The sequence below is a fragment of the Salinibacterium sp. SWN248 genome (genome assembly GCF_015864575.1).
Classification (GTDB): domain Bacteria; phylum Actinomycetota; class Actinomycetes; order Actinomycetales; family Microbacteriaceae; genus Rhodoglobus.
The window spans coordinates 399,113-514,455 of the sequence record NZ_JADYWW010000001.1; the positions used below are offsets into that span (position 1 = coordinate 399,113).

Here is a 115,343-nt window from a genome sequence, read left to right on the forward strand (position 1 = left end):
CGCGATAGTCTGCCTAGGTGGAACGAATCGAAATGCCGCACCCCATGTGTCGGCCTGCACTCAGCCTAACTAATGTGCCTGAGCATGCTGAAGGCGGGCGCGCGTGAGCTCACGCCTCAAGTTGTATGACCGTGTCGCCGAAGACGCGGCCGGTATCGTCATCCGCAGCTATTCCACGTCATTTTCCGCGGCATCCCGCCTTCTCGGCGCGGATGTTCGCCAGCACGTTGAGAACATTTATGCGCTCGTGAGGGTTGCCGACGAAATCGTCGACGGTGGGGCTGAAGAGGCCGGACTCGACCTGATCGCCACCGGGCGCCAGTTGAACGAGCTCGAGCGAGAAACCGAAAATGCGATCGAGAGCGGTTTCAGCTCGAACCTCATCGTGCACGCCTTCGCCCTCACTGCTCGCGAGGTGTCGTTCGGCGCAGAACTTACAGCTCCCTTCTTCGAGTCGATGCGCATGGATCTCAGCCAAAAGGAGCACGACCAGGCCAGCTTTGACCGCTACGTCTACGGCTCCGCTGAGGTTGTTGGTCTCATGTGCCTGTGTGCCTTCTTGCATGGCCACGATGTCAGCGACGAGCAGCGCGCCAAGTTTGAGCACGGCGCACAAGCGCTCGGCGCTGCCTTTCAAAAGGTCAACTTCTTGCGTGACCTTGCCGACGACTTCGAGACTCTCGGGCGCAGCTACTTCCCCGGCATTGATGTCGCGTCGTTCACTGAAGCGGAGAAGATCCGTCTGCTCGACGATCTCGACTCCGATCTGCGGGATGCCGCGATCGGTGCCGAGCTGCCGGCGAGCAGCAAGAAAGCGGTTGCACTCGCGCATTCCCTCTTTGCCCAACTCTCCAAGCGCATCCGGGCGACCCCGGCGAGTGAATTGGTGAAGACCCGGGTGCGGGTTCCAGATGTTGTGAAACTGCGGTTGGCTGCGGCTGCCGCGATGGGAGTTACCCCTCGATCATGAGTGACGTTGTTGTTATTGGTGGCGGAATTGCCGGGCTCGCGAGTGCGGCGCTATTGGCCAAAGAGGGCCATTCGGTCACGCTGCTCGAGGGCCGCCCCGAGGTGGGTGGCCGTGCTGGCTCGTGGGAGCACGACGGGTTCCGTTTCGACACGGGGCCATCCTGGTATTTGATGCCTGAGGTCTTCGACCACTTCTACAAACTGATGGGCACGAGTGCCGCCGAGCAACTTTCGCTCGTCACCCTCGACCCGGGTTACCGGGTCTACTTCGAGGGAGAGAAAGAATCCCTCGACATCTCGACCGACCTCGAAGAGAACTTGGCTTTGTTCGAGAGCATCGAGCGCGGTTCGGGTGCCCGCATGCGCAAGTACTTGGCCTCGGCCGAAGACACGTACGAGCTCGCCAAGAAGTACTTTCTCTACACGAGCTTCGCCGATCTGCGCACGAGCGCGACGAAAGAGGTGCTCGCGAAGGCGGCACGCTTCATCCGGTTGCTCATCGAGCCCCTGTCGAAGCTGGTCGCTCGCACCGTTAAAGACGATCGCCTGCGCAAAGTGCTCGGCTACCCGGCGGTTTTCCTCGGTTCCTCGCCGTATCTCACGCCGAGCATGTACCACCTCATGAGCCACCTCGATCTGGCGGATGGCGTGCTTTACCCCATGGGCGGTTTCACCCGGGTAATCGAGAGTATTGCCGACATCGCGCGGGCTGCTGGCGTCGACATCCGCACCGGTTCGAAGGTCACGCGCATCGTGACAGTCGATGGCGTTGCAACAGGTGTTGAGTACACGGATGCCGCTGGCAAGCGTCACACCCTGAACGCCGAGACCGTGGTCTCGGCGGCCGACCTCCACCACACTGAGACCACCATGCTGGAGTCAAGCGAGCAAACCTATCCCGCTGAGTACTGGGAGAAGAAGGTTCCCGGCCCGAGCGCGCTCCTGTTGTATTTGGGCGTCAAGGGCGAGCTGCCTGAGCTCGAGCACCACACGCTGCTGTTCATGAAGGACTGGCAAGAGGGCTTCGAGGCGATCTTTGGTGACGAGCCCAAGGTGCCCGAGCCGGCATCACTGTACATTTGCAAACCCAGTGGCGTTGACCCGAATGTGGCGCCCGAGGGATATGAGAATGTGTTTGTGCTCGTGCCGATTCCAGCCGACCCCACCATTGGTCACGGTCAACTGGCGGGCGCTGGAGCTGGCGATGAGCGCATCGAAAAGCTCGCCGATTCGGTGATCTCACAGATCAGTGAGTGGACCGGCATCCCCGACCTCGCCGACCGCATCACCGTGCGCCGCACGGTAGGCCCTGGCGACTTCGCCGATGACCTCAACGCGTGGCGTGGCACCGCGCTAGGGCCAGCCCACACGCTCAAGCAGAGTGCGTTTTTCCGCGCGGGCAACGTGAGCAAGAAGGTCACGGGGCTCTACTACGTTGGTGGGTCCACCATCCCGGGCATCGGTCTTCCTATGTGCTTGATCAGCGCCGAAGTGCTCGTGAAGCGACTGCGCGGCGACACCTCTGCCGGCCCGCTTGCTGAGCCGCTGACGCCCGTGGTCGCGCCCCAACCGAGGCCCTGGCCGTGATTGTTCTCTACCTTCTTGCTCTGCTGATCTCCCTCACGGGAATGGTCGTGCTCGACCGACGTTTCTCGCTGTTCTTTTGGCGGGATTCCCGGCGCGCACGCATCGTGCTGCCAGTCGGAGTTCTGTTCTTCCTCGTGTGGGATCTCTTCGGAGTGGGGCTCGGCATCTTCTTTCGGGGAGAGACCGACTTCATGACAGGGCTGCTCGTCGCGCCCGAAGTTCCGCTCGAAGAAGTGTTCTTCCTCACGCTGCTCTGCTACCTCACGATGAACGTCTACGGTGCGCTCTCGCGGCAACGCCCCCACCCCTCCGTTCAGTCCGCGAGCGTTGGCTCGGCTGACACCACCGAGGGGCGAGCAGCATGACCTACTGGCTCCTGAACGCCGTCTTCTTGGGACTCGTTGCGGCTCTCGTGATTGCGGTTGTCGTACGTCGGCGCTCGCCGCAGCTGCGCGCCATCGCTATCACGATGGGCATTTTGCTCGTGATGACCGCGGTCTTCGACAACGTGATGATCTCCGTCGGGCTGGTCGGCTACAGCGCGGAGGCCATCAGCGGTGCGTTCATCGGTGTCGCCCCGCTCGAAGATTTTGCGTACACAATCGCGGCCGTCGTCGGTCTGCCGTGCTTGTGGATGCTGCTGGGTTCTCGCCGAAAGGACTCCAATGCTTAAGGACCTGTTCCTCTCCTCGCGTCCCCTCAGTTGGGTCAATACGGCGTTCCCGTTTGCGGCCGCGTACTACCTGACCACGGGCGCGATTGATCTCACGTTCGTGCTCGGCACGATTTTCTTCCTCGTGCCCTACAACTTGGCGATGTACGGCATCAACGACGTGTTCGACTACGAGTCTGACCTGCGCAATCCGCGCAAGGGCGGGGTCGAGGGTGCCCTTCTTGACCCGCGGATGCACCGGCCAACGCTCATCGCCGCCGCCGTCACGACCATCCCGTTCCTGATCTATCTCGTGATCGTCGGCAACCCACTCTCGTGGCTCGTGTTGCTGATCAGCATGTTTGCCGTCGTCGCTTATTCGGCGAAGGGTTTGCGCTTCAAGGAGCGCCCGTTCCTCGACTCGCTGACCTCAAGCACGCACTTTGTCTCGCCCGCGATCTACGCGCTCGTGCTGACGGGAGCCTCGTTCACCCCGCAGCTCTGGGCTGTTCTCGGCGCATTCTTCCTCTGGGGAATCGCCTCGCACGCCTTCGGCGCGGTGCAAGATGTGCTGGCCGACCGTGCCGCCGACATCTCGTCGATTGCGACCGTAATCGGAGCGCGAGCCACCACTCGCTTCGCCGTTGTGGCTTACGTGACCGGCGGCATCCTCTTGCTCTTCTCCGCCTGGCCAGGCCCGCTCGCCGCCATTCTCGTGCTGCCCTATGCGGCCATGTGTGCGCCATTCTGGAACATCACGGATGCCACAGCCGAGTCAGCAAACCGCGGCTGGAAGAACTTCCTAGCCCTCAATTTCGTCACCGGGTTCTTCGTGACGATGCTGCTCATCTGGTGGGCGTTTATCCGCTAAGCGGGTCGCCCGGTGAGGTGCGGGGTGAGGTTTCTCGCCATGGTTTCGAGCACGGTGACCGTCGTGTCGTACTGCTCAGGCGTGACGCCCTCGGTCGCTTTCTGACGGCCATCGGCAATCACGATGGTGAGGCGGTCGACAACAACACGGCCACGATCGGTGAGTTCATACAGCGCACCATCGGTGGTGAGCCAGTCGCTTTCGACGAGTTCGGTGAGCGACTCCAGCGACGTGGTGTGCAAACCCTGGGTCGGAGGAACCGCACCATTCGGGCGGTCTAAGAAGGGCGCGATTTCGATGTCGAGAAGCTCGACACCGGCAGCGCCTTTCGACAGCACGGTGAGCAGTTGCCATTGGCGGCGGGTGATTCCGTGCTCTTCGAGGGTGGTGGCGAAGAGCTCATCAACGATGCGATCGACGAGCTTCACCCAGTAGCTGATGGGTTGTTGCGTGTCCATAATCCGACAGTACTCCTCACCCCGCGAATTAGTAGGAGAAACCGAGTTCTTCGGGGTAGTCGCCCAGAGCGGTAAGCCGCGCGGCGGCCTGCTGCAGGTGGGACAGCGTGAGACCAAGCGTGCGCGGTCCAAAGCTCACGCGGGCGACCCCGAGCTCGGCGAGAGTCTTCAACGGCACATATCCTGCTCCGCCAATCACTGAAATGGGCCCATCGATCTGAGCGATCGCTTGGGCGACCATGTGCTCGTCGGCGAGACCGAGAACGAAAATGCAGTCGGCGCCAGCGGCAAGGTAGGCGCCCGCTCGGGCGACCATGTCATCCCATTCCCCGCCACCGGCCAGCACATCAACGCGGGCATTGATGGCAATCGGCACGCCGGTAGCCTCGCCTGCTGCGCGGACCGCAGCAACGCGGGCGGCCGCATGCTCGAGGTCAAAGAGGGGAGCCTTGGCCGGGCCAGAGCTGTCTTCGATGTTCAGCCCAGCAGCGCCGGCCGCGATCAATCGTTCGACGTTTGCTTGCACGCCGGCGGCATCCGAAGAATAGCCCTTCTCGAAGTCCACAGAGACAGGAATCTCGACGGCGTTGCACATGATGGATGCAGCGTTGATCGCTTGGTCAACCGTCAGGCCTTCGCCGTCGGAAACTCCGTGCGCGAAGCTCACGGCGTGGCTCGCGGTGGCGAGGGCACGCACTCCGGGGGCTTCGGCAACGATGCGGGCGGTGATGGCGTCCCACACGTTGGAGACGATCAAGGGCGTGCCGGGGATGTGGAGTGAGCGGAGAAGTTCCGCGCGGGCGGCGGGGGCGCTGGGGGCGATTTCAGTCATGAACCAAGCATCCTCCGCGTGCGCGCTGGGCGCCAGCGAATTTCAGACGTGACCAGCACACTCTCGGGAACGAGAACTAGTCGATCACTGACTGCTTCGCCTTCACCGGCAGCATGAGCGCGAGGCCGGCGAGCAGCACGATCACGATTCCGACGATGCCAAAGCGAGTGTCGCCCGTCATCGCGACGAAGAGAGTGAAGAGGCCGGGAGCGAGGAAGCTCACGGCACGACCCGTTGTGGCATACAGGCCGAAGATCTCGCCTTCACGCCCGACCGGTGTGATGCGAGCGAGGAAGCTGCGGCTTGCTGCTTGAACGGGCCCGACGAAGAGGGTCAAGAAGAGGCCCGCGATCCAGAACCCGGTTTTGGCGTCGCCGACGAAGAGCACTGCCAAGCCGGCGAGTACGAGACCGATCAGTGAGCCGATGATCACGTTCTTGGCGCCGAGCGTGTCGTCGAGCCATCCGCCAATAAAGGTTCCGATGCCGGCGACCAAGTTGGCGGCCACCGCGAAGTAGATGACCTCGCTCGGGCTGAAGCCGAAGACCTGGGCCGCAATGATCGCGCCGAAAGTGAAGACGGCGGCGAGACCATCACGGAAGACCGCGCTGGCGAGCAAGAACATGAGAACCTGCGGGCTCTTCTTGGCGAGCGTCTTGATGGTGCCAAGAAGCTTGGCGTAGCTGGCCAAGAAACTCACGCGGTTTTCACGAGCTCCCGCAGGAATCTCGGGAACTGCAATCAGCACCGGAATAGCGAAGATCGCGAACCACGCTGCCGAGGCCAGCACGGCATAACGGATGTCGAGAGCCCCGCCCTCTGTGCCAAACGGAACGTTCAGGAGGCCGTTGCCGGTGTCGCTTCCGAAGTTCTGGATGAACAACACGAGCAGGATGATCAGCAGCACGATTCCGCCGATGTAGCCCATGCCCCAACCGAACCCGGAGACCCGACCGACTGTCTTGGGCGTGGATACCTGCACGAGCATCGCGTTGTAGTTGACGCTGGCGAACTCGAAGAAGATGTTGCCGGCGGCCAGAAGGGCAGCGCCGAGGTAAATGTAGGAGGGTACGGGGGCGACGAAGAACATCGCACCCATTGCCACGACGACTAGCCCAGTGTTGATCGCGAGCCAGAGCTTGCGACGCCCCGACCCGTCGGAACGCTGACCAAGAATCGGAGCCAAGAGCGCAACGAGGATGCCGGCGATAGTGAGGGCACCGGAGATGACTGTGGTGTTGTTGGCCTTCGCGAGCACGAGCGCGGGATTCTTTTCGTCATCACCGGCGGCGGCAATGATCTCAGGATCGATAAAAAGACCACTCGCCAGGTAGGTGCTGAACACAAAAGTGGTGACGACGGCGTTGAACGCGGCGGAGCCCCAATCCCAGAGCGCCCACGCGCGAACGCGGCTCTTGGGGATCGGAGAATCAGCGAGGAGCCCCTGCCCCACGGTGCCGATGGCCCGCGTGTTGGAGACGCAGGGAACAGCGGGAACGCTAGGGACGTCGTTGTCGGGAGTCTTGTCCGTCATGCGAACAGGCTAGTGGTGCGGGGTAAACAATTGGCGCTGAAGATGCGACGCGCGTGTTGGGTCCCCGATTCTGCGGTGACAAAGCTCTCGACAACTAGACCACTTTCCGCTGCGCGCGGTGTCCCCCGGTTCGCGTTGTTGCACAGTGAACGGCGGCTGCGGTTGAGCGACAGAAGGTCCCAGGGAAGTGGCAACTGACGAAAGAAGCTGAGAAATAGTCCGAGGATCCCGCCGAATTGCTCACTCGTCGCAATGAACTTGGGATTAGTTCGATTCGGAGGCATCTAGGCGTTAGGGGACAATCCGGGGTACGTTTGACACTAGTAGACCTTCTCGTATACCCCGCAGTTAGTGGAATGCGAATGGTCTCGTCGCTTCGGATGCATGTGTTGTTGTGCCACGAAACGTCCCTATGTCTGCTTGTCCGCCTTAACTACGTGACGACGGCGGCTCCGCTTAACCTCCTTGACCAACGCACCCGCCCTGTAAGGCCATTCTGTGAAGCTTCTCCTGCGTCCGCTGCTCGTCGCCGCTCTTATTGCGGCGAGCATCACCGTTCCTGCGTCCATCGCCACCGCGGCGGGTAACCCTGACGTGCAGCTTGATCGCGAGGTCGCCGCTTCTACGCTCTACGGCAGTGACGTTTCCGTGACGCTGTCGGCGCAGCAATCTTCGGTGCCCGCCATTAACGCCTATAACTTGACGTTCACCGACGTATTGCCTCCCGGCGCGACGCTCACCGATTCGAGCTATCCCGTTAGCCAGCAGATTGCCCTCCCCGGCGGAGCGACGAAGCTCATTTGGAGCAATGTGGCTGACCTGTCTGCGGGTATCGTCGTGCCGCTGACGTACTCGTTCTCTTACGACACCGCTACCTACGACGTGGATGACTCGTTCACGAGCACTGCGGAAGCGTTCGTCAACTCCAACCCTCGAATCGTGGATGAGTTCGACCCCGTGACGGGCGAAGTCGACGAAGACACCCGCACCGGGTGGGACACAGCAGAATCAACGACAACGCTAATTCCCTTTGAGCTCACTAAGGCTGAGCCGAGCACTGAGGGTGAACTGCAGCGCGGTGTTCATGACAACAAGACCGTTTACACGCTGAAAGTTACTAACAACAGCGTTAATGAGAGCACCAACTTCTCAATCGTTGACTACCTGCCTGCCGGGCTCGAATTCCTTGGCTGCACAACGCAAGACAACAGCGCCGCCAGCACTGAGGAGTACCCCGGGTCAGGAAGCATCGACGACACGCTCTTCCCGGCGGACGTCAATTGCAACGGCTTCGTACCCACGACATCCACGGTGACTATCGACCCCGATGGAGCCGGGCCGCTCCTCAGCGATGTCTACACGAGGGTGGAATGGACCTCTCTCGGCACGATCGCCGATGGAGCAACGCTCACCATCAACTATGCCGCAGCGATCCCGTTGCGGGAGAACGTTGCAGCCGTGGGCATTGCGACTGCAAATCTTGACAACAACACGGGAGCCCTGACCGAAGACGAGCAAGAACTCACCAACTACGCGGTTGCTACCGGAACTTACGGGGCAACGGTTTACACGGATGATGCCACTGCTACGGTGACCGCTGAAGACTTGGCCATTCACAAGTCTGTTGACGAAGAGTCAATTGCTCAAGGTGACACGAGCATCTGGTTGCTTGACTTCCAGACCTCAGAATATGCGCTGTCGACGAGCGTTCTGAGCATCGTCGACACCATCCCTGATGGGCTCGACTACGTCACAAGCTCGCTCACGCCCGAATCTGTCGTAACCAACGCCGACGGCACGATCACGGTGTCATGGAACGCAGCAGCGTTTGCGGCGGCATCCGCATCGGCAACGATTACCGTGACCACGACGACGCGCACCGAGTACCGCAACGGTGGCGGCCCAGTGAGCTCGAATGACTCGTGGACCAACGCGGTCACCCTCGACGCGACTGCCGAAATTATTACCGCTAGCGATGGAAGCACGGCAGCGCTTCCCGTGGTTGACGCATCGAGTGCCGGCCAAACAGCTCAGGGCATCAGCATCAACAAGCGCGTCGCGCAGCCAGCGGCTATCGCCACAACCTGTGGTGACGAAACTGGCTTAGTGTTCAGCGAAACCGTCACCGGTCCATTCCACCCTGGCGATCTGGTCTGTTACGAACTGACCGTTGATTTCCCGGGAATCTTGGACACACTCGAAACTACTGTCGCCGACTTCCTCCCTGCTGGTTTCACCTATGAATCCTTCGAATACACCCCGGCCAGCACGCTGACGGCGGCCGATGGAGTTGTCTTTTCCAACACAGCGGATTCACCGCTGCTGAGTTGGAACGTCGGCGAGGTAGATGCCTCCGCTGAATTCCAGGTGATCGTCTCAGCCAGAATCACTGATCCTGCTGCGATCACCGACGGCTCGATCACGGCAAATATCATGAAGATGACCTACGAAAACAGCGCTGGTGATGTATTCCAGTTGCGCGATAGCGCGGACACTCTCGTCGAGAAGCCGATCGTAAGTTTGGCTAAAGGAATTACCGAGCTCAACGCAAACCCGATCGGCGGAGCACCGGTTGACACGCTCACGGTGCAGGCGACCGATCGTGTGACCTACTCCATCGTGGTGACTAATACAGGAAGCCAAGCAGCAGACAATATTTCGATCCGTGACAATCTGCCGAGCCTGTTGGAATGCTCCGATATAGAGAACATCAGCGACGCGGGAGTGTGTGGAGCACCCGCACCCGCGCGCTCCATCGAGTGGACGATCCCAGCCTCAGTGGCTGCTGGCGACAGCTACACGGTGACCTATGACGTCATAACCCCCGTTGACTCGTCGCTGGGAGATGTGTTCCTTAACACCGCAGGGGTGCGCGACTACGAAGGTGCCACGAACAGCGGCGATCCGCAGGTGTACGTTCCCGAGAACAACATCGACCCCACGCTGGAAGATGACGCCAACAGTGTTGAGGCGAAAGACACCGCGACCGCGAATATCGACAGCCCGACCGTAGTGAAGACGGCTACAACCTCGATCAGTGAATCCGGAAATAACGCCGGAACTGAGGCCACGATCGGTGAACTCATCACCTACACCGTGACCACCACGATCTCTGAGGGAGCGAGCGCATTCAACGACCCAGCGGTGACCGACGTCATCAGCGACGATCTCGCCATTGTCGGAATTCCGACGTTTACTGTCGACGGAGGCGCTCCGCAGGACGCGGATGTCAGTGGTCAGTTGGTGACGGCGCCTCTAGGTGCGACGTACGAAAATGTTGCGAACAGCGGCGATGACCTCGTCGTGCTCACCATCGTGGTGCGCGTTCGTGATGCCAGCGGTCCGGTTCGCGGCGAAACCGTTTCCAACAATGCGACCTTCGCGTGGGACCACATTGATGGCGCCAGCGATTCTGGTGAGAGCGACAGCGTCACGACCACCATCGTCGAACCTGATATCGATCTCCAGAAGAGCAGCAACGCGGTAGATAACGAAGCCGCCGCTGGGCAACTCCTCGAATACACGCTTGAATTGCGCAACAGCGGTGCTGCAGACGTCTCGACCGCACACGACACTCTCGTCGTTGACACCCTCCCGGATACGGTCCAGCCCATTGATGCCTTCGGTGACCCCGTCAGCGGCGACCAAACACTCCCCGGCGGCGGCGAATGGAACGAAAGCGCTCGTACCATCACCTTCGCCGTCGCGAGCATTGCTCCCGGCGCGGGCCCCGACCTCACCTATACCGTCATCGTCGATGACCCGTTGCGCGGCGGCGCCACCATCGTGAACACGGTGGATGCTACGACGACGTCGATCGCCGGCGCTGATCCTGACGAACGCAATTCTGATTCAGCGCTCGGCACTGAGGTTGGTGGCTACCAAGACTCCAGCAGTGTGACGCTGCAGACACCCGGGGTTGGCGTCAACAAGACTGCAACCCCCGCAACGCGCACGATTGGTGAGGTTGTCACCTACACGGTTGAGGTGACGATCCCCGAGAGCGTTGTTGCAGACGACACCACCATCATCGACACGATGCCGGCTAATGTGCGTTTTGGTGAGTTCCTCGACTCTGTATGTGACCAAGAAGGCACCCCGTGTGCGGCAACTACCGAGGTTCTCGGTGCGCCAAGCGCGACTGACCGCACCATCGGTTTCTTCATCGGCGACTTTGATCCTGCTGTGGCTGAAGACCGGGTCATCACGTTCCGCTATACGGGTATCGTGACGACGGCTGCTACAGACGGCAGCACGCTCGTTAATACCGTGCGGCCCTATTGGAACGACACGAACCTCATCGCGGGCACCCCGACAACGGTGCCTGATCCGGATGATTTCGACGCTGTTGGAACGCCCTCGACCGCGAACACCGCGGTAGTCGAGCCGACCCTGACGATTGACAAGAACGTGAACGGTCCGCTTACTGGGCCGGACGCGCGACGGGCCGAGCCTGGTGAGCCTCTCGACTACACGATCATCGTGACTAACACGGGCACCTCGCCCGCCTACGACATCACAGTGACGGATACGCCTGACGACCGCGTTACCGCGTTCACTAGTACAGACCCGGCCGGTGTCACGAACAATGACTCCGACCCCTCTGACGGAAATTTGAGCTGGACAATTGCTGGTCCGCTCGCGATCGGCGACTCCGTCATCATCACGTATTCCGTGACGATGCCGCTTCTCGATGAGGCCGACGAAAACGTGGATTCGGCCGAGGTTGTGAACACCGCAGACGTTTCGCAGTACTTTGGCGTTCCTGCGGCTGACCGCGATCTGTTGATCGACTACAACGATTACGACAACGTGACTGAAGATGTCGTCAGCGTCGAACTCGACCTCGCTTCGATCGGTGATTACATCTGGTACGACGTCAATAATGACGGCGTGCAGGATACTGGCGAGTCTCTCCTCGAAGGCGTTGGTGTGACCGTCGTGTACCTCGGCGCCGACGGCATCTTCGGTACTGCCGACGATGAGACGTTCACCACCGCAACCGACTCTCTCGGTGAGTACGTGGTCGAAAACCTTCCCGGTGGAACTTACCGGGTGACTGTAGATGCGTCGACGCTGCCTGCGGGCATGACGCCGAGCTTCGACCTCGATGGTGGCGCTACAACGCCCAACGGTGTGTGGCAAGGCGCGCTCGCCGAGGATGCTGCCAAGCGTGACGTGGACTTCGGTTACACCGGCACCGGTTCGATCGGTAACTACATCTGGTTCGACCAGAACACGGATGGCGTTCAGGATGCGAATGAGCCAGGACTCCCCGGCGCGAGCGTCACGGTTGTCTCCGGAGGACTCGATGGTGACCTCGCAACCACGGCAGACAACATCACGTTCACAACCTCCACGGATGACAACGGACAGTACACCGTAGGCAATCTGCCGGCGGGCCCATACACCGTTACCGTGAGTGATTTGCCTGCCGGATACTCGGTGGTCTCCGACCCGAGCGGCGGAACGAGCTCGACGTCGACGACATCATTGACGGCGGGCCAGAACCGCACCGATCAGGACTTCGGGTACAACGGCACCGCATCCATCGGTGACTACGTCTGGCTTGATCGCAATAACGACGGCGTTCAAGACCTGACTGAGCGCGGCATCTTTGGTGCACAGGTTCAGCTCACCTGGTTTGGCGAAGACGGTGTTCTTGGCGGTGGCGATGATGGCGTATTCACCACCACGACTGACGCGTCAGGCGCCTACATTTTCCCCAATCTATTGCCGGGAGAATACTCGGTACAGATCCTCGGTGGCCTGCCCGACGGTGTCGTGAATAGTTTCGACCTCGACGGAAACAACAATTCGCAAACTCCGGTATCCCTCGCCATCGGTGAGGCAGTCGACGCCGTCGACTTCGGCTACTTCGCGGATTCCGTCATTGGTGACCGAGTGTGGTGGGACCGCAACGCTGATGGTGTTCAGGATGCCGACGAGCCTGGCCTCAGCGGCGTCGACATCCGAGTCACGTATTTTGGTTCTGACGGCGTTCCCGGCGGAACCGGTGCGGACAGCGACCTCGTGTACACCGCTCAGACTGATGCTGAGGGTGACTGGATTGTCATCAACATTCCTGACGGCGAGTACCTCGTAGAAGTTATTGGCGGTATTCCTTCGGGGTTCGAGCAAACCTATGACGATGACAGCGGAACTGTTGGTCTTGACGACAACTCGGCGATCACTCTAGTGGGCTCTAATCTCAATCAGGACTTCGGTTACACGGGAGATTCCAGTATCTCCGACACTGTCTGGCTCGATCTGAATAACGATGGTGTCGAGGATTCGGGAGAGCCCGGTCTGCCCAACGTTGACGTGACCCTGGTCTGGTTCGGACCGGATGGCGCAGTAGGTGGCGGTGATGATGTCACGTCGGTTGAAACCACAGATGACAACGGTCAGTACCTCTTCGATGGTCTGCCCGAGGGCAACTACTCGGTGACTGTCGACACTGCGACACTGCCGGCTGGTCTTCTGCCCACCTTTGACGCTGATGCTGGAACGAACCAACCGACGCCAGGCACGCCAGCCTCTGGCGTCGACGCGGATTCCACTACGGCCGTAGCGCTTCCGGCAGGAACCGATCTCGAGAACATCGACTTCGGCTATGCCGCCACCGGTTTGATCGGCGACACCGTGTGGCTCGATCAAAACGGCGATGGTGTTGTCGATGACGGCGAAGCGGGAATCCCCGAGGTCGACGTCACGCTCACGTGGGCTGGCCTTGATGGCATCCTCGGCAACGCTGACGATGTGGTCTCGACCACGACGACGGATGACAGCGGTAACTACCTTTTCGAGGACCTCCCCGAGGGTTTGTTCACCGTGGAACTGACTAATCTTCCCGCGGGAATCGTCGCGACGGCTGATCCCGATGGTGGGTTTGACGACGCATCGCAGCTCATCCTCTCTGCTAGTGAAGAGAACCGTGACCAGAACTTCGGCTACGCCGGTGATGCTGGCGTTGGCGACCTGCTCTGGCTCGATGTGGACAACGATGGAGTGCAGGGAACGAATGAACCTGGTCTTGAAGGAATCGTGATTACCGTCACGAGCCCTGGTGCCGACGGCGTGTTTGGCACCGCTGACGACATCACCATCACGACCATGACGGATGAGAACGGTAACTACCTCGAAGAGGGACTACCAGCCGGCGAGGTGCAGGTTTCCTATGATCCGACGACGCTGCCTGCGGGCTATGTGCCCAGCGCGGACCTCGACGGTGGCGACTTGTTCGAAACGACGGCCACGCTCACCGCGGGAGAAACCCGCGACGATGTTGACTTCGTCGTGATCGGAAGTGCCACTCTCACCGGTGTTGTCTTCGATGACCCTGATGGGGATGGCATCCGTGACAGCGGAGAAGCAGGCATTCCGGATGCAACGGTTGATGTCGTGTGGGCTGGGCCGAACGGCCCCGTCACAATCACGGTGATCACTGACGCGAGTGGTGAGTGGATCCTCACGAACCTGCCGGCGGGAACCTACACGGCAACGGTCGATCTCGACACTGTCGATCCTGACTTCCGGCCGACCACCGGAACGTCGTCGACGGTGGAGCTGCCAGCCTTTGGCTCGCGCTCCGTCATTCAGGGGCTCACGACGATGTTGCTCGCGTTCACCGGCACCAATATCGCTTGGGGTGGAGGGCTCGCGGTGCTTCTGTTGCTTGCCGGGCTCCTGCTCGTGGCCGCGCGGACTCGTGCCGGCGTCAGAGAGACGCGGGCATTGACGACAGGCAAGTAATAGCGATTGCACGATAGGCGCGGTGAGTGCGCGGGGCCAGCTGGTTCTGTTCGCACTCACCGCGTTTGTCGTTGTAGCGGGGCGATGGGGGACGTAGACGCGTCTGTGTACCCCTTTATGTGGGCTATTGAGGGGACTGAGCATCCCCTACGGTTGAATATGGTCCGCGCGATGAGCACCCGACACTGAGCTCGTTTTACGGCGACCAACCCGACATCACCCGAGTTATCTGCGGCCTATCTCCCGATATTAGGTAGGCCCTAGGTCAATCCTGAAGGTCTTACCCCGTGAAGTTTCTGCTGCGCTCATTACTCATTGCTGCCCTGCTAGCCGCCGGAATTACCGTGCCCGCCGCAGTGGCAACTGCCGCCGAGGCAACTATCGCCGTCGACCTCCAGCGCCAGGTGAGCGCGTCGACGTTGTTTGGCGACGATGTCTCCGTGACGCTCACAGCACAGCAAACCTCGGGCACTAACGCCTACAACCTGACGTTCACCGACATCCTGCCCGCGGGAGCAACGCTGGTTACGAACTCCAACTACGGCGCACCGCAGCGGATTCCGCTCGCCGATGGCAGCACCAAGCTCATCTGGAACAACGTTGCCGATCTCTCGTCAGGCGCCGTCGTTTCATTGACCTATTCGTTCTCCTACCCGACGACGGGCACCTACAAAGTCGGCGACACATTCACGGGTGCCGCTGAAGCGCTGGCCAACACCAACGAGCGCACGCTGGTGAAGTTCAACGTGGGCAACGGTGACGTCATTGAAGACTCCCGCGACGTAGGCGGAGCCGCAGAATCAAGCACCACCCTCGTTCCCTTCGTGCTCGATAAGGCCGAGCTGAACACCGCTGAATCTGAACTGCTGCGCGGTGTGCACGATCACCAGACGGTCTACGAACTCACCGTTACCAACAACGGCGTCAACTCAAGCTCTGACTTCACCGTTACCGACTTCCTCCCGGCAGGCCTTGAATTCCTCGGATGTGAGCCAGCAGATAATAGTGCAGACGGCACCGAAGAGTATGTCGGCTCCGGTCGCATCACCAGCTTCCCCAGCGGTGTCGACTGTGACGGCCTAGTTCCGACCACGAGCACCGTAGTTGTTGACCCCGATGGGGATGGCCCACTAGATGAGGCTGTTTACACGAAGGTGGTGTGGACCATCAGTGGCGAGCTCGTCGCAGACGGCGTCATCACCATTAGATACGCCGCCGGTATTCCCCTGCGCGAGAACGTCGCCTTCGACGGTGAAGCCACCGCAAACCTCGACAACAACACGGGCGATCTCACTTACGACGAGCAACAGCTCACGAACTACGCCGAAACGAGCGGCACCTATTCCGGCGACGGCGAGAGCTACACCGACGACGCCACAGCAACTGTCTCGGCCGAAGATGTTGCCATTCAAAAGACCGTCGATGTGGATGCAATTACTCAGGGTGCCGACAGCGTCTGGACGCTCGACTACCAGTCGTCTGAATATGCGCTTTCCACCGAAACGATCGTGATCACCGACACGATTCCCGACGGACTCGAATTCGAAAGCAGCATTCCTGATCCGACCTCTGGCCCCACCTACAACGACGACGGAACTATCACCGTGTCGTGGGATGCCGCAGCATTTGACGAAGCGTCCGACAGCGGAGAAATCAAGGTCTTCACGACCGCGCTCGCCTCGTACCGCGTCACAGGCTCTGGTGACGTGGAACGACCCGTCAGCTCGAATGACTCGTGGACGAACACCGTCGACCTGGCGACATCCACCACCATCATCACCGACAACGACGCCACGACGTCAGTAATCGAGATTCTTGACACCTCAAGTGCCAGCCAGCAGGCCGAAGGCATCACGCTCACCAAAAAGGTAGCTGAGCCAGTAGCCGCCATGACGGGCACATGCGACACAATCAGCGGTCTTGATTTCAAGGATGAGCTTGCCGTGGGTGCGTTCCACCCGGGCGATTGGGTGTGCTACGAGCTGACCGTCACGTTCCCGAGCCAACTCGACACGCTCGACAATGTCGTGAATGACTTCTTGCCGGCCGGCTTCACTTTCGTTGACTACGCCGAAACCGCGCTCAACAACGTTGCCTCGACGTTCGTGCCAGAAGATCCCGCCGACCCGTCACGTCTGCTCACGTGGAATATCGGAAATGTCGACAAGGGAACGACGTTCCAGGTTCTCGTCACCGCCGAAATCACCAATCCAGCGGCCATTACAGATGGCGACATCACATCGAACCTCATGAAGATGACGTACCAGAACACAGCTGGCGATGTCTATCAGCTGCGGGACAGCGCAGACACGCTCGTCGAGAAGCCGATCGTGACCCTCAGCAAGGGCATCACTCACCTCAACACTGACGCTGTTACCAATGGCCCGCTCAACACGCTTAAGGTGCAGGCGACTGATCGCGTCACGTACGCGGTTGTCGTGACCAACAGTGGCGGCCAGGATTCCGAAAACGTCTCCATCCGTGACAACCTCCCGGGCCTCTTGGAGTGCTCGGATGTCGAGAACATCAGCGATGCGGGCGTCTGTGGCAGTGACCCGCTACTCCCGCGCTCAATCGAGTGGACGATTCCTTCGCTGGATGCTGGCGACTCCTACACGGTCACCTACGACGTCATCACTCCGGCAGATTCGTCTGCCGGCGACACCTTCCTCAACACTGCCGGTGTTCGCAACTACGAAGGCGTCACAAACACGGGTGACCAGCAGGTCTACGTTCCGGTCAACAACATCGACCCCACGCTTGAGGACGATGCGAACAGTGTCGAGGCGAAGGACACCGCCAGCACGAGCGTGCGCCTGCCTACGATCCTGAAGACTGCGACGACCTCGATCACTGAGTCCACCTACAACACCCTGAGTGAAGCGACCATCGGTGAGGAAATCACCTACACGGTCACGACGACGATCCCCGAGGGTTCGTCGGTCTACCAGAAGCCTGTGGTCTCTGACACGATCGACAGCCGGTTTGTGATCGTCGGTACGCCTACCTTCACTGTCGAGGGCGGTGCCAGCCAGAATGCAACCGTCACAGGGCAAAAGGTTGAGGCGCCCTTGGGGGAAACCTACGAGAACCTTCCGAATAGTGGCGATGATGCGGTAGTTCTGACAATCACCGTACGCGTGCTGGATGCTTCGGGGCCGGTGCGTAACAACAACGTCAACAACACGGCCAGATTTACGTGGAAGCCGGTCAACGGCGACGCGAAGACGATCTCGAGTTCTGCAGCTATCCGCATTGTGGAGCCAGTGATTTCAGTCGCTAAGACCAGTGACGCAGTTGCTGGCCGCGTCATTGCTGACCAGGTTGTGGAATACACGCTTGCTGTGCGCAACAGCAGCACAGCCACCGCTTCAGTTGCTCATGACACCACCGTTGTGGACCACGTCCCTGACACCATCCAGCCCGTTGATGCGAGCAATAACCCGGTGACTACGAGTCAGATTTTGCCCGGTGGAGGCGCGTGGGACCAAACAGCGCGCACCATTACTTTCACGGTCACCAGCATCAACCCCGGTGCCGGCCCCAACCTCAAGTACAAGGCCCGCGTGATCGACCCGCTGTTGAGTGGAACTGAAATCGTGAACACGGTTGATGTCACCACGACATCACTTGCGGGCACCGATCCCAACGAACGAACCTCAACGTCAACGACGGGTTCTGCAGCGTACAAAGACGACGATGTGCTGACACTGCGGGCGCCAGATTTGGGCGTTAGTAAGTCAGCATCGCCCGGAACCCGCACCATTGGTGAGGTCGTGACGTACACGATCGACGTAACAATTCCGAAGAACGTCGTTGCGTACGACGCGACAATCATCGACACGATGCCCACCAACGTGCGTTTCGGCCAGTTCCTTGACTCGACCTGTGACCAGAATGGCACCCCGTGTGGTGCCGAGGCATCGCTGATCGGGTCACCGACCGCGACCGACCGCACCATTGGCTACTTCATCGGCGATATCGACCCCGCCGAGGCTGAAGTTCGCACCGTCACGATCACCTACACCGGCATCGTGACGACTGCTGCAGCATCCGGAAACACTCTCGTCAACACGGTTCGCCCGTACTGGAACAGCGTTAACACCATCACGGGAACCCCCACAACGGTGCCGGCACCCGGCGATTTCGACAAGGTGGGTACGCCGTCGACCGCCAACGTTTCGGTTATCGAACCGCGACTGACTATCGATAAGGATGTTGCTGGCCAGGTTGGCGACAGCGACACTCGCCGTGCCAAGCCCGGTGAGCTGCTCGAGTACACGATTGTTGTGCGCAACGCGGGCAACTCGCCTGCGTATGACGTGACAGTCACCGACACTCCTGACGTTCGCGTCACGGACTTCACCTCCGCGGGAGTTGTGGGAGTTTCCCCGACCGATATCGATCCGTCAGACGGAACGCTCGGCTGGACGATTGCTGGTCCGATTGCGGCTGGCGCATCCGTGACGATCAAGTACACGGTCACGATGCCTGTCGTCGACGAAACGAGTGAAATCGTTGCGTCGCAGGAAGTCATCAACACGGCTGACGTGCCGCACTACTTCGGTGTTGCTCCTAGCGCGCAGGTCGATGACATCGACTACAAGGACTACGACAATGTGACCCCGGATGTGGTGAGCGTCGAACTCGACCTCGCCTCCATCGGTGACTTCATCTGGTTCGATGTCAACAACGACGGCGTGCAGGATGCCACGGATCCCGCCCTGGCGGGAGTCGGCGTCACGGTCGTGTACGCAGGAGCTGACGGAATCTTCGGCAACGCCGACGATGAGACGTTCACTCGAACGACTGGCAGCGATGGCGAATACCTCGTCAACCAGCTGCCCGGTGGTCTCTACCGCGTGACAGTGGATGCCTCAACGCTTCCCGCCGGAATGACTCCGAGCTTCGACCTCGACGGCACCACCGCAACGCCCAACGGCGTGTGGCAGGGCACCCTCGCCGAGAACGCCAAGAAGCGCGACGTCGACTTCGGCTACACGGGAACCGGTTCGATCGGTGACTTCATCTGGTTCGACCAAGACAAGGATGGCGTTCAAGACACGAACGAGCCCGGCCTGCCCGGCGCGACCGTCACGGTTGTCTTCGGCGGCCTCGACGGGGATCTCTCCACGACTGACGACAACATCACGTACACAACGTCGACGGATGCCGATGGCGAGTACACGGTCGGCCTGCTTCCTGCTGGCCCGTACACCGTCACGGTGAGCGACCTGCCCGCAGGCTACGCCGTTGTCTCCGACCCCAATGGCGGAACGGGTACGAGCTCGACAATCGCATTGACGGCCGGCCAGAACCGTGTTGACCAGGACTTTGGTTACGCCGGTACGGCATCCATCGGTGACTTCGTGTGGATCGACCGCAACGGCGATGGTGTTCACGATGACACCGAGCCCGGAATCTTTGGCGCTCAGGTTGAACTGACCTGGTTTGGCGAAGACGGTGTTCTTGGCGGCGGTGACGACGGAGTCTTCACTACGACAACCGACGGCGACGGCCTCTACAGCTTCCCGAACCTGCTCCCGGGCAACTTCTCGGTAGCGGTAACGGGTGGCCTGCCGGCTGGTGCTACGAACAGCTTCGACCTCGATGCCGACAACGACTCCGAGGCGCCTGTGACGCTCGAGAACGGCGACGCTGTCACGAATGTTGACTTCGGCTACGACGTGACCTCCGTTATCGGAGACCGCGTGTGGTGGGACCGCAACAAGGATGGCGTTCAAGACAGCAACGAGCCTGGGTTGGCTGGCGTGAAGATTCTCGTCACCTACCTCGGTACCGATGGTGTTCTTGGCGGCTCCGGCGCTGCTGGTGACCTCGAGTTCGAGGCAACGACGGACAGCAATGGTGACTGGACTGTCACCGAGATCCCCGACGGTAACTTCATCGTCGAGGTTGTCAGTGGCGTGCCTGCTGGCTTCAGCCCCACCTTCGACAACGACAGCGGAACGACGTCACCTGACGAAGAGTCTGCTGTAACGCTCGTCGGCTCTGATCTCAAGCAGGACTTCGGTTATGCCGGCAACTCCAGCATCTCCGACACCGTGTGGCTCGACCTCAACAAGGATGGCGTCAAGGATGCTGGCGAGCCCGGCTTGCCCGACGCCGAGGTCACCCTCGTCTGGTTCGGTCCGGATGGCGTAGCGGGTGGCGGCGATGACGTAACGTTCGTCGAAACCACCGACTCCAACGGCAAGTACCTCTTCGACGGTCTGCCCGAGGGCAACTACACCGCCACGGTTGACACGACGACGCTGCCTTCTGGCGTGACGCCGACGTTCGATGCGGATGCTGGTCCCAACCAACCGACGGCAGCCACGGTTGCTTCTGGTGTTGGCCCCAACTCCACGACCGCCGTTGCGCTGCCTGCAGCGACCGATCTCGACAACATCGACTTCGGTTATGTCGGCACCGGCAAGATTGGCGACACTGTCTGGCTTGACCAGAACGGTGACGGCATTGTTGACGCGACTGAGCCCGGCATCGCCGAGGTAGTCGTCACGCTCACTTGGGCTGGCCTCGACGGCGTACTCGGCAATGCCGACGATGTGGTCTCGACGACGAAGACGGATGCCAGCGGCAACTACCTCTTCGAAGATCTTCCTTCGGGACTCTTCACCGTCGAACTCTCGAACCTGACTGCAGGGCTGACCTCAACGGTTGACCCCGATGGTGGAGCAGACGACGCTTCTGAGCTTCCGCTCCGTGGCGGCGAAGAGAACCTCGATCAGGACTTCGGTTACCGCGGTGACGCGGGAGTCGGCGACCTGCTCTGGCTCGACGTCGACAACGACGGAGTTCAAGACACCAACGAGCCCGGACTTTCCGGAATCGTCATGACGGTGACGAGCCCCGGTTCCGACGGAATCTTCGGCAACGAAGACGACATCGTCGTCACCACCACGACGGATGAGAACGGCAACTACCTCGTTGAGGGACTGCCGGCTGGCGAAGTGAAGGTCTCCTATGACCCCACGACGTTGACCGAAGGTTATGTGCCGAGCTCGGACCTCGACGGCGACGTGTTCTCCGAGACCACGGCAACGCTCGTCTCGGGTGAGACTCGCCTCGACGTTGACTTCATCGTGGTCGGTAGCGCAACGCTCAACGGCATTGTGTTCGATGACCCGAACGGCAATGGCGTCCGCGACAGTGGCGACAAGGGCATCCCGAACGCGGAGTTGGATGTCGTGTGGGATGGCCCGAATGGTCCGGTAACCGTGCGCGTCACCACCGACGCGAATGGAGCGTGGGAACTCACGAACCTGCCTGCCGGTACCTACACGGCAACGGTCGACCTCGCGTCGGTTGACGCGGAGTACCGCCCGTCGACGGGAACTACTTCAACGGTCGAGCTGCCTGCCTTTGGCACACGCTCGGTCATCCAGGGACTCACAACGTTGATGCTCGCCTTCACGGGTTCGAACATCGCGTTAGGAGGATCGCTCGCAGGGCTGCTCCTGCTCGGCGGACTGTTCCTTCTCTTGCCGGCACGTCGGGTGCGTGGCGGAGAAAAGCAGAAGCAGATAACAAGTAGCTAGCAGCACCAGCGAGTTGGCGCGGTGAGCGTGTGGGGCGTCGGGCCCTGTGCATGCTCACCGCGCCATTTGCTTGTGCCCTCGTGGCTCGTCAGTCATTGATTGAGCCAACGACGTTACCTTGAGTCACTCCCACTCAACTTTCAGCTACGCGGCTTGACTCTCGGCGTGAGCAGGCGCAAACTTGATACAGCGCGACTCAAGTTCGTGCTTCACGAGACTTAAAGGAGTAAGAGCACATGGCTCGAGCAGTAGGTATTGACCTCGGAACCACCAACTCGGTAGTTGCCGTACTCGAAGGTGGAGAACCCACCGTCATTGCAAACGCCGAAGGAATGCGCACCACGCCATCCGTCGTCGCATTCACCAAGGATGGCGAAGTCCTCGTTGGTGAAACCGCAAAGCGCCAGGCCGTCACTAACGTCGACCGCACCATCGCATCCGTCAAGCGCCACATCGGTACTGACTGGACCGTCGCGATCGACGACAAGAAGTACACCCCGCAGGAAATTTCCGCTCGTACGCTTGCCAAGCTCAAGCGCGATGCCGAACAGTACCTGGGTGAAGACGTCACCGACGCAGTAATCACCGTTCCCGCCTACTTCAACGACGCTGAGCGTCAGGCAACGAAGGAAGCCGGTGAGATCGCGGGCCTCAACGTTCTGCGCATCATCAACGAGCCCACTGCTGCTGCACTGGCCTACGGCCTCGACAAGGGTAAAGAAGACGAACTCATTCTGGTCTTCGACCTCGGTGGCGGAACGTTCGACGTCTCGCTGCTCGAAGTGGGCAAAGACGACGACTTCTCCACCATCCAGGTCAAGTCGACCTCGGGTGACAACCGCCTCGGTGGTGACGACTGGGATGCCCGCGTCGTTGACTACCTGATCAAGCGCTTCAAGGACTCGACCGGTGTTGACGTTTCTGGCGACAAGATTGCCAAGCAGCGCCTCAAGGAAGCTGCCGAGCAGGCCAAGAAGGAACTCTCCTCGCAGATGACGGCAAGCATCCAGCTCCCGTACCTCTCGCTCACCGAGAGTGGCCCAGCCAACCTCGACGAGACCCTCTCGCGCGCCAAGTTCGAAGAACTCACCGCCGACCTGCTCGAGCGCGTTCAGAAGCCCTTCAACGATGTCATCAAGGAAGCCGGCGTCAAGCTGAGCGACGTTGCACACGTTGTACTCGTGGGTGGATCGACTCGTATGCCCGCCGTCGTTGAGCTCGTCAAGAAGCTCACCGGTGGCAAGGAACCCAACAAGGGCGTTAACCCCGATGAGGTCGTAGCCGTTGGTGCTGCACTCCAGGCTGGTGTGTTGAAGGGTGAGCGCAAGGACGTTCTGCTTATCGACGTCACCCCGCTGAGCCTCGGCATCGAGACCAAGGGCGGAATGATGACCAAGCTCATCGACCGCAACACGGCAATCCCGACCAAGCGCAGCGAGACCTTCACCACGGCGGATGACAACCAGCCTTCCGTGTCGATTCAGGTCTTCCAGGGTGAGCGTGAGTTCACTCGCGACAACAAGAACCTCGGAACCTTCGAGCTCACCGGTATCGCACCGGCGCCTCGTGGAATCCCGCAGGTTGAGGTCACTTTCGACATCGACGCTAACGGCATCGTGCACGTGTCCGCCAAGGACAAGGGCACCGGCAAGGAGCAGTCGATGGTCATCACGGGCGGTTCAAGCCTGTCGAAGGACGACATCGAGCGTATGGTTCGCGAGGGCGAAGAGCACGCTGCAGAAGACAAGGCCCGCCGCGAGGCAGCCGAGGTTCGCAACAACGCAGAGCAGCTCGCATACTCCACCGGAAAGCTCATCACCGACAACGCTGAGAAGCTGCCGGAAGACGTCAAGACTGAAGTTCAGGCCGACGTTGACGCGCTCAATACGGCGCTCGCCGGAGACGACGAAGCAGAGGTCAAGACCGCGTTCGACAAGCTCACCGAGAGCCAACAGAAGCTGGGCGAAGCAATCTACAAGCACCAGGAAGAAAACCCTGAGGCCGCTGCAGAGGGCGAAAGCGCTGCCGCTGACGAAAGCTCCGACGAGGACATCGTCGACGCTGAAGTTGTCGACGAAGACGAAGCTGACACGGACAAGAAGTAGATGTCTGACAAAAACACGGACCACGACGACAACCAAGAGCCGGTGAACGACGACGAAGGTCGTGTTGATCCGGAAACTGGCGACGTGAGTGCGGCCGACTCGGCTGCTGCAGAGGAATCTGCGGCAGCCGAGGGGCAGCCTTCCTCTGACGAGGAGCCTGCCGAGGACGCCACGAAGGCCCCCGATGAGCTGAGTGAAGAAGACAAGCGTCTTCTTGAGGAAGCTAGTCGGGACCTCGTCGCTGAGATGCGTGATCAGATGTTGCGTGCTCAGGCTGAGTTGGTGAACTTCCGCACTCGCGTTGAGCGGGATCGGGTCGCGAACCGCGAAGCCGTAATCGCCGACGTCATCCGTTCACTGCTTCCCGCCCTCGATGATCTCGACCGTGCCGACAAGCACGGCGACATCCTTGAGGGAACCCCCATCGCGCTTGTGGCACAGAAGATCAACTCAAGTTTTGAGCGGTTCGGACTGCGCAAGATCGGTGAAAAGGGCGAAGTCTTTGATCCTGCGTTCCACGAGGCTGTTGTTCATTTGAACGATCCTGAGGCGACCGAAAACACGATCGCTGATGTCGTTGAGCCGGGCTACATTCTTGGTGAGCGCGTTGTGCGTGCCGCGAAGGTTGCTGTCTCCGGCCCCGCTGATTAGGTCGGGGGTGGCGTGTAGTGGCTAGCCAAGATTGGTTCGATAAGGACTTTTACAAGGTGCTCGGGGTGTCGAAAGACATCTCCGAGGCCGAGTTGAAGAAGACCTATCGCAAACTCGCGCGCCAGTTTCACCCGGATTCGAACCCGGGAGATCCGAAGGCCGAAGAGCGCTTCAAAGAAATCAGTGAAGCGCACTCCGTGCTTTCTGATGCCGAGACGCGCAAAGAATACGATCAGGTTCGTGCCATGGGCTCGGGCGCTCGCTTCCAAGCGGGTGGCCAAGGCGGTCAGGCCGGCGGCTTCGAGGATGTCTTTGGTGGCATGTTCGGTGGCGGTGGCCAGAGTTATGGTGGCGGTCAGAGCTACGGCGGAGGGCAATCAAGCGCAAGCTTCGAAGACCTTCTCGGTGGCATGTTCGGTGGCCAAGCCGGCCCCGGCGGTGGCCCCGGATTCCGTGGTGGCCCCGCAAAGGGCCGCGATCTGGCAGCAAACACGACACTCGATTTTGCAACCGCGATAAACGGCGAAACGATCAAACTCCAGCCTGCTGGCGGTCGTCCGATGAACGTCAAGATTCCTGCGGGAGTCAGCGACGGTCAGAAGATCCGACTCAAGGGCAAAGGCGAGGCGAGCCCCAATGGTGGCCCCGCTGGCGACCTGGTCCTCACGGTCTCTGTGCGCAAGCATCCGGTGTTCGAGCGTGACGGCAGCAACCTTCGTGTTGTTGTTCCTGTGACGTTTGCGGAAGCTGTGCTCGGCGCCACTATCGAGGTGCCGACCCTGGGCGGTGCACCGGTGAAACTGAAGGTTGCGCCGGGAACCCCGAGCGGACGAGTATTGCGAGTAAAGGGTCGCGGAGTGGCGACAGCGAAAGCAACCGGAGACCTGCTTGCCGAAGTGCAAGTGGCGGTGCCTAACCGCATCCCAGAAGCTGCGCTCAAGCACCTCGAGGCCTTTGCCGAAGCGATGCCCACGGAGAATCCGCGGGAAGAATTGATTGCCAGAGCCAGGAGCTAATAGTCATGGATGAGCTGAGTCCCGCCTTTGCTATCGCCGTTGCGGCGGAGTTGGCGGGCATGCATCCGCAGACACTGCGACAGTACGACCGTCTGGGTCTCGTGTCTCCCACGAGAACCAGCGGTCGTTCGCGGCGTTACTCCATGCGCGACGTGATGCAGTTGCGTGAGATCGCAGCGCTCAGCGCTGAAGGTCTCAACCTTGAGGGCATTAAGCGGATCCTCGATCTTGAGAATCAAGTGTCCGAACTCAGTACGCGCGTGCGCGAACTCGAAGCGGCGCTTGCCGATGAACTGCTCTCAAAACCGGGCCGGCGCGTCTTCGCGGCCGGTTCTGCTGGTGAGGTGATCTCGCTCAAAGCGGGAACCCGCACCGAGCGCGCCAATCAGGTCGAACTGTGGCGCCCCTTCGTGAGGCGCGATAACCAACTTCCCCGGTGATTGCGGGCATCTGATGATGTTTCGGCAAGCCCCACCGCTCGGCGGCTCCGCTATCCTGCGGCAGCGCTGGAGCGAAGTAACGTTCCTGCACTGGCGGGTTGATCCTGCGGTCGTGGCTCCGCTGCTGCCCGCGGGCTGCCGCCCCGATACGCTCAACGGCAGCACGTGGGTGGGGCTCATCGCCTTTCAGATGTCGCAAAGTTCCTTCTTTGGCGGGCCAAGCATCCCGTGGCTCGGTGACTTTCCCGAAGTGAACGTTCGCCTGTACTCCGTTGATGAGCACGGGCGGCGCGGAGTGGTCTTCCTTTCGCTCGAAGCATCGCACCTGATTCCGGTGCTCACCGCGCGGCTCGCTTTTGGTTTGCCGTACCAGTGGGCGTCGATGAAGATCGGGCAGCGCGACGGGCAGATTGCCTACAAAACGAAACGGCACGGTCAGCCGGATGCCGCATCCCACATCATTGTGAAACCGGTGGATGACCCGGCGGCGAGTGTTGCGCTCGCGGCTGACCCCTTGGCTACGTTCCTGACCGCTCGGTGGGGGTTTCACGAAACTCATCGTGGACGCACGATCTACTCGCGCAACCACCACGAACCGTGGCCGTTGCAATCGGCTGAATTGGTCTACCTCGAGGATGGCTTGCTCGCTGCGGCTGGTTTTGAGGGTCTGGCCGACCGTGTTCCGGATTCGGTGATGTACGCGAGCGAGGTGACGACGGTGTTTGCGGCGCCTCGCCAGCCTGCTCTTGCGCGTCAGCCTCGAGCGAGCGCAATCTGGACATTCGCGCCGACTTCGTAAGTATTTCGAGAAATATTGTGGAATTGTATAGACAATTTTGCACAACATGGTCTCATCAGCACAAATGAGCATTGCCACTTACGCTGGAGAGGGACATGATGAGTAACCACACCGTCACATAGGCACAACACGATTGAAACGATGAACCTAGAGAATGGGTGAACGGGGATAGTTCCCGTTCGCGTGTCATTTTCCCGGTTCATCGCCGCAGGCAATGACGCCGAATAACGCAGGAGGCACAATGACAACGGTTCGCGCAGCAATCACTCAGACCACTTGGACAGGCGACAAGGAGTCGATGATTCAGAAGCACGAGCAGTTCGCTCGGGATGCGAAGGCGCAAGGCGCCCAGATCATCTGCTTCCAAGAGCTTTTCTACGGTCCCTATTTCGGGATCACTCAGGACAAGAAGTATTACCGCTACGCCGAGCCTGTTGATGGCCCGATCGTTACGCGCTTCCAAGCCCTGGCTAAAGAGCTCGACATGGTCATGATTCTGCCGATCTACGAAGAAGCGATGACGGGCGTGTATTACAACACCGCCGTCGTTGTTGACGCCGATGGCACCAACCTTGGTTCGTACCGCAAGCACCACATTCCTCACCTCGACAAGTTCTGGGAGAAGTTCTACTTCACGCCCGGCAACTTGGGTTTCCCGATGTTCAACACCGCCGTCGGCAAGGTTGGCGTTCACATTTGTTACGACCGCCACTTCCCCGAGGGATGGCGCGAACTCGGGCTCAACGGCGCCGAGATCGTCTTCAACCCGAATGCCACGAAGCCCGGACTCTCCAACCGCCTCTGGGAGGTTGAAGGTCCAGCAGCAGCAGTGGCCAACGGCTACTTTGTGCTTCAGCCCAACCGTGTCGGCCTCGAAGACAACGAGTACGGCGACGAAGCTGTCGACTTCTACGGCACCAGCCAGGTCATCGACCCCCGCGGAAACTTCGTGGGCGAGCGTGGCTCGGGCACCGATGAAGAGATCATGATTCGCGATCTCGACATGGACCTCGTGCAGGAAATGCGCGACGACTGGCAGTTCTACCGTGACCGTCGCCCCGACGCGTACCTGTCGATCCCTAAGTAAGCCAAAACTTCAACCCCCAGGTTGTTTTGGCGCCCGGGGGACAGTAGGCACACGACATCGCAGAGGAGCGAATCATGGCCACCACTCTCATTTCCGGCGGTACCGTCGTCAGCTCAACGGGGCGCGCCCCAGCAGACGTCCTGATCGACGGCGAAGTAATCAAAGCTGTGTTGTCTCCCGGCAGCACGCTTTTTGGAACCGACATTGCGGCATCCGTCGACAAGGTCATTGATGCCACGGGAAAGTACGTCATTCCCGGTGGCATCGACGCCCACACGCACATGGAGCTGCCCTTCGGCGGCACCGCGGCAATCGACACGTTCGAGACGGGCACTCGCGCTGCGGCGTGGGGCGGCACGACCTCGATCATCGACTTTGCGGTGCAGACCTTTGGAGAGCGCATCCAGGATTCGCTCGCTGCGTGGCACGGCAAAGCGGCGGGCAACTGCGCCATCGACTACGGCTTTCACCAGATTGTCGGCGACGTCACTCCCGAGTCGCTCAAGGCGATGGAGAAGCTGCCAGACGAGGGCATCACGAGCTTCAAGATGTTCATGGCTTACCCCGGAGTTTTCTACTCGGATGACGCACAAATCCTCAAGGCAATGCAGGTGTCTCGCGACACCGGCTTGATGACGATGATGCACGCCGAGAACGGGCCGGTCATCGACGTTCTCGCCGAGCAGCTCGTGGAGCAGGGCAAGACCGACCCGTACTATCACGGTGTCGCTCGTGCCTGGGAGATGGAAGAGGAAGCGACGCATCGAGCGATCATGCTCGCGAAGCTCACCGGCGCCCCGCTCTACATTGTTCACGTCAGCGCGAAGCAAGCGGTCGAACAGATCGCCACCGCTCGTGACCGTGGCCAGAACGTCTTTGCTGAGACGTGCCCGCAGTACCTCTACTTGAGCCTCGAAGAACAACTCGGTGCGCAGAGTGAGCAGTACGGCCACTTCGAGGGTGCCAAGTGGGTGTGCTCGACTCCGCTTCGTTCACGCGAAGAGGGTCATCAGGATGCCATGTGGCAGTCGCTGCGCACGAACGATGTGCAGATGGTCTCGACCGACCACTGCCCGTTCTGCATGAAGGACCAAAAAGAGTTGGGCCTTGCGGACTTCCGCAAGATCCCCAACGGCATGGGAACCGTCGAACACCGCATGGACCTCATGTATCAAGGCGTTGTCACCGGCGAGCTCACGCTCGAGCGTTGGGTCGAACTGACGAGCACCACCCCCGCTCGCATGTTCGGTATCTACGGACGCAAGGGTGTTATCCAGCCAGGAGCCGACGCCGACATCGTGGTCTATGACCCCAACGGTCACACCTCGATCGGTATGCCGGTCGACGAAAACGGCAACCCCACCGGCAAGAAGCACCACATGAACATGGACCACGCAGCCTGGGAGGGCTTCGAGATCGATGGTCACGTTGACACTGTCATCTCACGAGGCAAGGTCATCGTCGATGACGACCAGTACATCGGCACCAAGGGTGACGGCCGCTTCATGAAGCGCGGCCTCACTCAGTACCTGACCTAAACGGTTTCGCTGCAGCATCCGCTGGCTACCACCAGCGGATGCTGCACTTTAAACGACCTTCCACCACGAATGAGGAGCCCCATGGACTTCGGAGCAGTACTTCAGACCAACCCGCCGTCAGCACGAACCGTTCAACTCGCGAAGCTTGCAGAGGCGCACGGCTTCACCTACGTCTGGACCTTTGACTCGCACATCCTGTGGCAAGAGCCCTATGTGATTTACAGCCAGATCTTGGCCGAGACCCGCAAGGTGATCGTCGGACCGATGGTGACCAACCCGGCCACGCGCGACTGGACCGTCACGGCGTCTACCTACGCCACGCTCAACGAGATGTACGGCAACCGCACCGTCTGTGGCATTGGCCGCGGCGACTCGGCTGTGCGCGTGACCAACGGCAAGCCGACAACGCTGAAGGATCTGCGGGAGTCGATTCACGTCATCCGCGAACTCGCGAACTCGCGTTCGGTCGAATACGGCGGAGCGCAGTTGCAGTTGCCATGGAGCAAAGGTTCCGAGCTCGAGATGTGGGTTGCGGCCTATGGCCCCCTCGCGCTCAAGCTCACCGGTGAAGTCGGAGACGGGTTCATCTTGCAGCTCGCTGACCTCGACATTGCCGCCTGGATGATCAAGAAGGTGCGCGACGCTGCTGAAGCCGCCGGACGCGACCCGATGTCGATCAAGTTCTGTGTTGCAGCGCCGATGTACATCGGAGATGACTGGGAGCACATGCGCGACCAGTGCCGCTGGTTCGGAGGAATGGTGGGAAACCACGTGGCCGACATCGTGAAGAAGTACGGCTCTGACGGAGACGTACCGAAGGCCCTCACCGACTACATCGAGAAGCGTGAAGGCTACGACTACAACCAGCATGGTCAAGCGGGCAACACGCACGCGGCGTTTGTGCCCGACGAGATCGTCGATCGGTTCTGCGTCATGGGAACCGCCGAGGAGCACATCGCAAAGCTCGAGAAGTTGCGCGAGCTCGGTGTCGATCAGTTCGCCGGCTACCTGCAGCACGACAACAAAGAAGAGACCATGCGGGTCTACGGCGAGACGGTAATCCCGGCCCTCACCGAAACAGTGACGGCGAAGGTCTAACCCGATGACGGCAACCCGAAACGATCAGCGTGGGGAGGTTGCCGTCCGCCCTGCGAGTTCGCCGGGTGCGGTGGCTAAACCCGCGCGCACTCGGCTGCTCGGCGGCTTCCTCTGGGGCATCGCTGGCGTCGCGCTCATCGCACTCATCTGGGAGGGCTACAAGTTCTTCGGTCCAGACAACGGCGTGCTCATCGGCGAACTTCGCGTGCTTCCGCGCACGACCGACCTCGCTATGCCGCACCTGTGGGACATGATGACGCGGCTCGCGGAGCCCGTCACGCGAGCAGATGGTGCGCTTCCGCTCTGGGCAGTCGTGGCGCTTGCCTCGCTCATGACGCTCGGAATCGCTGCTGCTGGCTGGGCTGTCGGAGTGATTGTGGGAGTCGTCTTCGCGCTCCTCATGCAACGCTGGCGCCTCGCCGAATTCGGCCTCCTGCCGTGGATCGTCATCAGCCAAACCGTGCCGCTCATCGCCTTTGCGCCGATCGTCAAGAGCTGGGGCTCGCGCGTCGAGATCGGCTCGTTCGAGTGGCAAGACTGGATGTCGGTCGCGCTCATTGCGAGCTATCTGGCGTTCTTCCCGATCACCGTTGGTGCGCTCAAGGGACTGCAATCTCCCGACCGCATCCACGTTGAGCTCTTCGACACGTATGCCGCTGGCTACTGGCCGACGCTCGTGCGACTGCGCTTGCCCGCAGCCGTTCCGTACCTTCTGCCTGCGCTGCGACTCGGAGCAGCGAACGCTGTCATCGGCGCGGTTGTCGCGGAAGTATCGACCGGACTTCAAGGCGGCATCGGACGCCTACTCATTCAATTTGCCGGTCAAGCATCGGGCGACCCCTCGAAGGCGTGGGGCCCCATCTTCGGCGCAATCGTGCTCGGCCTTGTGACGGCCGGTTCCGTTGCACTGCTCGGCATCATTCTCAAGGACTACCGACGAACCGAGGAGGCCGCATGAGCGACCAGATCCCGACCACCACTCCCGCTGCCGACACGATGACGACCGATGTTTCGGATGCTGCTGTTGCCGTTCGCGGTCTCAACAAACAGTTCCAGACTGCCTCGGGCATCGTTCACGCGCTTGAAGGAATCGACCTCACCGTTGAGGCCGGCGAATTTGTCTCCCTCATCGGTCCTTCGGGCTGTGGCAAGTCAACGCTCATGAGACTCATTGCCGACCTCGATGTTCCGACTTCGGGGGAGCTGACGGTGTTCGGCAAGACGGCGACGCAGGCTCGACTCGACCAGGACTACGGCATCGCATTCCAGCAGGCCGGGCTTTTGCCGTGGCGCACGGTGGCCGCGAACGTTGCGCTTCCGCTGGAACTGCACGGGGTGGCATCCGCTGCTCGGCGCACTCGCGTTGCTGACCTGCTCGAGATGGTCGGCCTCACCGAGTTCGCTGATCGTTTTCCTGACCAGCTCTCGGGCGGCATGCAGCAGCGCGTTGCGATTGCCCGCTCGCTGGCGGAACAGCCGCGACTGTTGCTGATGGATGAACCGTTCGGCGCCCTCGACGAGATGACCCGCGAGAAGATGCAGACAGACCTCGTGCGCATTGCCGCCGACACCGGAGCTGCTGTCGTATTCGTGACGCACTCGATTCCTGAAGCCGTGTTCCTCTCCGACCGCGTTGTGGTCATGTCGCCGCGGCCCGGTCGCATCAGCGACATCATCCCGATGCGATTGGATGCTGCTGACGGTCGCGAAGAACGTGACGACGACCTGCGCGAAGCATCCTCGTTCTTCGAGATGGTGACCGAAGTGCGTGAAGCACTGCACGGCGGAGCCTCGGATGCGGAAAACCCCGCACCGCGCGCCGCCAGGGGAGTGGACACCCGATGACGACAAACACGACCGCGAACGCGATCATCGGTGCCGGAACCGGTGCCACGCGCACCAAGGGCTGGAGCCCGCGAACGGAGTCGATCCTTCGCGTGGTTGCCCCCGTCACGCTCGGTATCATCGTGCTCGCCATCTGGCAGTTTCTCGTCACCGTTGGTGGCGTCTCCGACTACCTGCTGCCGAGCCCGACTTCGATCATGGCGGAACTGGTCGCGTACTGGCCAGCCGTCGTCTCGGCAACGGTGCTCACCGGAACGAACAGCCTGCTGGGTCTGCTCGTTGGTTCGCTGCTCGGAATCATTCTCGCTGCGGTCGCCGCACGGTGGCGCATCGCAGACCAGATGAGTGCACCGATCATTGCCGCGCTCGCGGTTGTTCCGATCGTTGCTCTCGCCCCGGTGCTCAACTCCATGTTTGGAGCTGACAGCCAGTTCGGTCGCCAAGCAATTGCTGCTATCGCGTCGTTCGTTCCCATCTTCATCAACACCCTGCGCGGGTTTCGCCAAACGCGGCCAGTGCACCGTGACCTAATGAAGGCCTACGCAGCAAGCTCCGGGCAGATGTTGCGCTCGCTCACCCTGCCGACAGCGCGCCCCTTTATCCTCACTGGCATCCGCATCGCTTCGTCGCTCGCCGTTATCTCCGCCCTCGTGGCGGAATACTTCGGTGGACCACGCGGCGGCCTCGGCAGTCTGATTGCGACCTCGGCAGCCTCAAGCGCGTATTCCCGCGCGTGGGCCTACGTCGGGGCATCCATCGCTCTCGGTCTGCTCTTCTACCTCGCGACGCTCGCACTCGAACGACTAGTGCTGCGCCGTGTACCGACCGGGGGCTCCCGATGACAGCACCCCGCGCAGAAAAGGGAAGGAGATAACCGCTCCACCAGCTCTACCAGCAGTATCCACTTGCACCGTGAATCTGGAAGGTCTGACATGAAGTTCACCAAACGCCGCGCACTCGCGGCTGGAGCGTTCGCCGTAACGGCAGCGGTCCTCCTCGCAGCATGCTCCACCGCCGAAGAGCCCACCAGCGAATCTGGCGAAGCCCTCACCGAAGTGAAGCTCCAACTCCAGTGGCTCCCTCAGGGACAGTTCGCTGGCTACTTCGCCGCAGCCGATCAGGGCTACTTTGAAGACGAAGGCCTCAGCGTCGAAATCATCCCGTCGGGTGGCGACATCGTTCCGCAAGACGCTCTCGCCAACGGCGACGTTGACTACGCCGTAGCCTGGGTTCCCAAGGTTCTTGGCTCCATCGAGCAGGGCGCCAACCTCACCGACATTGCTCAGATTTTCCAGAAGTCGGGCACCCTTCAGGTGTCGTGGGCTGACTCGGGCATTGACTCCGTCGCTGACTTCGAGGGCAAGAAGATTGGCTCGTGGGGCTTCGGAAACGAGTGGGAGATCTTCGCAGCAATGGCTGCTGAAGGACTCGACTCCTCGACTGTGCAGATCATCACGCAGGACTTCAACATGAACGCGTTCCTGCAGGGCGACATCGACGCCGCACAGGCCATGACGTACAACGAGTACGCTCAGCTGCTTGAGTCGACCGACCCTGACACCGGAGAGCTGTACCAGCCTGAAGACTTCAACGTCATCAGCTACGAAGACACCGTTGGCGCCATGCTCCAGGATGCAATCTGGGCTGACACCGAGCGTCTCGACAGCGACGAGGACTACCAGGAGACCACGGTCAAGTTCCTCAAGGCTGTAGTCAAGGGCTGGATCTACTCCGCTGAGAACCCTGAATCTGCTGCCGAAGGCACCGTTGCTGCTGGTTCCGGTTGGGGCCCCAGCCACGAACTGTGGATGGTCAACGAGACTAACAAGCTGATCTGGCCGGCCGACAACGGCATCGGCGTTATCGATGAAGCCGCGTGGGACCGCACCGTTGAAGGCGCCATCAGCGCCGTCAACGAGACGGGTGCAAGCCCCATCACCACGGCACCGCCGGCAACGGCATGGTCGAACGACTGGATCATGAAGGCACTTGAAGAGCTCGAAGCCGAGGGCGTAGACACCACCGGTTCCAGCTTCAGCCCGATCGACGTCACCCTCCTTGAGGGCGGCAACTAGTCACACTGAATACCCGCTAGTCGGATGCCGCCCTTACGCTTGTGAGGGCGGCATTCGTTGCATTCACGGCGCCACACCAGCGCCCCGCACCACCTTCTCACCATCTCATTGCCACCCCGGATCGAAAGGCCTCGTGCCATGACCGAGCAGAACACCCCCGACCTCGATGCCTACGCACTCGAGCTCGATCAGGCGCACATCTTTCATTCGTGGTCGGCGCAGACTCCCGCCCATGCTGCGGCCGTGAGTATCAAGAGTGGGCTCGGCACTCGCGTGTGGGATCACGCCGGAAACGAATATCTCGACTTTTCTAGCCAGCACGTCAATGTGAATTTGGGGCACCAGCATCCGGCCCTGCTTGAAGCTATTCGGGTGCAGTCTCAGTTGCTCGCAACAATCTCACCGCCCACCGCCAACATCACACGGGGCGAGGCGGCGAAGCGATTGGCTGCCATTGCGCCCGAGGGGTTCAACCGCGTGTTCTTTACGAATGGCGGCTCTGACGCCAACGAGATTGCAATGCGGATGGCGCGGCTCTACACCGGGCGCGACAAGATTCTCTCGGCGTACCGCTCGTATCACGGCAACACCGGCAGCAGCATTGTGGCCACGGGCGACCCGCGTCGCATCCCCAACGAGTTCGCTCGCGGCCACGTGCACTTCTTCGGCCCTTACCTGTATCGCTCCGAGTTCTGGGCGACGACGCCCGAGCAAGAAAGCAAACGTGCGCTGCAGCACTTGCGGCGCGTCATCGAAGCGGAAGGGGCGGAGTCGATCGCGGCCGTGCTGCTCGAGCCGATTCCCGGCACTCCGGGCATTTTGGTGCCGCCGCCCGGCTACCTCGCTGGCGTGCGCGAACTGTGTGATCAGCACGGCATCCTGCTGATCTTCGACGAAGTGATGTGTGGCTTTGGGCGCACCGGCGAGTGGTTCGCCTTCGACGCCTTCGATGCGCGGCCCGACCTCATCACCTTCGCCAAGGGAGTGAACTCGGGCTACGTTCCCATCGGCGGTGTGATCATCGACGACCCGATTGCGGCGCACTTCAACGACCGGGTGTTCCCCGGCGGGCTGACGTACTCGGGGCATCCGCTGGCTGCCGCCACCGTCGTAGCCTCACTCGACACGATCGCCTCCGAAGGTGTTCTTGAGCACGTGCGCGATATCTCGGAGAACCACCTCGGGCCGGCGCTTGAGGCTCTGGCCGAACGGCATCCGTCGATCGGTGAAGTGCGCGGTCGCGGAGTGTTCTGGGCTCTCGAGCTCGTGACCGATCGGGCGACCCGTGAACCCGTGCCGGCCGCAACGATGGGGCGCATTCGGGCTGGCCTCGTGGAACGCGGTCTGCTGCCCTTTGTGGCGGAGAACCGCATCCATGTGTTGCCGCCGTGTGTCGTCACGCCTGCCGAAATCGCTGAGGCGATGGAGATCTACGATGCGGTGCTGACGCTCGAATTGGGGTAACGCGGGAGCTGTGACACACGGTTCAATCGCGCCGCCGATTCATACACTTGGGTGAAACTCAATTTATGGGTTCGGTGAGGGGATGACCATGGTCGAAATGAGCGGCACACCTGGAGGGTCGGAAGATCCGCACGAATTGACCAAGGACTACGCGGAGCTCGAAGAGTCAGAATTCATGCTCGCCCCGCGCCGGTACGACCCCGACAACCTTGCCGCCGGAAAGAAGCTCAACGTAGCGAAACTGCACAAAGCTCTCCTCGCCATGGACGAATCCCTCGGTGGTGGTGGCACGATCACCGACCCTGCCGAGTGGGTCACTCAAGAAACCACGGATCTGGCGCTCAGTGATTTCGCCGGAGTGACGATCTTTGCCGAGGATGGCGCGGTGCGGGCCGTCGCGATCGAATTGGGCTCACCGACTAAGCAACAGTGGAGCACTCTTTACCCGCAGTTGCGCCGTCTCGCGAGAACTCTCTGGGTGCATTTTGCGCCGGGTGAATCTGAAAGCTGGGCGTCGAATCGGGAGTAGCCTTTCTCGAGTCACACGATCACGGGAATTGCACAGGGTGATGAATCAGAATCTGTGCGGACCAATCGAAGATTCACGCGTGTAGAAAATAGTGAGAGCAATGACCCCCGTCGCCGCAGAACGCGCATCGTGGCAGTTCGTCGCGATGGCCTGCCTCGCGCTGGCACTCATCACGGGCATTGTGGCGATGCACTCACTCGTGTCGTCCACCTCGCATTCTGAGTCGGCGATGTCGGCCACCATGTCGATGGAGAGCGCCACCGTCGAGGAAGCTACGTTTACTACCCCGGCGCTCACTGCAGTCGACTGCTCGGGATGTGGCGGCGACGCATCCATGGCTCTCATGCGGTGCGTGCTCGCCCTCCTCACCGTTTCGCTCCTCCTTGCCTCGCCCTCGCTGGTTCGAGGCTGGGACGGGTTCCTCGAGCAGCGGTCGTTTGCTGCTGCGCTCGTCACGCGTTTCGCTCGCGTGGTGCCGCCGCATCCTAATCTCATAGCTCTCTGCATCAGTCGCACCTAATAGCCGCACTGTCGACTCAGCTTCGACGCGCCTTGCGCTGGACCGTTCTGGTCCCGCGCCTATTTGTGACTAATTTGGAGAACTTGAGAAATGAAAACTCGTTTCGCGGCGACCGCCGCAATCGCCCTAACCGCACTGCTAACGCTCTCGGGGTGTGCGAACGCTATGGAGGAAGCAGGGTCAAACCCTGACTCGTCGCCCACAGAATCGGTAGTGGTCGCCGACGCGAACAGCGCGGATGTCATGTTCACGGCCATGATGATTCCGCACCACGAACAGGCGGTTGAGATGGCCGACATGGTGTTGGGGAAAGACGGCATCGACGAGCGCGTGGTGACGCTCGCCCAAGAGATCAAGGCAGCTCAAGGCCCCGAGATCGAGCTCATGACCTCGTGGGTAGAGGGCTGGGGTGTCGGGATGACAGACGGTATGGACGGCATGGGTAACGGTGACGGGATGATGAGTGACTCCGACATGGCCGACCTCGAAGCAGCGAACGGAGACGATGCTTCTCGCTTGTTCCTCGAGCAGATGATTGTGCATCACGAGGGCGCTATCGACATGGCTGAGCTGGAAATCGATTCGGGACAAAATGAGGATGTCCTTGCTCTTGCCCAAGAGGTAATGGATGCGCAGACCACGGAAATTTCGCTCATGCGGAGCATCATTAGTTCGCTGTAGCGACGCAGGGTCCGCCGTTTTCGGGCGGCGGGCCATTGTCATCGTGCATTGCTCAATTGGCTTCGCAACAGAAAGGTACTCGCATGGCTACACGTACAGACAAGATCTCGCTCATGGGCTCAGTGTCGTTAGGCACGGGGGTGATGATCGGCGCGGGAATTTTCGCTCTCGTCGGCCAGGTCGCAGAATTCGCTGGAGACTTCTTCCCGCTCGCCTTCTTACTTGGCGCAATCGTTGCCGCCATCAGCTCGTACTCCTACGTTCGCTACTCCAGCGTGAATCCCTCAGCGGGCGGGATCGCGATGTTGCTGAAGGATGCTTACGGGCCGGGAGTCGCCGCCGGCTCGTTCTCGCTATTCATGTACGTGTCGATGGTGGTGGCGGAGAGTCTGCTGGCGCGCACCTTCGGTACCTACCTGCTGCGCCCGTTTGGGCTGCAGGACTCCGTGATTTTGGTGCCGATACTGGGAGTCGCCGCAATCGCCACTGCGGCGATCGTCAACTTCGTGGGCAACACTGTCGTCGAGCGCTCGGCAACGATCACGGCAATCGCCAAGATTATTGGCATTGCTGTGCTCGCTATTGCTGGCCTCATCGGTGTCTCGGCGGGCGGAGAAGGATTCTTGGCAAAGTCGTCGGGGGATTCGATCAGCATCGTAGGAGTGCTGGCGGGAACGACGCTGTGCGTTCTCGCGTATAAGGGCTTCACGACGATCACCAATCAGGGTGACGACATCCGAGATCCGAAGCGAAACATTGCTCGCTCCATCCTCATTTCGCTGGCAATCTGCACCTTCCTGTACTTGCTCATCACGGTGTCCGTGAGTTCGAGCATCGGTGCGAGCGGGGCTGTGGATGCTCGCAACTACGCTTTGGCACAAGCCGCGGAACCGTTCTTCGGCGCGTGGGGTGTCGGCATTACCGTTGCGATCGCTGTGGTGGCGACGCTCTCGGGGCTGCTCGCGAGTTTGTACTCAGTGTCGCGGCTCTACGGGATGCTGCAGGAGATGAAGCAGGCTCCGTCGTTGCCGAAGTCGGTTCCGCATCAGCCCATGATCATCACTGCGGGCCTCGCCATTCTCGTCACCGTATTTCTCGATCTCAGCCAGATCGCGTCGATGGGAGTCTTTCTCTATCTCACGATGGATATGGCGGTGCAGTGGGCTGTCATCCGCCGACTGCGGGCCAAGATTGAGGCTCGAATCTGGCTTCCGGTGCTGACGATTGTGCTCGACCTCGCCATCCTGATTCCGTTTGCGGTTCTCAAGATTCAGAGCGACCTCTTCACTGTCATTGTCGCTGCTGTAGTGGCGGCTGCCATTGTCGCGGCTCAGGTCGTGACGGTTCGGGCCCGCTCGAATCATTAGGGGCGAGAGTTCCCGCGGCATAATATCTAAGCATGCATGCGGATACGAAGATAGAAAGAATCCAACCGGATAGCGACTACGTGGAGATCGCGGTTGAGGTATTTCGGCTATTGGCGGATGCCACAAGAATTCGCATCGTGTTGGCGCTGCAAGACGATGAGCTGTCGGTGAATCATCTCGCCGACATCGTTGACCGCAGTCCGGCCTCGGTATCTCAACATCTAGCGAAGTTGCGGTGGGGCAAACTCGTGCAGGTACGCAAGCACGGCAATCGAGTGTTTTATCGATTGACCGATGAGCACGCGAAACGGTTAGTGATCGAGGCCATCCTTCAAGCCGAGCACACAGTGGATGAATCGCCAGCGCACCACGCATGATCGAGGTTCTGCGCAACAGGACCTACCGCGCACTGTTCAGCGCGCAAGTGATTGCCCTTCTCGGGACAGGGTTGCTCACGGTCGCCTTGGGGCTACTGGCGTTCGATCTTGCCGGGGATGCCGCTGGCCGAGTGCTCGGCACGGCTCTCACCATCAAGATGGTCGCCTATGTTGGCGTCGCACCTGTTGTCGCGGCGCTGGTTGACCGGATTCCGAAAAAGGCAGTCCTAGTCGGGGCCGACATGCTCCGTATCGCTATCGCGCTGATGCTGCCCTTGGTCACAGAAACGTGGCACATCTATGGGTTGGTGTTCATTCTGCAATCCGCGTCGGCCACCTTTACTCCAGCGTTCCAGTCCCTAATCCCTGCCGTGGTACCCGAGGCGCGAGACTATACGCGGGCCTTATCGCTATCGAGGATGGCTTACGACCTTGAGGCCTTGCTGAGCCCAACGATTGCCGCAGTATTGCTGACTGTTGTCAGCTACAACAACTTGTTTGTTGGCACTGCGATTGGTTTCGCGGGTTCTGCGGTGCTGGTCTTGGCGACTGCACTGCCGCGGCATCCGTCGGATCAGGAATCCGGCACCTTTTGGCAGCGGCTTCCGGCTGGCGCACTGGTGTTCTTTCGGACCCCGAGCTTGCGATTTCTGATGCTGACAAATGTGGTCGTCGCGGCGGGGACTGCGCTGGTTCTCGTGAACTCCGTTGTTTATGCCAAGGGAATCTTCGAGTTAAACGATGCTGCGTTGGCAATTGCTCTCGGCGCCTATGGTGTCGGCTCGCTCATTGTCGCGGTGAACGTACCGAGGCTTGCCGATCGCATCGGCGTGACGCGCACGATGCTCGGCGGAGCAGTCGTCGTCGTTGGTGGGCTGATTGCTGCCATCGCCGTCACCATTCTCGCTGTCACCACCTCGACCGGATGGTGGGCCCTGCTCGCGACCTGGCTGGTCCTCGGCATGGGGAGCTCCCTCATCAGCACGCCATCGTCGAGGTTGCTTGCCGACGCGTCCACGCCTGCTAACCGCAATCTTGTTTATACCGCGCAATTCGCGCTCTCGCACTCGTGCTTCTTGGTGACCTATCCGGTGGCGGGATGGCTGGGAGCCGTTAGCCTTCCGATCGCCACGGCCAGCCTCGCCCTCGTTGCGCTGGCGGGTGCTGTCGGCGCGTTTCGTATTCGCCGGCGCGCGATAGTTCTCTCACAGTATTGGGAAAACACGGAATCACGTATTGGTCGCTAAGGGCTCGGTGCCGGATGCGAGCCGGCCATTCGCTAGTCGCGCCGCGCTACTCGCGCTCGTCGGCCCCGCGAGCCAGTCGCTGCGAAACCCACACGGGAATGAACGACGCGAGAATTACGACGGTCGCGACGACGTTGACGAGGGATGCCTCGTTGGGCCTTGCCATCTGGTTCATGATCCAGAGTGGCAGGGTGTCGACACCGGGTGGGGCCGTGAAGATCGTGACGACAACTTCGTCGAAGCTGAGGGCGAACGCCAGAATCGCGCCTGCCACGAACGCGCTGCGGAACTGCGGGAACGTCACGAGCCGGAACGTTTGCAGCGGCGTCGCGCCGAGGTCGCGGGAGGCTTCCTCGATGCTCGGGTTGATGCGGCGCAAGCGGGCGAGCACGTTGTTGAAGACCATGACGATGCAGAAGGTGCCGTGGGCGATGATCATGCCGAAGTATCCGACCTCGATGCCGATCGGCTCGAGCACCTGGTTGTAGGTGTTGTTGAGGGCAACACCCGTGACGATGCCGGGCAGGGCGATCGGCAGCACGACGAGCAGGTTGACGGTTTGCTTGCCGAAGAAATTGTGCCGCTGGAGGGCGAAGGCCACGAGCGTCCCGAGAACGAGGGCGATCGCGGTGGCGCCGAGCCCCACGATGACCGAGTTCAGCAGTGCAGCCCGAATGGGCTCGTTGATGAACGCAGCTTGCCACCAGACGGTGGAGAACTCGGCGATCGGCCAGCTCGACAGGCGCGCGGCGCTGAACGAGTTGATCACGACGAGGAACAGCGGGATGTACATGAACGCGAGGGAGATCGCGACGATTGTGCCGAGCGTGAACTTGGCGCCGAGGGAGAGTCTCAACATGGTGGCGTCACATCCGTTCTAGAGCGCCGGTGCGCTGCACGCTGACGAGATAAATGACCACAAAGGCGATCGGCACGAGCGAGAATGCGGCAGCGATCGGAGGGTTCAGGTTGATGTTGGAGGCGATGATGCTGCCGATCATTTGCGTCGATCCACCCACGAACTTGGCGGCGATGTAGTCGCCGAGGCTGAGCGAGAACGTGAAGATGGAGCCGGCGATGATCGCCGGCCTAATAAGAGGAAGCACAACGGTGCGAATTGTGAACCCGGCGCCCGCTCCGAGGTCGGAGGAAGCGTCGAACAGATTCGGGGGCAGCTGGCGAATAGCGGTGTAGACCGGCACGGCCATGTACGGAAGCCACAAATACGTGAGCGTCAGCACGACAGTGACGATGCTGAAGCCGGGGCCGCTGATGCCGAGCGGGCCGAGCATCGAGTTGAAGAAGCCTTCTTCGGTGAAGGTGATGCGCATGGCGAGAATCTTCACGAGGTAGCCAGCCCACAGCGGGAGCGTGATGGCGACTGCCAGAATGGCGCGCAGCTTGGGCGAAGCGACCTTCGCCATGAAGATGCCGAGCGGCACCGAGATCAGGATGCTCAACACCGTGACCGCGAGGGCGATGCCGAGCGTGCGCAGCGAGGTGGTGGCATACGCGGGGTTTGCGATGATCTGCTCAAAGTTGCGGAGGGTGAAGCCCGGCTTCACCTTGGAGGTGAAGGGGTCGGTCACCCAGAACGCCGTCACGAGAAGCATGACGAGCGAGAAGATGTAGATGCCGATGAGCCACAGCATAGGCAGCGCCAGCAGTGCCGAGAGTTGCGCGCGGCGATTCATGGGAGTCCGATCGGTTGGTGCGTGGGGAAAACTGCTGGTCGAGAGTTGCGGGTGCTGCGAGGAATGAGGGGTGAGCGAGCAAGGCCGCTCACCCCTGCGGTTAGCTAGCTCTTGACGGAGAGCCAGGCATCCGTCCACTGCTGGAAGTTCGTGCAGGTGACGTCGGTGCGACCATCAATGCACTGCTCGATGGGGGTGGTCCAGAACCAGACGTTGCTGAAGTATTCTTCGTCGGTGGCGTTGAAGTACTCGCAGTGTGCTGCAGCTTCGTCGCTCGTTTCGCAGAAGGCAGCGTTGGCGGGAGCCATACCGAAGTTCGTGGCGATTGCGCCGTTCACGTCGGCAGAGCTGGTGTAGTCAACCCAGGCGTAGGCACAGTTGGGCGACTGGGACTCAGCGGCGATCATCCAGGCATCCGACCATCCGGTTGAACCCTCTTCAGGAAGAACACTCTTGAACTTGTCGTCATCGGTGAGCTTGCGCAGGATCTCCCACGAGGTACCGAGAACGGTAGTGCCGCCGGCGAACGAGGTGATCTGAGCGGCAGGGTCGGCCCAGTACTCGGAGACGATCTTGTTCTGCTGCTTGAGCAGATCGATCGCAGCATCGAGCTGGTCCTGGTCGAGCGCGTACGGGTTGGTGATGCCGAGGTCAGGCTCGTGAGCCATCAGATACACGGCAGCGTCGGCGATGTAGATCGGTGCGTCATAGGCAATGATCTGGCCGGCGTAGGGGCTGTCTGACTCCCACGCAACATCCCAGCTCGTGGGCTCTTCAGTCACAACATCGCTGTTGTACTGCAGGATGTTGGCGCCGCGGCCGATGGGAACGCCATACGACTTGCCGTTGATGGTGTCATAAATCTGACCCTTCATGCCCTCGACGATTTCGTCACCGAAGTTGGGAACGAGGTCGAGGTTGATGGGCTGAACGTCGCCACCGGCGATCAGGCGAAGGCTTGCATCGCCCGAAGCGGAGACGATGTCGTAGTCGCCCGTGCGCATGAGCTGCACCATCTCGTCACTCGTGCCGGCGACACGACGGTTGACCGTGCATCCTGTTTCGGCAGTGAATTCGTCGGACCAGGCGGGCTCAACGAAGCCGCTCCACGCGACGATGTTAACTTCGCTTTCCATCTCGCCCAGCTCTTCGAGCATGGGGATGTCGGGCACGTCGATGCTGAGGCCGCCGGCAGCGGTGCCGGTGCTGTCAGTGTCGGACGAACAGCCGCTGAGGGCGAGAGCGGCAACAGCGAGGAACGCTGCGCCGGTCATGATCTTGGATCGCATGATGACTCCTTGGGTGATTGATGGGTGCTGCTGTGGATGCTGCGTGTGCTGTGTTTGCTGTTGCGGTGTGACTGTGGCTGGGCCGGTTGTGCCGGATTTGCCGGTATTGCAGGGGTGATCTGTGGGGTGGATGCGTCTGTTGGCCGATCGCCTGACTCGTCGGTTAGCCGATGCGCGAGGCGTGATCGGCGGTCCATTCGACGCGCACGCGGTCGCCGCGAGCGAAGGCGGATTCGGCGGAGGGGTGATGGTCGTTGGCGCGCTCGGCGATGATGCGCACGCCGGATTCGGTGTCGACGAGAAAGCGGGTCGTCGGTCCGGTGTAGACGGTTTCGGAGACCGTGCCGAGCAGCGATACGGCTCCGGCGCTCGCCGCGGTGTCGGCGGTGAGCAGGCGAACCCGTTCGGGGCGCACGCTCGATTGCACGCCATCCGCAGAGAGTTCGGCGGGGATGAGGTTCGAGAGTCCCAAGAAGCGGGCGACGAATTCGGTCGCCGGGAATTCGTAGACTTCGCGGGCGGTGCCGACCTGCTCGACGCGGCCGTTGTTGAAGACGGCGACGCGGTCGCTCAGGGTGAGCGCTTCTTCTTGGTCGTGGGTGACGAAGATGAAGGTGATACCAACTTCGCGCTGAATCTGCTTGAGCTCGATCTGCATCTCTTCGCGCAGCTGCTTGTCGAGGGCGCCGAGCGGTTCGTCGAGAAGTAGTACTTGCGGGCGCAGGATGAGCGCGCGGGCTAGGGCGATGCGCTGGCGTTGACCGCCCGAAAGCTGGTGGGGGAGGCGGTCGGCAACGGCCGAGAGTCGAACTTGCTCGAGCGCGAGGCCCACTTGAGTTGCGCGTTCGGCGCGACTGACACCGGCAACCCGCAGGCCGTAGCCCACGTTTTCGGCGATCGTGAAGTGTGGGAACAGTGCGTAGTCCTGAAACACCGTGTTGACCTGGCGCGCGTGCGGCGGAACCGCGGTTACGTCGGTGCCGGAGAGGTGGATGCTGCCGCTCGTGACGTTCTCGAAGCCGGCGATCATCCGCAGCACGGTGGTCTTGCCTGATCCGGAGGGGCCGAGCATCGAGAGGAACTCGCCGGGCTTCACGTCGAGGTCGAGCGCTTCGACTGCGGTGAAGTCGCCGAACTTCTTAGAGACGCCGGCGAGGCTGACGGCGCCGGGCGCGGGAGCGGCATCCGTAGTGGACGGGGCTGGCTGAGCGGACGCGTGCACGGGTGACTCCTTGGAACGACGGTGATCTCTGAGTGAGAGTAAACCTATAGAACCAGAGTTCATATTTCAAGCGTGTGTCCAAATCGTCACAAAAAGGCAACGGCTCAGGTGATTGGTGCGAGAATTGATCAATGCACTCGACTGACTCGGCTGAAACGCCGCGAAATAGTGCGGCGGTAGCTGATGACGCCGCTCGCTCTCGCGACGCTGCGCGGCCGGGCCGACTGCAAGGTTCGCTCTTTCAATCGATCGGCGATGCCGGTCGGGCAGAGCTCGTCGAACGCCGTCTCGCCAGTGCGATTACCGGCGGTCACTTACGGGCGGGCGAGCGTCTTCCCTCAGAAAATGACCTCGCTCGAAGCTTCGGCGTAGCGCCGACAACCGTGCGCGAATCCCTGCTGGCTCTGCGCAGCCAGGGTCTCGTGGTGACTCGTCGCGGTCGCAATGGCGGCAGCTTCGTGGCGGACTCAGCCGACCCGGTAGCTCACGCGCGCACCGCCTTGGCGGCAACATCCCGCGTCGCCCTTCGTGATTTGGGCGCCCACTATGCCGCCATCACTGCTGCGTGCGTTCGCTTGGCTGCGCGCCGAGCGGTGCCCTCCGAAGTGCAGCAAGTGCGCTCGCGCCTGGCCCGACTCGATGAGTCGGATCTCGAACAGTGGCGCAGCACCCTCGACGATGCGCAGATCGAACTCGTCGCGCTTAGCCAGTCGGCCCGTCTCACTCGTGAACAGATGCGATTGCAGGCCGAAATGTCGCCGATGCTTCGCCTGATTGACGTGGATGAGACATCCCGTCAGGCCCAACCTGCGCTGTTGGCGAGTGTCGTGGATGCGGTGGAAGCCGGCGACGACCACGAAGCCGTTGCGGCCACCGAACGCATGGTGGATGCCGTGATCAACGCCCTCATCGATTTGCAGTCGCAATCACGCTGAACTAGCGGTGCAGGGCATCTGGTGCATAAGATGCCACGAACAGGATCAGTCAGAGTAGGCGGCACCCGATGACCACGAGCGATAGCGCAACGCAACGATGACGACACCAACGAGCACGAGCACAGCAGCTCGCGCGGCGGCCATCGTCTCGCAGTATTTCAGCGCCCCGATCGCCAGCCTCGAAGCCACCGCACTTCTGCTCGGCACCGAGCTGGCGGCATCCGGAAATCTCGGCCCGCTTTCGTCTCAGCAGATTGACGCGCTAGTGGAGCCGCACGCTCTCGCGACGGTTGCGCTGCCCGATGTTCACATCTACGGTGCCGGGTTTATTGCGACCGTTGGGCTGCTGACGGATGAGCGTAACCACCTCTCGTGGTGGCAGGGCGATGACCCTAAACGCCTGCTTTTGGCCGCGCAATCGGTGAACAAGGAGCACATCGATTACAGCGAACTTGAGTGGTTCCGCGTGCCGATGGAGACCGGCCGCGGCCACGTTGCCGGGCCCTATGTCGACTACCTCTGCAGTGACGAATACACGATAACAATCGCCGCTCCCGTGCACATCGACGGCACATTCGTCGGCGTCGCTGGCCTCGATTTGCTCATCGATTCGGTCGAACGGCAACTGCTGCCGAAGCTCGCCGAACTCGGCGACAAAGTCACGCTCGTCAACAGCGTCGGTCGTGTCGTTATCTCGACGGATCCGCGGCACGCCACGGGTGATGCCGTGCGTGGTGGGGCCCTCGCTGAGCTCGAGCGCACGGAGTGCGAGGGTGTCGCGCTGGAGATCATCGCTGAATAATTCAGGCGTCCGTGAGAGAGCATCGCTCCGTATCTCGAACGTGTAATGCGAGCCGCCGTATGCTCTTCGTATGGCAACGACGGGTGTGCAGGCGAATTCGTTAGGATCCAACGCAGGGGTGCCAATGCGACTTGCGGCGCTGGAAGATTTACCGGGCGTCGTTGGCACTCTTGTGGAGGCGTTCGACAAGGACCCGGTGTGGGCTTGGGCGTTTCCCGATCCCCAGTTGCGTGCTGCCCAGCATGCGACTGTCTTTCGGATGACTGTCGCCCACGCCATTGCGAATAAGGCCGCCTGGCTCACCGCGGGTTGCGGAGCGGTCGTGACGGCGTTTGGCCCCGGCGTCAATGAAATGTCCGATTCGGATGCGGAACAGTTTCCGACCGTTCTTCGTGGTTTTCTCGGAGATCACGCCGACGCAGTCAACGGTCTCTTCGAACGCTTCGAGCATGCCCGCCCTGTCGATACTCCGCACCTCTACATTTCCATGCTCGGCGTTCAAGATGAGGCACGCGGAAACGGAATCGGGATGTCGCTGCTCGCTCGTGTCGTAGCGCAGGCAGATGCTCAAGGAGTTGGAACTTATTTAGAGTCAAGCAACGGTGCCAATGACCGACGCTATGAGGCAGCGGGATTCAGGATGCACGGCAGCGTTCCTGTAGCGCCGGGGTTGCCGGCGGTCAACACAATGTGGCGGGATCCGGCCCGAGGCAAATAGGGCATCCCCCCCCCGAACGCCGAAACGGCTCCCCGGGTATTGCGGGAAGCCGTTCGAGGGGTACGCGGGTACTTAGGCGGCGGCGGTGGCCAGCTGCTCGGCGCGCACAGTTGCCATACCGCGTGTCCACGCGGTGAGCTGGTCAACCATCGGTTCGAGGGTGCCGGCGTTCTGTTCGGTCGGGGCGAAGACGGTGAAGTTCTCGAAGTCGGTGAACAGCGAGAACATGACCGAGCGCTGCACGTGAGCTACTTGTAGCTCGGAGAGCACCCCGCGCAGGTGCTCGACGGCGCGAACGCCGCCCATGGAGCCGTAGGAGACGAAGCCAGCAGCCTTGTTCTTGAACTCAGCGTTGAGGAACGAGAGTGCGTTCACAAGAACGGGACCAGCGGTGTGGTTGTACTCATGAGCGACGAAGATGAAGCCGTCGAATTCGCTAATCTTGGCTGACCACGCTTTGGTGTGGTCGTTTTGGTAGTTCTGGTACGCGGCGGGGTAGGGCTCGTCGAGCATCGGGAGGTCGAAGTCGGCGATGTTGACGATTTCGAACTCGGCGTCGTCTCGGGTCGAAACCTGGGCGAGAACCCATTCGGCGACGGACTGGTTGACGCTGCCCGGGCGGCTAGCACCCGTGATGATCGCAATCTTGGTCATGCTGTATCCCCTTAGGACGAATTTTGTTGACGTGTCACTAAAGATGTTGTCATATCAACAATAAAGTGTCAAACTAAATCTTGCGAGCGATGAAAAGAGGCTGTGATGACGAACGCACAGGAAATGGATGACCGCGAGAACGCCGTGTGGCGTGGTTTCGTGAGCGCAACACAGCAGCTGGCGTCGTCTCTCGACAGGCAGTTGGTTCAGGATGCTCAGCTCTCCGGTCCGGAGCACGTGGTGCTCACGGCGCTTGCCGAGCACGCCCAGCAGTCCGACATTCTCATTCGCGCCCGTGATCTGGGCTTCTCTCTCGGGTGGGACCGCAGCCGTCTCTCACACCTGCTCAAGCGCATGGAGACTCGCGGCCTCCTGGAGCGCACGAGCTGCCCCTCGGATGCTCGCGGTCTCAACGTGCAGATCACCGCCGACGGTCTCGAAACGGTGCGGCAGGCATCATCCGGGTACCTAGAGTTTGTGCGCACGCACTTCTTCAACCTGCTGACCCGCGAGGAGCAGGATGCCCTGGCCTCGGTTAGCGCCAAGATCAAGTCCACCCTCGAGCCGCAGTGCGATTCGGCGGCTGCCGCCTCGTAGCGGCGGAGCCGCCGAACGCTCTGGAAGCGACGGGCAGCGCGGCTATTCGGGGATCTCGTCGAGCGGTTTCTGGCCAGAGCTGACGGCGAGCGCAATCAGCGCGACTGCTGAGATGACGAAGAGCGCGAACCCCGCAACGGTCGCACCGGCGACCCAGTCCGCAGCCCGGATCGGGTCAAGCCCTTGCTCTTCGCGAAGCCGATAGTTCACGCCTTCGATCACGGTGAGCACGACCGCGGTGATGAGTCCGAGGCCACCCACCACGGCAAACCAGACGATGGCGCGCTTCACTGAGTGACACCCTCACGAGGTGAAGCCGTCGCGCCATTCGGCTCCGGGTGTTGCACGGCCGACTCGAGTGTCTTCTCGAGAACCTCGAACTGCAGGTCGCCCCGCTGGGGGATCCCGAACCGCTCTTCGCCGTAGGGAAAAGGCTTCGTGATGCCGGTGCGCACATACCCGCGGCGTTCATAGAAGGCGATGAGTTCCTCGCGCACATCGATCACCGTCATTTGCATCACGCTGATTCCCCACTCGCGAGCGGCGAATGCTTCGGCCTCCGCGAGCACCAGCTTGCCAACCCCGCCGCCTTGCTGATTCGGGTCGACGGAGAACATCCCGAAGTACCCTTTTCCGTGGTCGTCGGCAACGTGCGCGCAGGCCACGAGCTGGTCGTCACGCTCGGCGAGCAGGATGCTCGACCGCGGCCGAGCGAGGTCGGCTTCCAGAGCTGCGACGTCGAGGCGTGCGCCCTCAATCAGATCAGCTTCGCTCGTCCAACCGGCCCGGCTCTCTTCGCCGCGGTACGCCGCAGTAACCAGAGTTAGTAGCGCCGGGATGTCGTCGCGGGTCGCCGTGCGAAAGTTCAGGGTGCTCATTCCAGCATCCTAAGTGCGAACGTGGTCGCCGAGCTCGCGGCCACGATCGCGGCGAAGAGTCAGTCAGTGCGCGGCCTGTTGGGGTCACTGCACTGACCGCTGCCGAGGCCGTTCACCGGCTCGCCCCCGTTTCCGCACAGTGATCCGCCCGGTGGCGCCTCATCGACCACAGTTGTCGTGATCGCTGTCCACCCGATAATTTCGCCGGCGAACACCGGGACCAACTTGCTGTCGACAAGCTGGACAATGCGCTCGCCAATGAGGAGCCCCGAATCGGGGTCGATGATGATTTCATAAAGAAATCCGTCTTCTTCTTCGCGGCCGAAGGCTACTCCGGTTCGACCGTTGAGCGTAGCTGCCTCATCGGTGATTTCAACCCCAGGAATCCCCGCCAAGGCCCCATAGAGCGCGGCACGGAGCTCCGCCGGAACCACGCCGGTGCGCAGCGTCGTGGAGATGAAGTCGAACGCTTGACCATCGGCGCTCACGCCATGGCCTGCGGTGATCCGATAGATATAGTTGAGCAGTCGCTGGGGGTCGCGTGGCAATTCATCCAGTCTCCAGCCGCGTGGTTTCGAGTTATCGAAACCGCCGAACGGAGCCCGACTGATTTGCTCTTCCTCGAAGCCTGCCCGGGCAGACTCCTGCGCTTCCTCTTCAAAACCCTCACCGAAGACCTTGATTGCTGCACGCGGCTCGGTTACGAAAACCCACTCGTCTGAATGGTCAGCAGGAACATACATTTGCAAGTTTTGGCTCTCCAAATATGCAAAGTTCTCCCAGTCGGCATTCTGGACCTGGCCCATGAATGCCGCCTCGGTGTCGACCTTCAGATACTGGCCCGGGCCCACCACCGGATCGGAGTTCTCGATCGCGGCAGCAGCGGCGTTGCCCAAGGCAGAGGCGGCAGCAGCATCCGCTCCACCTTGCCAGCCAGCGAGCCCTAAAACGTCAGTGAAAACCAAGGTCGCGACGAGGGCGCCAGCGGCGAGAGCGCTGGTGCCACTGAACAAAGCGATGCGCTTCTTAGAGTTCGGTCTGGCGATTGCCGGTTGTTGCCCGATGTGTTCGACCAGACCTCGTCGACCGCGGCTCAGAGCCTCGGCAGACGGATCCGCGACGTCCTTACCGAACGATCGGAGCAGTTGAAGTTCGTCCACGATCCACCTCCTGTGCCGGCGCGACGCCAGCAGATTGGCGCAGCACTCGCCGCGCGCGATTGAGACGTGACCGAACAGTCCCGACGGGAATGTTCAAGGCGAGTGCGACGCCCTCATAGTCGAGGTCGCCCCACGCATACAGCAGCAGTGCATCCCGGTCGCGAGCAGGCAGTTTGCGAATTGCTCCCGCCAGAGCCCGAATCGAGAGGTCGGCGTCGAGTCGATCATCGTGATTCTCGACGACCGTCGCCGGAGGCCCCGAGGCCACGACCGCACGCAAGAACCGCGCTTCAGAACCCCGCTGTTTGCGGATCAGCACTGTCGCGATTCCGAGCAACCACGGCAGAGCACTCTCGAAGGCACTATCGAAGCGGTTGCGCCGCTCAAAAGCGACCAAAAAAGTCTCGGCCATGATGTCATCCGCGGTGTCGACGCCCGCTCGCCGTGCCGCATACCGATAGACGGATGTCGCGTGGCGGTCGTACATCTCGGCGAAGACCGCAGGGTTATCCCACGACCTCCGGATGATCTCGTTATCGCTAGTCACACTAGGTATTGCCCGATTGCTTGAATTAAGTTCACGATTGGTGTCTCACGCGAGCGTAGCGCAGCCAGCTTTTTGCGGAACGTGCCCTGCTGATGCCATAGAAGTATCAGTTATGCGCTCTCGCTGATACTTCTATGGCATTAGTGCGACCTCTCGTGACGCACAGCTTGACAAGAAGTGAGTGACGCTTAGTGGCATAGTGCGCTCAGGCACTGTCATTGACGAGAATGACAATTTTGCCGTTGGCGAGATCGGGCAGTGCGTTGTTGTCGTCGCTGTCGGGGGCGGGCGCCGGGATCGATTGTTCCGCCTCCCACAGGAGATGTGCGGAGTACGCCGTGGGATGGAAAACTTCGTCGAATGGGGCGATGAATCCGCCCGACATCTGCTTTCGGGGATTCGTTTCGCGGTCACGAGCTATCTCCCATTTCCGCCACAGTGGCCACAGAAAAGGCAGGACGACAACTGCGATACCGATGATTGCTAGCGCGATCCCCATGCCTTCACGATAGTGCGGTAGTCCGCAGTTTGCGCTGATGGTGAGAAAAAATCTGGGATTGGACTGAAGCTGTCGGGTATGGGCGCGTCGAGTTTTCGCAGTCGCCGCTGGCCACCTACATCCGTCACCGTCGCCGCCGTGCTGAGCGCGGGTTACTCGTTTGATCTGCCGCGATAATGGGTCAATGCCGATCCTCAACAAAGACATGACGTTGTGTATCTCGCTCGCCGCACGACCCTCGAACCTCGGCACGCGATTTCACAACTACCTCTATGAAGAGCTCGGTCTGAACTTCATCTACAAAGCGTTCACGACGAGCAACATTGAGGATGCCATCGCCGGAGTCCGCGGCCTGGGCATCCGGGGCTGTTCCGTTTCGATGCCGTTCAAAGAGGCCGTGCTTGAGCTTGTGGATGTTGTCGAGCACTCGGCCGCAGCGATCGAGTCGGTGAACACGATCGTGAACAATGACGGCGTGCTTACGGCATCCAATACCGACTATGAGGCCGCGGCCGACCTAATCGCACGCCACCAGCTTGACCCGACGTTGTCGGTGCTGGTTCGCGGATCGGGCGGCATGGCCAAAGCGGTCGTCGCGGCCTTCCACGGTGCCGGCTTTGCTGACGTGACCGTGCTCGCCCGCAACGTCGAGGCGGGCGAAGCGATCGCGACGAAGTATGGCTACCGCGCCGTGAGCATCGACCCGCAGCCGGGCCACGCGGTGATCGTCAACGTGACCCCGCTCGGGATGGCGGGAGACACCGCCGACGAACTCGCGTTCACGCCTGACCACATTCGCGCCGCGCAGACGGTGTTCGATGTGGTGGCGTTCCCGGCCGAGACCCCGCTGATCCGGGCCGCTCGGGATGCCGGAAAACTCGTCATCACGGGTGCCGAAGTCATCGCACTCCAGGCTGCGGCGCAGTTCGTTCGCTACACCGGTGTCACGCTGACGCCCGAGCAGATCGCGCGCGCTTCGGCGTTCTCGCGAGAGTAACCCTCTTCTTCGGCGGCGCCGTGTAGCGTCAAGTAATGCCAACCTACGAAGGTTCCGACGGGGCGACGCTTCACTACGAAATCGTGGGCAGCGGCACAGAGCCGATCATTGTCCTCGCCGGAGGTGCTGCGCGCCACCCGACTTACCTTGGCGATCTTGCCGGGCTCGGCGAGAGGCGCACGCTGATCGTTCCCCACCTCAGGGGCGTGGGTCGATCGCCGATGCCAGTTGTCGAAGAGCATGGCTCCATGTGGGCTCAAGCTGCCGACATAGAACGGCTGCGTATCCATCTAGGGCTCGAGCGCGTGGTTCTGGTGGCGCATTCAGCTGGGACGCGGTTGGCCATTGCGTACGCTGCTCAATTCGCTGAACCCCTCGCCCGGATGGTGCTGATAACTCCTCCGGCGACGTACTTAGTGGACGAAGCATCCGATACCGACGTACTTACCCAAAGACGACGGGGAGACTCGGTTTTCGAGTCAGCTTTTGCCGCATTATCTGCAGGCCCAGCAGTAATGGACGAGGCCGGTTACAACGCGTGGCAGCAGCAAACAGCGCCCGCGGGGTATGCGAAGTGGGGTGCGAAGGAAAAGGCTCACGCCCTCGTCGGCGGCTGGAGCCTCGCGGCGACTCAGGCGTATTTCAGTGCTGCCCCTCCGGATGACCTTGCTTCGCGGCTAGGGCACATCGCGGCGCCCGTGCTCGTAGTCGCCGGCGCCGAGGACTGCCTCACCGGTCTCAATCCGGTGATCGCGCTCGCAACACTCTTTCCTGCGGGGAGCACGGCGGTGATTGAGAAAAGCGGCCATTATCCGTGGGTGGAGCAGCCGGTGGCTTTCAGGCAAGCGGTCGAGGCGTTTCTGGACGCCTAGTCGCCTCGACGTTTGCCTAGGTTCGCCGCCTTGAACAGGATCGGTACAAAGACAGCAAACACTCCCGCTCCAATCCAGCCGCTAATCGGCGCGATCGCAGGGGCAAAGAAGAGGGCAACAGTCCCAACGAGAACGAGCGCGCCCGCAAGTGCCGCGAACAACTTCATCCCGTACAGCGAGATAAAGGTGAGGTAGTGGGCGCCGACGATGATCAGAGAGGCTGGGAAGAACAGCTCGGGGGCGTAAGCGCCTAGGGCAATCGCGACGAGAAGCCCCAGTGGGATTGTGAAAGCGGACTGCATCGCGAGCCCAATCGAGGGATGACCCTTCGGAAGCGCGCTCTCGCCTGGCATGAGTTTGAGGATGATGGCGGAGAGCGGAAAAATCAGCATGCCTCCGAAAAAGAGGGTGACCATCGCAGCCCCCGGTGACACAAGGAAGTAGACCGCGTTTGCGGAGGCCCACAGGATCGCCGAGACGAGTGGACCGCTGTAGCCGCCGCGGTAGATTCGGCGCACATCTGCTTGTGCCTGAGTTATCGTCATGCTCTATTGAAGCAGGTAATCTCGTCGTTCTCCCGGCGGGTGGCTGCTGTTTGCCCATAACTCACGCCGGGATGACTCCTGACAGTTGCAAAGCGGGAAAAATGACGGCGGGGGAGCTCGTCATCAGGTTCACCACAAAGTGTGAAATCGCGATCGGCATGAGCCGTTTCTGTTTCTGAGCGATCAGCGAGGAGCCGATGCCCCACACGGTGAAGGCCACAACGTAGACGATCATGGCGTCGACGGTCGGCGCGAAGAACGCGTGCTGCAACCCGAACGCTACGGAGCAGGCGGCGATCGCGATCGACCGTGGCCAGATTCCGCTGAGCCGAGAGAGCGCGTAGCCGCGATACACGGCCTCCTCGGCGGGGGCGTTGAGCGGGGCGAAGGTGATCACGGCGACGATCCCGAGCACGAGAGCCCAAAGCGGTGACGTGACGGATGCGGCATCCGGGTTAACAAAGACGGTTTCGAAGGCGGTGAACGTGTTCGTCCCGTGCAGGATCCACATCGTGCCGATAATCGTTGCGACGAAGGGGATGTAGAGCACGGCAATCCAAAGCAGAGCCCACCCGATGTCGGCGACGAGCCCGACTCCGCGCCGAGGCGCGAACAGGCCGCGGAGTGTTTGGCCGTCCACGCGCAGCAGGCGGATCACGAGCCACAACGAGATCAGGTTGACCGGCAGCAGCGAGAGTGAGAGCAGCATCGGTGAGGGCGGAAACGCGGCACTCGGATCGAAGCCGCGGGCGAGCATCCAGACCAGCACTGTTGCGAAGCCGACGAGTGCCAGCCTTGCGCCGAGTAGCCCGAGGGCCTTCTTGGCGAAAGGTGAGGGAGCGTCGGCATTCATGCGTCGACTTTAGCGATGGAGGTCGCTTCGATCGGTCGGAGGTCAGCCTCGCCTATGGCAGTATCCTCATTCGGCGGTGCGAGACGATTATCGCTTGAGGCCGCTCGCCCGGCGGACGCCTGACCTGCAAAGTATCGAGCTCGAAGCCTGCCGCGTGTAGCTCGTCGCTAAGTTCGTCCACCGGCCAGCGGTATGCCGGAACTACAGCGTGCGCGAACTGCTCAACGATGGGGCCCTCGAAGAATCCGATGAGCAGTGTGCCGCCGGGGCGAAGTGCGCGGCGAAATTCCTGAAGCGGGAGCTGGATCTCGGCGGGCTCGTGGTGGATCACAGAGAACCAAGCGAGCACTGCATCGAGCGACTCGTCCGGCACTTCGAGGGCGTTGAGCGATCCGGTTGCGAAGTCGATGCGGGGATAGGTGCGCTGAGCGCGTTCGATGAACTCGGGCACCAAGTCGATACCGCGGGCCGAGAGCCCCAGCTCGACGAGAAAGCTCGTCCATTGGCCTGGGCCGCAACCGGCGTCAATGACGTTGCCGCGGGGCGCGATGCTGCGAGCCCATGTCTCGACAAATTCGCGATCTTCGGGATGCACGGCATCCATCGATCCGAACCTCGTGACGTATTCCTGCGCCCGCAGCGAATACGCATCGCCAACTTCATTGCTCACGGCCTTCAGCTTAAGCGGTGGGGCGCGCTTGGCTTAGGGGGGATAAAGCGACCCAGCGGGATTGCGTCGCTAAGTCACGGAGGTAGTTTCGTGCCACATCTCTTGTTTCGCGTTACGTTGTTCGATTTTCGTATTACGGTAACTGGATGAGGGCGGGTGAGTCGGTAAACGGAGTTCCTATTACTGAGGAGCAGATCGCTGTATGGGCGGCTATAGCGGAGGCTGGATATGGCGTCGCCAATTTTAAGGAGCGGGGACGGGGTCGCCCCGGGCGAGGTGCTGAGCCTTCACAGGTCGTCGCGTTAAGGCTCACATCTGACGAACTCGCAGCGATTGACGCCCGCGCCGCACTCAACCACAAGTCTCGATCGGAGACTATCCGCGACGCGCTCGCTGTGTACCTTGCGTAAAGGGCCACTGTTCGGGTGCGAACTAATCATCCAGACCATTAAAGCTCAGCCGCAGATGCTGGATTCGCTGCCCTAGCGCCTGTTTTCCATGGGCTCAAACGACGGCATAATGCTGCCATGACCAACTCCGATCAGGCGCCGCCGTCGACTTCCTCCTTCAGGCCCCACTCGAGAGATTTCGAGGGCTTTGAGATGCCATCATCGGTTCCGCCCGGTATGCGCCTCGAGCTAAGCCGTGCTCCTCTGAAACCTGGGCAAGAGCCGATTTTTGAGGAATGGATGAACGAGCTCAACGATCGCTATGACGAGCACGAAGCCGCGGTATCGGCTGAGCGTCAGATCTTTGAAGCAACCTTTAAAAGCACCGAAGCGGATGGCCAAGTGTGGATCTACCACCTCAGTCTCATGGGCATGGAGGGCGAGCCCCTCGATGAGCAGCTCCCGATGGGCGCGGATCACGCAGCGTATGGCCGACGCGCAAAAGAGCCCGGTTGGGAAGAGCTCGAGCCCAAATTCATGCTCACGCCGAACAACCTGCGCGAACTGATGGAGAAGTGGGCAGCGACGGGAACCGCGTAGTCGTAAACCCGCCCACAAGCTAACGCGGCGAGGATGAGGGAGCCTGGTTCACGCTGCTATTTGGCTGTTTTCGTGAAACTAGGTTTCTGTGCCAGAACCTCAATGACGCGCGATCGATCATCGATCCATGATGCGAAATCCACGTCGAGGTATCCCGCGACGGTAAGGAGGTCGTCATAACGGGCGGCGAGGTCACTCGACCAAATCCGATGATGGTGACCAATCCGGTTTCGGAAGTCACGGAGGCGAGCTACCGGTTCTTGCACGGTTTTCTGGCCTCGATTGGGGCTGTTCGGGAACGCCCCAGCAAGGTCGGGCCATAGAAACACTTGGCCTTTCGAAACCATCTGGTGCCAAAACCCAAACGAAATTTCGGAAATGATTTGCCCGGGGCTCACGGGCATACCGTTCCGCCTGACGCGCTCTATCGCGATCGCAACATCTTTGTATGGCTGCTTGTGCTGGCGTGGCCCAAAGCGGTCGCGGCCGAGCTCCTTGGCGTCATCAAATATCCAGTGCCCGGCCCGGCCTTTGCTTTCATGGATAGTCGTCAATTCAAGGTCAATGGCGTTTCGTAGACCGACTTCGAGAAAGCTCAGAGATTCCCAGAATGCAGCAGAAACGGCGGCGTTCCACTCGTAGAGTCGTACTGCCGCGACTAGATCACCTCCACACGCATCGAGGTAATGCTGCAATCGCGCCGTCGCAAAGTGCTGTTCATAGAACGACCACTGCTGAGAGTTGACCACTGACCCGCTTGCCTTTAGTGTTGTATTCAACACCCCGGATCCGTCCCTGTAGTCCTCGTAAGAGGACCGGTCACACGGCCGGGGTTCTGCTGTTAACGATCCTGCCACTCCAGTGCTCTTCGCCGCCGGAGTATCCACATCGCTTCTGAGCGGCAAGCCTCCACTGCGATTGAGCAGCTATTCCCGCACAGACACCGTTACCGTGAACTTGCTATTGCGGCCGGCCTGGCGGGTGGGGCCGACGGTGCGGTTCAGGTAGTCGCGGTATCCGAGGTGGGTGTTGAAGACGACCCACAGTTCGCCGCCGGGTTTGAGCACGCGGCGGGCGTCAGCCAGCATCCGCAACGCAACGCCCGCATGCACGGTGGCGCCGGTGTGGAAGGGCGGATTGCACACAATCAGATCAGCACTGGCCGTCGGCCGTTCTGTGAGGGCGTCTTCGCGCGCGGCCTCAACGCGGGCTCCGACTCCGTTCGCGTCGGCCGTTTCGCGGGTCGATGCCACAGCGGCGATGGACTGGTCAACGGCAACCACGTGCAGGTCGGGGCGGGCGAGAGCAAGCGAAACGGCGAGCACTCCGGTGCCGCTGCCGAGGTCGACGGCGGTGGCGGCATCCGGCTTCATCTCGGGCAGGAACGTCATGAGAAAACGGGTGCCGATGTCGAGGGTAGCCCCGGCGAAAGCGCCACCGTGGGCGCTGACCGTGAGCTCATCGACGGGAAGCTCGGGTTCGCGCAGCACCGACGTCGTCGGGTAGCGAGCCTCGGTGACGTCGCGTCGCGGGCCCACCGAAGTGAGCGTGCGCGACTTCTGGCGGGCACGACCGGCGTTCACATCATCGAAGGAACGCGCCAGCACCTCATTCATCGCCAAGGTCATGTGCTTGATGCGGCCGCCCGAAACTACGACCACGTCGGGCGACGCGAAGCGGGCAATGGCCTGAGCCCACTCATCCAACTCGGCCAAGCTGCGCGGCAATTGCATTAACACCAGCCGTGCGCCCTCGAGCAACTCGGCGCCCAAAGCGTGCGAGCTGTAGTGCGGGGCGAGGTCGCCGGCGTTCTCGGCCAGAGCAAGCTCCGACACCAGAGAATCTTGAAACACGCGGATGCCGCGGCAGTCGTGCAAGGTCGCAGCCCCGAGGGTGAGCGCCCCATAGTTGTCGCCCATCACCACCAGCTCGCCCGGCTGGGTGTCGGCCAACTGCGAAGCAGCCTCATCGAGGATGAGGCGATCGCTGGCATCCACCGCAAAAAGGTTAGGGGCTTCCACGTCGGGCCAACGTCGCAGAGTGGCGAACAGGTGCTCAGACATGGGGACTCTTTCGGTGGCGCGGCACCGCAGACAACGTGTGCGGCGGAGCCTCAAGCGTAACCGAGCGCCCTGAACCAGCCCGGCGTACAGAACTGAGCCACCCCGGCGCACCGCAGGCCGAACGCGTCAACCCGGCCGGTTAACCCAGAAAGCGAGCAGCCCCGGCACTAGGTGGGGCCACTCGCTCACGGAAATCTAGTTGTAGCCGCGGGTGATGTGGGGCTCGTCAATGCACAGAGGGCATTCCTCTAGATGCGCCGACGGGATGCAATCGCACATTAGCTATTGGGAACGAGCGTGTACTTAGTAGAGAGGTACTCGTGGATGCCTTCCGAGCCGCCTTCGCGACCGATGCCGGACTGCTTGACTCCACCGAAGGGTGCTGCCGCGTTGGAGAGCACGCCCACGTTGAGGCCCATCATGCCGGTGTCGAGGGCATCGATCATCCGGTTTCCCCGAGCAAGGCTCTCGGTGAACACATAGGAGACGAGACCATACTCGGTGTCGTTCGCGAGGCGCACGCCTTCGGCTTCGTCGGTGAACTCTACGATCGAGACAACCGGTCCGAAGATTTCTTCGCGCAGAATCTCGCTGTCGGCGGGAACGTGGGAAACGATCGTGGGCTCATAGAAGCTTCCATCGCCTTCGACGCGCTTGCCGCCGGCCACGAGAGTCGCGCCGCGCTTCACGGCATCCTGAACCAACTCGTCGGCCTTGTCGACGGCCTTGTCGTTGATGAGCGGGCCAATGTTGACGCCGTCTTCGGTGCCGCGACCGATCTTCATGTCAGCGACGCGAGCGGCAACCTTCTCGGCGAACTCGGCGGCAACCGAGCTGTGCACGATGAAGCGGTTGGCGGCGGTGCAGGCCTGGCCGATGTTGCGGAACTTGGCCGCAATCGCGCCGTCGACCGCCTTGTCGAGGTCAGCGTCGTCGAAGACAACGAACGGGGCGTTGCCGCCGAGTTCCATCGAGGTGCGCAGAACGTTTTCGGAAGCCTGCTTAATGAGCGCCTTGCCGACGGGAGTGGAGCCGGTGAACGAGAGTTTGCGCAGGCGCGAGTCCGCGATGATCGGCTCGGACACGGCGGACGAGCTCGAGGTGGTGACGACGTTGAGCACGCCAGCGGGCAGCCCAGCCTCTTCGAAGAGCTTCGCCAAGAACAACGTGCTGAGCGGAGTGAGCGCGGCGGGCTTCACGACAACCGTGCAGCCGGCGGCGAGAGCGGGCGCAATCTTGCGGGTCGCCATCGCGAGCGGAAAGTTCCACGGCGTAATAAGGAAGCACGGGCCAACCGGGCGCTGCGACACGATCATGCGACCGGTGCCCTCAGGGGTGTTGCCGAAACGACCCGAGATGCGCACGGCCTCTTCGCTGAACCAGCGCAAGAACTCGCCACCGTAGGTGACTTCACCGTTGGCCTCGGCAAGCGGCTTGCCCATCTCGAGCGTCATCAGCAGCGCAATGTCACTGCGGTGCTTTTGCACGAGGTCGAAAGTGCGGCGCAGAATCTCGCCACGCTCGCGAGCGGGAGTCGCGGCCCAGGCATCCTGCGCAGCAACGGCCGCGTCGAGCGCCCGCATGCCGTCGTCAGCCGAGGCATCCGAAATGGTGCGGATGACCTTGCCGGTAGCGGGGTCGGTCACGTCGAGAGTTTTGCTGCCCGTGGCGGCAACCCACTCACCGCCGATGAAGAGCTGGTTCGGCACGGCTTCGAGAAGCTGGGATTCGGTGGAGTTCGTCATGCGGTGAGCACCTTTCGTGGTGGAAGTCGAAAACTAGGCGTTGGCGAGAGCGTCGCGCACGACGTCGAGGCCGTCAGCAATGAGCTCGTCAGAGATCGACAGCGGCGGGAGGAAGCGGATGACGTTGCCATAGGTTCCGCAGGTCAGCACGACAACACCGGCGGCGTGCGCTGCAGCCGCAACCTTCGACGTAAGGGCGGCGTCGGGCTCTTTCGTGGTGGGGTCAACGAGTTCCATGGCGATCATCGCGCCACGGCCACGAACATCTCCGATGCGGGGGTCGCCGGCGCGGAGGCCGTTGAGGCGACCACGGAAGGCGGTTCCGATTTCGCGGGCACGCTCGATGGCGCCCGACTCTTCGAAGGTGCGGATGGTGGCGAGCGCTGCGGCACAGGCGATCGGGTTTCCGCCGTACGTTCCGCCGAGGCCGCCGACGTGGGCGGCATCCATGACATCGGCACGGCCGGTGACAGCCGAAAGCGGGAGGCCGCCGGCGATGCCCTTGGCGGTGACCATGATGTCGGGAACGAGGTTCTCGTGGTTGGAGGCGAAGAGGTCTCCAGTGCGAGCGAAGCCGGTCTGCACTTCGTCAGCGATGAAGATCACCTTGTTGGCGGTGGCCCACTCGCTGAGCGCGGGGAGGAATCCGGGGGCGGGCTCGATGAAGCCACCTTCGCCCTGGATGGGCTCGATGATGATCGCGGCGAGGTTGCTGGCGCCGATCTGCTTCTCGATCTGCAGGATGGCGCGGGCTGCGGCATCCTCACCGCTGATTCCGCCATCGCGGAACGGGTACGACATTGGCGCACGGTACAGCTCGGGGGCGAAGGGGCCGAAGCCGCTCTTGTAGGGCATCGACTTGGCGGTGAGGCCCATCGTGAGGTTGGTGCGACCGTGGTACGCGTGGTCAAAAGCAACAACGGCCTGCTTGCCGGTGAAGTAGCGGGCGATCTTGATGGCGTTCTCGACAGCTTCGGAGCCCGAGTTGAACAGCGCGGTGCGCTTCTCGTGAGTGCCGGGGGTGATTTCGTTGAGCTTCTCGGCGACCTCGATGTAGCTTTCGTAGCCGTTGATCATGAAGCACGTGTGGGTGAACTGGGCGACCTGCGCGGTGACAGCTTCGACAACGGCGGGTGCCGCGTTGCCCACGCCGGTCACGGCGATGCCGGAACCGAAGTCGATGAGGGTGTTGCCATCAACGTCGAGAAGCACGCCGCCACCGGCAGCTTCAACGAAGACGGGGAGAGTGATGCCGATCGCGGAAGGAACTGCCTGCTTCTTGCGCTCGAGCAGTGCCTGCGAGCGGGGACCGGGAATCGCTGTGACGAGGTTGCGCTTCTGCGGAAGCGAGGGGCCGCCGACCGGGGCCGTGGGAGCGAGGGAAGAAGTAGACATGGCCACCGGTATCCAATCTGAGTAGACGATGTTCGTTCGTGCAGGCGAGCTGCGGCGTGCAAACGTTTGGTTCAACCTAGTTCGCGGATGCCCGGCACAACAGACACAGAGTGGCACTCTTTGCAGCAATAACTGACAGAATGGCAGCAGGAGGATTGCCATGCCCACACCCCTCGCCGACGTGATCGCGACTGAGCGTCTCGCGCTGCGCCCGCTCACCGCCGCTGACACCTTCGAGCGCACCGTCACGTGGGTGCACAACTCCGACCTCGACGATCCAACGCCCTTCGTCACCGAAGGCCAATTGCTGCTCACGACCGGGCGCCAATTCGTCGACAACGCCGCCCCGGATGCCGTGCCCGACTTCGATTCCTACGTCGCCAGGCTCACCAGCGCTGGCGTCGCGGCGATCGGTTTCGGCACCGAAGTGATCACCCACGGAGTGCCCGCCGGTCTTGTCGCCGCGTGCTCCGCCGCCGGGCTCCCGCTCTTCGAAGTGCCGTATCGCATCCCGTTCATCGCCATCAGCCGCCTCGTCGCCGACAACGAAGCCGAGCAAGCGCGCGCCGGTTTCGACCGCGCCCTCGCCGCCCAAAACGACATCGCCAGCGCCGCCGTCGGCAAAGGCCGCCTGCCTGCTGCGGCTGCCCGCGCCGCCGAGCACCTCGACTGTGGCGTCTGGATCTTCGACGCCGACGGCGAGCTCGTCGGCGACAGCTCCGAACCTCCGCGCGGCGGGAAAGCCGGCCGTGCATCCGCCAGCCGACCTGCGGATGCCACCCGCGCCATCCGCAGTTCGGTCACGACCTTGCTGGGTCGGGCTCGTCGCGCGCGCGTCGTTGAGCAGTTGCTGGGTGAGCACCGCGTGGTGCAAACGCTGGGCCCGAGCGGACGCTTGTGCGGGGCCATCGCGTGGTCGCGCGACACCGAATTTGGGGCACTCGACAATTCGGTGATGACGGTGTTGGCCGCGCTCGCCGAGGTGTCGCTCGAGCAGACCGAGAATTTGCGGGTGGGCCATCGGGCGATTTTGGAGCAGCTGTTTCAGCTGTTGAAGGATGGCCGGGTCGACAGCGTGCGGCGTGCGGTTCGGGTGGCGGGCATCGATTTGCCGGCGGAACGTTTCGCGGTCGCGGCGCTCGAGTTGAGCCAAACCACGGCGAGCGTTCGCGATGTGCTCGAGCGTCGGGCCGCTCGCGCCGAGAGCACGTTTTTTGCGGTGGCCGATGGCCGGCACTTGCTGGTGCTGATCGATGACAGCCAGTTGCGTGCCGAGAAACGATTCTTTGCCGCCAACGAACTCACGGTCGGGCTCTCGGCGGTGCTCGGGTGGAGCGAGCTGAATGTCGCGATCACCCAGGCGGTGCGCTCGCTTGAGGCAGCGCCGGCCGGAACAATCACCGAATTCGACAGCCTCGTAGGCGAGAGCTTTTTCGGCCTGCTCGCCTCCAGCTCGGTGGCCGATATCGCTCACGCTCGCCTCGCCAGCGTGATCGAATCGGCCGACGGCCTCGCGCTGCTACGGGCTGCGCAAGTGTGGCTGCGGCACAACGGTCAGTGGGATCCCGCGGCACGCGAGTTGGGCATCCATCGGCACGGTGTGAAGTCGCGGATGCAGCGGCTCGCCGACCTCACCAATCTGAGTCTCGACACCTTCCAGGGCCGTGCCGAGTTGTGGGCGATGTTGGCGGCGATCGACCTCGGCGAAACCGGCTCGTAGCCGCATCGAGAATCGGCTCGCAAAAACCCTAACTTCCAATTTTCAGGATTTCGCCTGTAGCCTACGAACAAATCTCGGCGGCGTCGCCGGTCATTTTCGAGCAGCGAGGAGCCTCTCATGAAGACCTTTCAAGTGATCAATCCCTACACCGGCGAAGAGGGCACTGCCCACCCCGCTGTCAGCGACGAAGTGATCGAGCAGATCGTCGCCGCAGCCCACTCTGAGTACAACGGCGGAATGAACCGTGATCAGGTAAAAGAGCGTGCAGCGATCGTCACGCGTATCGCCGATCTTCTCACCGAACGCTCGGCTGCATTCGGCGAAATTATCGTGCGCGAAATGGGCAAGCCTTTGGCCCAAGCGGTGGGTGAAGTTGAGTTCTCTGCCGACATTTTCCGCTACTTCGCCGACAACGCTGAAGCGTTCCTCGCCGACGAACAAATTCCTGCCGGATCGGGCACTGCGTGGATTCGCAAGAGCCCCATCGGTCCAGTTCTGGGCATCATGCCCTGGAACTTTCCGATCTACCAGATCGCCCGTTTTGCCGGCCCGAGCATCGTTCTCGGCAACCCTGTTTTGGTGAAGCCAGCCCAGCAGTGCCCCGAATCATCGGCGGCACTTGAAGCCCTCATTCACGAGGCCGGTTTGCCGATCGGCGGCTACCAAAATGTGCTCGCCGACAACGACCAAATCGCCGCGATGATCGACGACCCGCGCATTCAAGGAGTCTCCCTCACGGGCTCCGAGCGTGCCGGTGCAATCGTCGGTGCTGCGGCCGGAACCAACCTCAAGAAGAGCGTGCTCGAACTGGGCGGCTCTGACCCGTTCATCCTCATGTCGACTGACGACATGGATGCCACAGTCGAGGCTGCAGTTGCGGCTCGCGTCGACAACAACGGCCAGGCTTGCAACGGCGCCAAGCGCTTCGTCATCATCGATTCGCTCTACGAAGAATTCGCCGAGAAGTTCAGCGCCGCGATGGGTGCCATCACGGTCGGTGACCCCATGGATGAAAGCACTGAGCTCGGCCCACTGTGCTCGGTAGCCGCCGCCGAAAACCTCGAAGACCAGGTCGCAGAAGCAGTCGCTGCCGGCGCCACCCTGCGCGTCGGAACTGGCAAGCGCGACGGCACCAAGTTTGCGCCAGCCGTGCTCGAAAACATCAGCCCCGAGAACCCTGCGTACATCACCGAGTTCTTCGGGCCGGTCGCTCAACTGCACCGCGTAGCCAGCGAAGAAGAGGCCATCGTGCTCGCCAACGCGACGCCGTTCGGTCTCGGATCGTACGTCTTCACGACGGATGCCGACCAAGCCGACCGCATCGCTGACGGCATCGACGCCGGCATGGTTTACATCAACGAGGTCGGCGCGGATGCTCCCGAGCTGCCTTTCGGTGGAGTCAAGAACTCCGGCACCGGTCGCGAACTTGGTTCGCACGGCATCGACGAGTTCATGAACCGCAAGCTGGTCAAGCGCCCGTAAGCGCCGCGTAAAAAGGCCCCGGCCGCACTGCACTGAGCAGTCGCGACCGGGGCCTTTGCGTGCGAGCTTTATCAGGGCGTCCCTGCTGAATACGCTATGCGCTCTCCGCAATCGATCGGGCGGGGCAGTAACTTCCTGACACTCAATCCGCCCTAATTGAGCGGGAAAAGAGCGACGCTTAGAACCGCCATGAGGATAAGAGCGAGGGCCCCGACTGCGGCCATCACTCCCACCCACAAAGGAGCTTTCGCTTGATCCTTTTCTCGTCGTGCTCGAAGGAAAATGCCCAATATTGCTATTAGGGCTATGAAAAATGTGGCTGCGAAGCCGAGCAGTACCTGAGTTGACATGTCACCCGCCGTGAGAATGTTGCAGTTGAGAGCTTAGAAACAGACCCGTTTTGAGGTCCAAGTTACTTGGTCCACCCGCCACAGGAAATACTGGGACTCTACGCCAAGGCCTATGCCGAGTGCGGCGACAACCGCTCCGCCTGGAAGCCCTACAACCGTCCCAGAGACGAATAGGCCGGCGATTGCGTAGAACGCGCCGAACCCGATTCCCATCCACGCGATTGTTTGGAGCTGCCATTTGTATACGACCATGCACTTTCGCGCAACGGTGTGGATGCTGAGGCTGCTAACGGATTGCTCTTGCAATGTTTGAATCTTGTCACGAAGCCCGGAGATGCCTTCGGTCTCAATTATCGTGTCAATCTGGCTCTTGATTGCTTCGTATGCAGTGACTGCCTTTGCGTAGTCCTCCGGTGATGAATTTGCTGCGTACTCTAGTTGCGCTTCAGCAACCCTGTGCTCACCCTCGGCGAGCATGGATTCGATCTCGGCGTCGGAGAGGCTCGCCAATTCGCTATCACTAAGAATCTCAGCAGCTTGGGCAGGCGGCGAATCGATTTCATGGCTAATGGATTCAGCCGAAGTAACGCTCGTTGCAACATCAGCAGGTGCTGCTGCGGAGTTGCTCGACTGTGCAGCAATGCCAATTCCTGCGATGAGAGTAAGCGCCAGCAGTCCGGCTGCTAGCACCGCCCAAGAACGTTTAGCGATATCGATATATGTTGCTTTTTGAAGAGCATTCATTCCATCATCTCCAACTTCGTTGTATGCGAGATTGCAATTTATGATCGAGACTCACTTTTGGAGATTTTTGTCCACAACGGCGAAATGCGCTCCGCAGAGGCGGGCTTAGCTGAGGGCTCTCCGGGAGCAGAAACGTAGTCGCCGCCCGAATAGTAGCTCGGCGCGCGTACAGCCCGCTTCGGATGACGCAAGACGAGATCGACAAACGAGATACGGCTGCGTGTTTCTCCGCGAGGGAACGCGTGCCCGTAGCTCGTCTTTTTATTTCCCAGCGCGTCGTAGCACTCGGCCAGTTCGCGGTTCGCCCCGCAGCGCAAAGCGCACGTTCCGTTTTTCGCGGGGCAGAACGATGATTCCTGCGGCAGCGCAGTGTCTCCCATGGAGCGATTGCGCGCCGCGGTGGCCGGGATAGAGAGGGAAGCGGTTAGCTAGCACCCTCCGCAATTGCCCGGGCGGCAGCAGCATCCGAAGTTCGCCCCAGCTTGTCGAGACTTTCGGCCAGGTCAAACGCCGTGATCTGACGTAGGCGCTCGTGGTTGGCAGCTTGCTCCATCACTGACTGCAGCACCGCCACAGCTTCGTCGTGACGGCCCTCGCCGGCCAAGACGTTGGCAACGAAGCGTTCGCAGTTCGCACCCGCAACGGGATCGCCCGCCGCGCGGTATTCGTCGGCTGCTGTGAGTGCCAGTGCCACCGACTCCTTCGGCTTTCCGAGGCTCGCGAGCGCGCGTGCCTTCGAGTCGGTCACGTCGGCATGCAACCAATCGGCGTTGTGTTCGGCGGCCAACGCCAGCACCTCATCCAGTGCCTCAAGGCCGGCGGCGTTGCCCGCTTCGGCGTGAGCGCGCCCCGACTGGTGCAGCACGCGCACAAGCAGGTTGAGGTCATCGGGCGTAGCGCGAGCATGCGTCACAGCATTCTCGAGCAACGTTGCGGCAGTCTCGTGATCGCCGTGTTGCGCGTGCACACTCGCGCTGTCAGCGAGCGTCCGTGCTGCACTCTGGGTGTCGCCGGACTCGAGGTACAGCTCCGTTGCGGTCTCCCAGGTGCCAACAGCAGAACCCGGTTCGCCAGAGTCAGCGAAACCGTGCCCGAGCCAGAACAGAGTCTCGCCGCGGCTGCCAGGCGCGGTCTGCGCAGCAGTCTCTTCTTCGAACAGCGAGAGCAAAAGCTCGATGGCTTCTGCCGACTCTCCGCCGCGCACGAGCGCTCGGCCGAGGGCGTAGCGCGCCCCTACGGTCTCGATCTCGAGGCGTTCGGCATAGCGGATTCCGAGACGGAAGCGACCAGCGGCATCCGTGAACTGTTCGGCTTCGTCATAGAGGCGTCCGGCCAGAATGGTGGTGTCGTGCAGCGGGCCAGCAGCATCGATCGCATTGGCGCATTCGGCCGCCGCATCCGCGCTAGCGGCACCGGCAGCGAACTGGCCGCCACTGCCCAAAATGCGGGCACGAAGCGCGTGAGCGTGGGCCAAAACACCACGGTTGGATGTCGCCCCCAGCAGATCATCAAGGTGCGCGAGTGCGCGATCAGTGTCGCCAGCGGTGGCCGCCAGGTCGGAAAGATACCGCAGCGCGTGGGCGCGCAGCAGGGGCATCTCGCCAGCCTCGGCGTGCACGAGCGCACTCGCCGCAAGCTTCGTCACAGCCTCGAGATCGGGCTCCTCGCCGCGCAGCAGCACGCTCAGTAGTGACAGTTCGATGTCGGCGATTTGCGCGGGAGCCAACTCCTCCGAGACGCCAACAGCGACGCTCAGTTTGTCGAAATCGTCTTGCTCGGCGCGACCAAACAGTGAGAGGCCGAGCAGCTCTTCGAGCGACGCTTGCGCCTCGTTGCCGTGCTCACGGAGAGCCGGGATGCGTTCGGCGAGAGCAGCCTCGGCTGCAGCGAGATCGCCGGTAGCCACCAGCCCAGCAACCAACGTGCTCAGGGCAGCAGTGCGCTCCGTGCCCGTTGCCAAATCCGCAGCCTTACGCGCGGCGGGCAACGCGGTGGGCAGCCAACCGATTGCGGTCAGCTCTTCTGCTCGCAGCAGCCAGCCGGCGGCATCCGTCGGTTCGGCGTCGGCGGGAGTGGGGGCGGCAAGAGTTTCACTCGTGAGGCTGAGGGGATAGTTCTCGTTGGCGAGATTCTTAGCCTTCTGGATGCGCGTGGCGCGGTAGTTGTTGTCGGCGCGTTCGTCGAACTGGTCGCCGATCCGGCGCGCGGCAGCCCACGTGGCGGTGGCAAGTTCTTCGGCGGTCCAGGTGCCGTCGTGCTCTCCGAAGAGTGCCGTGAGGTCGTTGCTTTCGGCGCCGCGAACAACTTGCTCGCCGAAGGCGGCCGCGGTCACGGCGTCGAGCAGCACGCCGGCCGCAACCAAGCCGGAGAACTGGCCGTCGGCGTTGAGCTGGTCGTGCACAAACCACGAGAGGTGGCGTTCGAGCATGGCGAGGCCACGGGCTTCATTGCCGGTGACGGCGCAGAAGATGAAGTGATTGGCGATGATGCTGAGGTTGTCGGCGTTGTCGCGGGCGAGGTTGTAGCTGCGAAAGTGGGCGGCGCGAGCATCATCGAGGCGGCCGGCGCGCAGGTAGGGGAGTAGGGCGCGCGAAAGGGCGGCTTCTGGCTCGTCGCCGCAGCTGTAGCCACCTTCGATGAGTTCGTCGAAGAGCACGATGGCTTCGGCGTCGCGCCCTGTTTCTGTGAGGAAGCCGCTGGCATCGCTGCGTACGCAGGCGTCACAGTGGCTGTAGTCGTCGCGGGGCGTCACGGCGAGTTGGGCGCGCAATTCTTCGGCGCGGTCGAGCTGGCCAAGACGCCAGGCCGTGGCGAACTGAGAGGTCAGCACGCCGCTCTGGCCGATTCCGGCGTCGCGGTAGTGGCTTTCCATGTCGGCGAGGGCGCCGGAGATGTCGTCGGTGCCGAAGATGGGTGAGCTCGCGAGGGTCGTGGCGATCCACTTGAACTGCCACATGAGCCCGGCACCGCCCTCGACCACGTCGTCGGGAAAGCGCACGGGGTCAGCGTCGTGCTTGGCGAGGCACCACGCGAATGAGGAGAGCAGAGCTTCGGTGTCGCCAAGCTGATTGGCGGATGCCGTCAGCCGAATGCGCGCACGGTACTCCAACTCTTCGTCCCCCAGTTCGACCGCGAGCGCAATCGCCTCATCGACGCGAGCTCGTTCCTCGGGGCCGAAGGCCATCGTGTCGATCTCGCTGAACAGTTCGGTGATGCGGGCGACGCTCATAGGGAAGAACTTTCTGGGAGGGAATCACCGAGTGCGACACTCATGGCGATCAGATCTGACATGGAATTGGTCATCATGGCGCGGTCGCGCACGCTGAGGGGGCGTTGGCTGGTGAGAAGGGCTTGAACGTAGAGCAGTTCGATGGTGCGGGAGAAGACGGCGTCATCACTCAGGGTGGAGAGGGTGACGACGACGGGGTTGTTCCAGTTGAGGCACAGGCGGGCGAGAGATTTACTGGTGCCGTCGCTAGCGAGGCGTTCCTCGGCGAACGCATCCATTTTGCCGAGCACGTCTTTCCACAACCCGGGGCGACTGATTTCGCGGGCCGCCCGACGGTCGATGGAACGCAAGACTTCGGGGTCGGCGAGGTAGAGGCCCGTGACGTCGGTGGCGGGAACGCCGCGCACAATCACAGCGCAGCCGGCATCCGCGAGTACAGCGCTGGCACGGTCTTCGAGCTTCACCACAAGGCTGCGCGCATCAAGCGGTGGCACCTCGAGAAAGTCGAGTTCGTCGAGCACGCTCACGCGGTCGACGGTGAGGCCGTCGACGAGGGTGGGGAGTAGGCGGGCGATCTCGGTGTCGTAGATGTAGCCACCGTTGATCACAGGACGGTCGGGGCTCGCGATGCTCGCGATCTGCCGAAATTCGTCCACCGTTTCGGCATAACGCAACTGCGTGTGATCCCGAGTGAGGCTCTCGATCGTCATGCGCCCGAGCGTGGTTTCGACGCTCAGCCACGGAGTGATGAACTTCGCTAGTTCTTCGTCGTGGATCACGAGGGACTTGAGGGCGAGTGAATGAATTTGCACAAAGTCGTTGAGCTGGGCCGGATGCCGGGCCGCCATTTCCAGCACCCACTGCCGCAGCACCGTGCCGATTGCCGCCCGCGTGTGCTCGAGGATGTCGTCGTCCACGAGCGATTCGCGGCTCGCCGTCGGGGTGAGCGAGGTGCTGTTCAGCACGACGCGCACGAAGAACGCCCAGTCGGGCAGCAGTGCATCCACGTTTTCGCTCAGCAGCATCCGGCCAAGGTAAACGCGGTTTGCTTGACGAGCTCCTGGCGGTGGCGAGTGGGGCAACACATAGGCAACACCCGTGGTGCTGGTGCCGGGCACACTCAACGGAATGGCGGCGAAGGGCTCAACGCCGAGCAACTCGCGACCGTAGATCAGCAGCTCGGATGCCGTGGCCGTGTGCGCATCAAGGAACGGAGCATCGTGCGTGACGGTTTCAACACCGCCGCCCGGCAGGTCAACGCGAACTGCCACCGGCAGAAACTCGGCGAAGGTCGACGCGAGCGAGAGCACCGTCGAGGTGCCGAGCAAGTCGTGCTGATCAAAGCGAGGCTTGAGCGAGACGGTGGTGCCGATGGGGAGGTCGCCCTCCAACTCGCGCACGCTGAACGTGCCGTCGCTATTGCCGATCCACTCCACTGGGGCTGAGCCGCGAGCGGAGCGGGACTGAATCACAATCTGGTCGGCCACCATGAAGCAGCTCAATAATCCGATGCCAAACTGCCCGAGGTAGTCGCTGCGGGGAAGGTCGAAGATGTCGCGTTTCGAGGAGCGCCCGACGGTCGAGAGCAGCTCGGTCATTTCATCGGCGGTGAGCCCGATGCCGTCATCCTGAAACCGGAATGTGTCGTTGTGCTCGCTGAGGGGAGTGATGCGGATGCCGCGGCTCGCGTCGTCACCGTCGAGCTCAACCCGGGCGGCGAGAGCGTCGCGCCCGTTCTGCAGGAGTTCGCGCAAATACACTCGCGGACTCGAGTAGATGTGCTTGCTCAGGAGGTCAACGACTCCCGTGAGGTTCACTTGAAAGGAGTGGAGATCGTCTCGGGAATCGGCGTTCACCCCAAAAGTCTCTCATCTGTTGACCGATCTCTCGAAGTACACAGCGTTCACCTAGCCACGAGTGACCGCGCGGGTATAAAGTTGAGTCATCTCAACTCAAGTTTGTGGAGGGTTTGTAAATGGCGAACATGCAGGGTGCCCCAAGTACCGATGACGAGCAAAAAAGTGCTCTCGAAAAGTACGGGGTAAATCTCACCGAGATTGCACGCAGTGGCAAGCTCGACCCCGTGATCGGACGTGACGCCGAAATTCGTCGTGTCAGTCAAGTGCTGACGCGACGCACGAAGAACAACCCTGTACTCATTGGTGAGCCCGGTGTCGGAAAGACGGCCGTTGTTGAAGGCCTCGCTCAGCGCATCATCGCCGGAGACGTTGCCGACTCCCTCAAAGACAAGCAGCTCATCTCCCTCGACCTCGCTGCCCTCGTCGCCGGTGCCAAGTACCGCGGCGAGTTCGAAGAGCGCCTCAAGGCCGTGCTGAAAGAGATCAAAGACTCCGACGGCCAAGTCATCACCTTCATTGACGAACTTCACACCCTCATGGGCGCTGGCGGTGGCGACGGTTCGGTCGCGGCATCCAACATGCTCAAGCCCATGTTGGCCCGTGGCGAACTGCGATTGATCGGTGCCACAACGCTCGACGAGTACCGCCAATACATCGAGAAGGATGCCGCACTTGAGCGCCGCTTCCAGCAAGTGTTCGTTGGTGAGCCTTCCGTCGAAGACACCGTCGCGATTTTGCGTGGCCTCAAGGAGCGTTACGAAGCCCACCACAAGGTGACCATCGCTGACTCCGCGCTGGTAGCAGCCGCAGCACTCAGCAACCGCTACATCTCGGGCCGCAAACTTCCCGACAAAGCGATCGACCTCATCGACGAGGCGGCAAGCCACCTCAAGATGGAGATCGATTCCTCGCCCGTTGAGATCGACAAGCTCAAGCGTGCCGTTGATCGCCTGCGCATCGAAGAGCACGCTCTCAAGAAGGAGAAAGACGAGGCGTCGAAGGCGCGACTCGCAAAGCTCCGCGAAGATCTCGCCAGCCAAAGCAAATTGCTGAACGAGTTGGAAGGGCGCTGGAAGCTCGAAAAGGCGAGCCTGACCGACGTCGGTGAGCTGAAGACTCGCCTCAACGATGCTCGTATTGCCTCCGAGCGCGCGATGCGTGACGGCGATTACCAAAAGGTGTCGAAGCTCGAGTACGAGACGATCCCGTCAATCCAACGCGCCCTCGTCACCGCCGAAAGCAACGAGCCAACCGGTCCCCGCATGGTCAATGACCAGGTGACCGAAGAAGACATTGCTGCCGTTGTGGCCGCGTGGACAGGCATCCCTGTCGATCGCCTCACCGAGGGCGAGACCGAGAAGCTGCTTCACCTCGAAGCAGAACTCGGCAAGCGTCTCATCGGTCAAAAGGAAGCGGTGCAAGCGGTCTCTGAGGCGGTTCGCCGCACGCGGGCCGGAATCTCCGACCCCGACCGCCCCACCGGCTCGTTCCTGTTCCTCGGCCCCACCGGCGTCGGAAAGACCGAGCTCGCGAAGGCTCTCGCTCAGTACCTCTTCAATGACGAGAAAGCTCTCGTGCGCATCGACATGAGCGAGTACGGCGAGAAGTTCTCCGTCTCGCGCCTCGTCGGTGCCCCTCCCGGTTACATCGGATTCGAACAGGGCGGTCAGCTGACCGAGGCTGTGCGCCGTCGCCCCTACTCGGTGATCCTGCTCGACGAGGTCGAAAAGGCGCACCCTGAGGTCTTCGACATTCTCCTGCAGGTGCTCGATGATGGTCGTCTCACCGATGGCCAGGGCCGCACTGTCGACTTCCGCAACGTCATCCTGATTCTCACCAGCAACTTGGGCAGCCAGTTCATCACTGACCAAGAGCTGCCGTGGGATGCCCGCAAGGCCGCCGTCGATGACCTCGTACGCAAGTCGTTCAAGCCGGAGTTCATCAACCGTCTCGACGACATCGTGGTGTTCCAGCCGCTCTCAACCGACGACCTTAGTCAGATCGTTGAGCTCGATATCGACCGTTTGGGCAAGCGCCTCACCGATCGTCGCCTGCAGCTTGCTGTGACCCCGGATGCTCGCACCTGGCTTTCGGAGCGCGGCTACGACCCCATCTACGGCGCACGACCGCTCCGCCGACTCATGCAGCGCGAGATCGACGACAAGCTCGCCAAGGCGTTGCTCGCTGGCGAGATTCGCGATGGTGACACCGTGCTCGTGGGGCTCGCCGAAAACGGCGAAGGCCTCAAGGTGTCTCGGTCGGAGCCTGACGCCGGCTAAACCGCGCGCTAAGGCAACCGCTAAGGCAACCGCTAAGGCAACCGCTAAGGCAACCGCTAAGGCAACCGCTGAGATGAACCGCTTAGAGAAACATGGGCCGATCGTCGTCGTTCTCGGTGTCGATCGCGAGTTCGACGACAACGGGAACGTGGTCGCTTGGGCCATCGCCCTTGCGCTCTTCGCGGTCGATCGATGCGCCCGTCACGAGTTCGTCGAATGCGGGCGAACCGAGCACGAAGTCGATGCGCATTCCCTCATTGCGCGGGAACCGCAGGCGCTGGTAGTCCCAGTAGGTATAGCCCTCGATGTTGCGGCTGCGGAGAGTATCGATCATCCCTGCTTCTTCAAAGGCCCGGAAGGCTGCGCGTTCGGCGTCGCTCACGTGAGTCTTGCCCTCGAAGGCTGCGATGTCCCAGACGTCGTGATCGAAGGGGGCAATGTTGAAATCACCCATCAGGGCGAGAGGCTGTTCCGGATTGTCGCGCATCCATTGAGCAGCTTGCGTCTTGAGGTTAGCGAGCCACTCGAGCTTGTAGGGGTAGTGCGGGTTGTCGAGCTCGCGGCCATTGGGCACGTAGAGGCTCCAGAGTCGGGCACCCTCAACGGTGACGCCAAGCGCGCGCGCTTCGATCGGCACCGTGCCGTCATCGAGCGCTTTGCCAAAGCCGGGCTGGGTGTCGAAGCCGACCGAGACATCCTCCATGGGAAGGCGGCTCGCGAAGGCCACGCCATTCCACTGGTTGAGGCCGTGGAGCTCGACCTCGTAGCCCGCTTCGGTGAACGCTTCGAGAGGAAATTGCTCGGGCTTGCACTTGATTTCTTGCATCGCCAGTACGTCAATATCTTCGCGGAGCAGCCAGTCAACGACGCGGCTGACTCGGGTTCTGATGGAGTTCACGTTCCAAGTGGCAATGAGCATGCTTCAACGGTAATAGGTCTACCCCCGCATTGGGCGACGACAGGGGCGGCCCCGCCCCGTAAAGTCATCGTATGCAGCAAGATATCCTTCTCGATGAAGCTGCGGCGAAGGCTGACCGTCTCGACCGCCGCAACGCGACAATCGTCGCCACCTTGGGCTTCGTGGGCGTCACCATCTCGGGTGTTTTGCTGGTTTTCGGCGAGACCATCCTCTAGGAGGTCCGCGACAATGGGTATTCTGTACTCGTGACCGACGCCAAGCAACAGCTCATTGAGCACATTTCCGCCGATGCCGTGTTCCACGGTGATTTCACTTTGACGAGCGGAAAGAAGGCCACCTACTACGTCGACATGCGTCGCGTCAGCCTCGACCACCGCGTCGCTCCGCTCATCGGTCAGGTCATGATTGACCTCATCGCCGATGTGCCAGACATCGTTGCTGTCGGAGGGATGACGATGGGGGCCGACCCGATCGCCGCCGCAATTCTTCACCAGGGTGCGGCCCGCGGCCTCACCTACGACGCTTTTGTCGTGCGCAAGGAGCCCAAGGATCACGGCCGTGGTCGTCAGGTCGAAGGGCCTGAGCTCGAAGGCAAGCGCGTCATTGTTCTTGAAGACACCTCGACGACCGGTGGTTCACCACTTGCTGCTATCGAGGCGCTCGAGAAAGTCGGCGCCATTATTGCCGGCGTTGCCGTTGTCGTTGATCGTGACACTGGCGCCAAGGAGCGCATCGAGGCCGCCGGCTACCCCTACTTTTCAGCGATCGGGCTTGGTGATTTGGGGCTTACTCCGTGACCTCTGGCGACAACGGCTCGGGCGCTGGTGACAACCAGGAACCTCGCGAGTCCTCCTTCAACTGGGGACTCACTCCGACCGAGCCCGAAGCGCCACCCAAGCCCACACGGGCAACTCCTGTAGAGCCGGAACAACCCGACGATTCTGACGTTCCGGCGAGCTCACCGGCACCCGAACACCCCCAGGCTCCTGCGGCTCCCCAGGCGCCCACACCTCCGCAGGTTCCCGAGCATCCCGAAACATTCGTGGCCCCCGCTGTTCCGCAGCCGACCGCGCTTGAAGTTCCTTTGCCGCCAATGACCCCATCGCCGGGCACGCCGCCGCCGGCAACGCCCGAGGTTCCCGGTCTTCTCAAGCTCCCGCCGATGCCGGGCGAACAGCCTCCCGCGCAGCCGCCAGCATTCCCTGCCGGGTCGCCAGCGGCCGCCCACGCGGCCGATCCTGCGCAGCCTGCCGATCCCGCCGATCCTGTTATTCCTTCGCGAGAGCCTCTCATCGAGCCGCCGCCGACCGAAGCAATCAACGTCGCAGACCTGCCAACGGGCGCCATGGATATCTCTGATCTCCCCACCGGGGCGATGGATATTTCCGACCTCCCCACTGGCGCGATGGATATCGCCGACCTGCCAACCGCCGCGATGGATGCCGCCACTCGGCGACAGGCTCAGCTGCCGGCTTCGGTTGACCAATCGCTGGAAGGCGCGACCGAAGTCATGGGAGCGCAGTCGCTCGAAGGCATCTCGGCAGAGTCGGAATCCGTCGAGCACGACGCCGTGAGTGACCTCTTCGGTGAAGACAAATTCGTAGAGTACGAAGATCAGGCTCTCGTCGCGCAGGTGCCAGCGGTCATTTCACGACCGCGGGTTCCCCAGCCTCCGCGGCCACCGATTCCGCGCGGTCAATTGATCGGGCTGGCTATCGCCGGAGGTCTGGTCGCGGCGCTCGCCTTGGTCGCCCTGTTCTTGGCGGGTACTCGCCTCGGCCCCTCCGTAATGCCTGCTGCGGTTGCCTCGCCGACCCCGTCGGCGACAGCTACTGCCATTGTTCCCGTTGTGGGCCCGGTAGCGCCGGGAACCTATCAGTGGAATGAACTCGCCGGCGGCGAGTGCCTTGACCCCTTCGCTTCTGCCTGGGAGCAGGAGTACACCGTGATCGATTGCACGCAGCCTCACGCCGCGCAGTTGCTCACGATCGGCCTGTTCGAGGATGCTGCGTCTGATCCTTATCCAGAAGCGGAAGAGCTCGCATCGCGCACAGCGACAGCCTGCTCTACGGACGCTGTGATCGACTTCGCGGCGGCGCAATCATTCTCTAACCTCGAAATCGTGGCGAGCTTCGCTGCAACAGCGAGCGACTGGGATGCCGGAAACCGCGACTACTACTGCTTCGCGACGCGCTCCGGTGATGCCGCTCTCACGACATCCGTCGCTCAACCGCAAACGCCCTCCGAATAGCGGGTTGGCCGGGGCTGCCGGTTCAGAGTGATCGGTGCGTGGCCAACTAGTTCAGTAGGTCCGCGACGCTGTCGAGAACTTCGTTGGGGCGGAACGGGTAGCGGTCGATTTCTTTCTGATCGCTGATTCCGGTGAGCACGAGAACAGTGTGGAGACCCGCCTCGATGCCGGCGACGATGTCGGTGTCCATGCGGTCACCAATCATGCCGGTGGTTTCGCTATGGGCGCCGATCTTGTTGAGCGCCGAGCGGAACATCATCGGGTTCGGCTTGCCGACGATGTAGGGCTCCCGACCAGTGGCCTTGGTGATGAGAGCAGCGACCGCGCCCGTTGCGGGCAAGGGGCCGTCAGCACTCGGGCCGGTGGCATCCGGGTTGGTCACAATAAAGCGGCTGCCGTTGCCGATGAGGCGGATCGCCTTGGTGATGGCTTCGAACGAGTAGTTGCGGGTTTCGCCAATCACGACATAGTCGGGGTTGGTTTCCGTCATGATGAAACCGGCTTCGTGAAGGGCGGTCGTGATGCCAGACTCGCCGATGACGAACGCGCTGCCGCCCGGAATCTGCTCTTTCAGGAAGTCAGCCGTCGCGAGCGCAGAAGTCCAAATTGCCGACTCGGGAACATCGAGACCCGATGCCTTGAGCCGGGCGCTCAGATCGCGCGGGGTGAAGATCGAGTTGTTCGTGAGCACCAAGTAGGGCTTCTTCTCATCGCGCCACTGCTTCAGCAGCTCTGAGGCGCCGGGAACGGGATGGTTCTCATGAACGAGAACACCATCCATGTCGGTGAGCCAGCATTCGATTTCGTCACGATTCCTCATGCGCTCATGTTAGCGAACACCGTCTCCTCTGACAGCCGTTTGGTGATGATGGCGATCGCGTCGGGATTCTGTTCGACGAGGACCACGCGACGCTTGAGGGCTTGGGCGACGGCACCGGTTGTGCCGCTTCCGGCGAAGAAATCGAGCACCCAATCGCCGGGCTGGCTGGATGCCTGAACGATGCGTCGCAGTATGCCTTCCGGCTTCTGCGTGGCGTAGCCCGTTTTCTCTTTACCGGTAGGGGACACGATGGTGTGCCACCAGACATCCGTCGGTAGTTTGCCGCGGGCTGCCTTTTCTGGTGTCACAAGACCGGGCGCCATGTAGGGCTCGCGGTCGACTTCTTCGTTATTGAAGTAGTAGTTCTTCGGGTTCTTTACATAGACAAGGATCGTGTCGTGCTTCGAGGGCCACTTCTTGGTGGCGCGGGCGCCATAGTCGTAGGCCCAGATGATCTCGTTGAGGAAGCTCTCGCGCCCAAAGAGAGCGTCGAGAGCGACTTTGGCGTAGTGCACTTCGCGGTAGTCGAGGTGGAGGTAGAGGGTGCCGCGGTCGTCGAGCAGGCGCCATGCCTCCTGCAACCGTGGCTCTAAGAACTCCCAATAATCGGCGAACGTGTCGTCGTAGGAATACAACACTCCCTTAATCGTGTCGTAACTGTTGCCTCCGAAGCCCACGCGCGTACCTTCGGTCGAGCGTTGAGTGGTTAAGGCTTGACGGCGCTGCGTCCGCCCAGTGTTGAACGGGGGATCGATGTAGATCAGCCGGAAGCTTTCGTCAGGCAAAGTGCTGATCACGGGCAGGTTATCGCCGTGCACAACAAGGTCGGGTCCATCGGAGGTCCAAGGCGGCTGCATCCCTTGAGATTAACAGCCGGTGGCGCGCTCGGGTCACACCGGCACGAAGCACCCTATGAGGTCGCTAAGAATCAGAGCTCTAGCCCCAGTGCGGGGCGGCTTCGGCTGGTTAGGCTGTCCAAAACTTCGACCAACGGTTTATGGTTGGAGGAGATGCGCTCACCCGAAGGGCTATTCGTTGACGATGCGATGACCCGCAAAGTCAGGGATTTTGACTCGGGGGAGAGAAATAGTGCGGCACAACAGCAGCAACGTGGAGCGCACGCAGCGTAGTGCTCGAAGCGCGTTCATGCGTGGCGTCGCATCTGTCGTCGCCTTCGGTCTTCTCGTGGCCGGACTGACTGTCATGCCGTCATCGCCCGCCGAAGCTGCCGTCGTGCAGTGGGGAACCAACGCCGGTACGTCGCCGAGCTACCAAACCACCGTCAACGGTGACTTCCTCATGGCCGGTAACGGCGTTCTCGCCTGTAACCGACCGCTCTACTCGGCGGCGCAAATTGGCACGTGTATCGACCTACACTCGGCATCGGGCGGAAACGGCAATACGGCCAACGACAACTTCTACCTCGAAAACTCGAACACGGTAGCCGGCTTCACCACCAACTCGAGCTCGGCAAACATCACCATCCCCGCGGGCGCCGGCGTCAAGAAAGCCTTCCTGAGCTGGAGCGCCAACACCGGTGCCTACACGGGGATCACGGAAAATGCGTGTGCGAGCCCGAACGCGACGCGCGGCACCGCTCTTATGCCTGCCGGTTCGGCAACCGGTTATCGCACCGCGCCCGCCAAACTCAAGGTGGGCACTGGCGCCGTCACTACCGTGGCGCCGACGACACTGCTGGAAGACCCGGTCGGCACGCCCTCGTCGATTTATTACAGCGCAAGCGCTGACGTCACCACAGCTTTCGCTGGAGCGGTCACGGGAACCCCGCTCACGGTATCCGCTGGTGACCTGTGGGCACCGCAGGGTGCTGGTTGCTACGCCGGCTGGACTCTGACGGTCGTCTACGACTACGGCATTTACATTCCGAGCCAACCGCTGTCGCAGCCGCACCGCATCATCTTCTACGAAGGTCACGTTCGCATGACCGCCGCAGAGGCGCCGCTGACGGTTGCTTTCAACGGTTTCAGCGCGATTGCCACCGGAACTCGCGCTGGATTCTCGCTCTACGAGGGTGACCGCATCATCCAGGGCGACATCGCTGAGTATTCGCGCGGCAACGGCGGCTACACCCAGATAGCGAACAGCGCGGGCAACAACAACAACATCGGAATCGGTCGAGGAGAGGGCTCTGTTCGCTACACGGCACCCACCGATATTGGCCCCTTCACTAACCAGAGTGTGGATGTCGCGACCGTCAACCTAGCCAACGTGCAGTCCGGCGACACTTCCGTCAACCTCCGCATGAGCACGAGTGGCGACTCGTACCTGCTGCAAAACGCGATCCTGTCCGTGCCCAGCGCCGGAATCAATATCTCCAAGAGCTATGACGGAACGCTCGACCAGCAATCGCGCACGGCAACAGAACCGGCAACCTTCACGATCACCGTGACCAACTCAGGCGTCGGGGTTCTGCAGAACATTGTCGTCGCAGACGACCAGACCAACTGTGCACGCACATTGACCGGCGTGACGCTTGCCCCGCTTGAGTCGTATACGTACACGTGTGTTGCGAATGGTCCAACGACCGCCAGCTACGACTCGACTGCCTCAGTGACGGCGAGCACTGTGGTGGGAAATAGTCCGGCGACAGGCAGCGACTCCACTCGCGTTCTGCTTTCCTCTCTCTCGCTCGCCAAGACGAGTGCGCTCGCTGGTGGAGCAACCGGTCGCGCCGGCGACACCCTGAACTACACGTTCACCATCAAGAACAACGGTGACTCGCCCCTTACCGGAGTAGCGGTCACTGACCCGCTGCCCGGGCTTTCCGCCATCGCCTACTCCTGGCCGACAGGAACCGCTGGCGCCCTCGCCGCTGGTGCCTCCGCGACGGGAACGGCAACGTACACGCTGACGCAGGCAGATGTCGATGCCGGTTCGATCGCGAACACGGCGAGCGCCACCGGCACGGATGCCGACGGCGGTATCAAGCCTGTCGCGACGGCCAACCGCACCACGCCCATCCCGGTGAATGCTGTTCTCGAAACCAAGAAGACGGCCGCCTATGCCGGTGCCGGAGTCGGCAATGTCGGCGACGTCGTGAACTATTCGTTCTCCGTAAAAAACACGGGTAACGTCACGCTCACCTCGGTCACCCTGACCGACCCTCTCACCGGGCTGTCCGCGATCGCGGTCACCTGGCCGGGAACCGCGGGTCGTCTCGCACCGGGTCAGACCGCCACAGGAACCGCGACGTATACGGTGAAGCAGGCGGACGTTAACACCGGAAAGATCGTGAACCAAGCGACGTCGGCTGGCCGCACCCCCAAGAACGTCGCTGTCACGGGCCTGAGCAACGAGGTCACGCTGGCTACCGCGCCTGCAGCTCCCGGGCTCACCACCACGAAGTCGGGAACAGTAGCCAATCCCAAGGGCGTTGGCAGCGTCGTCACCTATACCTTCAGCGCCAAGAACACCGGAAACGTGACGCTCACCGGTGTCGCCATTGCCGACCCGCTCGTCGGTCTCTCCGCTCTGACCTACTCGTGGCCGGGAACCGCCGGAACTCTGGCTCCGGGCCAGACCGTGACCGCCACCGCGACGTACACCGTGAAGCAGTCCGATGTTGATGCTGGATTGGTGCGCAACACCGCCACCAGCTCGGGAACATCACCCAGCGGCACCGCCGTTACTGCGGCATCCCCTCGCGTTGATGTTGCGCTGCAAACTCGCACTCCCGCTGTTTCGCTGACGAAGACGGGTGCGCTCGCGGGCGGTTCCACCGCTGGCAGCACCGTGAACTACTCCTTCGTTCTGACGAACTCGGGCAACGTGACGCTGACCAATGCGGGCATCACCGACCCGCTCTCGGGCCTCTCTTCGATCACGTACGGCACGTGGCCGGGCACCGCCGGCACTCTCGTGCCCGGTCAGTCCGTCACGGCAACCGCGACCTACACCGTGAAGCAATCGGATGTCGATGCCGGTGCGGTCGTGAACAGTGCGACGGCGAAGGCCACACCTCCGACCGGTGCTGACGTGACGCGGACGACTCCCGCGACGGTTCCGATCACGGCTGACGCCAAGATAGTTGTCACGAAGTCGGGCGCGTACACGACAGGATCCGGCGCTGTCGGCTCGGTTGTGACCTACACCTTCAGCGTGAAGAATGACGGAAACGTCACCCTCAGCCAGGTGGCTTTGGCCGACCCGCTCTCGGGACTCAGCCCCATCGCCGTGACCTGGCCCGGAGCATCCGGAGTATTGGCTCCCGGTCAGACGGCTACGGGAACCGCGACGTACACGGTGAAGCAATCCGACGTGGATGCGGGTTCGGTTAAGAACACGGCAACGGCTACGGCGAAGACTCCCACCGGCGGCGCGGTGACGCAGGCCTCCACGCAGTCTGTAGTGCCCACGGTCGCACCGACTCGACTCATCACGACCACGAAGTCGGCAACGATTGCCGGCGGCGCAACGGGCAAGGTCGGCGACGTCATCAGCTACGCGTTCAGCGCGAAGAACGACGGTAACGTCACACTCTCCGGTGTCACGATTGCTGACCCGCACGCTGGCCTCTCGGCGCTGACCTACACGTGGCCCGGCGCCACTGGCGTGCTCGCACCCGGCCAGACCGTCACCGCAGTTGCGACTTACACCATCAAGCAATCCGATGTGGATGCCGGCTCGGTCAAGAACATTGCCACCGGTAGTGGAACTCACGCCGGCACTACCGTGAGCAACCCCTCGTCTGAAATCACCGTTCCGACCGTCGCTGCAAACCCGGTCGTCACCACGCTCAAATCGGGGGCGCTCGCCGCCGGTTCGACCGGCCGCGCTGGCGACACCGTGAACTTCTCGATCAAGCTCACCAACTCGGGCAACGTCACCCTGACCTCTGTCTCGGCCACCGACACGCTCCCCGGTCTCTCGGCGCTCACCTACGGCACGTGGCCCTCGGGCACGACTGGCACACTCGCGCCGGGCCAGTCGGTTACGGCGACAGCGACCTACACCCTGAAGCAGTCTGACGTGGATGCCGGCTCGGTCTCGAATACCGCGACTGGTTCGGGAACGCCGCCCACCGGTGCCGCAGTGACCAGCACGAGCCCCGCCACGGTTCCGATCACCGCTGGCCCCGCACTGACCGTCTCGAAGTCGGGAGCGGTCACGACCGGAAACGGTTCTGTCGGCGACACCGTCACCTTCTCCTTCGTGGTGCGCAACACCGGTAACGTCACCGCCACTGGCGTTGGCATCTCCGACAGCCTCGTCGACCTCTCCGCCGTGACCTTCGGCACCTGGCCGAGCGGCACAGCAGGCACGCTTACTCCCAACACTCAGGTGACCGCTACGGCCACCTATCTGATCAAGCAGGCTGACGTTAACGCTGGCTCTGTGAAGAACACGGCCACGGCATCCGGAAGCACGCCGTCGGGCGGAACCGTGACGGCAACGTCCCCGCAGGCGGTCGTTCCGACGGTGGCGTCATCGCCCGCGATCGATACGCAGAAGACGGCAAGCGTTGCCGGAACCGGCGCTGTCGGCGATGTCATCACGTACACCTTCACCGCCAAGAACACCGGTAACGTCACCCTCACGGGCGTCTCGATTGCCGACCCGCTCACGGGACTTTCGGCTCTGACGTACGGCGCCTGGCCCGGTGGAGTTGCCGGAACGCTTGCGCCCAACGCGCAGGTCACGGCCACGGCGACCTACACAATCGCTCAGTCGGATGTCGACGCGGGTTCTGTCAAGAACACGGCGACCTCGCAGGGCTCGTTCGGGGCGACGACGGTCACTGACCCGTCACCTCAGATCACGACGCCCACGGTCGCCTCGGTTCGCACCATATCGCTGACCAAGAACGCGGTCCTCGCGGCGGGCGCAACCGGCGTCGCTGGCGATGCCGTCAACTACAGCTTCGTCGTGCGCAACACCGGTAACGTCACGCTCACGGGCGTCGGCATCACCGATCCATTGCCCGACCTTTCGGCCGTCACGTTCGGCACCTGGCCGAGCGGAACAGCCGGTCGTCTCCTGCCGCAAACACAGGTCACGGCTACTGCCACCTACATTTTGAAGCAGTCGGATATTGACGCCGGCTCAGTCGCGAACACTGCGACGACCCGCGGCACCCCTCCCACCGGTGCCGTCGTGTCGGCGACCGCTCCCGCTACCGTTGTCGTCGCCTCGAATGGTGCCCTTGCGGTAACGAAGACGGGTGCCGTCACGTCGGGTACCGGCGGCGTCGGTAGCACGATGACCTTCTCGTTCTCCATCACCAACCCCGGAAACGTCACGATGACGGGTGTCGCGATTGTGGATTCCCTCGTGGGCCTTTCCGCGCCGGTATACACCTGGCCGACCGCGACGGCCGGGCGACTTGCTCCGGGCCAGACGGCGACCGCGACCGCGACGTATACGGTCAAGCAGGCCGATGTAAACGCGGGCTCGGTAGCGAACACGGCAACAGTGTCGGGCAAGACTCCGACGAACGCAACGGTCACTTCTGCGCCGTCGACCGCGAACGTGCCCACGATCACGGGCGCCCCTGAGCTCACCACCACAAAGTCGGCGAACGTCACTTCGGGAGCCAAAGTCGGCGACTCGATCACGTACTCCATCGCGATCTCGAACACGGGTAACCAGACCATCACCGGCGTCGCTCTGACGGACTCGCTCGTCGGTCTCTCCACTCCTGTTGTCACGTGGCCGGGTGTGGCGGGAACCCTGGCTCCAGGCCAGACGGCTACAGCCCTCGCAAGCTACACCGTGAAGCAGTCGGATGTTGATGCTGGCTCGATCGCCAACACGGCGTCAGCAGCGGGAACAGCTCCGGGCGCGACTCCCGTCAGCGATGACTCCAACCCCGTGGTCACGACCACCGTTACTCCGGCGCCGACTCTCTCGCTCGTGAAGTCGGGCACGCTGCCGGCTGGTTCCACATCCGTTGCGGGCGAAGTAGTGACCTACAGCTTCGTCATCCGCAACACCGGCAACGTCACGATCACGGGTGCCGCGGTCAGCGACCCACTCTCTGGTCTTTCGTCGATCACGTATGGCACCTGGCCGTCGGGCACCACCGGAACGTTGGCGCCGAACACTCAAGTGACGGCCACCGCTACCTACACGGTGAAGCAGACGGATGTCGACGCGGGTTCGATCGCGAACACCGCGACCGCAACGGGAACGGGCGTGAGCGGCGGGGCTGCTGCTCCGGCGACGAGCAACGCGACAGTTCCTCTCGCTACGACAGCCAAACTCACGGTGTCGAAGACGGGCGCTACGGTAGCCGGGGCGAACAAGCTCGGCGACACCGTCACTTTCTCGTTCGTCGTCAAGAACACCGGAAACGTCACGCTCTCGAGCGTCGGCATCACCGACACTCTTCCGGATCTCTCGGCTGTCACCTTCGGCACCTGGCCGGGCGGCACGACCGGAGTTCTCGCTCCCAACGCGCAGGTCACCGCTACCGCGACGTACACAATCAAGCAGTCTGACGTGAACGCTGGCTCTGTGAAGAACACGGCTACGGCATCCGGAACGCCGCCATCGGGCCCCGTTGCTACGGCATCCTCGACCCAGGCTGTCGTGCCGACTGTTGCCGCTTCGCCTGCGCTCGTCACGACCAAGAGCGCTGTTGTCGGCGGCACGGGAACCGGCGCGATCGGTGACACCGTCACCTACACCTTCACAGCGCGCAACTCCGGTAACGTCACGCTCACCGGCGTCACGCTGACCGACCCGTTGAGCGGGCTCTCGAACCCCACCTACGCCTGGTCGGGTGGCGTTAGCGGCCAGCTCAACCCGAACGGAACCGTCACCGGAACCGCCACCTACACAATCACGCAGGCGGATGTTGACGCCGGCTCGGTCAAGAACATTGCGACCGCAACGGGTACGCCTCCCACGGGCGCTGCCGTGACTGCTCCGTCGCCGCAGCTCGTCACACCGACGATCGCTTCAGCACCGAAGATCGGTGTGACGAAGTCGGGCGCTCTCGCGCCGGGCGCGCAGGGCGTTGCGGGTGACGTTGTCACGTGGAGCCTCACGCTCACCAACTCGGGCAATGTGACGCTCACCTCGGTAGCGGTCGCTGACTCGCTTCCCGGCGTCTCCGCCGTGACCTATGGCACGTGGCCCTCGACGGCCGGAACGTTGGCTCCGGGCCAGAGCGTCTCGGCCACGGCCACGTACGTTCTCACGCAGGCCGACATCGACGCCGGCGCTGTGTCGAATACGGCAAACGGTGCGGGAACCCCGCCGCGCGGATCACCCGCAACGGCCACTGCTCCCTCAACCCTTCCGCTCGCATCGAACTCCAGCATCACGCTCGATAAGACCGCAGCCATTGTTTCTCCCGGCACGGGCGTGGTGGGTGACACCATCCGCTACACGTTCACCGCCGAGAACACGGGTAACGTAACCCTGACCAACGTGATCATCGCCGACCCGCGTCCCGGACTCAGCGCACTCACCTACGGAACCTGGACCAGCGGCACTGTTGGCCGCCTCGCTCCGGGTCAGACGATTACGGCAACGGCTGACTACGTCATCCGCCAGGCCGACCAGAACGCCGGCGTTGTGAACAACACGGCGTCCGTTTCGGGCAAGCCTCCCGCAGGCGCGAACGCCACGGCGTCGTCTGCTGCGGTAGCTACTCCGACCGCAACGCGCGTTCCCGGCATCCTCACCACCAAGACCTCGAGCGTGGCCGGAACCGGTGCCGTTGGCGATGTCATTACGTACACGATCACCGTTCGCAATACCGGAAACACGACTCTCACGTCGGTATCGGCGAGCGACCCGCTCTCGGGACTCAGCACGCTCACCTACGGCGCTTGGCCTGGCGGCGAGACGGGAACGCTGCAGCCCAACACCCAGGTTGTCGCCACCGCGAAGTACACGATCAAGCAGTCCGATGTGAACACGGGTTCGGTCACGAACACGGCAACAGGTCAGGGCACGTCGCCCTCCGCCGGCGTGATCACTGACCCCTCCGATGAAGTCATCACTCCGACCGTTGCGACGAACCCCGTGGCGACCTTCGCGAAGTCTGGCGCGCTCGCCCCCGGTTCCGTTGGTGTTTCCGGCGACGTCATCACCTACACCTTAACCACGAAGAACACCGGAAACGTCACACTCACGGGTGTCTCCGTCGCCGACCCGCTGGCTGATCTCGGCGCCATTTCGTACACGTGGCCAGGTGCCACAGGTGTGCTCACCCCGGGTCAAACCGTCACCGCTACCGCCAACTACACGGTGAAGCAGTCGGATGTGGATGCTGGCTCTGTCAGTAACGCCGCGACGGCCACCGTCACTCCGCCTTCCGGCACGCCCTTCAGCGAGACGGACTCAGAGACGGTCTCGATCACGCCCGCTCCCGGAATCTCGGTCAGCAAGGTTGCCTCCGTCGGTGGAACCGGTGCAGAAAACGACGTCATCACCTACACGATGACGATTCGCAACACGGGTAACCAGACACTCACCGTCGTGACGCTCATCGACAACCTGCCTGGTTTGAGCGCTCCGACCTTCGTCTGGCCGGGAGCGGACAATGAGCTTGCGCCAGGCCAGACAGCCACGGCGACCGCAACGTACACGATCGATCAAGACGACCTCAACGCCGGCGAAGTAACGAACACCGCCAGCGTGACCGCTCAAACTCCTGGTGGCGGCCCCGAGGTGGCGGCAAGCTCTGGCGCCGTCGTTGTCGCGACCGGTGCCCAGCGTCCCGAGCTCACGACAACGAAGACCGCCAGTGTCGTGCCGAGCCCGGCCGCTGAAGGCACCACGATCACTTACTCCTTCCTGGTGGAGAACACGGGAAACGTGACCATCGAGAACCTCGTTCTCAACGACCCGCTCCTGGGCGCAGCAACACCGACGTTGTCCGCGACATCACTCGACCCGGGTGAATCCGCCACAGCAACGGCGACCTACACGATCACTCAGGCCGATGTCGACGCCGGTTCGGTGACGAACACGGCGAAGGCTGCCGGTGCCACCACAGCAGATCCCGCCGTGCCGGTTGAAAGCCCGGTCTCTTCGGTGACGACTCCGACCGCGCCCGCCGCCCCCGGTATCTCGGTCACGAAAACGGGCACCGCCGCTCAAGACGCCGGCGACCTGATCGACTGGAGCTTCACTGTTACCAACACCGGAAACGTCACCCTCAGTGGCGTGACCCTCAACGATGCTCTCGCCGGCGTGACGCCCGTCTTTGGAACCTTCCCCAGCGGCATCTCTGGTCAGCTGAACCCCGGCGATAGCGTCTTGGCCACCGCTGACGACAACGTCGTGACGCAGGCGGATGTCGACGCGGGCTCCGTCGTGAACACCGTGACCGCATCCGGTACTCCGTCGCGTGGTGCCGTCGCCAATTCGACCACCGCCGCGACCGTGCCGCTGGCGCCGGACGCTGGCATCACGATCGTCAAGTCAGAAGACGCCACTCCCGCTGATCGCGGTCTCGGTGATCCCGTGAATTTCACGTTCACCGTGACCAACACGGGTAACGTCACGTTGAGTTCGATCAGCATCATCGACGAACTCGATGGTGTCTCGGCGATCTCGTATGACTGGACAGGTAACCCCTCCCAGACTCTCGCTCCCAATGCTGTGCTGACCGCGACCGCGACGTACGCCCTCACGCAGGAAGACATCGACCGCGGCTTCGTCGATAACGACTCAAGCGTGCTCGCTTCGACTCCTGCTGGAGCGATCCTCGATGAGGATTCCACCACCGTTACGGTCACCACCGAAGCGTCCGCCCCGGTTCTCGTGACGACCAAGGACGCCGTGCTCAACGGCACGGGTGTCGTTGGCGACACGATCAGCTACACGATCACGATGCTGAACGACGGAAACGTCACCGTGACGGATGCCGCAATCACCGACTCTCTCGCAGGGCTGAGCGCTCTCGTCTACGGCGAGTGGCTTTCTGGTGTGGACGGCGAGCTGGCTCCCGGCGAGTCCGTCTCGGCCACGGCGAACTACACGATCACGCAGGCGGATGTCGACGCTGGCTCGGTCAGCAACGTCGCGACCGGCGATGCCGAGTCCGCTCGCGATGGCGCAGCGGTGACCGATGATTCGCCTGCCGCGGTCACGCCTCTCGTTGCTCAGGCCCCCGCCATTTCGGCGACAAAGAGTGGCGCACTCGAGTCGGGTGCTGAGGGCGAAGCTAACGACACCGTCGAGTTCTCGTTCACCATCACGAACGATGGAAACGTCACGCTGACCGGCGTGACCTTGGCTGACCCGCTCGCTGATCTCTCGACAATCACGTACACGTGGCCCACCGCGACCGATGGTGTGCTTGCTCCTGGCGCCACGGCAACCGCCGTCGCGACCTACGAACTCAAGCAGAGCGATGTGGACTCCGGTTCAGTAGTCAACCTCGCGACGCCGTCGGGTATCGACCCCGGTGCCGTCACGGTTGATGGCTCCGAAGTGGTGGCAACCGTTGTCGTCGAGCCCGATGCGAGCCTCAGTGCGAGCAAGTCGGGCGAGCTCCGCGCTGGCGGAATCGGTCAAGTCGGCGACATCGTCGACTACGTGCTGATCGCGACGAACACCGGAAACGTGACACTCCACGACGGAGAACTGCTCGACCCGCTGCCCGGAATCACACCTCCGGTCATCACGTGGCCGACCGCAGCTAACCCTGGCGTTCTCAAGCCGGGCGAGTCCGTCACGGGAACCGCGTCCTACGCGCTCACTCAAGACGACGTTGACCGCGGATTCCGGGACAACACGGCGCGCGTTCAAGCCCTCACGCCGAATAACGTCGTTGTTCCTGCGATCACGAACACCGTCATCATTCCGACCGTTCGCCCCGCTCCTCTCCTGACCGTTGACAAGTCAGCGGTCGTTGCTGACGCTGGCGAACTCGGCGATGAGATCGCGTACTCCTTCACGATCACTAACGACGGAAACATCACCGTCTCAGGTATCACCTTGGCCGACCCGCTGCCCGGCCTCGCCGATCTCACCGTGAACTGGCCTGCCGCCAACACCACGCAGTCACTCGCACCTGGTGAGAGCGTTGGAGCAACCGCAACCTACGAAATCACTCAGGGCGACGTCAACAACGGTGACGTCACCAACACGGCAACCGCGAGTGGAACCGACGCGCAGGGCACAGCGGTCACCGGCGACTCGCCTGAGGTCGTCACCGAGATCGTCGCCGCCGCTCCCTCGCTCAGCGCGACCAAGAGCGCGGCCCTTGCTGCGGGAGCAACGGGAGTCGCGGGCGACACCGTGGAATACAGCTTCACCGTCACCAACAACGGAAACGTCTCCCTGACATCCGTCAACCTCATCGATCAGCTGCCGGGACTCACTGGTGTGACGTTCGGCACGTGGCCGACGGCGACTGACGGCCTGCTCAATCCAGGCGACGATGTCTCCGCAACCGCAACGTACACACTGCTGCAGAGCGATATCGATGCTGGTTCTCTCGCGAACAGCGTCAACGCGATGGGCGTTCCGCCGACCGGATCTGCTGTGACACAGCCGGCCTCCGCAACGCTTCCGCTCACCCCAGCCCCCGACTTCACGATCGTGAAGACCGGAGACCTCGGCGCGCAGCTTGGCGAAGTCGGCGACGTTGTTGACTACTCCTTCAGTATTACCAACTCGGGCAACGTGACGCTCTCGGGTGTTGTGCTCATCGACTCCATGCCTGGTGTCAGCACTCCGGTCATCGTGTGGCCAGGGGCTGAACGAGTTCTTGCTCCCGGCGAAACAGCCACAGCCACTGCCGAATACACGATCACTCAAGACGATGTCGACGCGGGTTCTGTAACCAACATCGCTGAAGCCTTGGGTGCGACCCCCGACGGTAGCGAGTACTTCGAATTCTCCGATCCTGCGGTGAACCCCACCATTGAGCGCACGGCATCAGTCACGATCGACAAGGTCGGTACAACTCCGGATGGCGCGGCTCTTGGCGACCTCGTTCACTACAGCTTCACCGTGGAGAACACCGGAAACACGACCCTCACCGATGTTGCGATTGACGACCCGCTCGTCGGACTGTCGACCATCGTCTACTCCTGGCCCGGTGCCGCAGGCGAGCTCGCTCCTTCTGAGACAGCAACGGCGACCGCAACGTACGCGGTCACGCAGGCTGACATCGACCGCGGCTACGTGCGCAACTCGGCGGATGTCGACGCAACGTCACCGCTGGGTGCCGTTGACGATTCAGTCGGCCCCATCGATGTGCCGACCGTCATTGCTGCTGCAGCGATTGAAACCACCAAGAACGGTGCGCTCGAGGCTGGCTCAACTGGATTCGCCGGCGACATCATCGACTATTCGTTTACCGTGCGAAACACTGGAAACGTCACGCTCACGGGCGTCACGCTGACCGACCCGCTCACGGGTCTCAGCGCGCTGACCTACACGTGGCCGACCGCAACGGACGGCATGCTCGAGCCCGGCCAGAGTGCAACCGCGGTTGCCACCTACGAGCTCACGCAGGCTGATGTTGATGCGGGCAAGGTTGACAACACGGTGACGGCCGAGGGAACAACTCCTGCGGCAGGCACCGTCGACGACACTGCCGATGAGACAGTGACGATCACGCCAGCACCCGTGCTCACGCCCTTCAAGTCGGGAACGATTCTGAATGGTGGCGTCGGTGCTGTGGGCGACACCGTGCAGTACACGCTCACCGTGACCAACGACGGAAACGTCACCCTCTATGAGGGCCAGTTGCTCGACCCGTTGCCCGGACTCTCGGTTCCGGTTATCACGTGGCCAGATAGCGAAAAGCCTGGTGAGATTCCGGTTGGCGAATCTGTCATCGGTATTGCGACGTATGTAATCACGCAGGCAGACGTCGACCTCGGCTATATCCCCAACACGGCAGACATGTCGGCGAAGACCCCGCAGGGTGTTGTCATAGTCGAAGCCTCGAACGAAGTTATTGTGCCGATGGTGTTGCCGGCTCCGAACATCACGGTCGCGAAGTCTGGTGCGCCTCAGGGCTCGGCTGACCTCGGCGACACAATCGACTACTCGTTCGAGATTCTCAACTCGGGTAACGTCACGCTCGATTCCGTCACACTGACGGACCCACTGCCGAGCCTCTCGGCGATCACGATCACGTGGCCAACTCCGACAAGCCCTGGCGTGCTCGCTCCCGGTGAGATCGCCACCGCCACGGCGGACTACGAGATCACTCAGGAAGACGTGGATGCTGGCGCTGTTCTGAACATCGCGACCGCTGATGGCGTTGACCCCAACGGCACAGACGTCACCGATGACTCTGAAGCGAGCACCGTTCCGACCGAAACGATCCGCGCTCTCGTGGAACTCACCAAGAGCGGTGTTCTCGCTGACCCGGCTCGCGCCGATGAGGGCGACACCGTGAACTGGTCGTTCGAGCTCAGCAACACAGGCAACGTCACGCTGACCGGTGTGGAGATCGTCGATTCCCTTGCGGGCATCTCGGCTCTGACCTACACGTGGCCCGGCGCCGACGGCACGCTCAAGGTGGGCGAATCGGTAACGGCAACGGCGACATCCGCGCTCACTCAGGAGCAGATCGATGCCGGCACCGTAGAGAACGATGCTGTCGGTTCAGGCACCCCTCCGCGCGGCGACGCTGTGACTGACCCCGCGACGGCAGCAGTCGTGCTCGCCTCGCAGGCCAGCATGGCGGTGACCAAGGACGGCACTGTTGATGGTGCCGGCAACGCGGGCGACACGATTGACTACGACTTCAGCATCACCAACACCGGTAACGTGACGCTCACGCTCGTCAATCTGGTTGACGCGCTCGTCGGTGTCAGTAGCCCCGTCTTTACGTGGCCCGGGACTGCAGGAGAGCTGCAACCAGGTGAGACGGTTACGGCCATTGCTGATTACACGATCACGCAGGATGACGTCGACCGGGGCAGCGTCTCCAACGTGGCGACCGCCAGCGGAAAGCCGCCCATCGGTGACACGATCACGGTGAGCACGACGGTCACCGAAACGACCGTCGCTCCGGCCGCTGCTTCGCTGCTGCTGACCAAGTCATCGAGCACGGGTGCCAGCGCCGGTGTCAACGACATCATCACGTACACGTTCGAGGTTGAGAACACCGGAAACGTCACGGTCGATGAGATCGTGATCTCCGACCCGCTGCCAGGTCTCAGCACTCCCGTGGTCAACTGGCCCGGAGCCAACGGTGTACTCGCCCCGGGCACGACGGCAACGGCAACGGCAACCTACGCGATCACACAGGCCGACGTCGATGCCGGCGCGGTGGATAACACTGCTGTCGCCAATGGCACTTCGCCGACCGACGTTGCGGTGCCGAGCAACACGGCTCTCGAGTCGACGCCGACGGATGCTGCTGCCCCCGACATCCTCGTCACGAAGAGTGCTGCTCTGGCTCCGGGTTCGACCGGCTTCGCGGGGGACCTCGTCGAGTACGATTTCTCGCTGACGAACACCGGCAACCAGACCCTGACGTCGGTGTCGCTGGCCGATCCGCTTCCGGGCTTGTCTGCTCTCGTTTACTCCTGGCCCACCGCCACGGCCGGAACGCTGGCCCCCGGTGCTGTCGTTACGGCTACCGCAACGCACGAACTCACTCAGGCCGACATCGACTCGGGCTCGGTGGCCAACGTCGTGACCGGTAGCGCAACGCCGCCATCCGGGGTTGCATTCACCGAACAGGCTCCGGCTGCCGTGGCGATCGCCGCGAACGGCGAGCTAGAGGCTAAAAAGTGGGGAGTATTGCGTGCTGGGGGAATCGGCCAGGTTGGCGACTGGGTCGACTACCGCCTCGAAGCCACCAACACCGGTAACGTCACGCTGATCGATGGCGAGCTGCGCGATCCGCTTCCGGGGCTGAGCGTTCCCGTCATCACGTGGCCGAACCCAACACAGCCCGGCGTTCTGTTGCCGGGAGAGACCGTGCTCGGTGAAGCATCGGTTCAGCTCACGCAGGAAGACGTCGACCGCGGCTACATCTCCAACATCGCCGATATTGGCGCTACTGACCCGAATGATGATGACGTTCCGGCGACCACCAACGAGGTCATCGTCTACACGGTTCAGCCGCAGCCGAGCATGACGGTCGTGAAATCGGGCGAGATCGCCGTGACGGGCGAGAACGGCGTCGGCGACACCGTTGACTTCGAGTTCGAAGTTCGCAACACCGGAAATGTCACGATCGGTTCGATCGTTGTCACCGATCTGCTGCCGGGGATGACTACCCCCGACGTGCAGTGGCCAGCAGCGAACACGACGGAGATCCTCGCTCCCAACGAGACGGTAACCGCGACGGCTAGCTACGACATCCGTCAATCGGATGTCGACCGCGGATTCGTAGAAAACACGGCGAGCGCTACGGCAGTTCCGGTGCGCGGCGATCCGATCGCGGCCACCTCGAACACGGTCGAAGTTCCCACGGAGGCTCCGAACGTTGTGGTTTCTGTCACCAACACCGGCGCGCTGACGAACCCGGGCCCGGCTGTAGAGGGCGACACTGTCACCTGGAACTACAGCTTCACGAGCACGAGTAACGTGACGCTCTCGAGCGTTGAGCTGAGCGACTTTATTGGCTCGCTGCCCGCAGGCGATTACACCTGGCCCGGCGTCGCGGGCGTTCTCGCTCCCGGCGACACGGTCACGGCAGTTCGCGTGCAAACGCTGACTCAGGCCGATATCGACTCGGGTGCGGTGTCGAGCGTTGTCACCGGTGAGGGAACTCCTCCGGTGGGCGCTGCGGCAAGCGCCACTGCTCCGGCGACCGTCACTCTCGCGGCTGATGGCCTGTTGCAGGTAACGAAGTCGAGCGAGCTGGCTGTTGCGGGCGAGAACGGTCCTGGCGACACGATCGATTACACGATCGTGGTTACCAACATCGGAAACGTCACGCTGCGCACGGTGACCATCACCGACAGCATCGACAACGTTTCGATCAACTCGATCGTCTGGCCCGCCAACAGCGGCGTGCTGGCTCCCGGTGAGTCGGCGACGGCCAGTGCGACCTACGTTCTCGAACAGGATGACGTTGACCGCGGTTATGTCGACAACGCGGCATCCACCCGTGGCGTCACGCCGGGCGGCGACCCTGTCACGGCGACCTCGAACGTTGACCGGGAACTGACTGCAGTTTCTGACCCCAGCATCACAGCCGAGAAGTCGGGCGTAATGACCTCGGGTTCGGGTGAAGTCGGTTCTGAAATCACGTACAGCTTCATCGTGAAGAACACCGGAAACGTGACCCTGCGCCTCGTAGGAGTTCTCGACCCACTGATCGATGTTGTTCCCTCCGACCTCACCTTCCCGTCGGCCACCGGTATTCTTGGTCCGAACGAGCAGGCTGTTGGCTCCGTCGTGTACACCGTCACGCAGGCAGACGTCGATAACGGCACCGTGGAGAACACGGCGACCGCGATCGGTACTGCGCCCGACGGCAGCGAAGTGCAGGGCGTCTCTAACACGGTCTTCAACCCGACCGATGAGGCTGCACCATCCATCGTCACTTCCCACACCGCGGCTCTCGCTACGGGAGCAACGGGGGTGCTCGGCGACGGCATGGACTACACGTTCACCATCACGAATGACGGAAACGTCACGCTCGACGGCGTGACGCTCTCGAACACGATTCCGGGCCTCACCGGCTTCGTCTACACCTGGCCAGACCCGGCCGCTCCTGGCGTTCTCGCACCGGGCGAAAGTGTCACCGTCACGGCGACCCGTCTTGTTGATCAGGCGGATGTCGACGCTGGTGAAGTACGCAACGTCGCGACCGGCGAGGGTAACTCTCCTGCCGCAACCGCCGTTGATGCTGATTCTGCGGTGACTATCGTTCCGCTCATCGAAGCGCTGTCGAGCGTTGACATTGCCAAGGCTGGCGAACCTCGCGACACGGTGAACCCCGTCGTCGTTGGTTCGTGGATCGACTACACCTTCACCGTCGAGAACGCGGGCGAAACCACACTGAGTGGTGTCACTGTTGCTGACCCGAAGGTCGGAACGACTGCGGTCGTGTACGGCACGTGGCCGGCAGCAGCCGGCGTATTGGCTCCGGGGGAGTCGGTTACGGCAACCGCGAGCTACCAGGTCACGCAGGCTGAGTTCGATGCCGGTTCGGCATCCAACACTGCCAACGTGACATCGACGAACCCGGCGGGCGACACCGTGATCGACACCTCCAACACTGTTGTGGTGCCGACCGCAGCTGGCGACCCTGACATCCAAATCACGAAGACTCAGGTACTGGCCGCTGGCGCGACCGGCAACGCGGGAGACACCGTGGAGTTCACCTTCGAGGTCACCAACACCGGTGATGTCACGCTGAACGGTGTCACGATTGCTGACGACCAGATCGATCTCAGCACGCTGACGATCACCTGGCCGGGTGCTCCGGGCGTTCTCGCTCCGGGCCAGTCGGCCACGGCGACCGCAACGTACGTGCTCACTCAGGATGACGTGGATGCTGGTTCGATCAGCTCCGACGCCTCCACGGCGGGAACGCCGGCAGTGGGCGCTGTGGTGACGGATTCAGCCACCGGCTCAACGCCGATTGTCGAAGACCCGTCGATGACCATCACGAAGACGAGTTCGTTCGCGACCTTCGCTCAGCAGGGCGCGACCGTGAACTACGTCATCAAGGTCGTCAACACCGGTAACGTCACGCTCACCGCCGTCGTAATCAGTGATCCCAAGCTGGGCGTCTCCGCGCTCACCTACAACTGGCCGGGTACTCCGGGCGAGTTGGCTCCGGGGGAGTCGGTTACTGCAACGGCAACCTATGTGATCACTCAGGATGATGTGGATGTCGAACAGACCACGAACGTGGCCACGGTCGACGCGAACGCGCCCTCGGGTGCCATCGCGCCGGAAGAAGCAACCGACGTTCTCGCGATCCCGAACATGCCGAACATCGCACTGACGATTTCGGGTGTGCTCGGTGCGGGCCAGCAGGGCTACCCCGGCGATGTTGTGACGTTCACCTACGTGGCGACGAACACGGGAACGCTGCCGCTGACGAATGTCACGATCGCCGACCCGCGGTCGGGACTGTCGGCCATGCGCTATGGCACTTGGCCGGGAGCGATTGGTTCGCTCGCACCGGGCGAATCGATCACCGCAACGGCAACCTACGTCATCCGTGAAAGCGATGCCGGAACGACGCTGTACGAAACGGCAACGGTCACGAGCACCGAGATCAACTCGGGAGACCCCGTGGTCGCAACCGCACAGACAAGTTTGCAGCTACCTACCAAGGCACTCTCTTACACTGGGTCAGACCCCCGAGGAACCCTCGCAACCGGGTTGGGCACACTGCTCGCCGGCCTCGCTCTGATCCTGCTCGCCCGCAGAAGACAACGACAGGAAAATTCATGAAACTCCGCACACGACTGACCGCTACCGCTGTTCCATTTGCGATTCTCGCGCTCACGCTGGCGGGATGCACCAACGGCACTGAGGAACAGCCTGACGCCACCGAAAGCTCGGCAGCGGCAGAGCAGACCCCCGGGGTAACTGACATCACGGATGCTCCTGGCACCGGCGAGAACCTTGAAGGTGCTCTTGCTGATTCCACCGTTGAACAGTGCGAGCGCGATGGCGACGACTGGGTCGTGAACGGGTCTGTGACGAACTCCACCGATGCCAGCGCCACGTACCGCATCTACGTCTCACTGCTCAACGGAGCCAACGACACCCGCGCTCTCACCCAGGTGGATGTCGAGGCAACCGAGCCCGGCGCGACCACCGACTGGGAGACTGTCATTCCTGTCGCCGAAGACGAGCTCACCTGCGTGCTGCGCGTCGAGCGCTACGAAGGCTAGTCGCGAACGGTCGCCCCGCACAGGGCTGCCGCCACGAGGCGGTACTCAGGCTAGGCCGCTGACGACTATCGTGGAATGGTGACTGAACCGAACCCCAGCGTCGAGCTGTCGACCAACGGCGTGGGGCCCTGGCAGGGCGAATGGCCCACTGACGCCCACTACGATCCTGCGCTGCTCGAACGCGGGGATAGTCGCAACGTTATTGACCGGTATCGCTACTGGAACATGGAATCGATCATTGCCGATCTTGACGTGACGCGGCATCCGTTCCACGTTGCCATCGAGAACTGGCAGCACGACATGAACATCGGTTCCATCGTGCGCAGCGCCAACGCGTTCGGTGCCGACACTGTGCACATCATTGGGCGGCGGCGCTGGAACAAACGCGGCGCCATGGTCACTGACCGCTACCAGCACGTGCTGCATCATCCAGATGTCGCGGCCTTCGTCGAGTGGACTGAAGCGAACGACCTGCCGATCATCGCGATCGACAACGTGCCCGGCAGCGTCATCATCGAAACTTTTGACATCCCCAAGCGCTGCGTGCTGCTGTTCGGCCAAGAGGGCCCCGGGCTCTCTCCCGAAGCAATCGACGCTGCCACGGATGTCGTGGAGATCAGCCAGTTCGGTTCAACCCGATCCATCAATGCGTCAGCCGCGGCTGCCGTAGCGATGCATAACTGGATTACCCAGCACGTCAGCTTCACGAAGTAGGCCCGCGCGACTCGATCGGGCCCACTTCGCTTTGCCGTTAGTCCCTTACGACTACCGCGACGGGCGCGATGATCATTCGGTGGTGTCCGGCAACTCGTGATTCACCGGTCACCGTGAGCGATAGCCCGTCCGTTGCGGTGTCGCTTGACGTTCCGACGCTGAAGATCAGCTCGCCCGGCTCGACAATGCGCTTCATCTCGATGCCGGTGTAGGCGCTGAGCTCAGGGCTGATCGTGAACGAGACGTGCGCCGTTTCGCCCGGTTCGAGGGAAACGCGCGCGAAACCGACGAGCTTCTGAACCGGTCGAGCCACGGTAGCAACGGGGTCGGAAAGGTAGACCTGAACGGTCTCGGAGCCGGCGGACGCGCCCGTGTTCTTCACGTCGACGGACACTGTGGTCGCGCCGTCGATGTCGACCGTCTCATCGGCGAGCACAGCCGGGGAGAGCGAAAACGTGGTGTAGCTGAGCCCGTGACCGAACGCGAATGCCGGTGAGGTGGACTGGTTGGAGATCTTGTCGATAGTGCGGGTGAGTGGCGCTCCCAGGTAGAGGTGTTGTCCGCCGCCCGTCGTGAGGGGAATCTGAACGGGGAGCTTTCCCCCGGGGTTCACGCGACCGCTGAGCACGCCAACAATTGCGCCGGCACCTTCTTCGCCCGGGATGAAGGATTGAACCGCAGTGCGCACGCGATCACCGTACGTGAAGGCGTAGGGGCGCCCGCTGTTGGTGACTAGAATTACTGAAGCTCCGGTGTCGAGCACCGCATTCACGAGTGCTGCCTGCGTGCCGGGGAGCGCGAGATCGACGGCGTCGCATCCCTCACCAGAGGTTCCGCGCCCAAACATTCCGGGCAGGTCGCCCACCGTCAGAATGACCACGTCTGCGTCCCGTGCCAGTTCAACGGCTCGCTCGAGGTTGCCCGTCTCCGGGCCGAGAATGCTGGCGCCAGCCTCGTGGGTGACGGTCGAGTGGGGGAACTCGGCGCTCAGGGCGTCAAGGAACGACGGCACCTCGATGCCCAGTCCGAACTGCGGGTAGCGCGGCAGTACGTGCACGGGATAGGAGTAACACCCGAGCAGTGTTCGAGGATCGGCAGCCATGGGGCCAAGCACGGCAATGCGCCCGGAGAACTCGGGGGCGAGGGGGAGCAGGTTGTCATCGTTGCGCAGCAGCACGATGGATGCTTCGGCCACAGTGCGCGCAAGGGCTCGGTTGTCAGCGGAGTCGAGGTCGATGACCCGACCGCCCGTTTCGGGGTTTTCGTCAAGGAGACCCAGCTGTGCTTTCTGCAGCAGCACGCGATGAACCGCGCGATCGACAAGAGCTTCGTCCATCTGTCCGGAGCGCACCGCTTCGACGAGGGGAGGGAAGCACATACCGTTGGGGAGCTCGACATCCATGCCGGCCGCGAGCGACAGCGCGCCAGCAGAAGCGGCGTCAGCGGCAACCCCGTGAGCGCTGGCGAGGAAAGCGATGGCCCAGTAGTCAGAGATGACCGTTCCGGTGAAACCCCACTCGTCGCGAAGGAGTTCGGTGAGTAACGCTCGATCAGCGGCAATGGGAACGCCGTCAATATCGCTGTACGAGTTCATGACCGAGCGCACGCCGCTGTCACGCACCGCAACCTCGAACGGCACCAGCATGACATCCGCGATCTCACGCGGACCCGCCGAGACGGGGGCGTGATTGCGCCCCGAGGCTGACGCCGAGTAGGCCACGAAGTGCTTCAACGTGGCGATGAGGCCACTGGCCTCCAAACCGCTGGTGTACGCGGAACCGACGGCGGCCACGAGTACCGGGTCTTCGCCGATCGTTTCCTCAACGCGACCCCAGCGGTAGTCGCGCACGACATCCAATACCGGTGAGAGGCCCTGATGTATCCCGAGAGCCCGAAGGTCGGCGCCGATCGTTTCGCCCACCTTCCTGGCAAGAGCGGGATCGAAGGTTGCTCCCCAGGCGAGCGGAGCCGGGTAGACCGTCGCCCCCAATGAGTTGACGCCAGTGAGGCACTCTTCGTGGGCAATAACGGGGATGCCGAGCCGCGAAGCATCCACGACCAGTTGTTGCTTTTCTTTCAGCCGTTGAGTGACCTCGGAAACCGTTCCCGGCTCAGTGCCAATGACGCGGGTGAAGTGGCCGAGCCCAAGCGGGGCAACCTGATCGAACGGCGGGCGGGTGGCACCGAGAGTGTCTTGCATCGGGGCAACGACTTCGCCGGCACCACGCTTGTCAAACCAATAGCCGACGAGTTGTGCGACCTTTTCTTCGAGCGTCATTTCCTCCAGTGCCGCGGTTGCGCGCTGCTCATCAGAGAGCGAGGTGTCATGCCAAGCCGCGGAGCGTGTGGGGGAAGAAACGGAGGAGGTCGTCAAGAGTTGTTCCTGTCTAAAGGCGGTGCCGTTGATTCACGGACGACGAGGCGGGTAGCGAGTTCGATGTGGTGGGAGTCAAGATGCTCACCGGCGGCGAGCTGCTGCACGGTGCGAAGAGCCACCCGGCCGATGTCCTGCAACGGCTGATAAACGCAGGTCAGCGGGGGATTCGCCCACGACGCCACATAAGTGTCGTCATAGCCGACAAGGCTCAGGTGCTCGGGAACGCGGATGTCTAGCTGGCGCGCCGCTTCTAGTACGCCCATCGCTTGCGCATCACTCGAGGCGACAATGGCGGTGGGGCGATCGGTGCGACTGAGCAACTCGTGAGCAACGCGTTCAGCGGCATCGTGATCGAAGCTCGTGTGGGTGATGAAATCATCCGGGACGGCTATTCCGGCGGCATCCGCTGCGGACCGAAAGCCATCGACGCGGGCGCGGGCGCTGAGCGATTCAGCCGGGCCGCCAATGATCGCAATGTTTCGGTGGCCGAGGCCAATGAGGTGCTCCGTCGCGCTGCGGCCCCCGATCCAGTTGGTGGAGCCTACCGAAGCGACCGACGACTCATCCATGCGAAGGGGGTCGATGAGTACGATCGGGAAAGCTGATCGAGAGATCGCTTGATGGGTTGGCTCTGACATATCGACCGTGAGGATGATGGCGCCCACCCGCCCCGATCGATTGAGTCGGCGAATCACCTCCTGATCGGATTTGTGGGGACTAGGGCGAAATCGGCCAACGACTACATCAATTCCAGCCTCTTCGGCAGCGAGGGTGACGCCGCGCAAAATTTCCATGGCGTACGGACTGGTGAGTTTGTCGACGAGAAATTCGATCGTCGGGGCTGCGGCCGCGCCGCGCGGGCGACCGGCACCGTACCCGGTCGCTTCGATGGCGACTTCGATTCGGGCGCGCGTGGATGCCGCGACGTCGCTACGGCCGTTGAGCGCTTTTGAGGCGGTAGCGATAGAAACGCCGGCATGCTGCGCGACGTCATTCAGCGTTGGCCGCTGTGCTTTCGTGCTTTCCATGGTGCTCCTAGTCCCGAGATCGAAAGACTATCCAAGAACTCGAAAACTTTCAATAATTCGCTCACATAATTTTGCTGCACTCGGCAACAAATATTTGACAGTACCCGCTTTCTCGCCATAGTGTGACTCTCGAGACACCGAAAGTGCTTCGAAACATTTTCGACAAACAACTCAACGAAGAGAATTGGGACACATATGTTGCGGGCCAAAAAACAAAGATTTATGACTGGCGTTGCGGTGCTAACAGCGGGAGTTCTCGCGCTCACCGGATGCAGCGGCTCCGGTAGCGACGGCGGCTCTTCGACGGCAGTCGTCTGGGGCGTAGAGGGCGGGCAGTCAGCCTCCTACGAAGCAGCGGTTGATCGTTGGAACGAAACCAACCCCGACAGGCCTATCGAACTTCAGATGTTCGGAAACGACGGCTACTCCGACAAGCTCCGCATCGCTCTCGGAGCAGGTCAAGGGCCCGACTTGATGTTCGGCTGGGGCGGCGGAGTGCTCGAGGGCTACGTCGACGCCGGCTACATCGATCCCATCGAAGATCCCGAGATCACCGACCGTTATCTCGATGCCGTGAACGACAACGCCACCTTCGATGGCGCGGTCTATGGTGCTGCCATCAACAACATCCAGCCCGTTGTCATCCTGTACAACAAGGCTGTATTCGAAGAAGTGGGAGCTACTCCTCCCGAATCATGGGACGACCTGATGGATCTCGTTCCGGTCTTCAACGACGCCGGCGTCGCGCCGATCGCGCTGGCTGGAGCGAGCAAATGGCCGCAGCTGCCGTACATCTCGTACCTGGTCGATCGAATCGGTGGCCCTGAGGTCTTCGACGCGATTGTCGCTAATGAGCCCGACGCCTGGTCAGATCCCGCTATCGCGGAATCGATCGACATGATTCAGGACCTCGTCAAGGCTGATGGCTTCAACTCAGACTTTGCCGCACTCGACTACGGAAGTGGAGCTGCGGATGCACTGCTCTACACCGGCAAGGCCGCAATGATGGTCGCTCTTTCTCAGGCCTACTCAAACATTCAGACCAAGGCCCCTGATTTCGTCGACAGCGGCGATCTGGGCTACGTCACCTTCCCCACTGTCGGCTCAGGTTCGGGAGACACCACAGACCTCGTCGGAAACCCGTCGAACTACTGGTCGGTAGCGTCAGCGGCGACAGACGCTAATAAAGCGACTGTCACTGACTTCCTGGCGACCGAAGTGATGAACGACGCCTACATTGGTGAGGTCCTTGAGCGCTCTGCCGTTCCCGGGGTAAGCGACGCGAAAGACCTGATTGACCAGCGCGACGACGCCGACTTCCAGTCGTTCGTCTTCGATCTGTCGGATGACGCTGCGAACTTCCAGCTCTCCTGGGACCAAGCACTATCACCCGCTCAGGGCGCCGAACTCACGGTTCAGCTCGACCGAGTGTTCCTGCAGGAAATCGACGCCGACGAGTTCATGCAGCTCATGAACGCGACAATCAAGTGACGACCGTAACAACGACGACGGGGGGCATCCGTGCTCCCCGTCGTGGGTCGGCGCTCGCGGCTAGACAACGGTCGGGCGGGCCGTCACTCTGGTTCCTTCTTCCCGCAGCGCTCCTGTTCGGTGGCTTCGCCATCCTGCCGTTGCTGGGAGCAGTAGTTCTGTCGTTCACGCAGTGGAGCGGGCTCGGCACGCCGCAGTGGCTGGGAGCCGACAACTGGCTCTGGTTCGTCACAGACCCAGTGACCTACACGACGCTCGGCATCACGTTCGCCGTGATGTTCGGCAGCCTGCTTGTTCAGGGCCCGATCAGCATGCTTCTTGGCGTCTGGATCGCGCGCTCGGGAGGGTTCCGATCCTTCGCCGGACTCATCTTCTTTGTCCCGCTTCTGCTCTCGTCTGCGGCGGTAGCGCTCGCCTACAAGAACCTGCTTGACCCTAACTTCGGACTCTCCACGCAAGACGGCTTCGGATGGCTCGCGCATAACTGGCTCGGAGATAAAAACACGGTGCTCATCATGGTGATTCTGGTGATCGCGTGGCACTTCGTTCCCCTTCACACGCTGCTGTACCAGGGCGGTGTGCGTCAGATCCCCGCTTCGCTTTATGAGGCGGCATCGATCGACGGCGCCGGCAAAATCATGCAGTTCTTCACGATCACCGTTCCGCAGTTGAAGTACACCATCGTGACGTCATCCACGCTGATCGTGGTGGGATCGTTGACCTACTTCGACCTCATCTTCGTGATGACAGCCGGTGGGCCGGGATACGCGACACGCGTGCTGCCGCTGCACATGTACCTCACCGGGTTCCGCTCGGCAGAGATGGGCAAGGCAAGCGTGATTGCCACGGTTCTCGTGCTGATTGGGCTTGTGCTTTCGCTTGCGCTGACGCGCTGGAGCGGGTTCTCGAAAATGAAGAGTCAACAGGAGGGAATGTAATGAGTACCACCACTTCAGTGGATCCCGTGCGGGTCACTGCACCTCCCGTTACTGCACCGCCGACTAAGTCTGCGCCCGTGCGCCGGCGGCCATCGTTGTTCAGTAAGCACACCAACATTCCTGGCGGTCTGGGTGGCGCGCTCTGGCTGATTATCGTTGTCATCCCTCTCTATTGGGTTCTGACCACTAGTTTCCGCAGCAGCACTACCTTCTTCTCCGACGCACCGTTGTCGCTTCCCTCCGAGCCGACGCTCGCCAACTATGTCAAGGTCTTCGACTCGGGATTCTTCGGGTACTTTACGAACTCGGTCATCGTGACGATTGCAGCCGTCATTATCGCCGTGTTCGTCTCGCTCCTGGCGGCGTACACAATTGCGCGAAATACCCACGTCGTGTCACGGACTGCATTTTCGCTGGTGTTGCTCGGCCTCGCCGTTCCGCTCCAAGCGGCAATCATCCCTATCTTCTACATGCTTTCTCAGATGGGGCTTTACGACACTTTGCTGGCCCTGATCATTCCGTCAGCCGCCTTCGCAATTCCGATCACCGTGGTCATCCTGGTGAACTTTCTCCGGGATATCCCCGGTGAGCTGTTCGAGTCGATGCGTCTCGATGGCGCCACCGACTGGACGATGCTGTGGAAGCTTGTGCTTCCGCTGTCGCGTCCGGCCTTGATTACGGTCGGCATCTATAACGCTCTGGGTGTCTGGAACGGATTTCTCTTTCCGCTCGTGCTCACTCAAAGCCCATCCGTGCGGGTTCTTCCGCTTGCGCTCTGGAGCTTTCAGAGCGAACTCACGGTGGACGTTCCCGGGATTATGGCCGCAGTGGTCATGTCGATGATCCCGATCTTGACCTTGTACATCTTCGGGCGTCGACAGCTCGTTGCAGGCTTGACGGCGGGATTCGGAAAATGAGCGACAATTCAGCAGCAGATTCAACGTATGCCTCGAGCGCATCGTGGCCCATTGCCGCTGCGATGCTCCCCTTCGCAGCGAGCCAGGATGCTAGCCCCGAGGTGTGGTTCGATCAGCTCGCCCAGGTGGCATTCGAAGGTATCGATAGCGTCGACGTCACAGACAACTGGGTGCAGGCGGGCGATCTTTCGTCGGCACGACTCGAGGAACTGTCGGCCGTTATCGCAGAAGCTCACCTTCGACCGATTGCGATCTCAGCAATACGCCGAAGCGTGATCGACCCGGTGGCGGGCGACGACAACCTCGCCTACAGCCACCGCACCCTCGACGCAGCAGCCAGCCTCGGCATCCCGCTGGTGAGCTTCGGGCTGCACCGGCCGCTCTTGCCAGGACAAAAGACTTCGCAGTGGTTCTGGACCGAACCCGGGCCGGTGGACGATCAAGACGACGCTACCTGGGATCTCGCGACCACGCGCATCCGCGAACTCGGCACGCACGCCGCCGACCTCGGAATCGCAGTCTCGCTGGAGATGTATGAAGACACGCTGATCGGCACTGTCGATGGCGGCCTTCGACTCGTCGAGTCGGTAGGCCTCTCCAACGTCGGCCTTAACCCCGACCTTGGCAACATGTACCGACTGCATCGCGATATCGAGGACTTTCTCGAAGCAAGCGCGCGCTGCGCCCCGGTGTCTAACTACTGGCACGTCAAGAACTATTTTCGAGACGAAGATCGCGAGCGTGGCTTCGTCACCACGGTGCCCGCGCCCATGGAGTTCGGCTCGATGAACTACCGGGCCGCCATCGCTGCGGCGATCGCTGCGGGTTTCGCGGCACCGTTCTGTGTCGAGCACTACGGCGGTGATGGCCTGTCTGTCGCGGCCCGCAACGCAGACTACGTGCGCCGCATGATTGCGGTCGCACTCGGAGAAGCACGCACCGCCGTGCGCGGATTGGAGAGCTGACAATGACAAACGTGACGGTAATCGGACTCGGCGCGATGGGGCTGCCGATGGCAACCCACTTGACTAAATCCTTCGACGTGAAGGTGTACGACATCAACCCTGTTGCGCTCAACAAAGCCGCAGCGGCCGGGGCTACACCGGCGTCGTCACTCGAACAGGCAGCGGATGGTGCCGACGTCGTCGTACTGATCGTTCGCGATGCAGCACAGCTTCAGTCCGCATTGTTTGGAACCGGCGGAGTTGTGGACGGGCTAGCGCCCGGATCAGTCGTAGTCATCACATCGACTGTCGGCGAAACCGCCCTAGTGCGCGCTGCCGACCTTCTGCACGCACGGGGCATCCTCTGCGTAGACGCCGCCCTTTCCGGTGGCCCGGTTCGGGCAGAAACCGGCGACCTCCTGATCATGGTCGGTGGCTCGCCTGAGGCACGGTCGGTAACCCAGCCGGTACTCGATGCGCTCGGATCTACCGTGTGCGTCGTGGGCGACAAAGTTGGCCAAGGCCAGCAGCTTAAGGCCGTCAATCAGCTTTTGTGCGGCATCCACACTGCCGCTGCGGCAGAAGCCCTTGCCCTGGCGCATCAGCTCGGTCTTGACCTCGACATGGTTATTGACGTTCTTGGCGCGGGCGCTGCCGCCTCGTTCATGTTCGCCGACCGTGGTCCGCGTATTGCGCAGCAGCTACGCGGGGAAACCCCGCCGTTGCGTTCGCGACTCGACGTGATCGGCAAAGACATGGGTATTGTCGGCGACGTTGCCCGCGAGCGGAAAGTCAGCGTTCCGTTGGCGAGCGCGGCGGAGCAGCTGTATCGCATGGGCGAAGCAGCGGGACTTGCTGCAGAAGACGACTCGATCATCAGCACTCTTTTTGCTGCGAGCGACAAATGACCGTTCTTTTCAACGACCCTTCAGACTTTGCCGAGGATGCTCTCGACGGCTTTGTAGAGCTCTATGCCGATCGCCTGTCAGGAGTACCCGGTGGTGTGGTCGCGCATCGCCGCGGTGAGCCCAAGGTTGCTGTTGTTATCGGTGGCGGATCGGGCCACTACCCGGCATTCGCCGGTCTTGTTGGCCCCGGCTTTGCGACCGGTGCCGTTGTCGGCAACATCTTCACCTCCCCGTCGGCCGCACAGGTGTATTCGGTAGCGAAGGCTGCGAATGAGGGCCGTGGTGTGGTTTTGAGCTTCGGCAACTACGCCGGAGACGTGATGAACTTTGGAATCGCGGCTGAGCGTCTGCGCAGCGAAGGAATCGATACGCGGGTTGTGCTCGTGACGGATGACGTGGGCTCATCGCCCGACGCGGATCAACGCCGTGGAATTGCCGGCGACTTTACGGTCTTCAAAGTGATGGGTGCTGCCGCAGCGGAAGGACTCTCACTCGACGAGGTTGAGCGTCTTGGCCGGGCTGCGAACGACTCCACTCGCTCACTCGGTGTTGCATTCTCTGGATGCACGATGCCGGGTTCAGCCGAGCCGCTGTTCTCCATCCCGTCCGGCTCGATGAGCGTTGGGCTCGGAATCCATGGCGAACCAGGGGTGCGCGACGTTCCGCGGCTCACCGCCGATGAACTTGCTCGATTGCTTCTCGATGGTGTTCTGAGCGAACGGCCTGTCGGAGACTCGACCCGCGTCGCTGTCATCCTCAACGGGTTGGGAACGACGAAGTATGAAGAACTCTTCGTCGTGTGGAAGGCGCTTTCGCGATTGCTGAAGGATGCTGGTTTAGCGGCAGTAGGAGTTGAGGTCGGAGAACTCGTAACGAGCCTCGACATGGGCGGCTGTTCGCTCACCCTGATGTGGCTCGATGAAGAACTCGAGCGCACCTGGACTGCTGACGCTTACACTCCGGCGTACCGAAAGATCAGCGCGGGCCTCGACAAGCTGACCCCGGTCGAGCCGGGAGCAGCATCGATCGCTCAGGCCTCCGCCCCAGAATCTACGGAAGCATCGCGGGCGCTGATGCCCCTGCTGGTGGCTGCAGTCTCGACCGTTCGCGCTGTCCTGCACGACAACGCTGTCGAGTTGGGCGACATCGATGCGGTCGCAGGTGACGGGGATCACGGCCGCGGAATGGTCAAGGGTATTGACGCCGCTGCAGGAATCGTCGACAACTCAACGTCGGGAGGCGTTGCCGGGAACCTCCGCCAAGCCGGGCGCGAGTGGGCCACACGCGCCGGCGGAACCTCCGGAGTTCTCTGGGGTGCCGGCCTTGAAGCCGCAGCGGAAGCGATTCGCGATGACCGTCTTGAGTACGACGCCACTGTCGTAACGGACGCTGCCGAGGCATTCCTCGAGGCTATTCAGCAATTAGGCGGAGCTGAGGTGGGCGACAAGACATTCGTCGACGCGCTCGTGCCGTTCATCCACACTCTCAAGCGCGACGTAGACCGCGGTGAGGAGCTCAGCGCTGCCTGGAGTAACGCGGCCGATGCTGCAGCACTAGCAGCAGCAGCCACAGAGAGCCTGACGCCCAAGAAGGGCCGGGCTCGACCACTCGCCGAGCGCAGCATCGGAACACCCGACGCTGGCGCAACCTCATTCGCGTTGATCGTTGGAGCACTCGCTCAACCCCGCACAGCCTGGAAGGCAGATTCATGAGCACTACGACCCCGCTGATCCGCGTCGTTATCGGTAGCGACGACGCCGGATTCGAGTACAAAGAGATATTGAAGGCGGATCTCGAAGCCGATCCGCGTGTAGCCTCCGTCGTCGACGTCGGAGTCTCCGAAAGCGAATCCACGGCGTATCCGCACATTGCAGTGGATGCCGCTCGCCTAGTTGCCGCTGGCGAAGCCGATCGCGCTCTCCTCGTGTGCGGCACTGGTCTTGGCGTCGCGATCGCCGCCAACAAAGTGGAAGGGATCCGTGCGGTGACTGCCCACGATTCTTTCTCTGTGGAGCGAAGCGTTTTGTCGAATAATGCCCAAGTGCTGTGCTTCGGTCAGCGCGTTGTCGGGCTTGAACTCGCACGACGCCTGGCGCGGGAATGGCTCGGCTACACCTTCGACTCGTCGAGTGCCTCCGCCGAAAAGGTCGCAGAGATCGAACGCTACGAACTGCGTCCCTCTGTCTGATTAGCGGTTTCCCGCACATCCGCCACTCGCCTCCCGGGCTCGGCGGCACAACTAAAGGAGTCGGTTCGAGTGGGAATCGCAGCAACGAGATTAACGGTCGGGGTGGCCACGCCCCTCAGCGAAGAACTGTGTGCGCTGATCGAATCGTTGGAACCGCGCGTGCAACTGATTCGCGACCAGTCGTTGTTGCCTCCGATGCGATTTACGGCGGACTACGCGGGCGATCCTGACTTTCGTCGCACAGCGCAGCAGCAGTCGCAGTTTATGCAACTGCTCAACTCTGCCGACGCCCTCTACGGAATCCCCGATCTGTCGACGCCTCTGCTGAAAGAGGTCGTGCAGCAGAATGACCGTCTTCGCTGGGTTCAGACGATGGCGGCGGGCGGTGGAGCTCAGATTCGAGAAGCGGGCTTCACGCGGCACGAGCTCGATCGGGTGGCGTTCACCACCTCCGCGGGAGTGCATGGCGGGCCGCTCGCGGAATTTGCGTTATTCGGGTTGCTGGCCGCGAGCAAGTCGCTCCCTCGGCTGCTTCGGCAGAGCCAGGCACACGAGTGGAGCGAGCGGTGGCCGATGGCGCAGCTCAGCGACCACACGATACTGCTGCTCGGACTCGGCGGGATCGGATCGGCGCTCGCCGAAAAGTTGAGTGCGCTCGGCGTCCATGTCATCGGGATGAGCCGCCGCGGCGAGATGGTTCCCGGAGTCGCCGAGATCATCGAACCGCACAACCTGCCCGCGGCGATCCAACGCGCCGACGGAATCGTGGTGTCGTTGCCAGGCACGCCCCACACCGAAAAGCTCGTCGACGCCGAATTTTTCACAATGGTTAAGCCCGGTGTCACTGTGGTCAACGTGGGGCGCGGCAGCGTGATCGACGAACAGGCTCTCATCGCTGCGCTCGAAGACGGTCGTGTCGGCTTTGCGGCGCTCGACGTCGTAGAAACAGAACCTCTGGTGAAGTCGAGCCCGCTCTGGGAGATGGACAACGTGCTGCTGAGCCCGCACACTGCAGCGCTGAGCTACGCGCAGGAAGAGCAGATTGCGCGACTCTTCGCTCGAAATGCCAGCGCTTTCCTGGATGGTCGTCCCCTGCGCAACGTCGTCGACACGGTGCATTTCTACTAACGCTGCTCTCTCGGCGGCCGTCGCGATGCACAATGGAGTAATCAGCACGTCAGCTTCACGAAGTAGGGAACTATGACACAGCCCGCGAAAGTCACCATTATTGGCGCCGGAATCGTAGGGCTGTCAACGGCCTGGTTCTTGCAGGAGCGTGGCGTGGAGGTCACCGTGCTCGACCGCACGGGCGTTGCCGCTGGTGCTTCGCTCGGTAACGCCGGCTGGGTTGCTCCCGCACTGACACTTCCGCTGCCGGAGCCCTCGATCTTCAAGGTCGGCATCAAAGCGGTTATCGACCCCACCTCGCCCGTGTACGTTCCGGTCGCCGCCAACTCGACGCTGCTGCGCTTCCTCGCCGGCTTTGCGCGTCACTCGACGCCCAAGATGTGGCGCCGCAACATGGTCACGTTCGCCGAGATCAACAAGTGGAGTCTCGAATCCTTCGACCGGATGGAAGACGGCGGAGTCTCTGCAGCCCTCAAGCACGCCGACCCCTTCCTTGCTGCTTTCACTAATGAATCCGACCGCCGTGTCATCACCCACGAATTCGATGAGGTCGCGGCCGGCGGCGGTCACGTGAGCTTTGAGAAGATCACCGGCGACGAGCTGCGCGAGTTTGAGCCGAGCGTCTCCAAGCTCGTGACGCATGGGCTGCGCGTGGATGGCCAGCGTTTCATCAACCCTCCCTCGTTCATGGAGGTGCTGGCGGCATCAGTGCGCGCTCGCGGAGCCACGATCGTGGAAGGCGCGAAAGCGACCGGCATCCGCGACCTCGGTGCTGCCGGAGTTGCCGTTGATGTCGAGGGCCAGAACGCGGTACTCAGCAACGAAGTCGTCATCGCGACCGGAACCTGGCTTGGTGACCTCGCCCGCCAGTTCGGCGTGCGCCAAGTTGTGCAGTCGGGCCGCGGCTACAGCTTCAGCGTGAAGCCGCCTGTGATTCCGACACACCCGATCTACCTGCCCGCCCAACGCGTAGCCTGCACGCCCCTCGGGGATCGGCTGCGCGTGGGAGGCATGATGGAGTTCCGGTCGGTCGATGCGCCTGCCGATTCTCGTCGCATCCAAACCATCGTCAACGCGGCCAGCCCGATGTTCGACGGCGTCGACTGGGATGCCCGCGAAGAAGAGTGGGTCGGCTCGCGCCCCTGCACTCCCGACGGCCTACCGCTTGTCGGAGGCACGCGCTCGCCGCGCGTTCACGTCGCCGGCGGTCACGGCATGTGGGGCGTCACCCTCGGACCATTGACGGGGCGGATTCTCGCCGACTCCATCACCGGTGGCGACAAGCACCCGCTGCTCACCGCCTTCGACCCGCTGCGCTAAGACATTTCGACGAGGGATGAAGGAGGGGAGGCGCTCCGTGAGGGAGTTCGTGCCACCCCCCAGTTCGCGCCTGAAACGCTGACGCATTATTGTTTTTCCGGCGCGCGGGATAGCGTCGCAGTGCAACCATAAATCGGAAGAATGGTTGCTCGCAGTCTCTGGGGGGAGATTATGTCTGTGCTGCCCGGGAGCAAATCCCGAAAGACTTCAACGATCATCCGACTGGCGCTGGCCAGCGTGGCTCTGGTCGGTATTGGTGCTGCCGCCACGAGCGCCGCGTGGACTGCCCAGACGACCCTTTCTGCCAGCGCGAAAGCGGCATCCATCGAGCTCTACGGAGCCCTGGCGGTCAACGGCACCTGCCCGACCGCTCAAGGGTCGCCCTACGTCGAAGCAGACACCAGCGCGGGTGCCGTTGCCATCACTCTCGCGTCGGGAGAGTTTTCTGCCCTTGTGCCTAATCAACAGCGCACAGTCGCTATCTGTGTGCGCAACGGCGGGGATCTGCCTCTCAATGTGTCGCTGAACCCTCTCGCCGTCAGCAGCAACAGCATCTTCGGTGGGTCTGCGCCGGCCACGATCGAGGTTCGCACGAGTGCCGCCGCATTCACCTCAACAGTTCTCGCTGCTAACGCGACCCTTCCGCTGAACGTTGTCGTCACGACGCCGACGAGCTGGCCCACTTCATATCAGGGCCTCTCCTCCGGCGCGGTCGAGATTGTCTTCAGCGGCTCTACGGATGTGCCCTAGTGCGCGCGATGAAAGTAATCCGGGCTGCCGGTGATGGGCTGCTGTGGGTCATGGCCGTCATTGGCGCGCTCACCGGAGTGCTCTGGATTGCTCACGCGTTCGGCCTGATTCAGCCGCTCGTGGTGGTGTCGGAGTCGATGCAGCCGGCGATTCGAACCGGTGACCTGCTCGTCGCGTTCCCCGTTCCCGTCGAAGATCTTGCCGTGGGAGATATCGCTAGCCTGCCTTCCACGATCACTGGCAATCTCATCACGCACCGCATTATTAATGTCGCGACCGATGGTGACGCTGTGTACTTCGAAATGCAGGGTGACGACAATGATGCTCCGGATGCTGAAACCTACGAGTATGCGCTCGGTGACACTGCGCTGCATCCGGTGCTCACTATCTCCCGAGCAGGCTCCGTGCTGACTGCGCTTGGCTCGCCGATGATCGGCATCCCGCTCTTCGTCGCGATTGTTGCGTCGATTCTCTTGACGGTGCTCCCGTCGAACCCTCGCAAGCTCGCCGAGAGCAGCGAAGCTGACGACCAGTTGGCGCTCTCCGGCGCTGCCGCTGTGACGGAGGAATGAACAGGCTGATGAAACGCATTCTTGTGACAATCGTTGCGCTAGCAGCGACCGTGGCACTCTTTGCTGGCGCGACCGCTGCCACGCCGAACACGACGGTTGCGGCCTGGACTGACCCCGCTGTGTTCGTCGCTGAAGCCTCGACCGGCACATGGGGCAGCTCCGCCCCTACCCCGAGCTCTATAGTGATCGTCGCGGGAAACACCTCAACCTCGCTCGACTCGACCGCCTGGGATATCCCGGCCTCCGCGACAAGTTCCAGCTTCTGCGTCGACGTGACCGTGCGAGGAACGGATGCCACTCCGCGCGCGTGGGAACTGCATGCCGACATGACCTTGCCACCGTTCAACGGCCGCACGGGATCCGGCGGAATCTACTCGCGGGGTTCGACGCAGGCGTCATTCTCGACCAGCTCTGCTAGTCCAACCACTCTTGTGATTACGGGTGCCGGCTCAGGCGGTTCGAACTGGAATGAGTCCTATAACAACCGACTCCTCACCGATACTCAGCAGCTGATCATCACGATCTGTGTGAGCAGTGTGCCCATTGCTGCTCCGGGTGCCAGCAGCTACTACTCGGTGACGCAGACGCACGCTACCTGGACAGACACGCAGGCCTGTGTCACCGTCACCGCTACGGGCAAGGTGACCGACCTGCAAGCCAACCCCTTCTACTTTGGGTGGGAGGCAACAGTGAACCTCGCCGCAGCGAAGAACCGCATCCTGAGTGCAGGCAAGACGGTGAACTACGTGGGTTGGTCGCCGTCACCCTCTTCTGGTTATCAATACACGACTGTGCCGACGACCTACTATCCACCCGCCGATTCCTACGCGATCACCTCCGGCCGCGCCACCGCCATCAAGGCCACCCAGTCGAGCACTATCACGGCGTGTGTATACGGCTACTAGTAGGTGCGCTGCGGAGCGCTAGTCGCATTCGATTTCGGGCTCGGGCTCGGGCTCGGGTTTGGGTTGAGGCGAAGGTGCGGGCTGCGGCTCGGGTGCAGGGCGTGAGGGCTGTGAAGCCTCGCGCACGCGATCAACGAGTTCACGCCACGGACCAACGAGCTGCTGCTCGGGGATGACCGCCTCGTGCGGTTCACAGTGAATTTCGTAGGTGTAGCGGTCGGGCATCGTGTTTTCGACCGGATGCTCGTGCCACGGCAGTTCTGCAAGCAGCACGTACCACCGCTCGGGGTCGGGCTGCTCATCTACGACGACATCCCATTCGATGCGGCGACCGAGAAGCCCACCGCTGCGCCACACCTGTACCTTCACACGTGCATGCTATCCCGTTGCCGTGCAGGCGAACAGGGTGCAGACGAACAGGCTGCGACGAACAGGGTGCGAACCAACACAGCACCTGCGAGCGGGGTTCCAGCTCACGGCGTCACGCTTCGGCGGGAACCACTCCGACTAACGCCCATCCGGCTTCGACCGCGCGCTGTTCGTCAGAGCCGTCACCGAAGCGCGCTACCGCAGCCGCGATGGTGGCAGCCGCGAACTCGGAGAACTCGCTGCGGGGTGTGAGCGAACCGTTGGTGAGGGTGTCGTACCAAATCTGCCCGGCGCGCTCCCACGCGAAGCCGCCAAGAGTGTCGGCAATGCTCCAGAAAGCGCGGTTGGGGATTCCCGAGTTGAGGTGCACGCCCCCGTTGTCGTCTCGCGTGACGATGAAGTCATCCCAGTGGGCGGGTTGAGGGTCTTTGCCGAGCACATCGTCGTCGTAGGCGGTGCCGGGCGCTTTGAGAGACCGCAGAGCATTGCCCTCGACCTCATCGGTGAAGATGCCTTCGCCGACTAACCACGATGCTTCGGCCGCGGTCTGGCGCCAGGCGTGCTGCTCGACGAGTGCCCCAAACACGTCGGAGACGTGCTCATTGAGGGCGCCGCTCTGGCCGCGATAGACGAGTCCAGCGGTGAACTCGGTGACTCCGTGTGCAAGCTCGTGGCCGATGACGCTGAGGGAGCGAGTGAAGCCGGTGAAAATTTCACCGTCACCATCGCCGAAGACCATGCGGCTGCCATCCCAAAAGGCATTGTCGTAGAGCGAGCCGAAGTGCACGGTTGCTTCGAGCGGCGACGAACGATCGTCGATCGAGTCACGCTCAAACACCTCCCAGAACAACGCGAACGTGTAGCCGAGGCCGTCATAGGCCTCCGTCACCGAAGCGTCGCCTGTCTCGGGCTCTCCTTCTGAGCGCACGAGGATGCCGGGCAGAGTCTCCCCGGTCTGGGCGTCCGAAATGGCGCGGCTCACAATGCCGCGCTCCGCTGGCTCGTCAGGTCGAAGTGACCGCGGTGGAAGTGTGTGTTCGTGGCGCCCATGATCGAGGTGGTCATGCCCGATGTCGATGAGGGATCGCTGCGCGGCATGGGCTGCTCGCTCAAAGCGGGGGTCGTCGAGCGTCGCGATTCGCGACAACAAAAACGGAGGAACGATCGCGCACAGGGCGCGGGGCGATTC

At 61.9% G+C, this 115,343-nt stretch carries 85 protein-coding genes (1 of these 85 cut by a window edge); 55 read left to right on the plus strand and 30 right to left on the minus strand.

The features are described 5' to 3' along the window. Window positions 1-103 precede the first annotated feature (103 nt). The 5 genes from I6E73_RS01880 to I6E73_RS01900 are packed head-to-tail and all read left to right on the plus strand — an operon-like array spanning window position 104 to window position 4,079. A complete protein-coding gene (locus I6E73_RS01880; RefSeq protein ID WP_197109256.1) occupies window positions 104-970 on the plus strand; it encodes a squalene/phytoene synthase family protein in 867 nt (288 codons plus the stop codon). After that, window positions 967-2,556: a phytoene desaturase family protein gene (crtI, locus tag I6E73_RS01885; protein ID WP_197122665.1), complete on the plus strand. Its 1,590-nt coding sequence runs from the start codon at window positions 967-969 to the stop codon at window positions 2,554-2,556. Before I6E73_RS01880 ends, crtI begins: the two co-directional genes overlap by 4 nt. Further along, window positions 2,553-2,921: a lycopene cyclase domain-containing protein gene (locus I6E73_RS01890; RefSeq protein WP_197122667.1), complete on the plus strand. Its 369-nt coding sequence runs from the start codon at window positions 2,553-2,555 to the stop codon at window positions 2,919-2,921. Before crtI ends, I6E73_RS01890 begins: the two co-directional genes overlap by 4 nt. Continuing rightward, window positions 2,918-3,229 (plus strand): lycopene cyclase domain-containing protein, encoded by a 312-nt coding sequence (locus tag I6E73_RS01895; protein WP_197122669.1) that lies wholly within the window; start codon window positions 2,918-2,920, stop codon window positions 3,227-3,229. Before I6E73_RS01890 ends, I6E73_RS01895 begins: the two co-directional genes overlap by 4 nt. Continuing rightward, window positions 3,222-4,079 (plus strand): prenyltransferase, encoded by an 858-nt coding sequence (locus tag I6E73_RS01900; protein WP_197122671.1) that lies wholly within the window; start codon window positions 3,222-3,224, stop codon window positions 4,077-4,079. The genes I6E73_RS01895 and I6E73_RS01900 overlap by 8 nt, the downstream gene beginning before the upstream one ends. Here the strand turns inward: I6E73_RS01900 and I6E73_RS01905 are convergent. The 3 genes from I6E73_RS01905 to I6E73_RS01915 form a co-directional block, all read right to left on the minus strand. Further along, entirely contained in the window at window positions 4,076-4,537 is a 462-nt protein-coding gene (locus tag I6E73_RS01905; RefSeq protein WP_197122673.1) for a hypothetical protein, read from the minus strand. The genes I6E73_RS01900 and I6E73_RS01905 overlap by 4 nt on opposite strands. Before the next feature lie 28 nt (window positions 4,538-4,565). Then, window positions 4,566-5,369 carry an isocitrate lyase/phosphoenolpyruvate mutase family protein gene (locus I6E73_RS01910; protein WP_197122675.1) on the minus strand — a complete coding sequence of 268 codons (804 nt, stop codon included), beginning with the start codon at window positions 5,367-5,369 and terminating at the stop codon, window positions 4,566-4,568. A 76-nt stretch (window positions 5,370-5,445) separates the two neighbouring features. Continuing rightward, complete coding sequence (locus I6E73_RS01915) at window positions 5,446-6,903, minus strand: MFS transporter (RefSeq protein ID WP_231600509.1); 1,458 nt, start codon at window positions 6,901-6,903, stop codon at window positions 5,446-5,448. Between the two features lie 498 nt (window positions 6,904-7,401). Here I6E73_RS01915 and I6E73_RS01920 point away from each other — a divergent pair, with 498 nt between their 5' ends. From I6E73_RS01920 to I6E73_RS02020, 21 genes are all read left to right on the plus strand, one after another. Further along, on the plus strand, window positions 7,402-14,658 hold the full coding sequence (locus I6E73_RS01920) for an SdrD B-like domain-containing protein (protein ID WP_197122677.1): 7,257 nt from the start codon (window positions 7,402-7,404) through the stop codon (window positions 14,656-14,658). Between the two features lie 287 nt (window positions 14,659-14,945). Next, the gene (locus I6E73_RS01925) at window positions 14,946-22,220 is read left to right on the plus strand and encodes an SdrD B-like domain-containing protein (protein ID WP_197122679.1); all 7,275 of its coding nucleotides are present in this window, start codon (window positions 14,946-14,948) and stop codon (window positions 22,218-22,220) included. A gap of 236 nt (window positions 22,221-22,456) precedes the next feature. Beyond that, the gene (gene dnaK / locus I6E73_RS01930) at window positions 22,457-24,325 is read left to right on the plus strand and encodes a molecular chaperone DnaK (protein ID WP_197106758.1); all 1,869 of its coding nucleotides are present in this window, start codon (window positions 22,457-22,459) and stop codon (window positions 24,323-24,325) included. After that, window positions 24,326-24,976, plus strand: a complete 651-nt coding sequence (locus tag I6E73_RS01935; protein ID WP_231600510.1) for a nucleotide exchange factor GrpE — start codon at window positions 24,326-24,328, stop codon at window positions 24,974-24,976. Window positions 24,977-24,993: 17 nt separating this feature from the next. Beyond that, entirely contained in the window at window positions 24,994-25,992 is a 999-nt protein-coding gene (locus I6E73_RS01940) for a DnaJ C-terminal domain-containing protein (RefSeq protein ID WP_197122688.1), read from the plus strand. Window positions 25,993-25,997: 5 nt separating this feature from the next. After that, complete coding sequence (locus tag I6E73_RS01945) at window positions 25,998-26,432, plus strand: heat shock protein transcriptional repressor HspR (RefSeq protein ID WP_197106756.1); 435 nt, start codon at window positions 25,998-26,000, stop codon at window positions 26,430-26,432. A 13-nt stretch (window positions 26,433-26,445) separates the two neighbouring features. Then, window positions 26,446-27,231 carry a YqjF family protein gene (locus tag I6E73_RS01950; protein ID WP_197106755.1) on the plus strand — a complete coding sequence of 262 codons (786 nt, stop codon included), beginning with the start codon at window positions 26,446-26,448 and terminating at the stop codon, window positions 27,229-27,231. A gap of 241 nt (window positions 27,232-27,472) precedes the next feature. Next, window positions 27,473-28,318, plus strand: a complete 846-nt coding sequence (locus tag I6E73_RS01955) for a nitrilase-related carbon-nitrogen hydrolase (RefSeq protein WP_197122690.1) — start codon at window positions 27,473-27,475, stop codon at window positions 28,316-28,318. 74 nt (window positions 28,319-28,392) lie between these two features. Beyond that, window positions 28,393-29,856 carry a dihydropyrimidinase gene (hydA, locus tag I6E73_RS01960; RefSeq protein WP_197122692.1) on the plus strand — a complete coding sequence of 488 codons (1,464 nt, stop codon included), beginning with the start codon at window positions 28,393-28,395 and terminating at the stop codon, window positions 29,854-29,856. An 81-nt stretch (window positions 29,857-29,937) separates the two neighbouring features. Further along, on the plus strand, window positions 29,938-30,954 hold the full coding sequence (locus I6E73_RS01965) for a TIGR03842 family LLM class F420-dependent oxidoreductase (protein ID WP_197122694.1): 1,017 nt from the start codon (window positions 29,938-29,940) through the stop codon (window positions 30,952-30,954). A gap of 4 nt (window positions 30,955-30,958) precedes the next feature. Next, the gene (locus I6E73_RS01970; protein WP_197122696.1) at window positions 30,959-31,912 is read left to right on the plus strand and encodes an ABC transporter permease; all 954 of its coding nucleotides are present in this window, start codon (window positions 30,959-30,961) and stop codon (window positions 31,910-31,912) included. Continuing rightward, on the plus strand, window positions 31,909-32,799 hold the full coding sequence (locus I6E73_RS01975; RefSeq protein WP_374189157.1) for an ABC transporter ATP-binding protein: 891 nt from the start codon (window positions 31,909-31,911) through the stop codon (window positions 32,797-32,799). Before I6E73_RS01970 ends, I6E73_RS01975 begins: the two co-directional genes overlap by 4 nt. Next, window positions 32,796-33,641, plus strand: a complete 846-nt coding sequence (locus tag I6E73_RS01980; protein WP_197122698.1) for an ABC transporter permease — start codon at window positions 32,796-32,798, stop codon at window positions 33,639-33,641. The genes I6E73_RS01975 and I6E73_RS01980 overlap by 4 nt, the downstream gene beginning before the upstream one ends. A 90-nt stretch (window positions 33,642-33,731) precedes the next feature. Further along, on the plus strand, window positions 33,732-34,874 hold the full coding sequence (locus I6E73_RS01985) for an ABC transporter substrate-binding protein (RefSeq protein WP_197122700.1): 1,143 nt from the start codon (window positions 33,732-33,734) through the stop codon (window positions 34,872-34,874). A 138-nt stretch (window positions 34,875-35,012) separates the two neighbouring features. Next, window positions 35,013-36,338: an aspartate aminotransferase family protein gene (locus tag I6E73_RS01990; protein WP_197122702.1), complete on the plus strand. Its 1,326-nt coding sequence runs from the start codon at window positions 35,013-35,015 to the stop codon at window positions 36,336-36,338. 97 nt (window positions 36,339-36,435) lie between these two features. Continuing rightward, window positions 36,436-36,867, plus strand: coding sequence for a hypothetical protein (locus I6E73_RS01995; RefSeq protein WP_197122704.1), 432 nt, complete (start codon window positions 36,436-36,438; stop codon window positions 36,865-36,867). Window positions 36,868-36,967: 100 nt separating this feature from the next. After that, complete coding sequence (locus I6E73_RS02000; protein WP_197122706.1) at window positions 36,968-37,387, plus strand: DUF6153 family protein; 420 nt, start codon at window positions 36,968-36,970, stop codon at window positions 37,385-37,387. A 90-nt stretch (window positions 37,388-37,477) separates the two neighbouring features. Then, window positions 37,478-38,068: a DUF305 domain-containing protein gene (locus I6E73_RS02005; protein WP_197122708.1), complete on the plus strand. Its 591-nt coding sequence runs from the start codon at window positions 37,478-37,480 to the stop codon at window positions 38,066-38,068. 83 nt (window positions 38,069-38,151) lie between these two features. Beyond that, complete coding sequence (locus tag I6E73_RS02010) at window positions 38,152-39,435, plus strand: APC family permease (RefSeq protein ID WP_197122710.1); 1,284 nt, start codon at window positions 38,152-38,154, stop codon at window positions 39,433-39,435. A gap of 32 nt (window positions 39,436-39,467) precedes the next feature. After that, on the plus strand, window positions 39,468-39,812 hold the full coding sequence (locus I6E73_RS02015) for a metalloregulator ArsR/SmtB family transcription factor (protein ID WP_197122712.1): 345 nt from the start codon (window positions 39,468-39,470) through the stop codon (window positions 39,810-39,812). Next, the gene (locus I6E73_RS02020) at window positions 39,809-41,059 is read left to right on the plus strand and encodes an MFS transporter (RefSeq protein ID WP_197122714.1); all 1,251 of its coding nucleotides are present in this window, start codon (window positions 39,809-39,811) and stop codon (window positions 41,057-41,059) included. Before I6E73_RS02015 ends, I6E73_RS02020 begins: the two co-directional genes overlap by 4 nt. Before the next feature lie 46 nt (window positions 41,060-41,105). Here the strand turns inward: I6E73_RS02020 and I6E73_RS02025 are convergent, their stop codons facing one another. The 4 genes from I6E73_RS02025 to I6E73_RS02040 all read right to left on the minus strand — a co-directional run bounded on the left by I6E73_RS02025 (window position 41,106) and on the right by I6E73_RS02040 (window position 45,264). Continuing rightward, window positions 41,106-41,918 (minus strand): ABC transporter permease, encoded by an 813-nt coding sequence (locus I6E73_RS02025; protein WP_197122716.1) that lies wholly within the window; start codon window positions 41,916-41,918, stop codon window positions 41,106-41,108. A 7-nt stretch (window positions 41,919-41,925) separates the two neighbouring features. Continuing rightward, on the minus strand, window positions 41,926-42,753 hold the full coding sequence (locus tag I6E73_RS02030; protein WP_197122718.1) for an ABC transporter permease: 828 nt from the start codon (window positions 42,751-42,753) through the stop codon (window positions 41,926-41,928). A gap of 104 nt (window positions 42,754-42,857) precedes the next feature. After that, window positions 42,858-44,042 carry an extracellular solute-binding protein gene (locus I6E73_RS02035; protein WP_197122720.1) on the minus strand — a complete coding sequence of 395 codons (1,185 nt, stop codon included), beginning with the start codon at window positions 44,040-44,042 and terminating at the stop codon, window positions 42,858-42,860. Between the two features lie 163 nt (window positions 44,043-44,205). Continuing rightward, complete coding sequence (locus I6E73_RS02040; RefSeq protein ID WP_197122722.1) at window positions 44,206-45,264, minus strand: ABC transporter ATP-binding protein; 1,059 nt, start codon at window positions 45,262-45,264, stop codon at window positions 44,206-44,208. Window positions 45,265-45,395: 131 nt separating this feature from the next. On the opposite strand from I6E73_RS02040, the gene I6E73_RS02045 reads away from it, so the two are divergent. The 3 genes from I6E73_RS02045 to I6E73_RS02055 all read left to right on the plus strand — a co-directional run bounded on the left by I6E73_RS02045 (window position 45,396) and on the right by I6E73_RS02055 (window position 47,719). After that, entirely contained in the window at window positions 45,396-46,199 is an 804-nt protein-coding gene (locus tag I6E73_RS02045) for a FadR/GntR family transcriptional regulator (protein ID WP_197122724.1), read from the plus strand. A gap of 97 nt (window positions 46,200-46,296) precedes the next feature. Continuing rightward, window positions 46,297-47,001, plus strand: coding sequence for a cache domain-containing protein (locus I6E73_RS02050; protein ID WP_197122726.1), 705 nt, complete (start codon window positions 46,297-46,299; stop codon window positions 46,999-47,001). 124 nt (window positions 47,002-47,125) lie between these two features. Further along, a complete protein-coding gene (locus I6E73_RS02055) occupies window positions 47,126-47,719 on the plus strand; it encodes a GNAT family N-acetyltransferase (protein WP_231600512.1) in 594 nt (197 codons plus the stop codon). Between the two features lie 72 nt (window positions 47,720-47,791). On the opposite strand, the gene I6E73_RS02060 is transcribed toward I6E73_RS02055, so the two are convergent. After that, window positions 47,792-48,373, minus strand: a complete 582-nt coding sequence (locus I6E73_RS02060; protein WP_197122730.1) for an NADPH-dependent FMN reductase — start codon at window positions 48,371-48,373, stop codon at window positions 47,792-47,794. 105 nt (window positions 48,374-48,478) lie between these two features. Between I6E73_RS02060 and I6E73_RS02065 the strand changes: the two genes are divergently transcribed. Then, entirely contained in the window at window positions 48,479-48,970 is a 492-nt protein-coding gene (locus I6E73_RS02065; protein WP_197122732.1) for a MarR family winged helix-turn-helix transcriptional regulator, read from the plus strand. A 42-nt stretch (window positions 48,971-49,012) separates the two neighbouring features. Here I6E73_RS02065 and I6E73_RS02070 read toward each other — a convergent pair whose 3' ends face one another. From I6E73_RS02070 to I6E73_RS02090, 5 genes are all read right to left on the minus strand, one after another. Further along, window positions 49,013-49,261 (minus strand): hypothetical protein, encoded by a 249-nt coding sequence (locus tag I6E73_RS02070; protein ID WP_197122734.1) that lies wholly within the window; start codon window positions 49,259-49,261, stop codon window positions 49,013-49,015. Further along, window positions 49,258-49,848 carry a GNAT family N-acetyltransferase gene (locus I6E73_RS02075; RefSeq protein WP_231600513.1) on the minus strand — a complete coding sequence of 197 codons (591 nt, stop codon included), beginning with the start codon at window positions 49,846-49,848 and terminating at the stop codon, window positions 49,258-49,260. The genes I6E73_RS02070 and I6E73_RS02075 overlap by 4 nt, the downstream gene beginning before the upstream one ends. A 59-nt stretch (window positions 49,849-49,907) precedes the next feature. Beyond that, complete coding sequence (locus I6E73_RS02080) at window positions 49,908-51,008, minus strand: CU044_5270 family protein (protein ID WP_197122566.1); 1,101 nt, start codon at window positions 51,006-51,008, stop codon at window positions 49,908-49,910. After that, window positions 50,974-51,555, minus strand: coding sequence for a sigma-70 family RNA polymerase sigma factor (locus tag I6E73_RS02085; RefSeq protein WP_307784197.1), 582 nt, complete (start codon window positions 51,553-51,555; stop codon window positions 50,974-50,976). Before I6E73_RS02085 ends, I6E73_RS02080 begins: the two co-directional genes overlap by 35 nt. A gap of 205 nt (window positions 51,556-51,760) precedes the next feature. Continuing rightward, a complete protein-coding gene (locus I6E73_RS02090; protein WP_197122568.1) occupies window positions 51,761-52,054 on the minus strand; it encodes a hypothetical protein in 294 nt (97 codons plus the stop codon). Window positions 52,055-52,238: 184 nt separating this feature from the next. Between I6E73_RS02090 and I6E73_RS02095 the strand changes: the two genes are divergently transcribed. Together I6E73_RS02095 and I6E73_RS02100 are read left to right on the plus strand one after the other, a co-directional pair. Beyond that, entirely contained in the window at window positions 52,239-53,051 is an 813-nt protein-coding gene (locus tag I6E73_RS02095; RefSeq protein ID WP_197122745.1) for a shikimate 5-dehydrogenase, read from the plus strand. Window positions 53,052-53,086: 35 nt separating this feature from the next. Beyond that, complete coding sequence (locus tag I6E73_RS02100; RefSeq protein WP_197122747.1) at window positions 53,087-53,923, plus strand: alpha/beta fold hydrolase; 837 nt, start codon at window positions 53,087-53,089, stop codon at window positions 53,921-53,923. On the opposite strand, the gene I6E73_RS02105 is transcribed toward I6E73_RS02100, so the two are convergent. From I6E73_RS02105 to I6E73_RS02115, 3 genes are all read right to left on the minus strand, one after another. Further along, window positions 53,920-54,468 carry a hypothetical protein gene (locus tag I6E73_RS02105; protein ID WP_197122749.1) on the minus strand — a complete coding sequence of 183 codons (549 nt, stop codon included), beginning with the start codon at window positions 54,466-54,468 and terminating at the stop codon, window positions 53,920-53,922. The genes I6E73_RS02100 and I6E73_RS02105 overlap by 4 nt on opposite strands. A gap of 61 nt (window positions 54,469-54,529) precedes the next feature. After that, entirely contained in the window at window positions 54,530-55,321 is a 792-nt protein-coding gene (locus I6E73_RS02110; RefSeq protein ID WP_197122751.1) for a CPBP family intramembrane glutamic endopeptidase, read from the minus strand. A gap of 52 nt (window positions 55,322-55,373) precedes the next feature. Then, window positions 55,374-55,991, minus strand: coding sequence for a bifunctional 2-polyprenyl-6-hydroxyphenol methylase/3-demethylubiquinol 3-O-methyltransferase UbiG (locus I6E73_RS02115; RefSeq protein ID WP_197122753.1), 618 nt, complete (start codon window positions 55,989-55,991; stop codon window positions 55,374-55,376). Between the two features lie 146 nt (window positions 55,992-56,137). On the opposite strand from I6E73_RS02115, the gene I6E73_RS02120 reads away from it, so the two are divergent. Continuing rightward, the gene (locus tag I6E73_RS02120) at window positions 56,138-56,401 is read left to right on the plus strand and encodes a ribbon-helix-helix domain-containing protein (protein ID WP_197122755.1); all 264 of its coding nucleotides are present in this window, start codon (window positions 56,138-56,140) and stop codon (window positions 56,399-56,401) included. 216 nt (window positions 56,402-56,617) lie between these two features. After that, window positions 56,618-56,980 carry a DUF6176 family protein gene (locus I6E73_RS02125; RefSeq protein ID WP_197125032.1) on the plus strand — a complete coding sequence of 121 codons (363 nt, stop codon included), beginning with the start codon at window positions 56,618-56,620 and terminating at the stop codon, window positions 56,978-56,980. A 56-nt stretch (window positions 56,981-57,036) separates the two neighbouring features. Here the strand turns inward: I6E73_RS02125 and I6E73_RS02130 are convergent, their stop codons facing one another. The 4 genes from I6E73_RS02130 to gabT form a co-directional block, all read right to left on the minus strand. Then, complete coding sequence (locus I6E73_RS02130) at window positions 57,037-57,729, minus strand: Abi family protein (protein WP_197122757.1); 693 nt, start codon at window positions 57,727-57,729, stop codon at window positions 57,037-57,039. Between the two features lie 177 nt (window positions 57,730-57,906). After that, window positions 57,907-59,043 carry a class I SAM-dependent methyltransferase gene (locus I6E73_RS02135; RefSeq protein ID WP_197122759.1) on the minus strand — a complete coding sequence of 379 codons (1,137 nt, stop codon included), beginning with the start codon at window positions 59,041-59,043 and terminating at the stop codon, window positions 57,907-57,909. A gap of 278 nt (window positions 59,044-59,321) precedes the next feature. Further along, window positions 59,322-60,788 carry an NAD-dependent succinate-semialdehyde dehydrogenase gene (locus I6E73_RS02140; RefSeq protein ID WP_197122761.1) on the minus strand — a complete coding sequence of 489 codons (1,467 nt, stop codon included), beginning with the start codon at window positions 60,786-60,788 and terminating at the stop codon, window positions 59,322-59,324. Window positions 60,789-60,821: 33 nt separating this feature from the next. Further along, window positions 60,822-62,183, minus strand: coding sequence for a 4-aminobutyrate--2-oxoglutarate transaminase (gene gabT, locus I6E73_RS02145; RefSeq protein WP_197122763.1), 1,362 nt, complete (start codon window positions 62,181-62,183; stop codon window positions 60,822-60,824). 160 nt (window positions 62,184-62,343) lie between these two features. Here gabT and I6E73_RS02150 point away from each other — a divergent pair, with 160 nt between their 5' ends. Both I6E73_RS02150 and I6E73_RS02155 read left to right on the plus strand, forming a co-directional pair. Next, window positions 62,344-63,903, plus strand: coding sequence for a PucR family transcriptional regulator (locus I6E73_RS02150; protein ID WP_197122765.1), 1,560 nt, complete (start codon window positions 62,344-62,346; stop codon window positions 63,901-63,903). Window positions 63,904-64,020: 117 nt separating this feature from the next. Continuing rightward, on the plus strand, window positions 64,021-65,385 hold the full coding sequence (locus tag I6E73_RS02155) for an NAD-dependent succinate-semialdehyde dehydrogenase (RefSeq protein ID WP_197122767.1): 1,365 nt from the start codon (window positions 64,021-64,023) through the stop codon (window positions 65,383-65,385). 383 nt (window positions 65,386-65,768) lie between these two features. Here I6E73_RS02155 and I6E73_RS02160 read toward each other — a convergent pair whose 3' ends face one another. From I6E73_RS02160 to I6E73_RS02170, 3 genes are all read right to left on the minus strand, one after another. Then, window positions 65,769-66,479: a hypothetical protein gene (locus I6E73_RS02160; RefSeq protein WP_197122769.1), complete on the minus strand. Its 711-nt coding sequence runs from the start codon at window positions 66,477-66,479 to the stop codon at window positions 65,769-65,771. 424 nt (window positions 66,480-66,903) lie between these two features. Further along, window positions 66,904-69,708, minus strand: a complete 2,805-nt coding sequence (locus I6E73_RS02165) for a hypothetical protein (protein ID WP_197122771.1) — start codon at window positions 69,706-69,708, stop codon at window positions 66,904-66,906. Then, window positions 69,705-71,564 (minus strand): HSP90 family protein, encoded by a 1,860-nt coding sequence (locus I6E73_RS02170; protein WP_197122774.1) that lies wholly within the window; start codon window positions 71,562-71,564, stop codon window positions 69,705-69,707. The genes I6E73_RS02165 and I6E73_RS02170 overlap by 4 nt, the downstream gene beginning before the upstream one ends. Window positions 71,565-71,683: 119 nt before the next feature. On the opposite strand from I6E73_RS02170, the gene I6E73_RS02175 reads away from it, so the two are divergent. Continuing rightward, entirely contained in the window at window positions 71,684-73,846 is a 2,163-nt protein-coding gene (locus I6E73_RS02175; protein WP_197122776.1) for an ATP-dependent Clp protease ATP-binding subunit, read from the plus strand. An 82-nt stretch (window positions 73,847-73,928) separates the two neighbouring features. Here I6E73_RS02175 and I6E73_RS02180 read toward each other — a convergent pair whose 3' ends face one another. Next, a complete protein-coding gene (locus I6E73_RS02180; protein ID WP_197122778.1) occupies window positions 73,929-74,765 on the minus strand; it encodes an exodeoxyribonuclease III in 837 nt (278 codons plus the stop codon). 71 nt (window positions 74,766-74,836) lie between these two features. Between I6E73_RS02180 and I6E73_RS02185 the strand changes: the two genes are divergently transcribed. From I6E73_RS02185 to I6E73_RS02195, 3 genes are read left to right on the plus strand one after another with little or no spacing between them, the layout of a single operon-like run. After that, entirely contained in the window at window positions 74,837-74,980 is a 144-nt protein-coding gene (locus I6E73_RS02185) for a hypothetical protein (RefSeq protein WP_197122780.1), read from the plus strand. Window positions 74,981-75,010: 30 nt separating this feature from the next. Continuing rightward, window positions 75,011-75,562 (plus strand): orotate phosphoribosyltransferase, encoded by a 552-nt coding sequence (gene pyrE / locus I6E73_RS02190; protein ID WP_197106708.1) that lies wholly within the window; start codon window positions 75,011-75,013, stop codon window positions 75,560-75,562. Further along, a complete protein-coding gene (locus I6E73_RS02195) occupies window positions 75,559-77,016 on the plus strand; it encodes a septum formation family protein (protein WP_307784198.1) in 1,458 nt (485 codons plus the stop codon). Before pyrE ends, I6E73_RS02195 begins: the two co-directional genes overlap by 4 nt. A 46-nt stretch (window positions 77,017-77,062) precedes the next feature. Here I6E73_RS02195 and I6E73_RS02200 read toward each other — a convergent pair whose 3' ends face one another. Then, window positions 77,063-77,836, minus strand: coding sequence for an HAD-IIA family hydrolase (locus tag I6E73_RS02200; protein WP_197106707.1), 774 nt, complete (start codon window positions 77,834-77,836; stop codon window positions 77,063-77,065). Next, a complete protein-coding gene (locus I6E73_RS02205) occupies window positions 77,833-78,693 on the minus strand; it encodes a site-specific DNA-methyltransferase (protein WP_197109293.1) in 861 nt (286 codons plus the stop codon). The genes I6E73_RS02200 and I6E73_RS02205 overlap by 4 nt, the downstream gene beginning before the upstream one ends. A 289-nt stretch (window positions 78,694-78,982) precedes the next feature. Here I6E73_RS02205 and I6E73_RS02210 point away from each other — a divergent pair, with 289 nt between their 5' ends. The 3 genes from I6E73_RS02210 (at window position 78,983) to I6E73_RS02220 (ending at window position 98,319) form a co-directional block, all read left to right on the plus strand. Then, window positions 78,983-97,159: a DUF11 domain-containing protein gene (locus tag I6E73_RS02210; RefSeq protein ID WP_197122782.1), complete on the plus strand. Its 18,177-nt coding sequence runs from the start codon at window positions 78,983-78,985 to the stop codon at window positions 97,157-97,159. Then, window positions 97,156-97,605, plus strand: coding sequence for a hypothetical protein (locus I6E73_RS02215; RefSeq protein WP_197109295.1), 450 nt, complete (start codon window positions 97,156-97,158; stop codon window positions 97,603-97,605). The genes I6E73_RS02210 and I6E73_RS02215 overlap by 4 nt, the downstream gene beginning before the upstream one ends. 75 nt (window positions 97,606-97,680) lie before the next feature. After that, on the plus strand, window positions 97,681-98,319 hold the full coding sequence (locus tag I6E73_RS02220; protein WP_197122612.1) for a TrmH family RNA methyltransferase: 639 nt from the start codon (window positions 97,681-97,683) through the stop codon (window positions 98,317-98,319). Between the two features lie 37 nt (window positions 98,320-98,356). Here I6E73_RS02220 and I6E73_RS02225 read toward each other — a convergent pair whose 3' ends face one another. Together I6E73_RS02225 and I6E73_RS02230 are read right to left on the minus strand one after the other, a co-directional pair. Continuing rightward, window positions 98,357-100,693, minus strand: coding sequence for a beta-glucosidase (locus I6E73_RS02225; protein WP_197122785.1), 2,337 nt, complete (start codon window positions 100,691-100,693; stop codon window positions 98,357-98,359). After that, window positions 100,690-101,724 (minus strand): LacI family DNA-binding transcriptional regulator, encoded by a 1,035-nt coding sequence (locus I6E73_RS02230; RefSeq protein ID WP_197122616.1) that lies wholly within the window; start codon window positions 101,722-101,724, stop codon window positions 100,690-100,692. Before I6E73_RS02230 ends, I6E73_RS02225 begins: the two co-directional genes overlap by 4 nt. 222 nt (window positions 101,725-101,946) lie before the next feature. Here I6E73_RS02230 and I6E73_RS02235 point away from each other — a divergent pair, with 222 nt between their 5' ends. The 12 genes from I6E73_RS02235 (at window position 101,947) to I6E73_RS02290 (ending at window position 113,785) form a co-directional block, all read left to right on the plus strand. After that, complete coding sequence (locus tag I6E73_RS02235) at window positions 101,947-103,215, plus strand: extracellular solute-binding protein (RefSeq protein ID WP_197122618.1); 1,269 nt, start codon at window positions 101,947-101,949, stop codon at window positions 103,213-103,215. Then, window positions 103,212-104,153, plus strand: a complete 942-nt coding sequence (locus I6E73_RS02240) for a carbohydrate ABC transporter permease (protein WP_197122620.1) — start codon at window positions 103,212-103,214, stop codon at window positions 104,151-104,153. The genes I6E73_RS02235 and I6E73_RS02240 overlap by 4 nt, the downstream gene beginning before the upstream one ends. After that, window positions 104,153-105,070: a carbohydrate ABC transporter permease gene (locus tag I6E73_RS02245; RefSeq protein ID WP_197122622.1), complete on the plus strand. Its 918-nt coding sequence runs from the start codon at window positions 104,153-104,155 to the stop codon at window positions 105,068-105,070. The genes I6E73_RS02240 and I6E73_RS02245 overlap by 1 nt, the downstream gene beginning before the upstream one ends. Continuing rightward, the gene (locus tag I6E73_RS02250) at window positions 105,067-106,035 is read left to right on the plus strand and encodes a sugar phosphate isomerase/epimerase (RefSeq protein WP_197122794.1); all 969 of its coding nucleotides are present in this window, start codon (window positions 105,067-105,069) and stop codon (window positions 106,033-106,035) included. Before I6E73_RS02245 ends, I6E73_RS02250 begins: the two co-directional genes overlap by 4 nt. A gap of 2 nt (window positions 106,036-106,037) precedes the next feature. Then, window positions 106,038-106,922, plus strand: coding sequence for an NAD(P)-dependent oxidoreductase (locus tag I6E73_RS02255; protein ID WP_231600515.1), 885 nt, complete (start codon window positions 106,038-106,040; stop codon window positions 106,920-106,922). Further along, window positions 106,919-108,634, plus strand: coding sequence for a dihydroxyacetone kinase family protein (locus I6E73_RS02260; RefSeq protein ID WP_197122626.1), 1,716 nt, complete (start codon window positions 106,919-106,921; stop codon window positions 108,632-108,634). The genes I6E73_RS02255 and I6E73_RS02260 overlap by 4 nt, the downstream gene beginning before the upstream one ends. Continuing rightward, the gene (locus tag I6E73_RS02265) at window positions 108,631-109,110 is read left to right on the plus strand and encodes a ribose-5-phosphate isomerase (RefSeq protein ID WP_197122628.1); all 480 of its coding nucleotides are present in this window, start codon (window positions 108,631-108,633) and stop codon (window positions 109,108-109,110) included. The genes I6E73_RS02260 and I6E73_RS02265 overlap by 4 nt, the downstream gene beginning before the upstream one ends. Before the next feature lie 69 nt (window positions 109,111-109,179). Then, window positions 109,180-110,238 (plus strand): D-2-hydroxyacid dehydrogenase, encoded by a 1,059-nt coding sequence (locus tag I6E73_RS02270; RefSeq protein WP_307784199.1) that lies wholly within the window; start codon window positions 109,180-109,182, stop codon window positions 110,236-110,238. Window positions 110,239-110,310: 72 nt separating this feature from the next. Further along, entirely contained in the window at window positions 110,311-111,558 is a 1,248-nt protein-coding gene (locus I6E73_RS02275) for an FAD-binding oxidoreductase (RefSeq protein ID WP_197122797.1), read from the plus strand. Window positions 111,559-111,729: 171 nt separating this feature from the next. After that, the gene (locus I6E73_RS02280; RefSeq protein ID WP_197122799.1) at window positions 111,730-112,308 is read left to right on the plus strand and encodes a hypothetical protein; all 579 of its coding nucleotides are present in this window, start codon (window positions 111,730-111,732) and stop codon (window positions 112,306-112,308) included. Window positions 112,309-112,316: 8 nt separating this feature from the next. Beyond that, window positions 112,317-112,880, plus strand: coding sequence for a signal peptidase I (locus tag I6E73_RS02285; RefSeq protein WP_197122801.1), 564 nt, complete (start codon window positions 112,317-112,319; stop codon window positions 112,878-112,880). An 8-nt stretch (window positions 112,881-112,888) separates the two neighbouring features. Next, window positions 112,889-113,785: a hypothetical protein gene (locus tag I6E73_RS02290; protein ID WP_197122803.1), complete on the plus strand. Its 897-nt coding sequence runs from the start codon at window positions 112,889-112,891 to the stop codon at window positions 113,783-113,785. A gap of 18 nt (window positions 113,786-113,803) precedes the next feature. Here I6E73_RS02290 and I6E73_RS02295 read toward each other — a convergent pair whose 3' ends face one another. Both I6E73_RS02295 and I6E73_RS02300 read right to left on the minus strand, forming a co-directional pair. Then, a complete protein-coding gene (locus tag I6E73_RS02295) occupies window positions 113,804-114,154 on the minus strand; it encodes a protealysin inhibitor emfourin (RefSeq protein WP_231600516.1) in 351 nt (116 codons plus the stop codon). 112 nt (window positions 114,155-114,266) lie between these two features. Further along, window positions 114,267-115,343 carry the 3' portion of a M4 family metallopeptidase gene (locus tag I6E73_RS02300; protein ID WP_197122805.1) on the minus strand. It continues 27 nt past the right edge of the window, so only the last 1,077 of its 1,104 coding nucleotides appear in the window; its start codon lies beyond the right edge, outside the window; the stop codon is at window positions 114,267-114,269.

Coding starts and splice junctions, on each gene's coding strand:
- I6E73_RS02000 (WP_197122706.1), top strand. CDS start 36,968: ATGACCCCCGTCGCCGCAGAACGCGCATCGTGGCAGTTCGTCGCGATG.
- I6E73_RS02135 (WP_197122759.1), bottom strand. CDS start 59,043: ATGTCTGAGCACCTGTTCGCCACTCTGCGACGTTGGCCCGACGTGGAA.
- gabT (WP_197122763.1), bottom strand. CDS start 62,183: ATGTCTACTTCTTCCCTCGCTCCCACGGCCCCGGTCGGCGGCCCCTCG.
- I6E73_RS02250 (WP_197122794.1), top strand. CDS start 105,067: ATGAGCGACAATTCAGCAGCAGATTCAACGTATGCCTCGAGCGCATCG.
- I6E73_RS02105 (WP_197122749.1), bottom strand. CDS start 54,468: ATGACGATAACTCAGGCACAAGCAGATGTGCGCCGAATCTACCGCGGC.
- I6E73_RS02260 (WP_197122626.1), top strand. CDS start 106,919: ATGACCGTTCTTTTCAACGACCCTTCAGACTTTGCCGAGGATGCTCTC.
- I6E73_RS02220 (WP_197122612.1), top strand. CDS start 97,681: ATGGTGACTGAACCGAACCCCAGCGTCGAGCTGTCGACCAACGGCGTG.
- I6E73_RS02215 (WP_197109295.1), top strand. CDS start 97,156: ATGAAACTCCGCACACGACTGACCGCTACCGCTGTTCCATTTGCGATT.
- I6E73_RS02185 (WP_197122780.1), top strand. CDS start 74,837: ATGCAGCAAGATATCCTTCTCGATGAAGCTGCGGCGAAGGCTGACCGT.
- I6E73_RS01895 (WP_197122669.1), top strand. CDS start 2,918: ATGACCTACTGGCTCCTGAACGCCGTCTTCTTGGGACTCGTTGCGGCT.
- I6E73_RS02205 (WP_197109293.1), bottom strand. CDS start 78,693: ATGCAGCCGCCTTGGACCTCCGATGGACCCGACCTTGTTGTGCACGGC.
- I6E73_RS02155 (WP_197122767.1), top strand. CDS start 64,021: ATGAAGACCTTTCAAGTGATCAATCCCTACACCGGCGAAGAGGGCACT.
- I6E73_RS02230 (WP_197122616.1), bottom strand. CDS start 101,724: ATGGAAAGCACGAAAGCACAGCGGCCAACGCTGAATGACGTCGCGCAG.
- I6E73_RS02210 (WP_197122782.1), top strand. CDS start 78,983: ATGCGTGGCGTCGCATCTGTCGTCGCCTTCGGTCTTCTCGTGGCCGGA.
- I6E73_RS02150 (WP_197122765.1), top strand. CDS start 62,344: ATGCCCACACCCCTCGCCGACGTGATCGCGACTGAGCGTCTCGCGCTG.
- hydA (WP_197122692.1), top strand. CDS start 28,393: ATGGCCACCACTCTCATTTCCGGCGGTACCGTCGTCAGCTCAACGGGG.
- I6E73_RS01900 (WP_197122671.1), top strand. CDS start 3,222: ATGCTTAAGGACCTGTTCCTCTCCTCGCGTCCCCTCAGTTGGGTCAAT.
- I6E73_RS02235 (WP_197122618.1), top strand. CDS start 101,947: ATGACTGGCGTTGCGGTGCTAACAGCGGGAGTTCTCGCGCTCACCGGA.
- I6E73_RS02120 (WP_197122755.1), top strand. CDS start 56,138: ATGAGGGCGGGTGAGTCGGTAAACGGAGTTCCTATTACTGAGGAGCAG.
- I6E73_RS02125 (WP_197125032.1), top strand. CDS start 56,618: ATGCGCCTCGAGCTAAGCCGTGCTCCTCTGAAACCTGGGCAAGAGCCG.
- I6E73_RS01985 (WP_197122700.1), top strand. CDS start 33,732: ATGAAGTTCACCAAACGCCGCGCACTCGCGGCTGGAGCGTTCGCCGTA.
- I6E73_RS02285 (WP_197122801.1), top strand. CDS start 112,317: ATGAAAGTAATCCGGGCTGCCGGTGATGGGCTGCTGTGGGTCATGGCC.
- I6E73_RS01905 (WP_197122673.1), bottom strand. CDS start 4,537: ATGGACACGCAACAACCCATCAGCTACTGGGTGAAGCTCGTCGATCGC.
- I6E73_RS02175 (WP_197122776.1), top strand. CDS start 71,684: ATGGCGAACATGCAGGGTGCCCCAAGTACCGATGACGAGCAAAAAAGT.
- I6E73_RS01910 (WP_197122675.1), bottom strand. CDS start 5,369: ATGACTGAAATCGCCCCCAGCGCCCCCGCCGCCCGCGCGGAACTTCTC.
- I6E73_RS02020 (WP_197122714.1), top strand. CDS start 39,809: ATGATCGAGGTTCTGCGCAACAGGACCTACCGCGCACTGTTCAGCGCG.
- I6E73_RS02015 (WP_197122712.1), top strand. CDS start 39,468: ATGCATGCGGATACGAAGATAGAAAGAATCCAACCGGATAGCGACTAC.
- I6E73_RS01915 (WP_231600509.1), bottom strand. CDS start 6,903: ATGACGGACAAGACTCCCGACAACGACGTCCCTAGCGTTCCCGCTGTT.
- I6E73_RS02060 (WP_197122730.1), bottom strand. CDS start 48,373: ATGACCAAGATTGCGATCATCACGGGTGCTAGCCGCCCGGGCAGCGTC.
- I6E73_RS02140 (WP_197122761.1), bottom strand. CDS start 60,788: ATGACGAACTCCACCGAATCCCAGCTTCTCGAAGCCGTGCCGAACCAG.
- I6E73_RS02165 (WP_197122771.1), bottom strand. CDS start 69,708: ATGAGCGTCGCCCGCATCACCGAACTGTTCAGCGAGATCGACACGATG.
- I6E73_RS02035 (WP_197122720.1), bottom strand. CDS start 44,042: ATGCGATCCAAGATCATGACCGGCGCAGCGTTCCTCGCTGTTGCCGCT.
- I6E73_RS01970 (WP_197122696.1), top strand. CDS start 30,959: ATGACGGCAACCCGAAACGATCAGCGTGGGGAGGTTGCCGTCCGCCCT.
- I6E73_RS02075 (WP_231600513.1), bottom strand. CDS start 49,848: ATGAGCACCCTGAACTTTCGCACGGCGACCCGCGACGACATCCCGGCG.
- I6E73_RS02010 (WP_197122710.1), top strand. CDS start 38,152: ATGGCTACACGTACAGACAAGATCTCGCTCATGGGCTCAGTGTCGTTA.
- I6E73_RS01980 (WP_197122698.1), top strand. CDS start 32,796: ATGACGACAAACACGACCGCGAACGCGATCATCGGTGCCGGAACCGGT.
- I6E73_RS01990 (WP_197122702.1), top strand. CDS start 35,013: ATGACCGAGCAGAACACCCCCGACCTCGATGCCTACGCACTCGAGCTC.
- I6E73_RS02025 (WP_197122716.1), bottom strand. CDS start 41,918: ATGTTGAGACTCTCCCTCGGCGCCAAGTTCACGCTCGGCACAATCGTC.
- dnaK (WP_197106758.1), top strand. CDS start 22,457: ATGGCTCGAGCAGTAGGTATTGACCTCGGAACCACCAACTCGGTAGTT.
- I6E73_RS01975 (WP_374189157.1), top strand. CDS start 31,909: ATGAGCGACCAGATCCCGACCACCACTCCCGCTGCCGACACGATGACG.
- I6E73_RS02255 (WP_231600515.1), top strand. CDS start 106,038: ATGACAAACGTGACGGTAATCGGACTCGGCGCGATGGGGCTGCCGATG.
- I6E73_RS02045 (WP_197122724.1), top strand. CDS start 45,396: ATGCACTCGACTGACTCGGCTGAAACGCCGCGAAATAGTGCGGCGGTA.
- I6E73_RS02090 (WP_197122568.1), bottom strand. CDS start 52,054: ATGGGGATCGCGCTAGCAATCATCGGTATCGCAGTTGTCGTCCTGCCT.
- I6E73_RS02110 (WP_197122751.1), bottom strand. CDS start 55,321: ATGAATGCCGACGCTCCCTCACCTTTCGCCAAGAAGGCCCTCGGGCTA.
- I6E73_RS02030 (WP_197122718.1), bottom strand. CDS start 42,753: ATGAATCGCCGCGCGCAACTCTCGGCACTGCTGGCGCTGCCTATGCTG.
- I6E73_RS01950 (WP_197106755.1), top strand. CDS start 26,446: ATGATGTTTCGGCAAGCCCCACCGCTCGGCGGCTCCGCTATCCTGCGG.
- I6E73_RS02265 (WP_197122628.1), top strand. CDS start 108,631: ATGAGCACTACGACCCCGCTGATCCGCGTCGTTATCGGTAGCGACGAC.
- I6E73_RS02180 (WP_197122778.1), bottom strand. CDS start 74,765: ATGCTCATTGCCACTTGGAACGTGAACTCCATCAGAACCCGAGTCAGC.
- I6E73_RS01955 (WP_197122690.1), top strand. CDS start 27,473: ATGACAACGGTTCGCGCAGCAATCACTCAGACCACTTGGACAGGCGAC.
- I6E73_RS02055 (WP_231600512.1), top strand. CDS start 47,126: ATGCGACTTGCGGCGCTGGAAGATTTACCGGGCGTCGTTGGCACTCTT.
- I6E73_RS02200 (WP_197106707.1), bottom strand. CDS start 77,836: ATGAGGAATCGTGACGAAATCGAATGCTGGCTCACCGACATGGATGGT.
- I6E73_RS02100 (WP_197122747.1), top strand. CDS start 53,087: ATGCCAACCTACGAAGGTTCCGACGGGGCGACGCTTCACTACGAAATC.
- I6E73_RS02065 (WP_197122732.1), top strand. CDS start 48,479: ATGACGAACGCACAGGAAATGGATGACCGCGAGAACGCCGTGTGGCGT.
- I6E73_RS02275 (WP_197122797.1), top strand. CDS start 110,311: ATGACACAGCCCGCGAAAGTCACCATTATTGGCGCCGGAATCGTAGGG.
- I6E73_RS02050 (WP_197122726.1), top strand. CDS start 46,297: ATGACGACACCAACGAGCACGAGCACAGCAGCTCGCGCGGCGGCCATC.
- I6E73_RS02280 (WP_197122799.1), top strand. CDS start 111,730: ATGTCTGTGCTGCCCGGGAGCAAATCCCGAAAGACTTCAACGATCATC.
- crtI (WP_197122665.1), top strand. CDS start 967: ATGAGTGACGTTGTTGTTATTGGTGGCGGAATTGCCGGGCTCGCGAGT.
- I6E73_RS02290 (WP_197122803.1), top strand. CDS start 112,889: ATGAAACGCATTCTTGTGACAATCGTTGCGCTAGCAGCGACCGTGGCA.
- I6E73_RS01965 (WP_197122694.1), top strand. CDS start 29,938: ATGGACTTCGGAGCAGTACTTCAGACCAACCCGCCGTCAGCACGAACC.
- I6E73_RS01945 (WP_197106756.1), top strand. CDS start 25,998: ATGGATGAGCTGAGTCCCGCCTTTGCTATCGCCGTTGCGGCGGAGTTG.
- I6E73_RS02005 (WP_197122708.1), top strand. CDS start 37,478: ATGAAAACTCGTTTCGCGGCGACCGCCGCAATCGCCCTAACCGCACTG.
- I6E73_RS01995 (WP_197122704.1), top strand. CDS start 36,436: ATGAGCGGCACACCTGGAGGGTCGGAAGATCCGCACGAATTGACCAAG.
- I6E73_RS02095 (WP_197122745.1), top strand. CDS start 52,239: ATGCCGATCCTCAACAAAGACATGACGTTGTGTATCTCGCTCGCCGCA.
- I6E73_RS02160 (WP_197122769.1), bottom strand. CDS start 66,479: ATGAATGCTCTTCAAAAAGCAACATATATCGATATCGCTAAACGTTCT.
- I6E73_RS01935 (WP_231600510.1), top strand. CDS start 24,326: ATGTCTGACAAAAACACGGACCACGACGACAACCAAGAGCCGGTGAAC.
- I6E73_RS02245 (WP_197122622.1), top strand. CDS start 104,153: ATGAGTACCACCACTTCAGTGGATCCCGTGCGGGTCACTGCACCTCCC.